Annotated in this window: 128 protein-coding genes; 30 read left to right on the top strand and 98 right to left on the bottom strand. The window is 68.7% G+C overall.

Translation table 11 applies throughout. The annotated features are described in order from the left end of the window. The 5 genes from ABZ470_RS39990 to ABZ470_RS39970 all read right to left on the bottom strand — a co-directional run. Positions 1–322: site-specific integrase (locus ABZ470_RS39990; protein ID WP_362918276.1), on the bottom strand; the 322-nt coding region annotated here is incomplete at its 3' end. Then, on the bottom strand, positions 313–723 hold the full coding sequence (locus ABZ470_RS39985; RefSeq protein WP_362918274.1) for a hypothetical protein: 411 nt from the start codon (positions 721–723) through the stop codon (positions 313–315). The genes ABZ470_RS39990 and ABZ470_RS39985, both read right to left, overlap by 10 nt. Positions 724–873: 150 nt before the next feature. Then, a complete protein-coding gene (locus ABZ470_RS39980; RefSeq protein WP_362918273.1) occupies positions 874–1293 on the bottom strand; it encodes a hypothetical protein in 420 nt (139 codons plus the stop codon). Between the two features lie 64 nt (positions 1294–1357). Continuing rightward, positions 1358–1834 carry a hypothetical protein gene (locus ABZ470_RS39975; protein ID WP_362918271.1) on the bottom strand — a complete coding sequence of 159 codons (477 nt, stop codon included), beginning with the start codon at positions 1832–1834 and terminating at the stop codon, positions 1358–1360. A 56-nt stretch (positions 1835–1890) separates the two neighbouring features. Further along, positions 1891–2172 carry a hypothetical protein gene (locus tag ABZ470_RS39970; RefSeq protein WP_362918269.1) on the bottom strand — a complete coding sequence of 94 codons (282 nt, stop codon included), beginning with the start codon at positions 2170–2172 and terminating at the stop codon, positions 1891–1893. Positions 2173–2430: 258 nt separating this feature from the next. On the opposite strand from ABZ470_RS39970, the gene ABZ470_RS39965 reads away from it, so the two are divergent. Beyond that, positions 2431–2826, top strand: a complete 396-nt coding sequence (locus ABZ470_RS39965) for a hypothetical protein (RefSeq protein WP_362918267.1) — start codon at positions 2431–2433, stop codon at positions 2824–2826. After that, positions 2823–3200 carry a hypothetical protein gene (locus ABZ470_RS39960; protein ID WP_362918265.1) on the top strand — a complete coding sequence of 126 codons (378 nt, stop codon included), beginning with the start codon at positions 2823–2825 and terminating at the stop codon, positions 3198–3200. Before ABZ470_RS39965 ends, ABZ470_RS39960 begins: the two co-directional genes overlap by 4 nt. Before the next feature lie 672 nt (positions 3201–3872). Here ABZ470_RS39960 and ABZ470_RS39955 read toward each other — a convergent pair. The 4 genes from ABZ470_RS39955 to ABZ470_RS39940 form a co-directional block, all read right to left on the bottom strand. Continuing rightward, positions 3873–4025: a hypothetical protein gene (locus tag ABZ470_RS39955; RefSeq protein ID WP_362918263.1), complete on the bottom strand. Its 153-nt coding sequence runs from the start codon at positions 4023–4025 to the stop codon at positions 3873–3875. A gap of 8 nt (positions 4026–4033) precedes the next feature. After that, a complete protein-coding gene (locus ABZ470_RS39950) occupies positions 4034–4396 on the bottom strand; it encodes a hypothetical protein (protein ID WP_362918261.1) in 363 nt (120 codons plus the stop codon). Between the two features lie 270 nt (positions 4397–4666). After that, positions 4667–5419, bottom strand: a complete 753-nt coding sequence (locus ABZ470_RS39945; RefSeq protein WP_362918259.1) for a hypothetical protein — start codon at positions 5417–5419, stop codon at positions 4667–4669. 2 nt (positions 5420–5421) lie between these two features. Beyond that, positions 5422–6081, bottom strand: a complete 660-nt coding sequence (locus ABZ470_RS39940; protein ID WP_362918257.1) for a hypothetical protein — start codon at positions 6079–6081, stop codon at positions 5422–5424. A 231-nt stretch (positions 6082–6312) separates the two neighbouring features. Between ABZ470_RS39940 and ABZ470_RS39935 the strand changes: the two genes are divergently transcribed. Continuing rightward, positions 6313–6678 (top strand): hypothetical protein, encoded by a 366-nt coding sequence (locus ABZ470_RS39935; protein ID WP_362918255.1) that lies wholly within the window; start codon positions 6313–6315, stop codon positions 6676–6678. A gap of 154 nt (positions 6679–6832) precedes the next feature. Here the strand turns inward: ABZ470_RS39935 and ABZ470_RS39930 are convergent, their stop codons facing one another. The 21 genes from ABZ470_RS39930 to ABZ470_RS39830 form a co-directional block, all read right to left on the bottom strand. Next, entirely contained in the window at positions 6833–7135 is a 303-nt protein-coding gene (locus tag ABZ470_RS39930) for a hypothetical protein (protein WP_362918253.1), read from the bottom strand. A gap of 8 nt (positions 7136–7143) precedes the next feature. After that, positions 7144–7371, bottom strand: a complete 228-nt coding sequence (locus ABZ470_RS39925) for a hypothetical protein (protein WP_362918251.1) — start codon at positions 7369–7371, stop codon at positions 7144–7146. Positions 7372–7560: 189 nt separating this feature from the next. Then, positions 7561–8007 carry a hypothetical protein gene (locus ABZ470_RS39920; protein WP_362918249.1) on the bottom strand — a complete coding sequence of 149 codons (447 nt, stop codon included), beginning with the start codon at positions 8005–8007 and terminating at the stop codon, positions 7561–7563. 118 nt (positions 8008–8125) lie between these two features. Further along, entirely contained in the window at positions 8126–9235 is a 1110-nt protein-coding gene (locus tag ABZ470_RS39915; RefSeq protein WP_362918247.1) for a hypothetical protein, read from the bottom strand. Next, entirely contained in the window at positions 9232–9636 is a 405-nt protein-coding gene (locus ABZ470_RS39910; protein WP_362918245.1) for a hypothetical protein, read from the bottom strand. Before ABZ470_RS39910 ends, ABZ470_RS39915 begins: the two co-directional genes overlap by 4 nt. Continuing rightward, positions 9629–10213, bottom strand: coding sequence for a hypothetical protein (locus ABZ470_RS39905; RefSeq protein ID WP_362918243.1), 585 nt, complete (start codon positions 10211–10213; stop codon positions 9629–9631). The genes ABZ470_RS39910 and ABZ470_RS39905 overlap by 8 nt, the downstream gene beginning before the upstream one ends. Next, positions 10210–10428, bottom strand: coding sequence for a hypothetical protein (locus ABZ470_RS39900; RefSeq protein ID WP_362918241.1), 219 nt, complete (start codon positions 10426–10428; stop codon positions 10210–10212). The genes ABZ470_RS39905 and ABZ470_RS39900 overlap by 4 nt, the downstream gene beginning before the upstream one ends. Before the next feature lie 15 nt (positions 10429–10443). Beyond that, a complete protein-coding gene (locus ABZ470_RS39895) occupies positions 10444–11613 on the bottom strand; it encodes a hypothetical protein (protein WP_362918239.1) in 1170 nt (389 codons plus the stop codon). Continuing rightward, entirely contained in the window at positions 11610–11954 is a 345-nt protein-coding gene (locus ABZ470_RS39890; RefSeq protein WP_362918237.1) for a hypothetical protein, read from the bottom strand. Before ABZ470_RS39890 ends, ABZ470_RS39895 begins: the two co-directional genes overlap by 4 nt. Positions 11955–12031: 77 nt before the next feature. Then, positions 12032–12358 carry a hypothetical protein gene (locus ABZ470_RS39885; protein ID WP_362918235.1) on the bottom strand — a complete coding sequence of 109 codons (327 nt, stop codon included), beginning with the start codon at positions 12356–12358 and terminating at the stop codon, positions 12032–12034. A gap of 188 nt (positions 12359–12546) precedes the next feature. Next, positions 12547–13968 carry a DNA methyltransferase gene (locus tag ABZ470_RS39880; RefSeq protein WP_362918233.1) on the bottom strand — a complete coding sequence of 474 codons (1422 nt, stop codon included), beginning with the start codon at positions 13966–13968 and terminating at the stop codon, positions 12547–12549. A 339-nt stretch (positions 13969–14307) separates the two neighbouring features. Next, entirely contained in the window at positions 14308–14730 is a 423-nt protein-coding gene (locus ABZ470_RS39875) for a hypothetical protein (protein ID WP_362918231.1), read from the bottom strand. Positions 14731–14788: 58 nt separating this feature from the next. Next, entirely contained in the window at positions 14789–14950 is a 162-nt protein-coding gene (locus tag ABZ470_RS39870; protein ID WP_362918229.1) for a hypothetical protein, read from the bottom strand. Between the two features lie 26 nt (positions 14951–14976). Further along, positions 14977–15264, bottom strand: coding sequence for a hypothetical protein (locus ABZ470_RS39865; protein WP_362918227.1), 288 nt, complete (start codon positions 15262–15264; stop codon positions 14977–14979). Then, a complete protein-coding gene (locus tag ABZ470_RS39860) occupies positions 15264–15560 on the bottom strand; it encodes an HU family DNA-binding protein (protein ID WP_362918225.1) in 297 nt (98 codons plus the stop codon). Before ABZ470_RS39860 ends, ABZ470_RS39865 begins: the two co-directional genes overlap by 1 nt. A 94-nt stretch (positions 15561–15654) precedes the next feature. Further along, complete coding sequence (locus ABZ470_RS39855) at positions 15655–16062, bottom strand: hypothetical protein (RefSeq protein WP_362918223.1); 408 nt, start codon at positions 16060–16062, stop codon at positions 15655–15657. An 84-nt stretch (positions 16063–16146) separates the two neighbouring features. Further along, positions 16147–16641 (bottom strand): hypothetical protein, encoded by a 495-nt coding sequence (locus ABZ470_RS39850; protein ID WP_362918221.1) that lies wholly within the window; start codon positions 16639–16641, stop codon positions 16147–16149. Continuing rightward, on the bottom strand, positions 16638–17984 hold the full coding sequence (locus ABZ470_RS39845; protein ID WP_362918278.1) for a hypothetical protein: 1347 nt from the start codon (positions 17982–17984) through the stop codon (positions 16638–16640). Before ABZ470_RS39845 ends, ABZ470_RS39850 begins: the two co-directional genes overlap by 4 nt. Beyond that, positions 17984–18838 (bottom strand): hypothetical protein, encoded by an 855-nt coding sequence (locus ABZ470_RS39840; RefSeq protein ID WP_362918219.1) that lies wholly within the window; start codon positions 18836–18838, stop codon positions 17984–17986. The genes ABZ470_RS39845 and ABZ470_RS39840 overlap by 1 nt, the downstream gene beginning before the upstream one ends. Next, on the bottom strand, positions 18835–19185 hold the full coding sequence (locus ABZ470_RS39835) for a hypothetical protein (RefSeq protein WP_362918217.1): 351 nt from the start codon (positions 19183–19185) through the stop codon (positions 18835–18837). The genes ABZ470_RS39840 and ABZ470_RS39835 overlap by 4 nt, the downstream gene beginning before the upstream one ends. 17 nt (positions 19186–19202) lie before the next feature. Continuing rightward, on the bottom strand, positions 19203–19532 hold the full coding sequence (locus ABZ470_RS39830; protein WP_362918215.1) for a helix-turn-helix domain-containing protein: 330 nt from the start codon (positions 19530–19532) through the stop codon (positions 19203–19205). Between the two features lie 230 nt (positions 19533–19762). Here ABZ470_RS39830 and ABZ470_RS39825 point away from each other — a divergent pair, with 230 nt between their 5' ends. The 4 genes from ABZ470_RS39825 (at position 19763) to ABZ470_RS39810 (ending at position 22795) form a co-directional block, all read left to right on the top strand. Further along, positions 19763–20242 (top strand): hypothetical protein, encoded by a 480-nt coding sequence (locus ABZ470_RS39825; protein ID WP_362918213.1) that lies wholly within the window; start codon positions 19763–19765, stop codon positions 20240–20242. Between the two features lie 463 nt (positions 20243–20705). Further along, on the top strand, positions 20706–21575 hold the full coding sequence (locus ABZ470_RS39820) for a helix-turn-helix transcriptional regulator (protein ID WP_362918211.1): 870 nt from the start codon (positions 20706–20708) through the stop codon (positions 21573–21575). 26 nt (positions 21576–21601) lie between these two features. Beyond that, on the top strand, positions 21602–22390 hold the full coding sequence (locus ABZ470_RS39815) for an SAM-dependent methyltransferase (RefSeq protein ID WP_362918209.1): 789 nt from the start codon (positions 21602–21604) through the stop codon (positions 22388–22390). A gap of 21 nt (positions 22391–22411) precedes the next feature. Beyond that, positions 22412–22795: a hypothetical protein gene (locus ABZ470_RS39810; protein ID WP_362918207.1), complete on the top strand. Its 384-nt coding sequence runs from the start codon at positions 22412–22414 to the stop codon at positions 22793–22795. 40 nt (positions 22796–22835) lie between these two features. On the opposite strand, the gene ABZ470_RS39805 is transcribed toward ABZ470_RS39810, so the two are convergent. Next, positions 22836–23531: a hypothetical protein gene (locus ABZ470_RS39805; protein WP_362918205.1), complete on the bottom strand. Its 696-nt coding sequence runs from the start codon at positions 23529–23531 to the stop codon at positions 22836–22838. Positions 23532–23702: 171 nt separating this feature from the next. On the opposite strand from ABZ470_RS39805, the gene ABZ470_RS39800 reads away from it, so the two are divergent. The 3 genes from ABZ470_RS39800 (at position 23703) to ABZ470_RS39790 (ending at position 26196) form a co-directional block, all read left to right on the top strand. After that, positions 23703–24248, top strand: a complete 546-nt coding sequence (locus ABZ470_RS39800) for a hypothetical protein (RefSeq protein ID WP_362918203.1) — start codon at positions 23703–23705, stop codon at positions 24246–24248. A 125-nt stretch (positions 24249–24373) separates the two neighbouring features. Next, the gene (locus ABZ470_RS39795; protein WP_362918201.1) at positions 24374–25138 is read left to right on the top strand and encodes an AAA family ATPase; all 765 of its coding nucleotides are present in this window, start codon (positions 24374–24376) and stop codon (positions 25136–25138) included. Next, a complete protein-coding gene (locus ABZ470_RS39790; protein WP_362918199.1) occupies positions 25135–26196 on the top strand; it encodes a hypothetical protein in 1062 nt (353 codons plus the stop codon). The genes ABZ470_RS39795 and ABZ470_RS39790 overlap by 4 nt, the downstream gene beginning before the upstream one ends. Positions 26197–26267: 71 nt before the next feature. On the opposite strand, the gene ABZ470_RS39785 is transcribed toward ABZ470_RS39790, so the two are convergent. The 20 genes from ABZ470_RS39785 to ABZ470_RS39690 form a co-directional block, all read right to left on the bottom strand. Next, entirely contained in the window at positions 26268–26420 is a 153-nt protein-coding gene (locus tag ABZ470_RS39785; RefSeq protein WP_362918197.1) for a hypothetical protein, read from the bottom strand. A 29-nt stretch (positions 26421–26449) separates the two neighbouring features. Beyond that, positions 26450–27511: a hypothetical protein gene (locus ABZ470_RS39780; RefSeq protein WP_362918195.1), complete on the bottom strand. Its 1062-nt coding sequence runs from the start codon at positions 27509–27511 to the stop codon at positions 26450–26452. A 265-nt stretch (positions 27512–27776) separates the two neighbouring features. Continuing rightward, a complete protein-coding gene (locus ABZ470_RS39775; RefSeq protein WP_362918193.1) occupies positions 27777–28016 on the bottom strand; it encodes a hypothetical protein in 240 nt (79 codons plus the stop codon). Between the two features lie 11 nt (positions 28017–28027). After that, positions 28028–28438, bottom strand: coding sequence for a hypothetical protein (locus tag ABZ470_RS39770; RefSeq protein ID WP_362918191.1), 411 nt, complete (start codon positions 28436–28438; stop codon positions 28028–28030). Continuing rightward, positions 28435–28923, bottom strand: a complete 489-nt coding sequence (locus tag ABZ470_RS39765) for a hypothetical protein (RefSeq protein WP_362918189.1) — start codon at positions 28921–28923, stop codon at positions 28435–28437. Before ABZ470_RS39765 ends, ABZ470_RS39770 begins: the two co-directional genes overlap by 4 nt. After that, positions 28896–29351 carry a hypothetical protein gene (locus ABZ470_RS39760; RefSeq protein ID WP_362918187.1) on the bottom strand — a complete coding sequence of 152 codons (456 nt, stop codon included), beginning with the start codon at positions 29349–29351 and terminating at the stop codon, positions 28896–28898. Before ABZ470_RS39760 ends, ABZ470_RS39765 begins: the two co-directional genes overlap by 28 nt. Before the next feature lie 56 nt (positions 29352–29407). Beyond that, the gene (locus ABZ470_RS39755) at positions 29408–30169 is read right to left on the bottom strand and encodes a hypothetical protein (RefSeq protein WP_362918185.1); all 762 of its coding nucleotides are present in this window, start codon (positions 30167–30169) and stop codon (positions 29408–29410) included. Then, entirely contained in the window at positions 30160–30375 is a 216-nt protein-coding gene (locus ABZ470_RS39750; protein ID WP_362918183.1) for a hypothetical protein, read from the bottom strand. The genes ABZ470_RS39755 and ABZ470_RS39750 overlap by 10 nt, the downstream gene beginning before the upstream one ends. A 58-nt stretch (positions 30376–30433) precedes the next feature. Continuing rightward, positions 30434–30694, bottom strand: coding sequence for a hypothetical protein (locus ABZ470_RS39745; RefSeq protein ID WP_362918181.1), 261 nt, complete (start codon positions 30692–30694; stop codon positions 30434–30436). Positions 30695–30710: 16 nt separating this feature from the next. Beyond that, positions 30711–32456: a hypothetical protein gene (locus tag ABZ470_RS39740; RefSeq protein ID WP_362918179.1), complete on the bottom strand. Its 1746-nt coding sequence runs from the start codon at positions 32454–32456 to the stop codon at positions 30711–30713. After that, positions 32453–33292: an AAA family ATPase gene (locus ABZ470_RS39735; protein ID WP_362918177.1), complete on the bottom strand. Its 840-nt coding sequence runs from the start codon at positions 33290–33292 to the stop codon at positions 32453–32455. Before ABZ470_RS39735 ends, ABZ470_RS39740 begins: the two co-directional genes overlap by 4 nt. Positions 33293–33681: 389 nt before the next feature. After that, positions 33682–34152, bottom strand: a complete 471-nt coding sequence (locus ABZ470_RS39730; RefSeq protein ID WP_362918175.1) for a hypothetical protein — start codon at positions 34150–34152, stop codon at positions 33682–33684. A gap of 130 nt (positions 34153–34282) precedes the next feature. Continuing rightward, on the bottom strand, positions 34283–35056 hold the full coding sequence (locus ABZ470_RS39725) for a hypothetical protein (RefSeq protein WP_362918173.1): 774 nt from the start codon (positions 35054–35056) through the stop codon (positions 34283–34285). Beyond that, a complete protein-coding gene (locus ABZ470_RS39720; RefSeq protein ID WP_362918171.1) occupies positions 35053–35553 on the bottom strand; it encodes a DUF4262 domain-containing protein in 501 nt (166 codons plus the stop codon). The genes ABZ470_RS39725 and ABZ470_RS39720 overlap by 4 nt, the downstream gene beginning before the upstream one ends. 69 nt (positions 35554–35622) lie before the next feature. Beyond that, positions 35623–35793 carry a hypothetical protein gene (locus tag ABZ470_RS39715; protein ID WP_362918169.1) on the bottom strand — a complete coding sequence of 57 codons (171 nt, stop codon included), beginning with the start codon at positions 35791–35793 and terminating at the stop codon, positions 35623–35625. Further along, positions 35793–36275, bottom strand: a complete 483-nt coding sequence (locus tag ABZ470_RS39710; protein ID WP_362918167.1) for a hypothetical protein — start codon at positions 36273–36275, stop codon at positions 35793–35795. Before ABZ470_RS39710 ends, ABZ470_RS39715 begins: the two co-directional genes overlap by 1 nt. A 52-nt stretch (positions 36276–36327) precedes the next feature. Further along, a complete protein-coding gene (locus ABZ470_RS39705) occupies positions 36328–36480 on the bottom strand; it encodes a hypothetical protein (RefSeq protein ID WP_362918165.1) in 153 nt (50 codons plus the stop codon). A 7-nt stretch (positions 36481–36487) separates the two neighbouring features. Next, positions 36488–36742, bottom strand: coding sequence for a hypothetical protein (locus ABZ470_RS39700; RefSeq protein WP_362918163.1), 255 nt, complete (start codon positions 36740–36742; stop codon positions 36488–36490). Positions 36743–37241: 499 nt separating this feature from the next. Next, positions 37242–37658: a hypothetical protein gene (locus ABZ470_RS39695; RefSeq protein WP_362918161.1), complete on the bottom strand. Its 417-nt coding sequence runs from the start codon at positions 37656–37658 to the stop codon at positions 37242–37244. Further along, a complete protein-coding gene (locus tag ABZ470_RS39690) occupies positions 37655–38860 on the bottom strand; it encodes a recombinase family protein (protein ID WP_362918159.1) in 1206 nt (401 codons plus the stop codon). Before ABZ470_RS39690 ends, ABZ470_RS39695 begins: the two co-directional genes overlap by 4 nt. A gap of 540 nt (positions 38861–39400) precedes the next feature. Here ABZ470_RS39690 and ABZ470_RS39685 point away from each other — a divergent pair. Then, a complete protein-coding gene (locus tag ABZ470_RS39685) occupies positions 39401–40582 on the top strand; it encodes a methyltransferase domain-containing protein (RefSeq protein WP_362918157.1) in 1182 nt (393 codons plus the stop codon). Positions 40583–41079: 497 nt separating this feature from the next. Beyond that, positions 41080–42498 (top strand): pentapeptide repeat-containing protein, encoded by a 1419-nt coding sequence (locus tag ABZ470_RS39680; RefSeq protein WP_362918155.1) that lies wholly within the window; start codon positions 41080–41082, stop codon positions 42496–42498. 803 nt (positions 42499–43301) lie between these two features. Here the strand turns inward: ABZ470_RS39680 and ABZ470_RS39675 are convergent. Together ABZ470_RS39675 and ABZ470_RS39670 are read right to left on the bottom strand one after the other, a co-directional pair. Next, positions 43302–44633, bottom strand: coding sequence for a hypothetical protein (locus ABZ470_RS39675; protein ID WP_362918153.1), 1332 nt, complete (start codon positions 44631–44633; stop codon positions 43302–43304). A gap of 114 nt (positions 44634–44747) precedes the next feature. Further along, complete coding sequence (locus ABZ470_RS39670) at positions 44748–44930, bottom strand: hypothetical protein (protein WP_362918151.1); 183 nt, start codon at positions 44928–44930, stop codon at positions 44748–44750. Positions 44931–45889: 959 nt separating this feature from the next. On the opposite strand from ABZ470_RS39670, the gene ABZ470_RS39665 reads away from it, so the two are divergent. The 15 genes from ABZ470_RS39665 to ABZ470_RS39595 all read left to right on the top strand — a co-directional run bounded on the left by ABZ470_RS39665 (position 45890) and on the right by ABZ470_RS39595 (position 59006). Continuing rightward, complete coding sequence (locus ABZ470_RS39665; protein WP_362918149.1) at positions 45890–47125, top strand: helix-turn-helix transcriptional regulator; 1236 nt, start codon at positions 45890–45892, stop codon at positions 47123–47125. Positions 47126–47220: 95 nt separating this feature from the next. Beyond that, positions 47221–47433 (top strand): hypothetical protein, encoded by a 213-nt coding sequence (locus ABZ470_RS39660; RefSeq protein ID WP_362918147.1) that lies wholly within the window; start codon positions 47221–47223, stop codon positions 47431–47433. 218 nt (positions 47434–47651) lie between these two features. After that, a complete protein-coding gene (locus tag ABZ470_RS39655) occupies positions 47652–47972 on the top strand; it encodes a hypothetical protein (RefSeq protein ID WP_362918145.1) in 321 nt (106 codons plus the stop codon). A 194-nt stretch (positions 47973–48166) separates the two neighbouring features. Beyond that, positions 48167–49168 (top strand): ABC transporter substrate-binding protein, encoded by a 1002-nt coding sequence (locus ABZ470_RS39650; protein WP_362918143.1) that lies wholly within the window; start codon positions 48167–48169, stop codon positions 49166–49168. Further along, on the top strand, positions 49165–50292 hold the full coding sequence (locus ABZ470_RS39645) for a methyltransferase (RefSeq protein ID WP_362918141.1): 1128 nt from the start codon (positions 49165–49167) through the stop codon (positions 50290–50292). Before ABZ470_RS39650 ends, ABZ470_RS39645 begins: the two co-directional genes overlap by 4 nt. A gap of 53 nt (positions 50293–50345) precedes the next feature. Further along, on the top strand, positions 50346–51443 hold the full coding sequence (locus ABZ470_RS39640; protein WP_362918139.1) for a CPBP family intramembrane glutamic endopeptidase: 1098 nt from the start codon (positions 50346–50348) through the stop codon (positions 51441–51443). Between the two features lie 2 nt (positions 51444–51445). After that, positions 51446–52267, top strand: coding sequence for an SAM-dependent methyltransferase (locus ABZ470_RS39635; RefSeq protein WP_362918137.1), 822 nt, complete (start codon positions 51446–51448; stop codon positions 52265–52267). Between the two features lie 118 nt (positions 52268–52385). Then, the gene (locus ABZ470_RS39630) at positions 52386–53171 is read left to right on the top strand and encodes an endonuclease/exonuclease/phosphatase family protein (RefSeq protein ID WP_362918135.1); all 786 of its coding nucleotides are present in this window, start codon (positions 52386–52388) and stop codon (positions 53169–53171) included. Then, on the top strand, positions 53168–54028 hold the full coding sequence (locus tag ABZ470_RS39625) for an NYN domain-containing protein (protein ID WP_362918133.1): 861 nt from the start codon (positions 53168–53170) through the stop codon (positions 54026–54028). The genes ABZ470_RS39630 and ABZ470_RS39625 overlap by 4 nt, the downstream gene beginning before the upstream one ends. 12 nt (positions 54029–54040) lie before the next feature. Further along, positions 54041–54550: an HAD family hydrolase gene (locus ABZ470_RS39620; RefSeq protein ID WP_362918131.1), complete on the top strand. Its 510-nt coding sequence runs from the start codon at positions 54041–54043 to the stop codon at positions 54548–54550. A 99-nt stretch (positions 54551–54649) separates the two neighbouring features. After that, positions 54650–55606 carry an NAD-dependent epimerase/dehydratase family protein gene (locus ABZ470_RS39615; RefSeq protein ID WP_362918129.1) on the top strand — a complete coding sequence of 319 codons (957 nt, stop codon included), beginning with the start codon at positions 54650–54652 and terminating at the stop codon, positions 55604–55606. Then, on the top strand, positions 55603–55881 hold the full coding sequence (locus ABZ470_RS39610) for a MoaD/ThiS family protein (RefSeq protein ID WP_362918127.1): 279 nt from the start codon (positions 55603–55605) through the stop codon (positions 55879–55881). The genes ABZ470_RS39615 and ABZ470_RS39610 overlap by 4 nt, the downstream gene beginning before the upstream one ends. A gap of 1 nt (position 55882) precedes the next feature. Continuing rightward, positions 55883–56788, top strand: coding sequence for an SUMF1/EgtB/PvdO family nonheme iron enzyme (locus ABZ470_RS39605; protein WP_362918125.1), 906 nt, complete (start codon positions 55883–55885; stop codon positions 56786–56788). Next, positions 56785–57753 (top strand): NAD-dependent epimerase/dehydratase family protein, encoded by a 969-nt coding sequence (locus tag ABZ470_RS39600; RefSeq protein ID WP_362918123.1) that lies wholly within the window; start codon positions 56785–56787, stop codon positions 57751–57753. The genes ABZ470_RS39605 and ABZ470_RS39600 overlap by 4 nt, the downstream gene beginning before the upstream one ends. 686 nt (positions 57754–58439) lie before the next feature. Continuing rightward, positions 58440–59006, top strand: coding sequence for a hypothetical protein (locus tag ABZ470_RS39595; RefSeq protein WP_362918121.1), 567 nt, complete (start codon positions 58440–58442; stop codon positions 59004–59006). 113 nt (positions 59007–59119) lie between these two features. Here ABZ470_RS39595 and ABZ470_RS39590 read toward each other — a convergent pair whose 3' ends face one another. The 11 genes from ABZ470_RS39590 to ABZ470_RS39540 all read right to left on the bottom strand — a co-directional run bounded on the left by ABZ470_RS39590 (position 59120) and on the right by ABZ470_RS39540 (position 71933). Continuing rightward, entirely contained in the window at positions 59120–60808 is a 1689-nt protein-coding gene (locus ABZ470_RS39590; RefSeq protein ID WP_362918119.1) for a TROVE domain-containing protein, read from the bottom strand. Positions 60809–61270: 462 nt separating this feature from the next. Continuing rightward, positions 61271–61525: a hypothetical protein gene (locus ABZ470_RS39585; RefSeq protein ID WP_362918117.1), complete on the bottom strand. Its 255-nt coding sequence runs from the start codon at positions 61523–61525 to the stop codon at positions 61271–61273. An 84-nt stretch (positions 61526–61609) separates the two neighbouring features. After that, positions 61610–61984 carry a hypothetical protein gene (locus ABZ470_RS39580; protein ID WP_362918115.1) on the bottom strand — a complete coding sequence of 125 codons (375 nt, stop codon included), beginning with the start codon at positions 61982–61984 and terminating at the stop codon, positions 61610–61612. A gap of 8 nt (positions 61985–61992) precedes the next feature. Next, on the bottom strand, positions 61993–62133 hold the full coding sequence (locus ABZ470_RS39575; RefSeq protein WP_362918113.1) for a hypothetical protein: 141 nt from the start codon (positions 62131–62133) through the stop codon (positions 61993–61995). Then, positions 62130–62858, bottom strand: coding sequence for a hypothetical protein (locus tag ABZ470_RS39570; protein WP_362918111.1), 729 nt, complete (start codon positions 62856–62858; stop codon positions 62130–62132). Before ABZ470_RS39570 ends, ABZ470_RS39575 begins: the two co-directional genes overlap by 4 nt. Continuing rightward, positions 62855–63247: a hypothetical protein gene (locus ABZ470_RS39565; protein ID WP_362918109.1), complete on the bottom strand. Its 393-nt coding sequence runs from the start codon at positions 63245–63247 to the stop codon at positions 62855–62857. Before ABZ470_RS39565 ends, ABZ470_RS39570 begins: the two co-directional genes overlap by 4 nt. Further along, positions 63247–63885: a hypothetical protein gene (locus tag ABZ470_RS39560; protein ID WP_362918107.1), complete on the bottom strand. Its 639-nt coding sequence runs from the start codon at positions 63883–63885 to the stop codon at positions 63247–63249. Before ABZ470_RS39560 ends, ABZ470_RS39565 begins: the two co-directional genes overlap by 1 nt. 18 nt (positions 63886–63903) lie before the next feature. Continuing rightward, positions 63904–66708, bottom strand: coding sequence for a fibronectin type III domain-containing protein (locus ABZ470_RS39555; RefSeq protein WP_362918105.1), 2805 nt, complete (start codon positions 66706–66708; stop codon positions 63904–63906). A gap of 16 nt (positions 66709–66724) precedes the next feature. Further along, entirely contained in the window at positions 66725–67213 is a 489-nt protein-coding gene (locus ABZ470_RS39550; protein WP_362918103.1) for a hypothetical protein, read from the bottom strand. Positions 67214–67220: 7 nt separating this feature from the next. Then, positions 67221–69878, bottom strand: coding sequence for a fibronectin type III domain-containing protein (locus ABZ470_RS39545; RefSeq protein ID WP_362918101.1), 2658 nt, complete (start codon positions 69876–69878; stop codon positions 67221–67223). A 1185-nt stretch (positions 69879–71063) separates the two neighbouring features. After that, positions 71064–71933, bottom strand: a complete 870-nt coding sequence (locus tag ABZ470_RS39540; RefSeq protein ID WP_362918099.1) for a hypothetical protein — start codon at positions 71931–71933, stop codon at positions 71064–71066. Positions 71934–72015: 82 nt separating this feature from the next. Here ABZ470_RS39540 and ABZ470_RS39535 point away from each other — a divergent pair, with 82 nt between their 5' ends. Continuing rightward, positions 72016–72369, top strand: a complete 354-nt coding sequence (locus tag ABZ470_RS39535) for a hypothetical protein (RefSeq protein WP_362918097.1) — start codon at positions 72016–72018, stop codon at positions 72367–72369. A 14-nt stretch (positions 72370–72383) separates the two neighbouring features. On the opposite strand, the gene ABZ470_RS39530 is transcribed toward ABZ470_RS39535, so the two are convergent. The 29 genes from ABZ470_RS39530 to ABZ470_RS39390 all read right to left on the bottom strand — a co-directional run bounded on the left by ABZ470_RS39530 (position 72384) and on the right by ABZ470_RS39390 (position 97108). Continuing rightward, entirely contained in the window at positions 72384–74891 is a 2508-nt protein-coding gene (locus ABZ470_RS39530; RefSeq protein ID WP_362918095.1) for a hypothetical protein, read from the bottom strand. Positions 74892–74964: 73 nt separating this feature from the next. Next, positions 74965–78735, bottom strand: coding sequence for a hypothetical protein (locus ABZ470_RS39525; protein ID WP_362918093.1), 3771 nt, complete (start codon positions 78733–78735; stop codon positions 74965–74967). A 4-nt stretch (positions 78736–78739) separates the two neighbouring features. Beyond that, positions 78740–79102, bottom strand: coding sequence for a hypothetical protein (locus ABZ470_RS39520; protein ID WP_362918091.1), 363 nt, complete (start codon positions 79100–79102; stop codon positions 78740–78742). Continuing rightward, complete coding sequence (locus tag ABZ470_RS39515) at positions 78997–79392, bottom strand: hypothetical protein (RefSeq protein ID WP_362918089.1); 396 nt, start codon at positions 79390–79392, stop codon at positions 78997–78999. Before ABZ470_RS39515 ends, ABZ470_RS39520 begins: the two co-directional genes overlap by 106 nt. A gap of 2 nt (positions 79393–79394) precedes the next feature. Further along, on the bottom strand, positions 79395–79862 hold the full coding sequence (locus ABZ470_RS39510) for a phage tail tube protein (protein WP_362918087.1): 468 nt from the start codon (positions 79860–79862) through the stop codon (positions 79395–79397). A gap of 78 nt (positions 79863–79940) precedes the next feature. Beyond that, complete coding sequence (locus ABZ470_RS39505) at positions 79941–80387, bottom strand: minor capsid protein (protein WP_362918085.1); 447 nt, start codon at positions 80385–80387, stop codon at positions 79941–79943. Beyond that, entirely contained in the window at positions 80384–80749 is a 366-nt protein-coding gene (locus ABZ470_RS39500; protein ID WP_362918083.1) for an HK97 gp10 family phage protein, read from the bottom strand. Before ABZ470_RS39500 ends, ABZ470_RS39505 begins: the two co-directional genes overlap by 4 nt. Continuing rightward, entirely contained in the window at positions 80746–81054 is a 309-nt protein-coding gene (locus ABZ470_RS39495) for a hypothetical protein (RefSeq protein WP_362918081.1), read from the bottom strand. The genes ABZ470_RS39500 and ABZ470_RS39495 overlap by 4 nt, the downstream gene beginning before the upstream one ends. Before the next feature lie 13 nt (positions 81055–81067). Beyond that, on the bottom strand, positions 81068–81466 hold the full coding sequence (locus tag ABZ470_RS39490; protein WP_362918079.1) for a hypothetical protein: 399 nt from the start codon (positions 81464–81466) through the stop codon (positions 81068–81070). Continuing rightward, a complete protein-coding gene (locus ABZ470_RS39485) occupies positions 81463–81810 on the bottom strand; it encodes a hypothetical protein (protein WP_362918077.1) in 348 nt (115 codons plus the stop codon). The genes ABZ470_RS39490 and ABZ470_RS39485 overlap by 4 nt, the downstream gene beginning before the upstream one ends. After that, positions 81797–82132, bottom strand: a complete 336-nt coding sequence (locus ABZ470_RS39480; protein ID WP_362918075.1) for a hypothetical protein — start codon at positions 82130–82132, stop codon at positions 81797–81799. Before ABZ470_RS39480 ends, ABZ470_RS39485 begins: the two co-directional genes overlap by 14 nt. Further along, positions 82132–82515, bottom strand: a complete 384-nt coding sequence (locus ABZ470_RS39475; protein ID WP_362918073.1) for a hypothetical protein — start codon at positions 82513–82515, stop codon at positions 82132–82134. The genes ABZ470_RS39480 and ABZ470_RS39475 overlap by 1 nt, the downstream gene beginning before the upstream one ends. A gap of 82 nt (positions 82516–82597) precedes the next feature. Next, a complete protein-coding gene (locus tag ABZ470_RS39470; protein WP_362918071.1) occupies positions 82598–83533 on the bottom strand; it encodes a P22 phage major capsid protein family protein in 936 nt (311 codons plus the stop codon). A gap of 19 nt (positions 83534–83552) precedes the next feature. Next, positions 83553–84380 carry a hypothetical protein gene (locus ABZ470_RS39465; RefSeq protein WP_362918069.1) on the bottom strand — a complete coding sequence of 276 codons (828 nt, stop codon included), beginning with the start codon at positions 84378–84380 and terminating at the stop codon, positions 83553–83555. Positions 84381–84452: 72 nt separating this feature from the next. Further along, positions 84453–87566, bottom strand: coding sequence for a phage minor capsid protein (locus tag ABZ470_RS39460; RefSeq protein ID WP_362918067.1), 3114 nt, complete (start codon positions 87564–87566; stop codon positions 84453–84455). 39 nt (positions 87567–87605) lie between these two features. Further along, a complete protein-coding gene (locus ABZ470_RS39455; RefSeq protein ID WP_362918065.1) occupies positions 87606–89165 on the bottom strand; it encodes a phage portal protein in 1560 nt (519 codons plus the stop codon). 7 nt (positions 89166–89172) lie between these two features. Then, complete coding sequence (locus tag ABZ470_RS39450) at positions 89173–89322, bottom strand: hypothetical protein (RefSeq protein WP_362918063.1); 150 nt, start codon at positions 89320–89322, stop codon at positions 89173–89175. Next, positions 89319–89564, bottom strand: a complete 246-nt coding sequence (locus ABZ470_RS39445) for a hypothetical protein (RefSeq protein WP_362918061.1) — start codon at positions 89562–89564, stop codon at positions 89319–89321. Before ABZ470_RS39445 ends, ABZ470_RS39450 begins: the two co-directional genes overlap by 4 nt. 8 nt (positions 89565–89572) lie before the next feature. Further along, the gene (locus ABZ470_RS39440; protein WP_362918059.1) at positions 89573–89863 is read right to left on the bottom strand and encodes a hypothetical protein; all 291 of its coding nucleotides are present in this window, start codon (positions 89861–89863) and stop codon (positions 89573–89575) included. A gap of 8 nt (positions 89864–89871) precedes the next feature. Next, positions 89872–91209 carry a LamG-like jellyroll fold domain-containing protein gene (locus ABZ470_RS39435; RefSeq protein ID WP_362918057.1) on the bottom strand — a complete coding sequence of 446 codons (1338 nt, stop codon included), beginning with the start codon at positions 91207–91209 and terminating at the stop codon, positions 89872–89874. A 10-nt stretch (positions 91210–91219) separates the two neighbouring features. Beyond that, positions 91220–91729, bottom strand: a complete 510-nt coding sequence (locus tag ABZ470_RS39430; protein ID WP_362918055.1) for a hypothetical protein — start codon at positions 91727–91729, stop codon at positions 91220–91222. Then, the gene (locus ABZ470_RS39425) at positions 91729–92199 is read right to left on the bottom strand and encodes a hypothetical protein (RefSeq protein ID WP_362918053.1); all 471 of its coding nucleotides are present in this window, start codon (positions 92197–92199) and stop codon (positions 91729–91731) included. The genes ABZ470_RS39430 and ABZ470_RS39425 overlap by 1 nt, the downstream gene beginning before the upstream one ends. A 162-nt stretch (positions 92200–92361) precedes the next feature. Further along, the gene (locus ABZ470_RS39420) at positions 92362–93669 is read right to left on the bottom strand and encodes a PBSX family phage terminase large subunit (protein WP_362918051.1); all 1308 of its coding nucleotides are present in this window, start codon (positions 93667–93669) and stop codon (positions 92362–92364) included. Next, positions 93666–93938, bottom strand: a complete 273-nt coding sequence (locus tag ABZ470_RS39415) for a hypothetical protein (RefSeq protein ID WP_362918049.1) — start codon at positions 93936–93938, stop codon at positions 93666–93668. The genes ABZ470_RS39420 and ABZ470_RS39415 overlap by 4 nt, the downstream gene beginning before the upstream one ends. A gap of 118 nt (positions 93939–94056) precedes the next feature. Then, positions 94057–94731, bottom strand: coding sequence for a DNA cytosine methyltransferase (locus ABZ470_RS39410; RefSeq protein ID WP_362918047.1), 675 nt, complete (start codon positions 94729–94731; stop codon positions 94057–94059). Further along, on the bottom strand, positions 94725–95477 hold the full coding sequence (locus tag ABZ470_RS39405; RefSeq protein WP_362918045.1) for a site-specific DNA-methyltransferase: 753 nt from the start codon (positions 95475–95477) through the stop codon (positions 94725–94727). Before ABZ470_RS39405 ends, ABZ470_RS39410 begins: the two co-directional genes overlap by 7 nt. Continuing rightward, complete coding sequence (locus ABZ470_RS39400) at positions 95474–95977, bottom strand: hypothetical protein (RefSeq protein ID WP_362918043.1); 504 nt, start codon at positions 95975–95977, stop codon at positions 95474–95476. The genes ABZ470_RS39405 and ABZ470_RS39400 overlap by 4 nt, the downstream gene beginning before the upstream one ends. Then, the gene (locus ABZ470_RS39395) at positions 95974–96420 is read right to left on the bottom strand and encodes a RusA family crossover junction endodeoxyribonuclease (protein ID WP_362918041.1); all 447 of its coding nucleotides are present in this window, start codon (positions 96418–96420) and stop codon (positions 95974–95976) included. Before ABZ470_RS39395 ends, ABZ470_RS39400 begins: the two co-directional genes overlap by 4 nt. After that, entirely contained in the window at positions 96407–97108 is a 702-nt protein-coding gene (locus ABZ470_RS39390) for a ParB N-terminal domain-containing protein (RefSeq protein WP_362918039.1), read from the bottom strand. Before ABZ470_RS39390 ends, ABZ470_RS39395 begins: the two co-directional genes overlap by 14 nt. A gap of 33 nt (positions 97109–97141) precedes the next feature. Here ABZ470_RS39390 and ABZ470_RS39385 point away from each other — a divergent pair, with 33 nt between their 5' ends. Further along, entirely contained in the window at positions 97142–97399 is a 258-nt protein-coding gene (locus ABZ470_RS39385) for a hypothetical protein (RefSeq protein ID WP_362918037.1), read from the top strand. 502 nt (positions 97400–97901) lie between these two features. On the opposite strand, the gene ABZ470_RS39380 is transcribed toward ABZ470_RS39385, so the two are convergent. The 4 genes from ABZ470_RS39380 to ABZ470_RS39365 are packed head-to-tail and all read right to left on the bottom strand — an operon-like array spanning position 97902 to position 99420. Then, on the bottom strand, positions 97902–98516 hold the full coding sequence (locus ABZ470_RS39380; RefSeq protein WP_362918035.1) for a VUT family protein: 615 nt from the start codon (positions 98514–98516) through the stop codon (positions 97902–97904). Continuing rightward, on the bottom strand, positions 98513–98839 hold the full coding sequence (locus ABZ470_RS39375; protein ID WP_362918033.1) for a hypothetical protein: 327 nt from the start codon (positions 98837–98839) through the stop codon (positions 98513–98515). The genes ABZ470_RS39380 and ABZ470_RS39375 overlap by 4 nt, the downstream gene beginning before the upstream one ends. 3 nt (positions 98840–98842) lie before the next feature. After that, complete coding sequence (locus ABZ470_RS39370) at positions 98843–99073, bottom strand: hypothetical protein (protein WP_362918031.1); 231 nt, start codon at positions 99071–99073, stop codon at positions 98843–98845. Next, positions 99070–99420: a hypothetical protein gene (locus tag ABZ470_RS39365; protein WP_362918029.1), complete on the bottom strand. Its 351-nt coding sequence runs from the start codon at positions 99418–99420 to the stop codon at positions 99070–99072. The genes ABZ470_RS39370 and ABZ470_RS39365 overlap by 4 nt, the downstream gene beginning before the upstream one ends. Before the next feature lie 456 nt (positions 99421–99876). Between ABZ470_RS39365 and ABZ470_RS39360 the strand changes: the two genes are divergently transcribed. Then, complete coding sequence (locus ABZ470_RS39360) at positions 99877–100530, top strand: hypothetical protein (protein WP_362918027.1); 654 nt, start codon at positions 99877–99879, stop codon at positions 100528–100530. Positions 100531–100634: 104 nt separating this feature from the next. On the opposite strand, the gene ABZ470_RS39355 is transcribed toward ABZ470_RS39360, so the two are convergent. After that, positions 100635–101409, bottom strand: a 775-nt coding sequence (locus ABZ470_RS39355; protein ID WP_362918025.1) for a tyrosine-type recombinase/integrase, incomplete at its 5' end; no start/stop codon positions are given.

Below are 101409 nucleotides of genomic sequence, written 5' to 3'. Positions count from 1 at the left end.
CGCGCTCCCGCAGGGTGACGGTAACGCCAGCGACTCGCCGCCCAATCGTGGAGGGCGCTTTCCCGTCTCGGGCAAGCCAGGCCACGAACGCACCAAACGACCCCACCGTGGCGGCCTCCAGCGGGATCCCGACCTCCGTCACGAACTGCTCCCACGCCCGCCAGTCGGAGGCGTAGCTGCGGAGCGTGTTCGCAGGCCGCGGATCGTGCCGCTCGGCGGCCTCATCGAGCGCGGCCAGCCGATCCAGGGCGGCCCCCTCCGGGGAGACAATCTCCCCCGCCACCACCTCAATCGGGGCCGGGAAGTCGTCAGTCACTCCCATGACGTCACCCCGTCGCAGCACGGGCACGTGACCGCCAGCCTGTACAGATGCGTGCAGTTCAGCGCCTCCGCGACAGGCTCACCAGCTTCGGAGAGGAACAGGCGGGGCGCCGCAACCACCCAGTGCCGGACGTTGTCCAGTACCTCGAGCGCCTCCGCCCTCGCCATGCGGAACCCGTCCATCGGAACGCAGTCGCACCGACCCTCGGAGCCGTCCATCGGCAACCGGTGAGCGCGGCAGTTCACGTACGGCGCGACCTCGGCGAGCCCATCCGGGTCACACAGGATCGCCTCACGCAGCCGGGCCACGTCCCGCTCGGCCAGCGCAAGCAGCGATCGGTCCTCCTCATCGACCCGGACAGAGCGCCCCTGGGCTCCGCTTCTCCTATCGGTGTCTTCCACGGGTGTTCCTTCCAAGAAGTGAGAGGCCAGCGCTGGCCTCGGGGATTTCGCACGTACTGGATCGGCCCCCGAATCCGTGCGGGGGGGTCGCTGTACAGGGGGGTGGGGGGGGAGGGCCTGGCCGGTCCCACACCGGCCAGGCGTGGGTGATCAGTTGTCGCGGTTGACGGTGTGGCGGCTGAGGATGGCGTCGAGGTGGCGGTCGTACCCGCCGTCCGGGTCGTAGGCCAGGATCATGCTCTGCACGATCCTCCAGGTGAGGTCACTGGGCTGGAGCATGGCCTGCGCCAGGTACGGTAGGGCGTCCCGGGGGATCCACCGCGCGGTGGGGAACACCTCGCGCAGGTCCAGGCCGGTGGCCTCCCAGCAGCCGAACCCGTTCTTGCCGTCGCTGCTGCCGTACCAGTCGGCGGTCTCGAACCAGGCGTCGGCGAGCTGGCTGCCGTCCGGGTGCCGGTAGCTGGCCTGCAGGCCCTCTCGTGAACCAGCCGCCAGGGGCGCGTCGGTGATCGTGGACCACACGAGGTAGGCGTCCGCGTGGCGCTCGGTCTTGAGCAGGTGGTGGGGCATGGTGTTCCTTTCGGGAGATCGCCTGCCCCGGTGGGTGGTCCGGGGCAGACGCGGGGTGGGAGGGTCAGCTCGCGGTGTGGCCGCGCTCCTCCTCGGCGGCGTCGAGGCCTTCGAGGACGAGCCGCTTTTCTCTCGCCTCGGCGGCGACGGCTTCGAGGAGGAGCCGGTCCTCTTCCTGGGTCCAGAACAGCTCCTCGCCGACCTGGATCTCGGCGTGCCTCTGGCGCAGGCAGTCCAGCGGGTCGTCGTGCTCGCAGGGGAAGTCGCAGGTGATGCGCTTGGCGATCTCTGGCGTGATGATTGCGTACTCTGCCAGCGGCTTGTCCAGGGGGATAAGCTCCTCCCATTCCCCGATGTGGATGTATGTCGATTCGTCGCCGGAGTAGGTGATGCCGAGCGCCCAGCGGTTGTCAGTGGTCCGGAGCGCCTCCTGGACCACCGTGGCGGTCTTCGCGAAAGCGCTCCCGCTCGGGTGGGTGTTGATGATGCGGTCGCCGACCTTCAGGTCGTGGATCCGCTTTGCGTTGCTGTGGTTCGTCATGATGTGTCCTTCGGGAGGGGCCTGCCCCGGTGGGTGGTCCGGGGCAGGCGTGGTGGTTACTTCGTGGGCTCGATGATCTGCGTGTGGTAAACCACATCCGTTCCGGCGCGGGTCAGGGTGAGGGTGAAGACGTGTCCGGGGTTGGCGTTGACCAGCTCCATGATCTGGAGGTCCATCTCCGTGGAAACGGAGTCACCGGCCGCGAAGGAAACCGCGCTGTCCTGAGCGGGGTCGATCAGAGTCACGGCGTCATCCTGTGTGAGGGAGAGCAAATCGCCGCATGGGGTGCCGGGCGGCAGCGCGGGGACCGCGCTGATGTGGAGGTCGTAGCCGTCCATGGTGTTCCTTTCGGGGGATGGCTGGTGGGTAAGTGTTGACGCTTACCTGTGCGCGTTGGGTGGGACGCGTGTCGTCAGCCGGGTTTCATGATCATTCATCAAACATGATCAAGATCAGTCTAGCACACGATAACTTCCCTTATCGTGTGCTAGATCAAGATCATTTCAACGGGTAAACCGAACAAGGTTCTAGCCATGAAACCGCGCACCCATCGCGGTTCCGCCGACACGAACACCGCCCAGTGAAACAATCACCACATGACGTCGTACGAGGAGATCGTCCGCAACCGCGCAGCCATGCTTCCGCCGGAGCTCGCCCGGCTCATGAACGCCAACGACGAGGTGTTCAGAGCCGCCACGATCTGCGCCCAGCTCGCTGCCGACGCCGACCCCAGCGCCCTCCCCGTGGCCGACGACTACATCGACGCGCTCGACCAACTCGACACCGCACTCGCCGGCCGCGTCGTCCCCGACGTCCGTAAAGCAGCCCACCGCTACCACGACACGTTCGACCTCACCCGCACCCCAGCCGACACCGGCGAGAACGAACGTCAGCTCCTCGACGCCGTCGCCATCCTCGGCCGGGCGCTGGCCGAGGTCGAAGAAGCCCGCCCCCAGGTCCTCCCCATCATCGAGCGGGGAAACCGACCATGACCGACCACAGCTGGATGGACTCGGAGTTGAAGGGCGCGGCAGCCGCCTGGCACAACCTCTGCGACCACGCCGCCCAATGCGCAGAAATCGCCCGCGACGTAGACCCCGCCAAACTCCCCGTCACCGACGACTACCTCGACGCCCGCGAACAGCTCTACGCCGCCGTCGAAACCCGCATCCTCCACGAGGTCGACGACGCCACCGAACGCTTCCAAGCCGCGTTCATCTCCGTCGTCCCCTCCGCGGCCCTCCGCAGTGGCGCAGGCGCGAACGAGGTCGCTCTCTTCGGCGCCGTCATGGCGCTCCGCGGCGCCAGGCATCACCTCGGCGAAGCCCTCGCCCAGCTCGAACAGCGCTACCCCACCGCCGAATAGGGCTGAATCACCGCCAAAATCACCGGGCTTCTGCCACAATGAAGGCAGAGCTCCGGGACGAGCGCCCTCGGACTTGTCCGAGAGCTGAGAGAAAGACTCAGCCAGACCCGGGGCTTCTTCTATGCCGCGCGGCCTCCACGGTTACACCGGCGCGACCGGCGCTCCCGCTCCACCACCAGCAGCTCCCGCACCTCCACCAGGCCCCCCGACTCCCCCGCCTCACGTAGCCGCGGAACTCCTGACCGGCGGTCCACCACGTAACACTTCAGGTGCTTACCGGCGATCCACCGGTTCACCGTGCTCACCGACACCCCCGCACGCGCCGCAGCGCTCTGCACATTGAGCCACATGCCCCCAGCATGCCCTTCCGGACCAGCACACCGGACAAGATCAACAACAAATGCTGCGGCTGCCGACCCCAACCCCATGCATGTCGAAGGGGGTATGGGGGGTACCCCCATACGCCGACGCGCTAGCGTCGGCCAAGAGTGCGCGTGAAACTCCGTTCATGGTTTGCCGGCGCTTGCGTCGGCCTAGAGCTGGACGCGTGAGCGATAGCGAACTCCTTACCACCGGTCCGCAAAAACGGTAATCATTTTCAGTTCGGTGCCGGTCCGGAACGCGCGAAGGCCCCGCATCACGGCGCGTGATGCGGGGCCTTCGGCTGCTCGTCTAGTAGCCGGGGTTATCCCTCAGCTTCTCCAAAGCTCGCTTCGCTTCCTCTCGGTCGATCCTTCCATCCTTGTAGGCGAGCCTCACAAAGATTTCGTCGTAGGTCTGGAAGGTGGGCCAGATGTCGGGGTCGGTCCAGTCAATGTCACTCATGGGTTTCCTTACAGGCCGTGAGCTTCTAGAACTGCGGTTCTGAGAGCTTCGTTACATTCCTTGATCTGCATCAGGTGCTGGGTGATCTCGCCCGTGATGACGGTCATGGTGTCGAGATCAGTGGTCGGGCATGCGAGCCATGACGTAGCGGCTGCGGCCAAGTGGAGTTCCTGGTGCGCCATCTGGTAGGCGTTTGCACTGATAGTTGCGGCCTGCCCGTTGCACTTGCCATGGTTGATCACCAGGACGGGGATCGGTCCAGTCTCGTCAAGGACGATTGGGGAGCGGTGTCCCAACCAGGACATCAGCTCGTCATAGGTCGTGGCGATGTCCCGGATGACTCGGGCGGCGTTCTGACGGACGTTGATCACGGCTGGTTCCCCTCGGTGCCGTAACTCTGGAGCGCCTGGGTGATCCTCTCGGCCAGTTCCGGCGTCAGGGGTGCCCAAACGACGGTGACCAAAGCGAAAACGATCATGCTCGGGATCGGGTCGAGAGACGGCACTTCCGGGGCGGTGCGTGCGCGGCAGGAGAGCGGGCTACGGTGGCCGCACTCCGGGAAGCTGGGACAGTACACAACGGTTCCTTTTGGAAAAGGCCGTTGGGTAAGTGTCAACACTTACCCAACGGCGGAGGGTTGACTACTTGGGGACTTCCACACCGAGGACGGGGGCCATGGCGGCGCGCCACTTCCCGGCGTCTTCGGCGTCCATGGTCAAGCGCGTGACGCTGCTCATGATCTGTTCAGGCGTGAAGTCATGGGCAAGGTCCGCCACCGTCCCGCCCCACCTTCCCCCGTTGCGTGCGATCTTGAGCAGCGCGCGAACATGTCCGTCCAACAGCTGACGGCTGTCACGGTTCAGGCCGTCAGCGCTCTGACTGGTCTTGGTGGTCGTGGTGGTGGCGAGCGTAATCGCGCTCGCGATCGGGTCGGGCGCGGTGCTGACCTTGTAAAGGTCGTCGCGGTTGGGCTGCCAGATGGCAACCCGGTCTGCTACCCCCCATCCCATGGCGTCGCATCCGGTGGCGTGGCGGGTAGCGGCCTGCAACCGGTGGAGCTTGGCATACCAGGTGCGAACCTCGGCGTTCGGGGTCTTGCCCGCGATGTTCTTCTTGTTCCACTTGCCCGGTTCCGTCATCTCGCGGTGCGGGCCGCTGTAGGTTGCCCCTTCGAGGTGCGCGCCTACCCACTCTCCGAGGGTAGGAGCCCATTCCGGGGCGTTGCCCACAGCGAGGTAGTAGGGGTTTCCGTCCGTGTGGCCCAACAGGTAGGAAAGGGCGTTCTCCGCTGCGGCGGTCAACAGCGCGGCGGGCTCCGGAAGGGTGACGGCGTTCTCAGTCTGCTGGGGGGTTTCCTCGGCGGTGGTCGGCTTGGCCGTCTTTCGGGTGCTCATGATCAGTTCTCCTTAATGATCTGGGTGCTGTCGGATTCGGTGGGCTTGACGGTCTCGGTGGGCTTGACGGTCTCGGTGGGCTTGACGGTCTCGGGCTTCGCCATGGCATCGGCCAGTGTTCGGCGTTGGGCGGCAAAGCGCTTACGCCACTTCCTCCACCGTGAGGCGAGGACGAAGAGGGCGACCAGTCCCCAGAGGCCCGCATTCAGAGCGAGAGACGGGTCCGTCTCCGTGGGCTTGCTCTCCGGCTTGCCCTCCGGTTCTGCGACGCGCACTAGCGGCCTGGCCGTAGCGGTGCCGATGTCCGTTCCGGGCAGGGTGGGAAACCCTGTCGGGGTGGGAGGAATGAGGGCCATCTGACGGGCGGTGAGCGCTGCAATGTCCGCTGCGCTCGGCTCCTTGGTCACGGTGGCCGTCGGGCCTGGCACCGTGACCGTGGGGGCGGGGGTCGGTGTGGGGGCGGGGGCCGTGATGGTCACGGTTGGCCCCGGCGTGGGGCTGGGGGTTGCGGTGGTGGTGACCGTGACCGTGGGCGCCGGGGTCGGTGTGGCGGTCACGGTGGCCGTGATGGTGGCGGTGACCGTGGGGGCGGGCGCCGTAACAGTTACGGTCACGGTGGGGTTGGGCTCCGGGATCGGGGCTGCTGTGGCGACGTAGCCCACGCTCGCGACCGTGCCGCATGCCAGTAGGCATGTGACTGTCAGGAGGCGGGCTCTACGGAAAACGTTCATGAGAAGAGTTTCCCATGAATGAGAGTTCCTTCTCATGAAATTGAGGCCATGTGATCACATCGTAATAGTTACTCTGTGACATTAATTAGATACGGAGAGTGGACTCCCCTCTCGCTGATTGTGGGTTTTTCACTTCGCCGACCTTGTGGACAGGCCCACGGCTTGTCGATTCTCACAATCCACGAGAAATATTTCTTATTCTCGATAGGCTTTTCTCATATGCTTGCCAACATGACCTTTCAAGAGCAGAGAGACGCGGCGCTGGCAGAGTTTGAGGAGCTGCTGGCAGTGATGGCGCGCGGGCATGAGGCGAAGCTTCAAATGGAGGCGCTGGCGCTGGACTTGCGCGCCGGTGGGGTCGATCGGGAGGAGCTGGCACGGCGTGCCGCTGTGGCCCTGGGGAAGAAGGTGACGACGACCCGGAAGGCGTTCCAGACGCTGGAGGGGCATCCGGACGGCCTGGAGGGGGCACAGAAGGCGGCACGGGAGGCGCTAGAGGCCTGGCGTGCGGCTGTTGGTAAGCCTTAGTTGATCTTCATTTTGCCCTGCGGCCCCCTAAGGCCCCTCTCGCCGGTTTACCCCCCGCCCCGGCGCCCGGTTACGCCGGGGCGGCGTTCGGCCGCGAGGCGGGCTTTGGGGGGCCGTCTGTGCGGCGTTTCGGGCCCTCGGTAAGTGTCGGCGCTTACCTGCGGGGGCGGGGGCGGCGGGTGGCGAGGTTGGGCCATGCTTCGCGGACGAGGGCGGCGCCGCGGTGGGGGTCGCCGGCTTGCTGGCGGTCGCGGCGGCTGGGGGCGAGCACTCGGGGGGTGGCGTGGGGGTCGATCATGAGGCTGATGAGTTTCGTGGCGATCTGTTCCCAGGACATGCCGAGGGCGTAGGCGGCGGTGAGGGCGGCGCGGACGTCGGCTTCGGTCCAGCGTCGGCGGCTGGCCAGGACGAGGGTGATGAGTTCTTCCGTGGCGGGTTCGATGGTGTCTTCGTTCACGGTTCCTCCTAACGAAGGTCTCGGGTGGTGAAGCGGTACAGCAGGGCGAAGGGGCCAACGATGGAGGCGACGAGGAGAGCGAGCGGCCAAACGGAGGCGATCATCCAATCCTCGTGTTCGCCAAGGAAGTGGTGTTTGGCGTCGAAGGTCAGGAGAACGCGGACGGCAGCGGCGAAGCCGACGCTGTAGAGGGACAGGCCGCCGATGGTCAGGAGGACGATCTGGAGGGTGGTCATGGGTTCCTTCGTGGTGCGGGTTGTCCACAGGCCCAGGGAGTGTTGATCTTCCCCTTCCACCTGTAGGTGTGAGGCGAGGACCATGGCTGGACTCATAGGGACGGGTTAAGGGATGGGCCCGCCCTGGGAGGCGGGCAACTCGGGTGATTGCCCGCCTTCTCGGCCGTGGATGGCCGCCCTGGGGGGCGGTCATTTCCTGCCGCGTGGAGGTCTGCCGGGCGGGTTTTCCCCAGGGGGAGGCGGCCGGGATTGCCCAGATGGGCGGGCGGGCAATCTGACGCTCGCGGGTAGTTCGGGCAGCCGGTAGTCCGTGGCTCGGCCGCGCACCGCGAAGATGGGTGTGCCGTCCTTTCGGGTGCCGCGGGGGATCCGCACCTCGAGGCCGCGCTTGGCCAGGCGGCGCAGCACCTTCGTCAGGCCGTCCGCGGTGAGGCCCGCCCGCAGCGCGATCGTTTCACTCGGGGTCATGGGTGTGCCGTCCTCGTGCCGGTCCCCCCGGTGCACCCAGAACGTTCTGGTCGTCTTGTGGGCTCGTTCGGCGATGATGACCAGGACGAGCCGTTCGGTTTCGGTCAGGTCCCGGGCGGCCGGGGTGCCGAACCACGCGCACGCCAGACCTACCAGGCTTTCTGCCACAAATCGCCCCCAGGTGTAGAGATGACGCGAGGGGCGCCCTATTACCCTAGGACGCCCCTCGCGGGTGGTGCTATCAGTGCTGGTCAGAACACAAGCCGATTGAGGTAAGTGTCAACACTTACCCGTCGAGGCTGAGAGGCCGGATCCGCCCGAAAAGCTGATCAAACTCCCGCAGCCGGGCGAGCGCGGCGTCCCGCTCCGCCGTGACCTTCTTCAGCTCCTGCCCACCGGCGGTGGCCTCCGCCAGCTGCTTTCGCACGCTCTCCAGTTTCGCGGTGGTCTCGGCCAGCTGCTTGGCAGTTTCGTCGCGCTTCTTCTCGGCGTCGGCGGCGCGGCGCTCGGCGTTGTCCAGGCGCGCGGCGATGCCGGTCAGCACCTCCAAAGCGCTCGCTCCGGCGTCGATCGGCTCCTGTGCGGGTTCGGGGGCGATGACCGTCAGGTCGCCGTCGTTCCAGGTGTTGGCCAGCCACCAGCGGGCGGGCTTGGCGTACTGTGACTCGCAGCGGGCGTTGCGCGTGTCTCCCAGGTATTTGGAGATCTCTTCGCGGGTGTGCTGGCTCAGTTCGGGCGCCACGATGCTGAGGGATCGGTGGAGTGCTCCCTCCCACAGCACGCCAGGCATGCCCTCGAAGGTCAGGGAACGGTCTCCTTGGGCGCAGGCTTCATCGCGCATGAGGTCCCAGATTTCCTTGGCCAGTTCAGGAACGCTCAGCTTTCGAGGCTCCGGTGGCGTCGGCGTGGGGGAGGTGCGAATGATGGTGGCGGTCTCAGCGATCGTCGGCATAGGTGCTCTTTCGTTCGTAGCGGTGAGCGAGGCGGGAAGAAGCAGGGGCATGATCTCGTCGGCGCGGTCGCGTACCTGCTGGGCGAGGTACTCGGCCTCCGGCGGGCTGGACGCCTGCAGGATGCCTCCGGCGATGTAGACGGTGATGCCAGCGGCGCGGGCCTGCTGCAGGAGCCGCAGAGGGCTGAGCCATTCGTCGCAGCTCACGTCTGTGGCTCCTTCGGAGGTGGAAAGGTTGTCCGGAGTGGAGGGGGGGTTGCGGGCGAGTTGCCGGACGGTCGTGAGCGCGTTGGCGAGGGAGGACCCGACCGCCGAGTGGGGGAACTTGTAGGACTTATGGGTGTCGGGATTGGTCACCCTGTAGCGGGCGCCGACTTGCTCCCAGATCAAGCCGAGACGTTCGGCTTCGAGGCGTACTTTCAGCATGTCTGTGGCGCGGCTCATCGGGCGGGCTGCCTCCAGACGCGCATGCCGATGTGTTCGGCGAACGCGGCGGCGCCCTCGGATCCGGTGGAGCCGGGGTGCAGGTGGGCGAGCATGCCGTAGTCGCCACCCCGCCCGACCGCGAGGCCCGCCATGAAGCCGTTGCGGTACGGCCCGGCGGCCTTGGCGAGGGCGGGGATGTGCCAGGGGGCCGGGTAGGTTTCCGCGATCACGCCGGGGACGAGCGTGCTGTACTCGTAGGCGTAGCGGTCGCCGCCCTGGGGCTGATCGGTTTCCGGGTTGTATCCGACGAGGAGCCGGAACCTTCCGCGGGCCTGGGTGATGACGCCGAGGTCGTGATGGACTCGGTTCCGTGTCGCCTGGCGGGAGCCGGTGTAGGCGAGGGTGAACAAGTCACTCACCGGTGTCTCCAATCGGGTGGTTGCAGGTGGGCTCGGTCTCGTCGTGCAGCGCCAGGTGGGTGGCGCACGGCCAGGTTCCACAGCCCTCAGCGGCGCAGATGAGGGTCGGCCGGTCGACGCACATCGGGCAGTCGCGCTCCATCACCCGGGAGGTGGCGTGCTTCTCACAGGGGATCCACTGGCGGACCGTGGTGGGCTGGTGCAGGGCATCGACCCGCTCGATGGCGGCTGCGGCCCGCTCGCGTTTCTCGTCGGCCTCGACGCACCGGTCCAGGAGGTCGGCGCATTCGAGGCAACTGATGCCCCACAGCACTGCGTTCTCGTCGTCGGCGACGCGCCTGCGCAGCTCCTCCAGGTCGGGGTTGGCCGAGCTGTTCTGGGGTGCGTCCAGCAGAAGCTGGAAGTTGCTCAGTTCGGTGAGGGGGATCCTCCAGCGGGTTCCGCCGGAAATCCGGTGCCCCCGAGGGGAGAGGTGAAGCTCCTGGATGATCGCGCGAGTGTGGCCGGTGGCGACCAGGTACAGGATCTGTCCGGTGGTGTAGAACTGGCCGCTTTCGGGCTCGACGGGGGTGTTCACTGGCGCTCCTTTTCGGCGTCGGTGCGAGCGTCGTACTGCGCCAGCACAAGAAGGCCCAGGACGAATACCGTGATCAGGGTGTTGATCACGAGCCAGAAGATCGACTCTCCGGTGATGACGTGGTCGGTAATGGCGATGAGCTGCCAGAACAGGAGAACGGTGAGGGCTGTGTTGATCAGTCCGAAGCGTCGGACGGCTTTGAGCGGGCGAAACACGAGGCTCCTTTCAGATCAGATGGTCAGCTGGGTGACGCGGGGGACGGCGGCGTCCCAGAGCTGGGGGAAGCGGTCGTTGGTCTTGTCGATCGCGGTGGCGGGCGCGGCGATGAAGGCGTCCTCACGGCAGGGGAAGTAGGGGTTGCGTTCGGCGAGCCAGAGGCGGTGGTGGTCGCCGGCGCGTTGCACCTGCCCTTGGTGCTTGTCGGCGAGGCGGTGCAGCTCGGCGAGCATCTGCTCGCGCGAGCCGGTGGCGTGCGTGACCAGCGAGCGGGCGGTCTCACCGCGGGCCATCATGTCGCCGCTCTTGGCCAGGAGCGCTCGCCGCATGCGGTAGACGGCCCAGTCGACGTCGTGCAGGTGCTTGGTGAAGCGGGCCAGCAGCGGCGCCGAGCCGGGTGTCTTGACCAGGTCGGCGTGCAGGCTGCCCTGCTTGCGGAGCGATTGGCGGGAGTTGACGGCGATGGAGACGTACTCCATGACCAGCGGCAGCATCGCCTCCTCGGGGCTGTCCAGGTAGCGGCTGATGGTGTGGTCACGTCCGGCCGGAGAACTCAGGGCGAAGGGGCAGTAGGTGCATGCTGACTTTTCCCAGGTCACGCCGAAGTGCATGGTGAGGTACTGGTGGCAGGTCTCCCGGTCCCACCCCCACTCGTGCAGCGGGTAGGCCGGGATGCGGCCGGGGAGTTTCTTCTTGACCGTCGCCAGGTCCTTGCGAATGCGGCCGGTCTCGGTGGTTTCGAAGCCGACCGCGTGCCAGTACGGTTCGCCGCCCGCCCACTGGGCGGTCCACCAGTCCAGGGGGAAGCCCTTGAACTTCAGGGCGCAGCGGTGCTCGCCGCCGAGTTGCGGGACCGTGGCCACGGCGAGCATCTCGTCGGAGAGTTTGTAGGCGCCTTTGGTGTGGCAGACGGTCGGGGTGCGGGTGTCGGCGAGGATCTTGACGCCGTGTTCCTGCAGTGGCCCCTTGCGGGCGACCTGCACGGTGCGGACCTGGTGCTCGGCGAGCATCGGGTACATGTACGTCTCGACGAGGTGCTTGGTGATGGCCCATTCGTCGCCGGTCTGCGCGGTGAGAACGACGAGGTCCTCCAGCGGGAAGTCCCGGCTGGCCGGTTCGGTGAGCCACCGGGTGAGGATCGCGGTGGAGTCGACGCCGAGGCCGTAGGTGAGCAGGCGCTTCATGAGCCGCTCCTGCCTCGGCTGCCGAATCCTCCGCGCTGGATGACGGTGCCGCGCGGGGTGACGATCCGCACGTCGGCCGGGCGGATGGTGGTGCCGCCCCGGACCCGGATGCCGCTCGTCGAGCCGCCGTAGTAGTAGACGTAGGCGGAGTGGGAGCCGCCGTCGCAGAAGCGTTCGTCGACGATTTCGTATCCCTCGGTGGTGAGGGTGGTGGGGTCGATGCAGACTGCAGTGACCTCGTCTTCGTCATCGGCTGCGTTGGCGGCCAGGACGAGGGCGGCGATGAGGGCGATGGAGCCCACGATCAGTACGGCTGTGGCTTTCTTATCGTTCTTGCTCATCAAGCAGGTTCCTTTCGGAGGTGTCAGGGAGCGGGAGCCGTATGGGTGGGTACGGCTCCCGCCCGAGGTGGTGTGGGTCAGGAGGTGCGGGGGCCGTAGATGTTCTCGCCGGTCCTGCGCAGCGTCTCCAGGTCCTGCATTGCGTAGAACACGCGACCGGCGTCGGGGCCGAGGTCGAGGAGGCGGGCGGCACGGGCCTCAACGCTGATGACCTGGTGGCCGTGGGCCGTCCTGAGGTGGTCCTCGGGGTCGTCGGGCTCGGCGAGCAGGTACTCCAGGTCGTCGCCGTCGAGGTCGATCGTGTTGGGGTCAACGAGTTGCCCGGCGACGGTGGGGCCCTGGGAGGTGATCTGGACCAGCCACTGGCCGCCGGTCAGGTCGCAGGCGGTCCCGGCGAAGCACATGTGGGTGCCGCACCGGCCTATGGTCGGGTCGTTCCAGGTGCCGTCGATGGGGTATCGCCAGGTGTCCTGGTTCCAGAACTTCTGGGCGTCGGGGAGGGTGGCGTTGGTGGCACCCGGTCGTACAGGGCTCGTCCGCGCAGGGTGGTGGTGTCGGTGCTGGTCACAGCGGTCCTTTCTGAAGGAGGGGGTTAGGCAGCCAGTGCGTAGCGGGAGATCTCTGTTGCGGTGATGGCCTCGACGAGGGCGCACATGATGACCTCGGCGGCCGGAGGCGTGACCGCGTTGCCGAGTAGCCGTAGGCGGGCGCCCTGGGTGGTGGGGGTGAGGATGTAGTCCGCGGGCAGACTCATGGCGCGCTGTAGCTCGGTGACCTTGAGCATGCGAAACAGCACCTGGTCGAGGTTGACGGTGATGCCTTCGGCGAGGTTGACCAGGCTCCATCGGTCGCGGGTGGGGATGGTGCCGATCGGGCTGTCGACCGTGATGGCGTTGCCGTTGCCGTAGTACGGCACGAGCAGCCCGGAGACGTAGCCGTGGTGGAATCCTTGGGCGGAGACGGTGTGGGCTGGGTCGACGTCGGCCAGGCGGGAGCGGAGCTTGTCGCCGCCGCCGCGCATCGGCAGCACCAGGCGCGGCCTCATCCCGTTCGTCCAGTGTCTGGTGGTCCCGGCGACGATCCGCTCGAGCGTTGCCTCCTCCAGCCCGTAGGGCTTCTTGGGCGTCTTCGGGCGGTCGCCGATCGGGGTGCCCGGGTCGGTGGCGTCGATGCACTCGGTGGCCGGCAGGACCGGCGGCTCGACGAGTTGGCCGCGGCAGGCGTACAGCGGGCACCGGTAGACGTACTGGCCGTTCTTGATGCCGTAGACACCCATGTCGGCGCCGGGGGTCTTGAACGTCTGAACCGCGCGGACCCACCCTTCGTGGCGGGGACAGTACGCCTCCGGGCGTAGCCATTTGTCCCAGTCCGGGAGGCGGCCGATGCTCTCGTGGATGAACGCGATGTAGGCGCGATTGCGCGATTGTGGGGTGCGCAGGGTGGTGCGCGGCTCGACGTGCATGCTGTTGAGCGCGATCACGCGCACGATGTAGCCGAGCTTGCGCAGTTCTTTCAGCCACCGGCCCCAGTAGGCCCACTTGCGGACCTGCCAGACGTTCTCGACGCATCCGGCCAGCACGGGTCGTCCGTAGCGTTCGATCCAGTGGCGCAGGTAGTTGATGACCTCTTCCATCAGCGCGCGGCTGCGCATCCGGGCGGCCTGCGCCTGTGTCAGGTCCTCCGGCCGGGTCCACAGGGCGAGCTGGTTCTCCCGGTCGAAGTAGACCTTCTCGCCGTTGGCGTTGGTCCAGGCCGGGCAGGCGGGCGAGCTCCACAGCAGCGGCGCGTACGGGAAGTGCTCGAGGGCGTCGGCGGCCTGGATGTCTCCGTGCCACCACCGGGCCTGCGGGTTGTTGGCCAGGTAGGTCTCGATCGCCTCGAGGCTGTGGTTGGCGCCGAACGCGCCCTCGGGGTCGATGCCGGGCACCGCGTGGATGCCGTGCGAGGCGCCGCCTCCGCCGGAGAACTGATCGACGACGTACAGGCCGTCGACGCCTGCGTGACGGATCAGCATGCCTGCCTCCGCGAGGGGGACAGGTACCTGCGAATGCTGCGGGAAGAGAGGTTCAGGTCTTTGGCGATGTCTTCGGGGTCGCGGCCGAGCGCGGCGAGGACTCGCGCCGTATTCGCGCGCTCGTCGGCCTCGGTGGCGCGCTGTTGGTTGGAGGGAGTAGTGGGGGCGGGTACCTCAGCGGGTCGTCCGGCCCGGTGCCAGCGGAGGTGGCAGGCGTTGCACCGATCCCCTCGACGTCTGCCTTTGATCTCCTGGTGGCAAGAGGTGCAGATGGGGGGTTCCTTGCGGGTTGGCATGTGGTTCCTTTCGTGTGGGTGAAGCAGGGCGGGCTGTGGGTGGTCAGGCCGCCCTGGTGTGGTCCTGCCGGTCGCTGAGCAGCAGGAGGAGTGCCTCGCGGTAGCGGTCGACGGTCGTGGGGCGGTGGCGGGGCCGGTGCTCCATGGCGTTGACCGTGGCGGGCCGTACGCCCATGACGTCGGCGAGCCGTGCCTGGGAGATGCGATGCTGGCGGCGCAGGGCAACCAGCTCGGGGAGGGTCGGGCGTTCGATCTGGCCGAGGGTCAGGTAGTCGCGTGCCGCGCGGGGTGTGACCTGGAGGGCTTCGGCGATGGAGTAGACCGTGTCGCCGTTGTCCGTGTGCAGGGTCACTGCCTGGCGGATGCGTTCCTCGAGCGCGGGACTGGGGGTGAGGGCGCCGTTGCGGCGGCGGTGGGCGTAGTCCTTGCGGTAGCAGGGGCCGCATAGGTTTCTGCCTGCGTTCAATGCGTTGGTTTGGCAGTTTCGGCAGGTGATGCGGCGGTTGGTCATGCTGGGTCTGCTCCTATGGGCTGATCCAGATAGGGATGGCGAGGGTGAGCGCCCAGACGGTGATGGCGACGAAGGCGATGCCGCTGAGGAGGCAGAGCAGGCGCCACAGGGTGGAGGCGGTGCTGCCGGGGTTGCCGCCGTACTGGTCGCGGGGGTTGAACTGGGGGGAGGACATGGGGGGTGCACCCTTTCTGCGGTGGGTCAGGCCGCGCTGTTCTTGGCGCGTTCGAGGGCCTGCTGGGCGGCTCGCTGGGCGGCCTCCTGGTTGGTGATCAGCCGGTTGGCCTCCATCGCGGGGAGGCTGACGCCCTTGTTGCGGAGCGCGGCCTGGAAGGTGGCGATGGTGGGGAAGTGGCGGTGGCCGCCGATCTCCCACATCAGCTCGTCGCCGCGCCTGCCTGCGGAGGCGGTGAACGATTCCAGGTCCTGGTTCCAGGCGACGGTGATCTCGACCAGGATGGAGGTCGCGAACCGGTGTTCCTGTTCCATCAGGCGTCCTCGTCGCTGGTCGGGCGGGTCTGCATCGCCCGCTGCAGGTGGGCCCCCTGCTTGAACTTCACCGCCCAGTAGGCCGGGGAGGTGATCGGCGGGCGGCCGAAGGCTCCCTTGCGGCGGGCGGCCCGCAGGATCGGCCGGAAGGTGCCGAAGCCGGTGATGCGTACCTTGTCCCCCGCGTGGAGGGTGTCGGTGATCAGGTCGAGGAGCGCGTCGACGTCGTCGGCCGCTTCCTTGGGGGTGCGGTCGCGGACCTGGGCGTAGGCGGTGGTGAGCTGGCGCTTGTTCATGATGAGGTGTCCTTCCGGTGTTTTGGCTGGTAGGCCGGTTTGGTGGGCCGCGCGCCGAGGGCCTGTTTCAGGCGGGCGAGGGCGGTCGTGAGGCTCATGCGGCGGAGCCGTCGCCGTGGGTGTCGGCCCACGCCTGTGGCGCCTCCCCGGTGGGGGGCAGCGCGGGGAGGTCCCAATGGTTCTGCCGGGCGATCAAGGCCCATCCGTCAGCGATTCGCTGCTCCTGGCGACCGGCCTGCTCCTGGTCACGGCGCATGACCTCTTCCTTGGAGACCGTTTCGCGCAGAGCGTCGACCGTTCTCTGGCGGTTTTCGATCTCCTCCTGGAGGGCGGCGATCTCCCCGAGGATGCTGTGGATCCGCTCGGCACGTGTCCGGGCGTCCATGTGGAGCTCGGCCGCGCGGACGCCGTGGTGTGCGTAGCTGCCGATGACCTGCTGGCGGACCGGTTCGGGGACGTCCGGCGTGGCAGGGGTCTGGGGGGTGAAGACGGACTGGGACATGGTTTCTCCTTGCGAGGGGGGAGGGTGGGCCGGTTGGTGCCCGCCGCCGCAGCACGGCGGGCACCAACCGGGGTCTATGGGGGCTCAGCCGTGGTTGAAGCGCTCGATGTCGATCGCGTCGTGGCTCACCGTGACTTCGGCGTCCTCGCCGAACAGCTCGGCCAGGGCCGCCAGGAACTTGCCGCTTTCGAGCTCGTCGGCCAGGAGTTCGCCGTATCGGACGACGTCGTCCTTTTCCGGCGGCCGAGGGACGCGGACGTATTCGCCGAGGTCTCTGTCCCAGCGCACGTCGCCCAGGGTGGGGTGGCGCTCCCCGAGTTCCAGTTCCGAGTGGTCGTAGTCGTCGGCGTCGATGGTGCGGATCCAGATGGGCCCCTGCACCTTGAACTCGTTCGGAGCGTCGAGGTCGGGGTCGGTGTACTGGTACCAGCCGAACGCGGCCACGGCCGGGTTGTTCAACAGCCCCCGCATCAGCGGTTTGAGGTCCTCCAGGGGCTGCTGGGCTCCGGGGATGCTGCCTCGGGGTCCGGGGAGGATGTCGCCGACGATGGGCAGGCCGAGGAAGGTGGAGTGGGTCATTTGCTGCCGCCGTTCTGGTGGGCCTGCGCGATGCTGTTCAGCAGTTCCTCGTAGACGGCGAGGTCGCCGTTGGCCTCGTTGAGGACGTCGAGGATCTTGGAGGCGTCGTCGGCCTTGAGGTCGTTGCTGGTGTGCACCGTCCGGTCGAGGACGATGGAGCAGTCGCGCAGCCGCTCGTCGCGGTCGGTGATGCCGAGCTTGCCGAAGGCCGCAAACATCGCTCGTTGTGCCTCGCGGGACAGCGGCGGGCTGGAGTCGCCGGCCTCGGGCTCGTCGACCAGTTCGGCCTCGGCGACATCGCCCAGCGTGTCGCGGAACAGGGTGAGCTGGTCGGGGGTGGCCGTCTGCAGGGTGGCCGCGCCGGAGACGAACTCGGTGAAGACGACGTGCAGGTCGGCTTCGGTGCCGGTCCATCGCGTGCGGATCTGGCCGAGGATCTCGGCCGCCTGGTGGAGATGGTCGACGCGGGCCTTGGCTGCCGCGTTGAACTCGGCACCGGTGATGCCGGGCGAGGGGTCGGCGGCGGCCTCCTCGCGCAGGGCGAGGATCTCCTCGCGGGAGGCCGCTCGGGCGATCCGCTCCAGGTAGCCGGGCGCATCGGCGGGAGCGGCCTCGAGGGCGGCGACCTGCCGGGTGGACATCAGCGCGCGGTGGCGTGCTCCGGCTGCGGCCAGGAACTGGCCGGTGGAGATGCCGCGCTGCTTGAGGTGGACGACGATGTAGTTCTTCTTCTTGCCGTCCTGCATCTTCTCGACCGGGTCGATCACGACGTAGACGGGGACCAGGACGTCGGGCCCGACGTTCTCCTTGATGAACTCGACGTCGTGGCGGATGTACTGGCTGGCGTAGAAGCCGTGGGACTCCACCAGGAACTCGCCGACGTCGGGGGCGTCAGGCAGGATCACGCCGACGCGGGTGTGGCGCACGCACACGGCGTCCTTGGGGGCGGTCCGGTGGAACTCGGGTCCGTACTGGGCCTGGCAGATGCAGGGGCGTCCGCTCTTGCTCTCGAGCGCGCGGTCGCAGCGACGTTGGACCCCGCCTCTGCTCCACATCTCGTAGGAGATCGACAGGGGGTCGCCCTTGGGCAGGATCGCCTCGAGTGCGGACAGGCCGGTGTCGACCTGCCAGCCCTTCAGTCCGATGCCCTGCGGCACGTACTTCTCGACGACGCCGTTGTACTGCGCGGCGAGGGCCTCGATCAGGTTCTTGTCCGGGGAGGTGGCGATCCACGTCTCGGAGCGGACGGGGCGGCCCCTGCCGCTGCTCGTGTCGAAGTACCCGGCGCGGAGCTTGCCCAGCGGCCGGGCCATGCGCTGGTCGTCGATCAGGCGGCGTCCCATCACGCAGCCACCTCCTTGTGCTTCTTGTCCCAGTTGCGCGGCTTGCGCCATCCGGTGTTGATTGGCTTGTAGGGGCTGGGTGACCATCCGTGCAGCCACTGCACGGTGGGCAGGAGGCTGACGAACGCGCGGTAGGCGTTGTGGTCGGCGTCCACGGGGATGAGGCCGTAGGCCCAGGGCCGCAGGTTGAGGATGGCCGCGCCGACGAACTTCGGGATGGGCTTGTCCTGGTCGTACGGGTTGAGCGCGACCTCGGCGTTGCGGAGGGCGGCCAGTTGCAGCGGCTGCTGGGGGTAGACGACGCTGGCGGGTTTCTTCACGCTGGACTTGAGGTCGAGCAGCCACAGGCCGCTGGGGTGCGGCGGCGGCAGGGTCAGGTGTACCCACAGGTCGGCGGTGCCGCCGTAGTGGCGGCCTCGGTGCAGCACGGTGTTCTCCACCGCTTCCACGTCCGTGTTCAGGTCCACCTGGTAGTCGTCGAGGAACTTGAGGTACTGGGCGAGGAACGGAGCCACCAGCGGAGAGATGGGGCGTTGCTGTCCGCCCAGGACATGGGCCTCGGCGGCGGCGTGGATCGCACTGCCGAGGTTCATCCGGCGTTCCCACTCGTCTTCGTAGTGGCGCTTGGCCCGCTTGATGAACTCCTCGCGTGCTTCGGTCTCGGCGGCGACCTGGGAGGCCTCGACGATGTTGTCCATGACGTAGCGGGCGGTCAGGTCTGCGGCGGAGGGGGCCAGTCCGCGGATGGCGAGGCTGTCGAGGACGTTGGTGACGCTGACGAGCAGGTCTCCGGTCTTGGGGTCTTCGTAGTAGCGGCCCTTGTCGGTGGGGCGTGCCCACTTCGGGTCGGTCACGACGCCCCCTGCGTGTTCAGGGTGCTGGAAGGGGTGGTGTGGAGGGCGAGGTCGAGCAGGGTCAGCAGCGGCTCCCATTTCACCGGGTAAGCGTCAACACTTACCCGGCCGTCGAGTTGTGCGTTCAGGAGCGCTCGTGCGTTGGTGAGGTTCTCGATGCCGAGGTGGCGTTCCTGCCACCAGGCGCCGCCGATGCGGTGGTGGAGGGTGAAGCGGATCAGGCCGCCGTTGAGGGACTTGTAGCGCACGATCGCCGCGTGGGCGCCTGCCGGTGTGATCGTGGTGTGAGCGAGGTGGATCTCGTTGTGGGGGGTATGGAGGAGTTTCTTGGCACGGTCCAGGCGCATGGTGGTTCCTTTCGGGGTTAGGCGCAGGCGGCCTGGGTGGGGGCCGCCGGGCGGTGGTACTGGGGGGGCTGCAGTGCGGTGTAGGTCGTGGCGGCGAGGCGGGGGACGAGGTAGGCGCCCCGTTCGTCGCGGCGGTGGATGAGACGTCCTTCGCGGCAGAGGCGGCGGACGTGCTGCCGGGTGAAGCCCATGATCTCGGCCGCGTCCTTGGTGCCGACGAGGTCGCGGTTTCTGCTGACGCTGCGATAGAGGCGCTTGTTCAGCAGTTGGGTGGCCGTGGCGATGAGGGCGGTCAGCTCCTGGTCGTCGAGCCCTTCAAGATCAAGATCGTTTGCGGCAAAGATCACATGATCACATTAGGGCCACTTTGCGCGCAAAACAAGATCAAACGCAAAATTTGACAAACAGTAAAGGCCATTAAAATGCACTGACCAGCGAAAATAGGCTCAGTGACGGTTCATATCGTTGCGCGCAAACCTTGCGCGTACCGCTTGCGCGCAAGGTGCGCACCCAGGGAACATGGAGATCCCCTGCGCGCCAAGGAGAACCTGCCATGTCCACGCCGCCATCCACCCCTTTGCCTGCCGAAGCGCAGCTGCTGCGGGATTGGGTCGAGACGACCGGCCTCGGCTGGACCGAGGTCGCGCGCCGCGTCAAGGCCCTGAGCGGGGTGCTGGCGGCCCCGCACCGCTTCCTCCTGCCGGAGTCGACGCTGCGCAACATGAAGAAGGGCATTGAGGGCGCCCTCAAGCCCGGCTGGCGGCTGGCTGCCGTGGGACTGGTCTGCGGGGGGCACCCCAACGACCTGATCCGCGCCGGTCGTGCGGACGCGGCTGCGGAACTCCGGTACATGATCAAGGAGTATGACGACGCCCGCGCCGCCATCGAGGCGCGCACGCATTGGGCCCGGCCGGAGAGCGTCGAGGTGTCGCTGCCCGCCAGCGGTCAGTTGGTCGTCCCCGTGCCGGCGGACCTGACCCCGCAGGAGCGGGAGATCGTCCGGCTGGCGGCCGTCCAGTTCGCCGAGAGTCTCCGTCAGCGGCGCTCCGGCGAGTAGCCAAATTTCGGACATTCACTATTTATCTGCACGCGAGGCACATTAAGGCCGGGCGTGTGACCCGCCGATTCAGCGCGGCTTCGTTCTGCACGTTTCCTGCACAGATACGGTAGGCGATTGTTACAGGCCGAAAACCGGGCCTGATCCGTGGTGGGCGGCAGGGTGGAATCGTGGCCTCGGCTCGAGGGAGAGCCGCCCGGCCCGGCCGAGCCGCCCCGTGCACCCGTGTGGTCACTCCCCTGGTCACAGCCGCGCTGCCCGGCTTGCCCGGCGCGGACTTGCCAAGCGCAAGTTTTGTGATCTTGAACCTTCAAGAGTTCGCTTCCAAACCGTCTGGACAATACGGGAAAATCGCGCGTAATCTTCCAACCCCTGAGGATGGACAAGCTTGCCATGGCAAGTCGCTTTTTAGATCTTTGACGCCTGTGGGATCGCCGGTCAGCCGAACACGCGAGGAGGAGACGTGGCCGTGCTGAGCGACGAGGAACTCGCCGTAAGAAGAGTGATCGGCGCCCGGCTACGGCAATTACGGCTCCACCGAGGCCTGACCGCAGCCACCGCCGGTGCCGCCATCGGAGCGTCCGAATCGAAGATCAGCCGCCTGGAAACCGGTCATCGCGGCTGGCGCCGGGATGACCTGCTGGCCCTTCTCACGCTGTACGGCGTCACCGACCCCTACCAGCGAGAGACGGTGCTGAGCGTCGCCTTCGGCGAGCGGCTGCCCGCCTGGTGGGACGGAGAGGACATCCCGCTCGAGGCGACCGCGGTCCTGGGATTCGAGCAGACGGCCGATCTCCTGCGCACCTACCAGCGGCACGTCATTCCCTCACTGCTGCAGACCCCCGCCTACGCCGCGGCGGCGCTGCGCACCAGCCAGGCCTTCCCGCCGCCCGAGGACAAGGTGCAGGCGAGCGTGGACAACATCCTGCGCCGCCAGCAGATCCTGACCAGCGGCAAGAAGCCGAGGCTGTGGGCGATCATCGACGAGCCGGTCCTGTGGCGCTCGATCGCCGGGGTCAAGGCGCAGCGTGAGCAGCTCGGCGCGCTGCTCACGGCGGTCGAGACGAATCCGCGGATCACGATCCAGGTCAACCCGATGACCTGCACCACCTTCATGCCGAACTGCCCGCCCATGACCATTTTCCAGACCAAGGGGCGGCCCGAGGTGGTCGCCCTGCACCGGTACATCGGCGATGAGATCTACTCGCAAGACGAGAGCGAAGACTACGCCATGGTCTTCGACCGGCTGGCGGTCACGGCCCAGCGCATTTCGGAAACTCCGGCCACCCTGGCTCGCATCCTCGATCAGCTTCACCTCGCAGGTGCTCAGTGAACGACGCTCAGCGAAAGGCTTCCACCATGACCACCCCCGTAGCCAAGGCCGCTTTCATGTATGCCTGCCTGCTCGAACGCCACGGAGTCGGCCGTCATTCACCCCATGACCGGGAAGCGGTCGACCTACTGCTGGCCAGGTACCCGACCGTGCGTAACGGAGCGCGCTCCACCCGCGGGTTTCTGCTGCGCACGGCTCGGGCGATGGCCGAGAACGGCATGGACCAGTTCCTCGAGCTGGGGTGCGGGCTGCCGGTGGAGCCCAACGTGCACGACGTGGTCCACGAGGTGCGCCCGGAGGCCCGGGTGGTCTACGTCGACAACGAGCCGACCGTCGTCTCCTACGGCGATGCCATGCTGCGCGGCCCGGGTATCACGGTGGTCGAGGGAGACGTACGCGACCTCCCCGCCATCCTGGACCACCCGCAGGTGCGAGACACTCTCGACTTCGAACGCCCCATCGGGGTGCTGATGGTCGGGCTGCTGCACTTCGTCGCCGATCCCGCGCCGATCCTGGCGCGTCTACGCCAGGTGCTCGCCCCCGGCTCTCATCTGGCCATCGGCCACGCCTGCTCCTCGACGATGCCGGCCGACGAGGTGGCCGTGGGCAAGCGGGTCTATGAGCAGACCCGTAATCCGGTGTTCCCCCGCACCACTGAGGAGATCGGCGACATGTTCGACGGGTGGCAGCTCCTGGAACCCGGCCTGGTGCTGCTGCCGGACTGGCGGCCCTACGGCGGCGACCCGTACCCGGAGAAGGCCATCGAGGGCATGGGCGGGGTCGGTGTGCTGACTGCGTCTTTCCCCACGGCGTGAAGATCTGCAGACGAGCCAACAATGATCACTGTACGTTATCGGGGGATCTCTCCATCCGAATTGCCTGCGACGCTACCAGCCGCCCTGCTCATCGACGGTGACCGGTACGACATCTACGTCAACAAGAAGCTCATCGATCCACAGCTGCTCGGCCCGCTGTCGAAAGCCTGCACGCAGGTGGTCGCCGAACTGGCCGGGAACGATCCACACCAGAAGCCCTGGAAGGAGTTGACGATCGTGCAGACGCGGGGAATGCACGTCACTCCCCGGCAGCTGGAGGTCCGCCCCGCCGGCAACGGCCTCGAGGTGAAGGTGCCGGAGCACGCCGTGACGCCGCACCTGGCGGCGACCCTGTCGTGGATCGCCACGCAGATCCTTCATCGGTTCACCCCCGCAGCCCGGTGAATCCCAGGCCCCGCCGATTCCCGGCGGGGCCGCCCGCCGTTCAGGCGGCCGACTCCGGCGTGGCACGGGCGAGCGCCGCGACGTAGGCGCTGTACTCCTCGGCCCGCATCAGGCGCCCGCATCCGCCGACCCGTTCGTCGCACTCGATGTACTCCTCCCCCGCGATCTGCGCCAGCGCCTGCAGGTCGCACGTCGGGCAGGGCACGCCGATCTTCTCGGTCCGGTGGACCTTCCACGGCACCAGGGCGTGCGTGCAGCGCCGCAGCGCCGCGATCTCCGTACACAGCTGGTCGGCCCACGGCCGGGCCGCGCACCACTCCAGGTGCGGCAGAAGCCAGCCGGTGAGCTGCGGAACGTCGTCCCACCGCTCCGGCCCGGCCAGGCCGCGTTCCTCGCACACCTGCCAGACCCAGGCCGCCAGCGTGGACGGGATCGACGGCGGCCCGACCTGGTCCTCGTCGTCGGGCGGCGGGTGAACGGCGCCGGGCAGCAGCATGCTCAGCACGTCCAGGCGCACCGGCGCGGCCGGTTCCCGGCTGCCGGAGACCGGTTCGGCTCCCCCACCGCTGGGGATGGTGTGCAGGCTCAGCCAGCGCACCAGCAGCGGCGTGACCTCCAGGTCCCGGCGCAGCCGGTCCAGATGCCAGCCGCACAGTTCCAGTCCTGGTTCGACTCCTCGCGCCTCGTGTTCTCCCCCGCAATCCTCGACCGCGCACAGCCGAGTCGTCTCCGGCATCCTGGCCCCCTCCGGTCGCCGCTGTGGGTAAGCGTATGCACTTACCTGCCCGCGTGCTGCAGGCCGCCAGAAGGGTGGGTAAGTGTCGACGCTTTTGCTTATCGCGCGAACTGAGGGAAACTAGGGAACGTAGGGAACCTCAGGTTCTGGTCTCGACGAAAGCAGTCCCTCATGGCCCAGCAGCACAGCCAGGAAGAGATCTTTCCCGAGCTCACGGGTTTCCACGACGATGATGACGCCGCCTTCCGCCTGCAGCTGCTCGCCCCGGTCTTCTCGGGCCCTGCCCGCAAGGGGCGCTCCTACACTCCGCCCAAGCGACGTCGTACCGTCAAGCTCAAGGTCCTTTCCGCCAAGGTCGACGACGAGACGGACTGGCACCTGACGCTGTATTTCACGCTGACGGGCTACGGCGTGAAGGATGCCATCGTGCACGCCGCCACCGGCTACCTCAGCATGGGCCCCTACCCGAAGCGGCTGAACCTCCAGGAGGTCAGGACGCTCGCTTCCACGGTTCCCTTCCTCCGTGATCAGTACAAAAAACCCATCAGTGTGCAGGTCGACCCGGCCTTCCTGGAACTGGTCGAGCAGAGCGCCGCGGAAGAGCAGGTATCCAAGTCGGCGTGGGTGGAGTCCGCCCTGAAAGCGATGTTCAGCCACCTGCGCCTACCGCTCCCCCGCCGCGAGGGCACCGAAGCCCAGTCCTCCGGCTCTCAGTGAGTCCAGCGACTACAGGTGCTTCTTGCGCGATATCTCTAGGATGGTGCGCGCGTGCCGCCCCAGGCGCGTACGACTCTTTCGCAGGAGACGCTGATGCACAGATCCGGTATGGGCAGGTGGTCGCAATGACGGCTCCCAGCACGGTGCCCTCCCCTCCGCCTGCTGAGCAACTTCCCATTCGCAGGCCGACCCAGGGATGGGCCAAGAAACCAGCGCTCCGTCTGCCCGTTCCTTTCGTGGTGACGGTGGGGAACTTGAAGGGTGGCGCTGGCAAGACGACCTCGTCGTTCTTCCTCGCCTCCTATTTCGCGCTCGTGTATGGCCTACGGGTACTACTGATCGACGCCGACCCTCTCAGTCAGTCCGCTTACGCCTGGTACCGCCACGTCAAAAAGGAACTTGAGGAAACGGGAGAACGGTGGCCCTTCGACCTCGTTACGTTCCCGTCCAAGCATGTTGACGATTGCATCCGGGACAACAGCGAGTCGGGCAGCTACGACGTCATCATCGTTGACACCGGCGGAGAAAGCCCCGAGATCTTCAAGGCCGCGACGCGTGAGAGCCACGAACTGGTGATCGCGTGCGCACCCACCGATCTTGAGATGGAACGGATAGAGCCGTCCTTCGACGCTGCGGAAGAAGCGGCGCGGACTCTCTCCCGAACAATCGATGTCCGCGTGCTGCTGACCAAGGTGCCTAACTCCAATGAGGGCCCGGAAGCCCGAGCGAAGATCGATGAAGCCGGGTTCGAAATGTTCACAGCGCAGGCGTCGAACTGGAAGTGGTATCGGAAAGCCGGGAAGTCAACTAATCCGCTGGATGACTTGTCCGAGTACGAGGACATCGGGGACGAGTTGGTGGCCAAGTATCGGGCCCAGGAGGCAGCATGACGGAGACCGCAGCAGGGTCTGAGAGACGACGCCCTCCGCAGGGGAAAAAGCGCAGAGGCGCCATCGGCGGTGGTCCTCTGAGCGACGGGCAGAGCGCGCCTGTCTCACCGTTGGTGGATGCACCTTGGGAGGAGGCCAAGCGCCAGCAGGACCCTCAGCTCGCCGACTCACCTTCTGAAGTACTGCGGCCTGAGGTCGCCGAACAGACAGAGGTTCCCACCGCCTCGGAACCGATCGAGCTGATCGAGCCGACAACCATCGTGTCTCGCCAACAGGTCGTCAGCGAAGCAGTTGTGCTCGCTCTGCCGGATGGCGATTTGACGAATGCGCCGACCTTCACCGTGGCTCCCTCGGACGTGCCCGCTGAGCAACTGGCGCACTACGAAACGATCATCGACGGTGCGAAAGCCGCAGTAGATCTCGGCGGTCAAGCGCTACGCCGGTATCTGTCGTTGGCGGCCGGCCAGTCGCTGTACCGCATCCACAAGGACAAGCTGGTGCCGAACTTCGAGCAGTACGCTCAGGAGCGTTTCGGCTGGTCGCGCCCACATGCTTACCGGGTGATGTACGTGGGACTGTGCATGGGGACATGGCCTGATTTGCAGGTCGACTGGACGACCAAGCAGGCGCAGGTGCTGGGTCCGATCATCCGCGAGTACGACGGTGACAAGGCTCGCATGGTGTGGGACAAGGCCGTCGAACTGGGTGACACGTCCGAGCGCGGGCTACGGACGGCCAAGGCGATGGTCGGGTTCGGCGCTGATACTCCGAAGGGACTTCCGAGCGGGCCGGACGCTCCAGAGGTGGCCCAGAAGCTGCTGTCCCGGTTCGAGGGTGTGCTCAAGGGGCCAGAGAAGGAGTTCGACGTCTCGCAGACGTCGCGGTTGCGGGCGATGCGGGATCTGACGCAGGCTAACCCGGAGGGTGCCGCCCTGCTGGTTCTGCGGATGAGGCGGCTGGCGGCGACCTTGGAGGCGGCTCAGCGGGAACTGGCGACCGATGTGGGCGAGGAGCTCATTGAAGAAGTCGCCGCCCGGTTGAAAGTCGAGCGAAGTTGATCTTGTTACCCCGGGGTTACAAGATCAACTTTGATGGGGCGCGTGCCGTACGGCACGCGCCCCACGGCGTTTCAGGAACCGGTCATGGTGCGGCAGCGGTCGGCGCTATGCCACTGCAGCGCGGGCAGGCTGTTCAGACCGTGGCCGGGGCAGTCGTCCCGCATATCGTCTTCGGCAACGCCACCGCACGGCTGCACCGGGCAGATGCAGTCCTTGAAACGCATCCAGGGCAGGCCATGCCTGTCCGCCGCCGTCACCCCATCAGGCCATGGTCGGTGGACCAGAACCTGCGCGGCTCGCCCTCGGGGGCCGATTCACCGGCTTGCTCGTCGAGTTCGAACGGCGCCGCCGCCGTCAGCAGCGCTCCGTCTTCCAGCAGTTGGGCGAGCAGGTCCCGCTCCGGCTTCTCGGGGATCTCAGGGACTTCTCCAGCGATCGGGATGGGGCCGGCCAGAAGCGTGATCGTGTCTCGGCCGCGGGCCGCGTCAATCCACTCCTGGGGGAAGTCGAGGCCGCCGAGCCACAGGTGGTCCGGCCTCTGGCCATCCTCGGGCGGGCTCATGCGGATCGCCGCCCACTCCGGGCAGGTACTGGACGGGTAGCCGCGCACGGCGCGGACGGACCAGTCCTCCGCGACCGCGCGCAGCACGTACAGTCCTTCGAAGTCGGGCCGGTCATGGGCACCGAATCCTGCGGGCCACCATGCGTTCACCTCCAGCTCCGACAGCCAGGGAACCTCTCCCTGTCCGTGGTCCTCGGTGACGGCGGCGCTGATCAGCAGCGCCGGTTCAGGCCTCTCCTCGTCTTCGATCGGCATCATGACCGGCCGTACGGTGAGGGCGAATTCGCCGTGGACGTCGGGCCGGACGCTGGACGGCAGGCCGATGCCGACCGGGCCGCGCGGGATGTCGATGTTGCGGACCCAGTCGACCTTGGAGGGCTGGCAGGCGGCGTGGTACCGCCTGGCCGACAGCAGCCCGGTCATCGGGGACAGGTCGGGGTCGAAGGCGGTGACGACGCACTGGAGGGTGGTGTCCTGCGTGCGGGCGTCGCCGTCGTCGCCGCACCAGTCGCATTCGTAGCGCGGCTTCAGGGTGGCCAGCCACGACCAGGGTTCGATGTCGCCGAAGGTGACGCCGCGCCAGCCCTTGCCGTTCAGCCAGCCCCGCACGTCCTCCGTCAGGACGTAGCGCCGCTCGGTCTCCAGCAGGTGCCGTTCAGCGCGAACAGCGGCCAGCGCATCCTGGTAGGGCTCTCCGGTGCGCTCGGCGCGGCGGCGGGCGGCGTTCTGCTCGGCGCGGTCGTTGCGTGACATGTCTCGTCCCGTTCCGGCGGTAGCTCTGCCCACGCTCTGGCTCCGCCCGGTCGAGATGCGTGATCACGATGGTGCCGGAGGTCGAGAAAGAAAGGGTGCTCGTCGGTCTTTGTCGCTACCTCGATGATGTGCCGTCCCCGCGTGGGCGGGACGGCTCGAGGTCCGCGCTGCGCGTGGCGCGCGGGCTGGAGCATCAGCAATCGGGACTTTACACCAGCCCGACGAGAAAAACAGCGGCCCCGCCGATCTCGGCGAGGCCGCTGCTCTATCTTCCTTCGGCCTTGCGACGCGCGGTCTTCTGAACGTCACGCATGTGCTGGTCGAAGAACTCCATGACGGCAGGGACGTCCCAGGTGGGAGTCACCCACTCCCCGCAGGAGCAGGTGCCGAACACCGGCTTGTACCCCGGCGCCTTCGAGGCGCGCGGGTCCTCGTGGATCTCCAGCCGGTGCTTGGTCCGGTCGACCAGCGGATCGTCGATGTAGTGCGGTCCTTCGTCGTTCACCCGGACGCCCCTCAGGTGTCGATGACCGTCAGGATGGTCGGTTTGCGGCCGTACAGCACGGCCAGCGCGTCGAACAGCGCCTTGCCCGAGGGGCTCAGGTCGTCGTAACCACACTCCCAGTGGTCGCCGTCCGGGGTGGTCCAGCAGCCGCCGGAACCGCCCAGGCACATCGCGGCCAGCAGCGGCGTCGAGTACTCGCCGGCCTCGGGCCACACCTCCCGGTAGTCGCCCGCCGGGCAGTCCGGGAACGTCATGAACGGCAGCAGGACACAGGTGTCGGGAATGCACGCGAGGAACGACTCGGGGATCTCGTGGTCTTCCGCCACGACAAGGTAGACGGCCATGCCACCCTCGCGGGAGTCGATCAGGTGGGTGGGCCAGCTGACCCATCCGGTGAGCGACGTCGAGTCGTGGCGCGTCATCGGGGCTCTCGGTCGGCCTTCGCCGCCGCCTTGGTCTCGGGGCAGGGGTTGACGTTGAGGAGCATGGAGATCAGGTCGATGGCGGCCTCAGTGGCGACCTCGTCGCCGAGGAGGATCCCAATGTCCTGGGATGGGTCGTGGTCGCTCAGGATCCGCAGGTGCCAGCGCAGCTCTTCAAGGCAGGTGCCGGGGGCGTTGCCGAGCGTGGAGGTGACCCACACGTAGCTGATGGAGGCAATGGGGACGTTCAGCAGCGCGTCGTCGCCAACGTGGCCGAACGTGAAGTCGATGCCTTCGACTGCCAGGCGCAGCGCCATGGGCGCCATGCCCTGGTGGTACGCCTCGGTGAACCAGTTCTCGGTGGTGGGGATGCCGGGTTGGAGCATGGTGTGGTCTTTCTTGGTGGGAAGGAGGGCGGCAGCCTGTCGGCCGCCGCCGAAGGGAGAATCGGTGACTGCTAGGCGGACCAGGCGCAGTGCAGCCACGCGGGCCGCTCCTGCTCGGGAGTGACGCCGAGCACCTCGAGCGCGTTGGCGAGCTTGGTGTCCAGGCCGTCCTGGACGACCCGCTTGGTCAGCTCAGCGAGATCGACGGGCCGGGGGTCGTCGTCCAGGTCGGTCTCGAGGATGTGGGCGAGGAGGAGGTACTTCGACTCGCCGTAGCCGTACGGCTTGAACCACACGCCGACGTGCTCTTTCATCAGTTCCTCGAGGTCTCCCCACATGGAGTGCGTTACGCCAGCGGCGGTGAGGAGCCGACTTTCTGCCTGCATGATGAAGGCATCGCAATTGCCGTCCGGGTCGTACCAGGCGACGTCGGGCAGGTCTGAGAAGCTGCTGTCGTACTCCTTGAGCTTCGTCAAACCTCCGTCGCCGAGGTCGTAGCCGAAGGCGAAGATCGCATAGCAATCCATGAGGGGTCCTTTCCTAGGGAGGCGGCGGCCGACCGGCCGCCGCCGTGGTGGATGAGTCAGGCGGCCAAGATTGAGGGGGGCTTGGGCACCGGAACGCGCACGGTCCCGGCCTCGAAGCGGCGGCGCAGCTCCGCGAGCGGGAGAGGCCGACGCTCGCCCTTCACGGTCTCGCGCAGGATGGCCACGTCCTTGCCGAACTTCTCGCGGAAGCGCTGCTCCTCGCGTTCGGCCTCGGCGTACTCGTCGGGGAACAGCTGGAGAGTCAGCAGCCACTGCCGCTGCCCGGCACGGACGCACAACCCGGAGCAGTTGTTGTGGGGGTAGCCGAGCTCGTACAGCAGCGGCACGGTGATGCCCAGGGCCCGGCACTCGTCGAGCATCTGTTCCTTCGCCCAGTGGGGTTCCTCGGACATGGGGAACTGGACGTTCCAGCCGTCCCAGCCCTTCACGACACCGGGCAGCCGCTGCGGCTCGTCGGCGTCGATCCCGACGTACACGACGGTGCTGGCCGGGTCGCAGTTGGTTTCCAGCCAGCGCCTGCAGGGGATCTGCTTGAGGCGTTTGGAGCAGGGCGCGAGTCTGCTGTTGCCCAGGAAGTGCTCGTCGAAGAACACCTCGAACGGGGTGCGGCCGTCCGCGACGACGACCAGTTCCACACCGAGGTGGGCGCAGGCGTCGTCCAGGAAGGTGTACAGGCTCGGGTGCTCGACCAGGGTGTCGGCGAACAGCGCCACGGTGTTGGCGGCGCCGTGCTGAGCGACGACTCGCTTTGCCGCCCAGAACGATCCGATGCCTCCTGACATCTGGATCACGTGCATGAGGCTCCTCGAGGGGATGGGGTGTCAGCCGGTTCGATGACCTGCACCAGCGGCCAGCGGGTACTGCCGCGGTCCCAGTGCACCTGGATGCGGGGAAGTTTCTCGGGGACGCAGAGGCCGGTCTGCTGGTGTCCGGTGAGGATGGTGCCGAGCTCGCCTGTCCTGATGAGGCGGACGCGCTGCCCGGCGGTGTACTGCGGTGGCATAGGCGTTCCTGTGCGGGCCGCTGGGGTGGCGGCCCGCTGTTGTAGTGGTTAGGGGTGGTTATCGGGTGGCGCGCATGGAGGCGTACCGGCTGCGCAGGATGCGGTCCTGGCCGAGGGTGGCGTTGATGTGCATGAGTTCCGTGCCGCCCCACCCGTACCGACCGGTGATGAAGGCGCGGTGGGTGTCGGGGATCTCGACGGTGTAGGTGTAGCCGCCGACGCTGACCTCGATGCGCCCGCCGAGGTTCGTCAAGGTGATGGGCCTGGTGGCGGCCAAGGCGAAGACCTTGTCGCTGTTGGCGTCTTCGGTGATGCTCATGTCCTCCTCCGAGGGGTCAGCGCGCGGCGCGCAGTGCGGCCGTGGCGGCGCGGCCGATGGTCTTGGCGGTCGCGGCAGGGTGGGCCAGCTGGTGCACCTGCGCCCCGTCCAGAGGGATGTCGGAGTCGTCGAAGGACAGCCACAGAACCGCGCATCGGGAAGCGCGGAGCCGATCGACGCGCTGCTGTGCCCTTTCGAGAGGGCCGGGGCGGAAGTGGCCGTCGGAGATGATGACCAGGAGCCGTGCCGCGCCAGGACGGGACAGTCCCAGAGCGCCGTCCAGGGCGTCGATCGCTCTGTCGACGGCTTCGTAGCCGTCATTTGCCTTGAATCTGGTTACTTCCCGGGGGACGGCTCCGGGGCGGGTGATGGGCCGGACGTGGCTGCCGAAGATCACGGTGGCGGTTTCGACGGGCACGGTCGCATGGCTGGCGGCGTTGGCCAGGATCCAGGCGGCCGAGGCCACCGATTCGGTGACTCTGCTCATCGAGGCGGACACGTCGCAGGCGATGCCGAGCCGCATTGGAGGAGCCGGTACGGGGGTGCGGGTGGTGCGGGTGAACGGTTCAGCGGTGGGCATGGCCCCGGCGGCGCGCTGAGCGTCAACGGCCATCGCGCCTCGCATCCGCAGCCGCCCCGGCGGCACCGGCGAGGAGGTCTTGGTCACCACCCTCTCCCGGATCCCGGCCGTGCTGAGGGATCGCCCCAGCGTGCGGGCAGCGATGCGCTCAGCACTGGTGGGCGAGCGCGTCCCAGCGGTTTCAGTGCGGCCCGTCCGCTCATCTCCCAGCACGAACACCCGGTAAGCGGCGTCGGCCGCCTCCGCGACGGCTTCCCCTTCGGCGGCCTTGCCCGCCGCCGCCACTTCGGCGGGATCCACCGGCGCCTGCTCGCCGGCGACGGCCTTGGCCACCCTGTCGAGAGCGGCGACGATCGCCTTGGCCAGCCGAGACGGTGTCGGCGGTGCGGAGGGATCCTCCGGGCCGGAGGAGGCGGAGCTCGGGTCACCGGATTCCTGCGCGTCGCAGGAGTCGACGATTTCGCACCATTTGCGGCCCAGCTCCAGCATGGTGTCGGCGTCGTCGTCGGCGACGGTGAGTGCCTTCCGCCACACCTCACGCAGTTCGGCCAGCTTGTCGCCGAGGACGGCCTTGACCACGGTGGCGACCGGGGCCGTTTCCGTGCGGGTGAGGATCCCAGCGCTGGTACGGCCCAGCAACAGGGCGGCGGTCCTGGCGGCCTCGCCAGGCGTCATCGCGGGAGCGCAGGCGGGGTCGTTCGCGAGAGTCTCCGCCAGGATGAGATTCATGGAGGAGAAGCGCAACCAGTGCCGGTCGTCCGGGCGTCTGCGGATCTGGGCGCGCTCGATCCGAGGTTCCTCCAGCAGGAACGCGGCCTCCACGACCGCAGGCGGAGTACCGGGCGGGGGATCCCACCGGCTGTGGCGGGCGTGGGCGCACTCGTGGGTGAGCAGCCCCCACATGGTGGAGTACCGGACACGGTCGCTCATCACGTGAGGAGTGACCGTCGCGGGGTCGACCGTCAGGTGGGCGCCGTCGACCTCGATGCTGGCCGTCGACGGCAGAAAACACGCCGGGGAACCGTGCCCAGCGCCGGGAGCGATGGTGACCAGCAGGTCGTCCCGTCCGGCGATGGCCGGGACCTCTCTGGTCAGCGCTGCCGACAGGGACAGCCATCCAGGTGCGGCGGGGAAGATCGCCGGAGTGGGGGGTTCAGGGTCGCTGATCAGGTGCGCGCTCATACGGTCCTCTTCATGAAGGTGAGGCGGGAGCCGAGGGCGAGAGGGTCAACGGCCTTGCCGAAGGCGGCGCGCACCACGGACTGCACGACCGCTCGGTCTTCTTCGGGGGCGGCGCCGACCAGGTTGGCGATGGCGAAGTCCACTCCGAGCACGTTCGCGGTCTTCTGGAACCCGATCAGCTCGCGCAGCTGGGGAGCCCACTCGGCCTCGCCCTTCTTGACGCGAGTGGCGAGGTTCGTCGCGACCGTGACAGCACGGGGGTCGATCCCGAGCTGCTTGGCGAGGTCGTAGTCGGTGGAGACCTGGATCTGCACCGAAAAGCGGGAGGCGAGCGCATCGGACAGGACGGCTCCGTGGACGCCGGGGTTGTGTCCGGCAACCACGTAGAAGCCGGGGGCCGCTTCGATCTCCTCACCGCCGTTGGCCTTGACGACGATGCGGCCTCGGCCGTCCATCGCCGGGTAGACCACGGCGAGCACGGTCGGCGGGATCAGGGTGGCGTCGTCCAAGAACAACGTCCGCCCTTCCCGCATCGCCCTGACGAGCGGACCGTGGACGAAGACGTACCTGCCGTCACCGGTCTGGGTGTATTCGCCGACGAGGTCGGCGACCGTGGTGTCGCCGTCGCCCTGGACCGTGATGATGTCGCCGAAGGCGGCCTCCACCACGGAGGTCTTGCCGGTTCCCGGCGGCCCGTACAGCAGGACGGCCACACCTGCGTCTCGCAGCTTGCGCAGGGCCTCCACGTCCGGCATTCCTGCCAGTTCACGGGGGTGGTAGTCCATGCCGTTGGGGCGCTTCACGGGGAGAACCGCCACGGCGGTGGGGGTGGTCATGGTGTGCACGGGTCCTGAGGGCTTGGGGCGAGCTGGCCGAGGCGGGGCGGGCGGTGGTGAGGCGGGGATGGGCGGGGCGCTCGTCGCGGCGGAGGCTGTGGTCGCGGTCGCCCGGTACCGGGCCGGTGCGGACGAGGTCTGCAGGGCCTCGCCTCTGCCGGCCAGAGCCTTCAAGGCGTTGGCGACCGCTCCGGAAGAGTGGCCCAACGTCCTCGCGATGTGGCCTACGCCCAGTTCCTTAGGGGCGTTGTCATCAAGGACCTTCGCCACCATGCTGCGCAGTTGGCCACTGCGTAGTCGCCCACCGTGTGGGGTCGTCATGCGGTGCTGTTCCTTTCGGAAAAGGGAGGGGCTGGCCTGTGGGTGGCCAGGCCAGCCCTCAGGGGATGTCAGCGGGCGAGAAACGCAGCGACGGTGTCGGCGAGGCGATGGGCGTCGTCGTGCTCGCTGTCCTTGACCTCTTCATGAGCGATGTAGAACGTCTCGAGCGCCTTGCGCAGATCGGTGTGTGTCGAGAGCTTTTCCGCAGAGAGGAGTGCCGCAGCGAATGCCAGGGCGCCTTCCAGCTGTGTGATCCCGGCCTTGATGAGCGTGGCGCGGATGCTGATGCGAGGGCCGCTGCTCTGCAGCCCTCTGGCGACCTCGACGCTTCCTTGGTCGAGGTCGTTCAAGGCGTTATCGATGGTGCGGCGGGCGCTTTCCAGGTCGGCTCTGAGCAGGTCGATCTCCTGCTGCAGGTGGTGTACGGCGGAGTTGACCTGGAGGCGGGCGTGCTCGCCCAGGGGGCCGAAAGCCGTCAGGGCCTTGCGCAGGTCGTTCAGGGGCAGGCTCGTCTGGGCCAGAACGATGCTGTCGATCATCAGAAAACCTCCGGGTTGAGGACCCTCGTGCCCGCCACTGCTGCACAGCTGGGTGGTGGCGGGCACGAGAAGTCCGTTCGGGAGAGGGCGGGCTGGCCGGGGTGAGGCCAGCCCGCCTGTAGGCGCAGGGTTAGGCCGGGGGTGCCAGCTGCGTGTGGAGGATCGCGATGGCCTCCTCGGTGGAGGCCTGCTCCGCGAGCGTCCGGCCTTCCTCACCGCCGAGGGCGCCCTCGCCGTCGTAGCGGACGATGCGCCAGTGGCCGTCGAGGTCTCCCTCGGTGATCCAGATGCGTGAGGGGTCCTGCAGCGGCACCTCGACGACCATGATGTGGCCGCCGGTGTTCTCCCAGCGGAAGGGCACGGTTCCCTCGGCCTGGAGACGCTGTACGATCGGCGCCAGCCCGTCGAGGTCGTCGGTGTTCACGAGTGACCGGGCCTGCGTGGTCATCTCGGTCGCAGCGGGGATGACGTCGCCTGATCGCAGGCCAGGCATCCTGTACGAGACGCCAGCGGCGGCGAGCAGGGCCGCGAGCTTGTCGTCGAGCATGATGGTGCACCGCGCCGGGCTCCACGCCCCATGCTGGTCGATCAGGTTCGGCCCTATCTGCTGCAGGATCGGCGTCAGCCCGGCCTCGCTCAGCGCCCTCGCCACTCTGAACTGGTGGTCGGGGTAGCGCAGCACGCTGGGCAGCCAGGTCACGAGGACCTTCTCCGCCCGCTCCTCCTTCTCGTACAGCACGTACCCGGGGCCGACGTACGGCCTGTCGGGCTGCTGAGGGTTCCACGCGAGGTCGTCGAACTCCAGGTGCACGCCATAGCTCTTGACGTAGCCACGGCCGGGAAGCCACATGGCCTGCTGAGTGATCAGGCGGGGGGCGATGGTGCCCTCGGTGTACTCGATCACCGGTTCTCCCCTTCTGCGAGGCCGGGCCATCCCTCGGGCCATGGCTCCCACAGCACGCGCTGCTCGAAGCCGAGGCTGTGGCCCTCGTCCCAGGGGAAGTGGCCTTCGATGTCCGCGAGGACTACCTGGTAGGCAGGTGGCACCGCGCCGAGGTAGGAGCGGACCGTGTTGAAGAGGTTGGTGTCAGACCAGGTGGGGTCGACCTGCCGCAGCTGCAGGAACACCTTCGGGTGCCCCCAGGCGGCGGCCAAGGCGGTGGTGTCGAGCACGTTGACTCCGCCGCGCGCCGCGAGGGCGAGCTGGTTGAGCAGGGATGCGGCTTCTTCCGGGCTGAGGCCGACGACCACCAGCTCCGGGTGATTCCGCCGGGACAGGCCGATGGTGTAGTACCAGGGGGTTCCCTGGTCGACCACGCCCTTCACGGCCCAGCCGTACCTCTGGATCAGCTCAGAGAGGTGATCGTAGGAGGCGGTTCGAGCAATTTCATGATCTTGCATGGTTACTCCTCTGGGTGAGGGTGCCATCAGGGTAAGTGTTGACACTTACCCTGATGGCGAATTAGGGGGCTAGAACCAGCCGTACTGGACCAGCGGGGAGACGCATTCCCCGTCCACGGCGTTCTGGTGGGCGCCGTCCTGCTCCAGCAGGACATCGTGCGGGCAGATCAGCGCCGGCTCCAGGTCGCCGGGGGTTTCCCACTCCCAGCCGCGGGGAAGGCGGGGCATGGCGTCGAACATCAGACCTCCTTCTTCTTTGCGGTGCGCCTGGGGCGCGTCGCCGCCGGGGGAGTGGGCTTCTTCTTGGGCGCGGGGGCGGCCTCCTTCTTGGACTCGGGTTTAGGGGTGGCCTCGGGCTTGGGCGCGACTTCAGGCTCGGGCTGCGCTGTGGCCTGGGGGGTCGTCCCGGCCATTTCGGCCAGCAGGGCGAGCGCCCTGCTGGTGTCGTCCCACACCTCGACCTCGGGGGATCGAGCGGCCTTGGGGCGGTGGAGGCCGATCAGCTCGCCGTCGCCCGGGTCGATCCACAGGCCGACCCTGTGCTTACGCGTCGGGTGGGTGAGGGTGAGACGCCAGGTGATGTGGTCGGTGGCGGGCCTCGCCGGGACGAATCCGGCGGCGGTGAGGTGCTCCAGCGCGGCTCGCAGGTTGTCGGCCAGAGTGAGCTTGCTCAGGTCAACGGCCTGAGCGGGCGTGCCGCTGACGGTGGATGTGTTGGTCATCGTGTTCCTTTCGGGGCTCCTGCTCGAGGTTGAGCAGGAAGATCAGGGGCCTTTACAGGCCAGGGTCGGCGTCGGAGTAGGCGTTGCCGAAGCCGTCCACGTCGTAGGCGGGACCGGGGATGCAGGGGGGTCCGCACGGCCAGCCCTCAGCCGCTCCGCACACCTCGCATGGCTCGTCCAGGGAGCCGTCGTAGCCGTCGAGCATCCCTGCTTCACCCTTCTCGGCTGGTGACGATCTCCAGCGTCTGGTAGCCGTTCGGGTCGCCGATGGGGTCGTACCGGACCTCGAACTCCATTCCTCCCAGGAGGTCGGCCAGTTCCTCGGCGACGGGGGCGAAGCCGGTGGGGGCGGCACCGTGGGCGCGCAGCCTGAAGGTCATCGTGACGTCGGCGATGTGGGTATCGACGTCCGCGCCGTCTGTGTGAACGTGCCGCCAGGGGCCGATGGAAGCGTGGAAGGGGGTCATGGGGTCTTGTTCTCCTTCGCCGGGTGCGTGGTCAGGGTGGCCATGCGGGGTTTGCTCCTTGAATGCAGGTGGCCCGCACCGGAGGGTGCGGGCCAGATCCTCGAACGGTCTGGGTAAGTGCTGGCACTTACCGAGCGGGCAGGTGTGCGGGGCTTCTCCAATGTGAGGGGATAGGACGTTTCGGGAGCGCCGCATGACGGCGATCTTGAAACGCCTTAACGATCAAAGACGATCATCTCTCGATTTCAAGATCAAAAACAGACCTTTTTCAAGATCAAATTAGACGTTTTTGCTGGTCAGAGGCTTAAGATCAGACGGTGGGCCCCTGGCTGCGACGCATCCAGCAACACCTGGAGAAGACCCTCCTGCGCTGGGCAGCCTCAGTGCAGCAATACGCCGGGGCCATCCGGCGAGGAGGGAACGGATCCGGACAGCAAGGCGCTCATCGTGCGGGTGGAGCTGAACCCAAATGATCGCTACGCCTGCAGTACAACCTGCCTCAGTGATCCGCCCGGACAGGGCTGCCATCTTCGACGAGCTGGTCCGCGTCTTGGCGCAGCGCGGCCTGCGCGCCGCTGACACGAACGCCGCAGGCTCGGGCGGTGTCGGCCCAGGAAGTTCCGTCTGCGCGCAGGGCCTGTACCGCGTCGCGCAAGGCCGCGGCGTAGCGCAGGCGCGCCGTGGCGAGCTCGTCGAGTTCGGCGGACTGGGGGAGCACCTGCACGAGCGGGGCCGTGGGGACGTTCAGACGCAGAGCCAGCGCCTGTTGCGCGCTGTCCTGGAGCGCGCTCAGCGTACGACCGTGGACGACGACGCCATGCTTCCCGCCCCGGGTGATCCACCGCCGTTCCAGCCGGATGGCCAGCAAGACGATGGTGCTCTCGTTGGCCGTAGGGGTGGGGACGTTGTCGGTCATGCGACCGTCTCCAGGATCGCGATGACCTCATCCGCCACCGCGGCCGGCAGGTCTCCGCGCGGCAGTACGATCTCGCGGCCCGCAACCTCGTACAGGATGTGACTGCGGGCGCTCCGTACCTTCGTGAATCGGATGCCGCGCTGAGCGGCGGCGGCATGCACCCGGTCCCAGCCCGGCGTACGCCGCTCCTGCATACGCGCGGTCACCATTTGCGTCTCGTACCACTCCTCCAGCGGCACGATCACCGGGTGGGCCCGCTCGCGTGACCACACCCAATCGGAGATGGGGTTGGCCCGGTCGTGGTTGGTTCGGGCCGCGCGCCGGTTGAACACCTGGTAACCGGTGTACTTGGGCTGCGCGAGCATTCTTCCGATCCGTCCCTGGCGCCACAGCGTCTGCCCGTCAGCCAGCGGGTGCCGGTCAAGGTCGGCGGCCAGTACACGGGCGATCTCGCGGTCCGTCAGGCGATCGGTTCGACGGAGATGGAACACGCGCTGCACGGTCTCGGCGCGGCGGGAGTCGGGGTGCAGCGCCAGGCGCATTTTGGGGCGGCCGCCACCGAACCGGTTGGGTGCCACCGGGGCGTCCGGGTCCTCGACGGCGATATAGCCGTAGCAGGGGGACCCGTGCCGGTAGCCGTTGGCGGCGTGCTGACGCTGGCCGCGCATGGACTGCTCCATCAGCTCGTGCCGGTAGATCTCGGCGCGGACCTGCGCGGTGCGGCGCAACTCCAGCTGCCCGGTGGTCATCCCGCCACGAGGCTCGTTGGCACACTCCAACGCCACACCGCGCGAAAGCAGATGACGCTCAACCTGAAGACTGGGCAGCATGTCGCGAGCAACGCGACTGATCCGTTCGCACACGACCCGGTCAAGTCGGCCGCCCTCGACCCACTCCAGCAGTTCACGCAGCCCACCGTCTCGGGGCACAGGCACGCCAAGCCGCTCGTAATCGCCATCGGTGACCTGGCTGCGCTCGTCCAGGCCGAGCATCCCCGACTCCACATCCCAGAAGTGGGCGGCGAACGTCTCGCCGGGCTCCAGCAGCACGGACGCCTCAGCGACCTGTCCGGCGATCGACGAGCGGGGGTCCTGGTTGTCCTTGGTCGAGCAACGGCCCAAGAACGCCGTTCTGGCTGGCCGCACGCTGGTGCTGGTCTGGTATCCGGGCAGGCCACTGAGATCGATGGGAGGACCGAACATGACGTTCCTTGCTGGTCGAGGAGACACAGATGAGGCCCATCTCTGGAGATGGGCCTCACCCCCACGTATGTGGGGAGCAACCCCGCCGCCGCGGGGACAACAGACAGCCGACGCGCCGACCGCCTGCATTTTTGTGCATCACGCCCGGTATATAAGGCGTGGTCCTGATCAGAACGATTCTTAAGGTGCCATGTCGACCTGCATACGGCAAATTCCGGGAATCCCGCGAGTGTCGGCGGTTTGTTCCCTCGCTGAACATCCGACGTCAACAGAAGGTATACAGGTCGAGGCTCACAGGAGCTGTTGGAGATCGAACTGTTCCCTTCCTGTCGCTGAGCGCGAGGTTACGCTTACCGCGAGCGCTCCACATGAGGAGCCCGGCGAGGGAAGGACACCGCGCGCAATGAAAATGGGTGACCACGAGGGCAAGCCAGCCGAGTACGAAAAGTTCCGTCCCGCCAAGCCAACACCCGAACAAGGGGACGGCTCCGCACCGGGCGGAAAGCACGAGAAGCCGAACCCGGACCCGAAGAAGTGACTGTGGAAGCGGGGCAGCAGGCGTTACGTGACGTGCTGCGGGAGTCGGGTGTGCTGGCCCCCGACTGGGAGCCTGCTTTCGAGACGGTTCCCCGGCACCTTTTCCTGCCCGAGGTGATGTGGCCCTCGACAGGCCAGGGGTACATCACCGTCTCCAAGGGTGATGACCCCGATGGGTGGCGGCGCTGGGCCGACGCCGACGTGCCCGTCGTCACGCAGTGGGACGACGGCCGCCACAGCGGCCCCGAGCGCGGCGAGCTGGCCACCAGCTCCAGCTCGATGCCCAGTGCGGTGTTCTCCATGTTCGCCGACCTGTCGGTGTTCGACGGGGCGAAAGTTCTGGAGATCGGCACCGGCACCGGCTGGTGCGCCGCGCTGCTGTCGGCCCGGCTCGGCGAGCGCGATGTCGTCTCCGTCGAGGTCGACGAGACGGTGGCCGAGACCGCACGCAAGGCCCTGGCCACCGCCGGCTGGCACCCCGAGGTCATCACCGGCGACGGCCTGCTCGGCTGGCCCGAGCGGGCGCCGTACGACCGGATCCTGGTGACGGTGGGCGTCCACGAGGTCCCCCGGGTCTGGATCGAGCAGACCCGCCCCGGCGGGGTGCTGGTGATGCCGTGGGGTACCCGCTACAGCGGACAGAACGCCATCGTGCGCCTGGTCGTGGCCGAGGACGGCAGCGCGAGCGGGCACTTCACCTGCGCCACCCGGTTCATGCACCTGCGTTCTCAACGCCTCACCTGGCCCGAGTACGACGACTACCTCCCCGGAGAGGGCTGGCCCGCCGACACCCGCCGCTCGACCACCGGCGTGCCGGTCGCGGAGGCCGTTGACGAATCCGCTTACTCCGCCTCCGACTTCGCGATCAGCCTGCTGGTCCCTGAGTGCGTCCGCACTTTCGAGCGCAGCCCGCAGGGAGTACAGACCATGTGGCTGTACGGCCTGGCCGACCGGTCATGGGCGGCGGCCTTCTTCGACGAGGAGAATCCTGCGGACTCGCGCGTCTACCAGGGCGGCCCGCGCAGCCTGTGGGATGAGGTCGAGGCCGCACACCGGTGGTGGGTCGAGCGCGGCCGACCGGGCCATGAGGAGTTCGGGCTGACCGTCACCGTGAACGGCCACCAGGAGGTGTGGCTGCGCGAACCGGGCGCGCTCGTGCCGCAGGCGACATCCGCCGTACGGTGACGCGGGTGAAGTTTCTCGCGGACGGGGGTTGAGAGCTTCCGTCCGCGCGCTGGCGATAGTCCTCGAAGCGCCGGGCCAAGCGCGCGCGTCGTCAAGGCTGATGGTCTGTGCTGCTCCATCGCGCCGCCCAGGTAGGAGAGATGCCCAGGAGGACAGCTTTCCGCCGTTTCAGGATCTGATTGAGCACCGAGGCGTCGCGGGAGGGCCACAACTGCCTCAGGAACACGGCCGCCTGCTCGTCGGGCGGCAGGCGGCAGGTGATCGAGGGAAGTGCTCCTCCGACGGTAGCCTCGTGGGCGGGGTGGGGTCCGCATTTCGCGGCCATGCTTGACCGGAGCCCCACCCCGTCGCTGGCGGCACCTTTTTCTGCGGTCACGAGGCGGGCACTTACGGCCACGACCGCGAGTTGAAAAGGTATGAGCCTCCCCTGGTCACCCGGCCGCCGTGACCCCAGCGACTCACCGACAATCCAACGACGGCGGTCCTCCCCGGTACGGATGCCTCGACCGGTCGGCTGGTGGATCGTCCCGGCGACGCTGGCCGTCGGGGGTGCGTTCACCGCAGTGGCCTGGTGGCTGCTGACAGGCTTGTCGGGGCTGAGTGGCGCGGTGCTCGTCACCGCACGCGTCGAGATCATACGGACCGCGCTGGCCGCCGGGGTGGGCATGGGCGGCGCGATCACGCTGATGCTGGCCTTCCGCCGCCAGCGGCACCAGGAGATCGCCACCGCGATCACCGAGCACGACGCCGCTGAGCGCCGCATCACGGAGCTCTACACCAAGGCCGCTGAGCAGCTGGGCAGCGACAAGGCACCGGTCCGGTTGGCCGGCCTGTACGCGCTGGAGCGCCTCGCCCAAGACACCCCCGCTCTGCGACAGACGATCGTGGACGTGATCAGCGCTTACTTACGCATGCCGTACACCCTGCCCGCACAGACCAGCCGGTCAGACAAGATCCGGGCGGCCCAACGCGCCGCCCGCACCCGCACCTCCCCCACGTCGCAGAAGAACGGACACGACCCTCACGAAGAACGCCAGGTCCGTCTCACCGCCCAGCGCATCCTGGCCGACCACCTGCATTACCCCACCCCTCCTGACCCTGCCAAACGCCGACGCTGGCAACGCCCGGCCGCACCTTCCACCCGGTTCTGGCCCAACATCCGACTCGACCTGACCGACGCTACCCTCATCGACCTCAACTTCACTTCATGCCGTATCGCCGAAGCCCGGTTCGACAGAGCGAACTTCCAGGGGCACGCCGTGTTCGAGAAGGCGACCTTCCAGAGGTCCGCCGGGTTCGCGGGTGCGAACTTCCACGGGCACGTCGCCTTCGTGGAGGCGAACTTCCAGGGGCTCGCCAGGTTCGAGGGTGCGAACTTCCACGGGCACGCCATATTTGCGAAGGTGACCTTCCAGGGGCACGCCGAGTTCGAGAAGGCGAACTTCCAGGGGCACTCCGTGTTCGAAGAGACGACCTTTCAGAGGCCCGCCCGGTTCGAGGGGACGACCTTTCAGAGGCCCGCCCGGTTCGAGGGGACGACCTTCCAGGGGTCCGCCGTGTTCGAGGGGACGACCTTTCAGAGGTCCGCCGTGTTCGAGGGGACGACCTTTCAGAGGTCCGCCGTGTTCGAGGGGACGACCTTTCAGAGGTCCGCCAGGTTCGAGGGGACGACCTTTCAGGGGCCCGCCCGGTTCGCGGGGACGACCTTCCAAGAGAAGGCCGGGCTCATTGATGTCCGGATGTCATGGCCGGATCATGAAAATGACTGGCCGAGTGGCTGGACAGTCGTTCGGCAGGAGGACGGTTCTGGTCGGCTCCGACATGACGCCGAAGCGGAATCACCTCATGTGGGTGAGGCTGAGCTCACGGCCCTCCGCTCGGGTCCGTGCGATGAGCCCCAAAGTAGCTCTGGGTGACGAAAGCGATGGTCAGCACACCGGACAGAACATGGACTCTGTCCGGTCACGTAGCGGCATCACCCCAGACCAACGCCTCCACACCGGTTCCCTCGCCGATTCGGTCCCATGGATCCTCTGGCGGCAGATCGCCGAAACCCGCTCCCGCCGAGCGGCACAACGGGCCTCATGACACCGGCCGTTGCCCTCGACCAGAGCTCCTTTGGGGCTCATCGCACGGACCCGAGCGGAGGGCCCTCACCGCAGCACAGCAGGTTCCGGAAGCCGACACCGGGCCGGGGAAACGGTCGATGAGGACGGCGGCATGCGCGCGGGACCGGCAGAAACCCTGGCTTCTGCTCCCACCGCCTGACCCGGAGTCTCCGGCGGACGCGGCTTGTTTCCGCAGTACTCGGTGGCACCCCTTCTCAGATGGGAATCTACAACGTAAAGCCCCGGTGGGCGGGCCGTCGAGGCGAGGGCGCGGCCCGTAGGAGGCCTGACGCCGTCCCGGGCAGGCGCTCCGTACGCGCCGCACGGGCCCGTACGGCGCCGTGACGGCGGGCGTCTCCGTCACCGATGTCCAGGCCTGCGCCTAAGTGTCCGGTATACGGGGAGGGGAAGGGTCCGGGGAAACCGGACCCTTCCCCGGAGGGGGACGCTACGGGCGGCTTTACGTTGTAGATTCGCCAACGTCTTAGCGCCCTTCGCGGCGAAGTCGCGGGGCGCCGCAGCATAGGGGTCTGAGGAACATCAGAACCCGATCGTGCGCTAAGCCATGTCCGGGCAGCTCAGCGCTGCGCGGCCTCGTGTCGGCGTACGGCTCAGCCACGCGAGACGCCGATCCGCTCGCGTCGTTCCTGGCGGGCGCGTTCCTGCGCGCGAGCCAGGGCGGGCGGCACGTACCCGCGCCGCTCCTGCGCCCACGCCCGGGTGACGCGCTCCTCGAGCGCGGCCCGCAACGCTGCGAACCCTGGCCCCGGGAGGCTGGGCACGTGCACATGCGGCACAACGACGGGGTCGGGCTGGGCGCAGGCGCGCTGCTGCCGCTCGAGCCAGCGGGGCTCGGCGGCGCGATCGTCGCGCAGAGCCTGCTTGTGCTGCGAGGGCAGCTTGGCCACCAGCTGAGCGTCCGGCCCGATCCACGCGGCGACGCGCGCCTCGAGCAGCGCCCGCAACCGCGGGATCTGTCGGCGGGCCCGCCACCGCTGGCCCGCCGACAGGATCGAGGAGGGGTGCGCCCACTGGCCGTGCAGCGGGTGGGTATTGAGGGCGTGATGGGCGTCGGCCAGGGTCGCGCCGAGGCTGAACAGGGGGCGGCACAGGCGCGCGAGGTCACGCGCGGACAGGTGCCGCAGCGTCAGGTCCTCCTCACGCAGCCGTTCAGCGGCGTGGATCCGGTCCCTCTTGGTGCGCGGGGTGACATGAAGAGGCCACTTTGAGTTGTTTGTCTGATTCTCTCGCGCGTGAGGGAGAGTGCTTTCGCCTAGGTCAACCCCGGCAACAGCGGGCGTCCGAGTTTCCTCCACAGGCGCGCTGACCTGCGAAAACTCAGGGCGGGTGAGGACGGTCTCCACCGGCCAGGGGACATCGTCGAGCGAGCCGGGAGCCTCGGCCGGGCCATCCCAGGGGAACAGGATGTCGGCCCAGTCCGGGCCGTACAGCTCCGCCAGAGCGGTCTCAGGGACGATGAGAGCGTACTCGGCCGCCAGGTTGCCCAGCCCGTCGTCGCGACGGCCCCACAGATTGCCCTTGCGGGTACGGACGGTCGAACCGGTGGTGATGGTCGCCAGCAGGCCGTGCTCCCGGCGCCAGCGCAGCCGGTCGGCCATCGTCGAGCGGCTCACCCCGGCGTCGGCCGCGAGGGTCTCCCACGTCATGCCGTGCTGGGTGACCATCTCGGCCGTGACGTTCGCCGCGAGGGCCTCGCCGACGAGGTGGTAGTTGCGCAGCCAGTCGCGGCGCCGCCAGGAGCGGTCCACGAGATAGGCGTCGACCTCGAGCCACACCGTGAGGCTGGGCGCGAGCAGATGCCCGTCCGGGATGACCGGGACGAGCGGCTCGTATGCGGGCACGCTCTGCGAGCACGCCCGCGAACAACCTGTTTGCAGGCATGCTTGACAGAACGCTTGGCGATCGTGGATCTTGTACTCCAAGCGCAAAAAGGTGCACTAAACCGAACGAGTCGCGGCTGGCCGGCTACGGACTCGCTCCGGGGTGGTGCGGATGTGTGGTTAGGGAAGGGCCTCGCCTGCGTCGCGAGGCCTACGTCATTCCAGGGGCGTCCCCCGATCGGGGGTACGGCGGGAGAACCGGCTGCGGGTCGCGGCCGGTGAGTTCAGGGCGTCGCTGCTCGGCTTCATCGACGGAAGGCACGGCGGCTCGATGCGCGCCAGGGCCCGGCGGATGTTCTCAACGAGACAGGCGACGAAGGGCTCGTCGCGGCGCTTCACCGCAGGCGCCTGGAACTGGGCGCGGGCATGGCGAAGGGCCGGGCCTGGAGAGCTCCAGATCCGGGAATGCGCGCATAACACGGCGAAATCTCGGCATGGTTCCTTGTGAACCCACGCCGGTTTTCGGGTACGCTAAGAGCAACCCGCGTTGGACTAGGCATCTGTCTTCGTTTCCTTGTGCAGTTGTCTGGCAACCGGCTGGAGGCCTCATTGAGCCTCGCCGGGTTCCAGCGGGGGCCAGATCGGGTAGCCGATGCTCCAACATCGGTCCGGTCGACCAAGGTGGTGGTGCGTCGCCTCGCCTGGAGTTCCCGCTCCAGAGGAGACGTCCCACCACCACTTTTTTTACCTGGGGGAACCATACACGGTGACGCTCGGAAGCGGTGTGTTTCCGGGGGTCTGCGTGTCGTGCGTGAGTTCCGGTGCGTCGATTCAACCATCATGTGGCAGGCCGTAGTCGCACCACTGATGTGATCTGCGTCACAACCCCTGAAGATCCAAAGCCCCACAAGCCACCGAGGGCATCAATACACCCCCGGAGCCCTTTCCCTGCGCCACCGCGCCGCAAAGCCTCCTAAGGGGGCGCACAGGCCCTCAGGAAGGGATCTTTGCGCGCAGGCTGCATGTGTCGTGCAAACGATCAACAAGCTTCGTATCGCTACGGCCCAGGCCGAACTGCAGGAGACAGGTGATCCCCCCGCCCTGAGGCCCCCTCATTGTCCCCGAGGTCCGGTGCCGTTGCCGATCAATCGGCACGACTGGGATACTTACCAACGGGCGTGTCTAGGCATGTTCCTTTCGGACGCGGCCTCCGGGAGGCGCGGGTGGCGCTGATCGACCGGAGGCCGCGTTTTCTCCATCTGTGGCGCTTCAGGGTGATGGTCCCGTAGAGATCCGCACATAAGTGAGCCCTGCACATCTAGCCTGTGGGTGTCGTTGCCAACAGGAGGTGCAGGGCTATGCCTGAAGCTACCACTCACGTCGACCTCCCTAACAAAATCCGTACCTTACGGATGAGTCGAGGTTTCACCCAGGAAGAACTCGCCACCGCCAGCGGAGTCAGCCTTGGCGTGGTACGGAAAATCGAGCAGGGCGGTACCGCTCGACTGGAGACCTACCACGCCTTGGCGCGAGCGCTGGGCGTGGTCACGATGACGTTCGTTTCGGCCGGGCCACCCGAGCCCATGCTCGACGGCCCTCCTGAGACGATGCTCGCCCCAATCCGAGCAGCGGTCGCCCCGGCGATGAACCTACGGGGCGAGCCGATGTTTGGCACTGCGGACGCCACTGAGGTGTCCCTGTCTCGGCTCGCGACGACCATGGCGACCGTAAGCACGATTTACCACAGCAACCATTACGACGAACTCGCTCCGCTTTTGCCACCGCTTCTGCTGTCGGCCCAGCATCACGTCATCCAGCTCGACGACGGCCAGGCTCGGTTGGATGCGCTGCGGGTGCGTGCCAACGCTTACAACCTCGCTGCCCGCTACCTGATCCAGGTTCGCGCCCACGACCTGGCTCTCACCGCTATTCAACATTCCCAGCAGGACGCGCTGACCCTCAGCGACACGTCGCTGCTGAGCGCCGCGCTCAGTATTCAGGCCTGGGCCATGATGCGACAGGGCCGTTTCCGTGAGGTCGTCGATCTGTGCGTGCATGCAGCCGAGGAACTAGAGCCGCGCATGTCCCGCGCCACCGCCGAGGAGCTCAGCTCCTGGGGGACTCTGCTGAGCCGAGCCTCTACTGCAGCCGCCCGGGACAACCGTCCTGACAAGGCGGACGAATACGACTCGCTCGTCATCATGGCCGGTAACAGGATCGGATACGAGCACTACGGCTCGGTTGATTGGTCTTTCGGTCCACTGACGGCGGCTCTCAAGCAGACGGAGAACGCGATGGTCGTCGGGGATCATGGGAAGGCCGTGGAGCTGTTCGGCAGGCTTCCCCGAGGAGTCGGGCGCACGGTCTCCAGCACGTGGAACCGTGCCCGGCTGGACGAGGCTCGCGCGAACACGCGGATCGGCGATGTCAGCCGGGCGACGGAAATCATGACCGGCCTGCGGTTGAAGGCGCCGGAGTGGCTGCGTTACCAGCAGCTCGGCCATGACGTGACAAGGGAGATCGCCGGCACGGCCAAGCGTAGGCTCACCGATGACCAGCGTGCCTTGGTGGACTTTTTCAGCCTCGTCGATTGAGGTACCACACTACGTAGTAGTTACCCGCGTAGCGTCGTCAAACTACGGCGCTACGCGGCTGGTCAGTCACAGATCCACTCCATAACGTAAGCGGCGTGAACGACAAGGATCTCCTCTTGACGTTCGGGCCCAGCGCGGCCGAAGTCCTCCAGGCCGCTCACCCCGAATCGCTGATCTGGCGCGAAATCGTGAACGGCACCCACGGTGATTGGTGTGCCCGTCCGACTGACGCTTCCGGCTGTGAGCCGAAGTTTCGCCACCATGACCTCGACGGCCTGAAGGCTCTGCTGGAGGCCCCCGATGGCTGATCATCAGGTCACTCTGCGGGCCCTTCCCGGATAACTGTCGGACACCGCTACCTTCCCTCCAGCTTATGGCGCCGTCCCTTCCCGAGTGACCTGATCTGCGGTTCTGCGCAGATCTTCAGGGCTCACTGCTTCACGGCGGTCCCGGGGCGCCCGTCCTGAGCAGCCCCACCCTCGCTGCGCCGGGGACGTCCCCGGGGCCGCCCCACCGAGGAGTTCACGTGAGTTCATCCGGCATGCCCGCAGCTGCCCTGTACCCGGTCAGGGCCAATGTCTCCGTTCCCGCGACGGCCGAGCTGAGTCGCCTGCAGGAGCTTCTCGTGCGCTACTCGGTACACACCACTCTCAGAGTGGACCCCGAGCCGATGCTGACCGTCGTCGGATCCTCTTTCGTCGTCTGGACCGACCCCGGAGAGCGGACCTTCTTCTGGGCGTTCACCGGCGAGGGTGCCCAATCCGCTTCCGTCGAGGAGGCGGAAGACACTGCCCGCCAGATCGCCATGCGGCTCGCCGCTCTATGCCGGAGCGACCCGACGGGCTGAGACCAGCGCGGTGACCCCGCCCGGAAAGGTTCACCGGCTGCTGGACGGTGACCTCTTCGGGCTCCCGCGCACCTTGCCGCACGCCTTCGGGAGCGTGCGGCAGTGGTGAGGGCCGATTCTCCTGTTCGGATCGGCCCTCACCACCCGAAGCCAACTCGTGTTTCCTTTTCCCCTCACCTTTTCTGGAGTTCGTCGTGCGCCTCAAGCGGCTACTCGCCGTAATTATCGCTTTACCGTTCGGAACGTTGGTGGCGTGCAGCACCTCCGTGCCCCGCACGAACGCCCCCGTGGCCAGCCTCCCGGAGAAGACCACCCTGACCATCGGCACGATGCCCATCCCGGACACCGCCGGCCTGCAGCTGGCCATCAAGCGTCGGCTCTTCGAGCAGGCGGGCCTCACGGTCAAGACGGAGACGATCCAGGGTGCAGGGCCGGCCATCCCGAACCTGGTCAGCGGCCACCTGGACGTGTGCCTGCTCAACTACGTCACCGCGTTCATCGCGCAAAGCGAGCAGGTCGCAGACCTCGGGTTCATCGCCGACGCCTACCAGGGCGGGCCTGGGACGTTCCTGCTGATGACCAAACCGGATTCGGGCATCAAGACCCCCGCGGACCTCAAGGGCAAGAAGATTGCAGTCGCGACCCTCCGCAGCATCGCCACCCTCACCACCACGGTGACCCTGAAGGTGCACGGGCTGACGGCCGACGACGTCACCTTCGTCGAGATCCCGCTGCCGAACATGCCCGCCGCCCTGCGCGCGGGGAGCATCGATGCGGCTTGGATGGTCGAGCCGTTCATCACCGCGGCCCGTACCCGGGATGGGGCGCTCACCCTGGCCGACACCGCCATCGGCCCCACCGCCGACTTCCCCATCGCCGGCTGGGGCGTCACCAAGAAGTTCGCCCGGGAAAACCCCAAGACCGTCGCCATCGTGCGCCGCGTCCTGGAAGAAGGGCAGCGGATGGCCGCCGCCGACCGCAAAGCGGTCACCGACATCATTCCGGGCTACACACAGATCTCCCCGTCTGACGCGCGGATCATCACCCTGGGTGTCTACCCGCAGACCCTGAACGGCAGCCGTCTGGATCGGGTCAGCGCCTACATGGTCGAGCAGAGCTACCTGAAAAAGCCCCTCGACGTCACCTCCATGCTGCTGCCCGGCCCCACCCCGTCGTCCTGGAACGGAGCGTCATGACCACGGCGTCCGGAAAGAAGCCCACGCTGCCCCACCGGACCAGGGGCGCGCAGCTGCCCCAGCAGACCTCTCCGGCGGGGGTGAGCGACCTGTTCTCCTACGCGAACCGGCGCGGAGTCATCCAGCGCATCCTCGGCGCCGATGCCGACTTCGGGGTCCTGCTGGTCATCGCGCGATTCCGGATCGCCGACCTCCTGGCCGAGGGCCCTCGCACCGTCGAGGACCTGGCTGCGCAGTGCGGCGTCGATGCCGCGAAGCTGGGGCGAATCCTGCGCGTGGCCGTGAAGCTGAAGCTGCTGGACCACGCCTCGCAGCCCGACTCCTTCGTCCTCACCGAAGAGGGTCGGCAGCTGTGCAGCGATGTTCCCGGGTCTCTGCTGTGGGCCGTGCTCGTGACGGCCAGCCAGCCCTGGCGAGAGGCGATCACCTCCCTGCCCCATGTCCTTCAGGGTGGGGAGCCGGAGACCACCCTGTACGAGCAGCTGGACGCCGACCCCGTCCTCGGGCAGCACTTCCAGCGTTTCATGACGGCCCGCAGCTACGCGGCCGGGCAGCTGCTCGCGCAACGCGACTGCAGTCACGTGGGTACCGTCATCGACATCGGCGGCGGCCACGGCACTCTCCTGTCGGCCCTTCTGCGGCAGCACCCGCACCTGTCCGGTGTGCTGCTAGAACGCCCGAGCGTCGCCATCGAGGCCCGCAAGCACCTCGCCGACCTCGGCGGCCGGTGCGAGGTCGTTGAGGGAGATTTCTTCACCGCCGTTCCCGCCCCTGGTGAGGGCGACGGGATCACCGTCTACGTCCTGGGCAGCGTCCTGCACAACTGGGACGACGTCCACGCCATATGGATCTTGTCCACCATCCGCGACGCGATCCGGGCCTCCGGCCGTCAAGCGCAGCTCTGGTGCGTGGACATGCTGATCCAGCCCTACCTGATGGCCCCCACCATGGCTGACCGGCTGAACGTTCGCATGATGGCCAACTTCCCCGCCGGCGGTCAGGAACGCACCTTCGGCGAGTACAGCGACCTGATGACCGCGGCCGGGTTCCAGCTCGTCACCCGTGAGCCCCTCGACGGTGACACGGCTCTGATGGTCGCCGAAGCCCTCCCGGCAAAGTCCTGACTTCACGCCCCCTCCACGACACAGAAACCGCCATGCCCTTTTCCCTGTCCTCCTTGTCTCCCGCTCGCCTGCTCACCCGCATGCTGCCCGAGCCGGAAACCCCGCTGCCCGCCTGGCCGAAGGTGTCCGTGCGCCGGGCGCTCGGACAGAGTGCCCTGCTGTACGTCGCGGCCCTCGGACCTTCGGCGGTCAACGCCCTGGACGCCGCGGCCAACCTCCTGGGTGGAGACCTTCCCGACCTTCCCGTGCCGTCCCTCACGCTCAACGTGATCCTGGTGACCATCGCGGTGGGTGTCTGTGCCATAGGCGGCCGGAGGCGTCCCGGCGGGGCGCCGCGGTGGCTGCTCATGACGTTCGGTGTTCTGGTCGGCCTGTTCGCCGTGATGGTCGCCCTGTACCGTCAGGGGGCGCTTTCCCCCGCCCTGCTTTCCGTGGCTGTGAGCATCGGCCTGTGCGCCGTCGCCGTGGGAACGGTCGCGCTGGTCGCATCCCTGGCCTCCGGGCTCGGCGTGACCCCCACCTTCCTGGGCGTGGGAAGACCCGGCCGAGCCGACGTCAACCGCAAGTTGCTGGACCGGGGGGCGCTGCCGTTCATCGCGGCCGGGGCGACCGCGTTCATCCTGACGATCCTCGGGCTGGCGATGCCCATCCAGCCGTCCGATGGTTACCTCAGTCAAGGCGTCCACGTCCTGGTCGTCGGGATCGCCTACACCTCGATCACCGAAGAGGTCGCGCTGGCCGGGGTGAGCGCCGCCCTGGCCGCCGCTCGTCTTCCTCTCTGGCTGGTCCTGGCTCTGCCTGCGGTCCTGCGGTCCCTCTATCACGCCGTGATGGGAGTGCCCGGGGTCGGCGCGACGCTGGTGCTGGGCGCCGGGATCGGGTTCCTGTACCTGCGTTACCGCCGCATCTGGCCGCTCGTCATCATGCACGCGGTCAACGACGGCCTCGCGGCGTTCGCCTCCATGTTTTCCCGCGACGTCTGGATCCTGGCTGTGGCGGTGGCATGGGGCGCGACGCTGGTAATCCAGAAAATCAGGAAGCGGGCGAAACAGCGCGGCGAACGCCGCCTGCTGTCCGCCGACGCGACAGCGCAAGCGGCGGAGACGGTGGCGGCGGCGACGGGGTTCCCCTTCCCCCCTCAAGGCCGATGATCATGAACCTGCGCTCCTCCGAGGAGATCGACAGCCTGCTGATGACCAAGCCAACCTCTGCCCGGATCGCCGCCTACCTGCGCGGCGACAGCAGCCACTGTTACGGACCCGATCGGGAAGCGGCCAATATCCTGATGACGACCACGCCGCTGCTGAAGGAAGCCGAACGCGCCCGTCGAGGCTTCGTCATCGCAACGGCGCGAACCTTCGCGACCGTGACGCGCCAGCTCATCGTCCACGGCTACGGCTATCCCTCCTCCGCCAGCCCGAACCTCCACCACGTCACTCACGCCGTTCACCCTGGAATGCCGGTCGCTTATCTCGACGACGACCCTTCCGTCACCGCCTACCTCCATCGGCAGTTCGGCCGCCACCGCGGCGTGCACACCGCCACCGCCGCCATGCATGACTTGAGCTCGCTGCCCGCTCTGCTGCCCGGCGACAGCGCGGACCTGCTGTCTGACCGCCCCACTGGGGTAATCCTCACCGGCCTGGAGCTCATCCGTGACCTGAACCCGGTACTGGCCGGTCTGCGCAAGCACCTGGTGGCCGGAAGCCGCCTGGCGATCACTCACCTGCGCACCGACGAGATGACCTTCTTCGAGATCGGCGAGCTGACCGGGATTTACCGTACGGCGGGAGCGTTGTTCACCCCGCGTAGCTCAGACGCACTCGCCGCCGCCCTGAAGAGAGCGGGCTACGTCCTAGACGAGCCGGGCCCGGCCACGCTTCACCCCTGGGAGGCGCACAACTCCCGTCACGTGCTCGGCCACAGACTCCTGCTGGGCGTCACCGCGACCGTCCCCCACCAGATCGCCGCCTGACCTTCCCCTTCGGTCAGGCCGTGCATCCCCCATGCCGCGCGGCGGCGCGAACCCCTGGTTCTCGTGCAGCGCCGCCGCGCTTCACCCCACCCACCCGCCCCGAGAAACGGAGCACACGATGACGAACACCCTGCGAGTCGCCACCTACAACCTCGGCAGCGCCAAGCACGACGGAGGAGCACACGAGCGTGTCCTGCCGCAGCTGGAACTCCTCGCCGGGCTCGGCGCGGACGTGGTCGCCGTGCAGGCGGCCAAGAACTTCCATGAGGACGGCCTCCGCATGGTGTACGAGGCCGAACGGATCCTGGGCATGCGCGCCGTCCTGGTGGAGTCCGCCCACGACGACTGCCACCTGCTGACGCTGGTGAGGACCGACCGGGTGCGCATCATCAACGAGCACAACGAGCAGGGCGACCCGTTCTGGCACGCCGCGGCGGGCCTGCACTGCGAAATCGACGGCAAGCTCGTCCTCATCGGCCACACGCACCTGGCGCCCTTCAGCCACCTCAAGCGGGCGATGGAAGCGCCCACCCTGAAGGCGATCCTCAAGGGCAGCGAAAACGTGATCATGATGGGGGACTGGAACAGTGCCCCCGACAACCACCCGGCACTCGAAGGGCTCGCGGACGGCAAGGACGACGTCACCCCGGACAGGGAAATGCGAGCGCTCGGGCTGCACGACGTCGGCGCCGTGTGGGGCGACCACACCCCGACCGTGCACTGGGACAGCCCCAAGGGCCACCGGGCCAACCGGATCTACACCTCCCTCCTGCCCAAGGAGAACCCCAGGATGGGCGTCATCGCCTACCGCGTCGTCACCGACCAGCACACCGCCGCACCGCAGGACGCGCCGTCGACCTCCCGGCCGGTGGTGGTGGACCTGTCGATGGAGTACGCCGTATGAGACTCGGCGTGTTCTACGACGACGCGTGGTTCCACCGCCTGTGGCGCTACCTGGACGCCCAATCCCCGTGGAGGCGAGCACCGGCGTTCGCCGGGATTCACGACCTCCTGCGCTGGCACCTGCACCACCACCACCGTCTTCCCTTGGCCGACATTGTCATGGTCGAAGCCCACTACATGCTGGGCCAGCCGCCCCAGGCCTCCCGTAAAGACACCGTGAAGCCAAACGGCTCCCGTGTGGCCGGGTCGTTCTGGAACCACGTCCTGAGAAATGAGGGCATCGTCCGGCACGAGCACGAGGCCGGCCTGACGAACAGCCGCGAAAGAGGAATCGCCCGGCTTACCCGCCTGACCCAAGGGATCGCCCTCGCCAGGCAGCTCGACGTCGTTGCTCTGATCACCGGCGACGGCGGCTTCACCCCCCTCGTGCAGGACCTGCAGAAGCGCGGGATCAAGGTCATCGTCCCCACCCTCGACATGCCCGCCCCCGGCCTGGCCACCGCCCCCGGCCTGGCCGTCGCCGACCACACTCCGCCCTGGTCGGAGCTGCTGGCCGCAGGAGACGACGACGCCTACCGGCTGGCGTGCCCGTTCGTGCAACGGGGGCCCGGCCCCGCTCGAAGCCTGCCCGCCTCAGACGGCCACCGGTACGGCGTCGTCAACAGGTGGGATCCAAGAAGCCGCTGTGGCTACATCACCGACACGCAGGGATACAGCTGGTACGCCGGGATCGCCTCAATGCCCGGCAGTCGGCGATCCCTTCCCAAAGGCACCTACGTCCGATTCACGGGTGACCCCGAACCGCCCCCCGGCCGCAACTACCCGAGCGCCAGGCAAGTGCGTCCCCACCAGCCCTGAAAGGCCACCAGCATGGGCAAGCCCTTGGTACTGGGGTTGGACTACGGCTCCACCCTGACCTCCCCTGCCACCCCCTACGACCCGGTACTAAGGATGCGGCCCATCGATCCGCGCGCCGCCGAAACACTGAAGTACCTGCACGGCACGGGACGGTTCCGCCTGGGTCTGGTGTCCAACACCCGGCCGGGCCAAGACCGGCTTCTCGCACTGGAACGCGCGGGCGTGCTCGACCTCTTCGAGGTGGTCCTGGAATCCAGCAAGGAAGGCGTGGCGAAACCACACCCCGCGTTCTACCGCAGGTTCCTGGACCGCGTCGGCGCCGCACCTAACGATATCTGGTTCGTCGGTGACCACCCCGTCAACGACGTCGTCGCCCCCCTCCAGCACAGGATGGGCGCCGTCCTGGTGCGCCAGCCGGAACAGCCCGTCAACCGCTACACCTCGCTTCCCCCTGCTCTTGAGAACGAGGTGCCGATCATCAGCCACATCAGCGAGCTGATCCCGCTGGTCCTGGCCGCGTGAACTGCGGCGGCGGGAGGAGCAGGAAGGTTCCTGCCGCCGCCCTCTGCCTCGCATCCCGAGGCTCCACAGCGTTGCTGAACACACCCCGAAAGGAAACCCATGTCCTCCCGTCATGTTTTGATCACCGGCGGCGCCGGGTTCATCGGCACCCACCTCAGCACCGCCCTCCTAGCCCGCGGTGACACCATCACCGCCGTCGACAACCTGTCGGCCGGGATCCTGCCCGCCCTGTCCACCCTGACCACCCGCCCCAACTTCACGCTCATCCAGCACGACGTGACCGTCCCCCTCGACGTCACGGTCCCCGTGGACGTGGTCGTGCACCTGGCCAGCGTGATCGGCACGGACATCATGGCTAAGCAGCCGGTCGGCACGCTCAAGACGGGCAGCCTCGGCGCGCTCAACGCGCTGGAGTTCGCCAAGCAGCACGGCGCCCGGATCGTGCTGGCCTCCTCCTCGGAGATCTACGGCGACCCGCTGGTCTACCCGCAGCGCGAGGAGTACCGCGGCAACGCCGACCCCACCGCTCTGCTGTCGTGTTACGCGGAGGCCAAGCGGTTCACCGAGGCTGCGGCGTTCGCCTACCACCGCCAGCACGGCCTCAGCATCGGCATCGTGCGGCCCTTCAACGTCTACGGCCCCGGCACCGACCTCACGGACCGGCGCGTCGTGTCCGCCTTCATCACCCAGGCCCTCGCCGGCCAGGCCCTGACCCTGAACTACGGCGGCCTGCAGACCAGGTCTTTCTGTTACGTGTCCGACTTCGTCGACGGGCTGATCGCTCTGATCGACTCCGGCCAGCAGGGGCCGATCAACCTCGGCGCGAGCGAGGAGATCACGATCCGGGCCCTGGCCGACCTGATCGTCGAGATCGTCGGCTCTGGCAGGGTCATCACCGCCCCGGGCCGGATTCAGGATGACGGTTTCGCTCGGCGCTGCCCGGACCTGACCCGCGCTCACGAGCTGCTCGGCTGGCAGCCGCAGGTGGGCCTGCGGGAGGGGATTGAACTCACCGCCGCGTGGATGCGCGCCATGTGGGACGAGGCGCGGGCATGAGCGCGGTCACGGTGGTGGTGCCCTCCGCCTGGCGGGCCGCATCCGGCATCGAGGGCACGCTGGCGTGCGAGGCCGAAACGGTCCGTGAGGCCTTGAGGTGGCTGCTGGACAGGCACCCCGACCTCGAGCCTCGCCTGTTCAACGTCCCGGGCCAGGTGGCGAGCTGGGTGCGTGTGTTCGTCGGAGACGACGACATCCGCCACCTGCAGAACCTCGACACCCCCCTACCCGAAGGCGGGGCAATCGTCATCCTGCCCGCCGCGGCCGGAGGCTGACATGACGACTCCCGTAGCTGACGACCACGACCTCATCTCCCTGCCCGGCGGCCAGATTCTGATCGGCGCCCCCCGCCGGCATCTGACCGACCTGGCCGGAGAGCAGCCCTACCCGACTGAGTGGTTCGGCGATGAAACCCCCCGGCACGCGCTGACCCTCGCCCCGTTCCGGCTGGCCCGCCACCCGGTCACCAACGCCCAGTTCACCCGGTTCGCCGAGGCGAGCGGGTACCGTACCGACGCCGAGCGGCGTGGGTTCGGTCTCGTCTACGGCCGCTCCTACTGGGAGGACCGCGACGGCGCGAACTGGCGTCACCCCGCCGGGCCCGGCAGCGACCTGACCGGCCGCCAGGACCACCCGGTGGTCCACATCTCCCTGGCCGACGCGACGGCCTACTGCACCTGGGCGGGGCTGCGCCTGCCCACCGAGGCCGAGTGGGAGTACGCCGCCCACGGCCCGCACTGGCGACCCTGGCCCTGGGGGCAGCACTTCGACCCGGGCCTGGCCAACTGCGCCGAGCACTGGGCCGGCGAGCTGCTCGGCGGGCTCGAGGACTGGCGCCGCTGGTGGAGCGGCTACCACCCCCGCCTGGCGTACGGGCCCGCCACGACCCCGGTCGGGCAGTTCGACGGGGCCTCCCCCTTCGGGATCGACGACATGGCGGGCAACGTCAACGAGTGGACCTCGAGCGTCTACTGGTTGTACGCGCCGGAGGCGCCGTGCGACCAGGTCATGCGCTACGCCCAAGGCCGCTACGTCACCATCCGGGGAGGAGGCTGGATGAACCTGCGCTGGCAGGTACGCACCACCGAGCGCGTCGCCAGCGACGCCACCCACTACACGTGGGCGAGCGGGTTCCGCTGCGCGGCCGACGAGCCCGACGAGTTTGCCGGGGAGGCGGCGTGAGCGCCCGTAGGCTGCTGGGCATGCACGCACTCGTCACCGGCGGAGCCGGGTTCATCGGCTCCCACATCGTCGACGCGCTCCTCGCCCGCGGGGATACCGTCACCGTCGTCGACAACCTGTCCTCGGGCCGGACCAGTCGCCTGCCCGGCCCCGGCAAGGTCGACGTGGAGGTGATCGACATCACTGACGCCGCCGCGGTCAGTGCCGTCGTCGCCCGCACCCGGCCGGACGTCATCTTCCACCTGGCCGCGCAGATCGACGTGCGGGCCTCCGTCGACGACCCCGCCCGGGACGCCGCCATCAACATCGGCGGCACCATCAACCTTCTGACCGCCGCTCTCCCGGTGGGCGCCAAGCTGGTGTTCGCCTCCACCGGCGGGGCCCTGTACGGCACCGAGGCGCCTGTTCCGTCCGATGAGCAGGTGCCGCCCGCCCCGGAGGCACCGTACGGCACGGCCAAGCAGTGCGTGGAGCACTACCTCGACCTGTTCAACCGGCTACACAGCACCCGCCACACCGCGCTGCGGCTGGGCAACGTCTTCGGGCCCCGCCAGGACCCGGCAGGGGAGGCCGGAGTCATCGCGATCTTCTCCGGCCGTATCCACCAGAGCCAGCAGCCGACCATCTTCGGCGACGGCTTCCAGACCCGTGACTACGTCTACGTCGGCGACGTCGTCGCGGCGTTCCTCGCCGCCGCCGCCCACACCGCCGGAGGAGTGTGGAACATCGGCGCAGGCCAGGAGACCAGCGTCCTGGACCTGGTCAAGTACATCGGGCAGGCCGCAGGCCGTGACGTCACCCCGCTGTTCGCTCCGGCCCGGCCCGGGGAGATGCAGCGCAGCGCGCTGAACGCCGACGCCGCGCGCCGCGACCTCGGCTGGAGAGCGACGACCCCGATCGAGGAGGGCATCGCCCGGGTGTACGCCTGGGTGCGGGACGGACAGCCGGAACGCGCGCACCCGTAACGAAGGGCCGGACGCCTGCCCTTTCCGTTCGTGTCCAGACAAGCGAGGTGCCTCGCCGCCCACGGCGGGCAGCGAGGCACCTCGTCATGGACCTGCTCTCTTCAGGGCCTCGTTGTCTGAGGTCAAGCCGACCTCCGGCGTGAGAGGGCTCCGCCACGACAGAAGATCTGTTCACTCCCCGTCGCCCGCCGATTCGCGCGCAGCGCTTGCTCGTGAAGCACAGCGCCGCTACATTAAGAAATGCGTCGTCCTTGATCTTCGGACGGTCGCCCTCATCACCCTTCAGGGTTCGGCACTTGTGCCACAAGGCGTACATCCTCATTGGCGCCGCAATCCTCATCACCCTTCAGGGTTCGCAACATATTTAAGACGAAGCATCTGTTTTCCGGTGCGATCCCCATCGTTCCACAGGGGATTCACGCCGTCGCCTTCCGCTTTCATGAAAACGGAAGGCGACGGCGTGAAATTTTCAATTCCCCTTTAGCGAGCCATTGATCAACTAAAGTTTTCTTGGTAAGATCAATAAATTGACCGATTAAGGGTTTTGGTTGGAAGTCGAACTTCGCACTTCAAGCAATCAAATCTGCCGTCAATGAGTTACCTCATCACCCTTCGAGGGGGCGGCCCGTATCAATCGAACGGGCCAGAATTCGCAACCCCGGAGAGACATGGAAACGAACCATTCGATGGCCGACTGGGAGTATGAACTCCTGGGCCTGCCGGTTCCCCCTGAGGTCGCGGAGCGAAGCAGGCTGGTGGCGGAGCTGAACGCGCGGTCGATGGCGGAGGCTCCGCAAGAGCGCCCGGTGGTGCGGCTCAGCTTGAGCGGCCCGCCTGTCCGCGTTCAGGGAGGTGAACTCCTGCGGCCTTTGTCAGGGGCACCCGTCGTGGTGAACGACCTGGAAATCGGCCTGCGCGGTGACATCGGCGCCGCCCACCGCCACCTGAACCTCCCCGATTGGAGGAGCGATTACTTCAAGCGGGTTCTGTACACCGCAGGGCTGCGGTCGCGGCGTCGTGACGGCCACGGCTACGTGGTTGTCACAGATGAGGGTTACACCCTGGTGGCCCCCGTCAACGACAACCACGACCCGCGATACCTGCTTTACGCGGGAACGAACAAAGACATGATCGACTGGGAGAAGGGTTTCGCCCCTCTCTACGACGAGGAAAAATACGTCTACGTCCCCGAAGAAGACCGCGACGGCGCGAGCCTGGAACGTGGGTGGGGCCCCGGCTGGAACTGGGACTGATGAAAGCCCCGCAGATGCCGTTATCACCTGCGGGGCGAAAGCCAGCATAGCCTCAAAAACACGAAAGGCGCCCGCCTGGTCCATGGACCAGGCGGGCGCCTTTGTGGTGCTGGTCAGGCGCGGATGAACCCGTTGACCACCATAGGCAGCGACGCGTCCAGCCCGGCCACGTTCAGCACGCCCCCGTCGCCCGGGTCGCCGATCGTGTGGCCGGTGGCCGTCATGGACGCCACCACCACCCGTGCCTGCGGGTTGACCGCCTGCCGGTAGGAGGCCAGGGTCTGGCTGGCGTGCCGCTTACCGGCCCAGGTCTCCCCATCGGTGAGCACCACGAACCCGTCCAGGTCGATTCCCTCCCGCTCGGCGTAGGCGAACGGCAGCGACAGGTCGGTGCCGCCGCCGGACGGCCGCCACGAGGCGATCTCCCGGAGGTTCGTGCGCTGCGTCACCTTCGACCAGCGCACGCTCGTGTCGACGTCGATCAGGTGGATGTCGCCCTGCTCGATCCGTGCGAGCATGACGGCCATTGCGCAGCCCACCGTGTACGGCGACCCGATCGGCGACCCGCCGAGCACTACGGAGTTCCAGCTCATCGACCCGGAGGAGTCCACAGCGACCAGCAACTGCTTACCGGTCGGCTCGACGGCGCCGAACGCCGCCTCATACGTTCCCTCCAGCGCGTCCAGGATCTCCGGCACCGGCCTCCAGGTCTGGACGTCGGCGCGCCGGTCCGGCTGGCTACGCCCGGAGGCGTAGACGCGCAGCGCCAGGTAGGCGTCCATCGGGTGGATACGGGCCCGCACCACGGCATCGGCGTTGGTCAGCCGGGCCACCGCCCGCCGGGTCGCGGCGTTCAGTGGCTTCAGCGTGCCGATGCGGGTCATGCGGGCGAGGTTGCGCAGCAAGGCGGTCATGCCGATCGTGTCGATCAGCGCGTCCCACACGGTCGGGTCGACCAGGACCTGGGAGGGCAGGAACTCCCACGGCACCCCCAGCTCACGCACCACCCGCACCGCCTGCGCCGGGGTGGTGACCTCCTGCGCGGTCAGCCACCGGTCGACGGCGGGCAGCTCGGTGCGGGCGACGTCGTCCGGCACCTTCCCTGCCGCCCAGCCCAGCAGCACCCGGCGGCCCATCGCATCCAGCTTGTTCGCCGCGGTCGCGGTGTACGGGCGCGGGTGCGCGATCCGCAGCGCGTCCCGCACCGTGAACTGCTCGCCCTGCGGGGTTCTGCGCTGGCGGGCCTTGCAAATCTTGAACGCCGCCTCGTCCGGCGTCCCCTCCAGGAACCAGCCCGCGATGGCCTTGCGCAGCGTCGGGCGGCTCACCGGCGCGGTGCCGCCCCGGGACGGCTTGCCGCCGAGCTGCTTGTAGTAGCCGAACCAGGTCGCCAGGTGGTGGGTGGTGCGCGCCACCTTCGCCAGGGCGGTCTTCGCGGCCTGCCGGGTCGCCTCATCGCCGAGGGCGTGCGCGGCGGCCAGGGCGAACAGCGCCGGGGTGTTCCTCGGCGCCCGGGGCGGGCGGGAGGTGGAGATCTCGGTGAGCAGCTGCACCACCCGCGGCCCGTCCTCGGCGAGCGCCTGCAGGAGCACCTCGACGTTCTCACCCGTCAGCGTGTCCTCGCTGACGTAGTAGGTGCCGCCCGAGGTGCCCAGGATCAGGAAGTCTTCCAGGCGCCGCCAGGTGTCCTTTTCGAAGACGTAGCCGCCGGCCGCGTTGCGCACCATCTCAGGGCGGCCGGGCAGCGGCTGCGTCTGCGGGGTCGAGGTCAGGGAGATACGGGCGAGAGGGTCACGGGCCATGGAAGGGCCTTTCGGCGAGCAGCCCGCCAGGGGCGGGAGGGGCGCTACGGCGAAGGGGGAAGCCCCGGTGAGGTCGGACTTCCCCCTTTGGCCTCGTCGGGCTTGACGGGATACGGGTAGGGGAACGCCTACCGGCCGTTAGGAGCTCTGCCGATTGAGCTACCCGGGCCGGGGCCCAGGGCGGGGTTCGAACCCGCAACCTCCCGCTTACAAGGCGATAACCGGTGAAGCTTCGACTCGCATCCCGTCAGGCCTGACGAGACCAGGTGGCGCGGGTGTGGGAGTCGGCACCGGATGGTGTCTTCTTGTCAAAAAGATAACCGGCAGCCGTTCGACTCGCGCCGCGGCCCAGCATATGGGTAAGTGTTGACACTTACCAATCCTTTTGGGTACGCGAAAGCGCCCGCCCGGTCCGCAGACCGGGCGGGCGCTTCCGGATGGCTCGGGACGACGCGGCCGGACCTACCGCTGCTCGAGCGGCAGGTCCGGCCGGGCGGTGTGCCTGGCCTGGTAGCCCGACACGTACGTGATCAGGCCGGGCAGCAGCGGGACGGCGAGCGTCTCCAGCCAGTCGGGCAGGAAGCTGATCAGGTCCAGGTCGGCGTTGATGGCCTGCAGGACCGTCAGAAACGCCAGCAGGCCCAGGTAGGAGCCTGCGGTGGCCGCCGAGACCTTCCGCTCGACGGGCCGCTGCTCCGTAATGGGATCACCGTGCATGTTTTCTCCTTGAGAACACGAAAGCCGCCTCCGAAGCGGAAGCGGCGACAGAAAAGGGGGACGCGGCCGAAGGGGGGATGCCGGTCAGGAACCGGTACAGGTGTACTTCAGGTCCTTGTCCGGGTCGGCGCAGGTGTAGGTCTTGCCGTCCGCCGTCCACGACCACGACGTGACCGCAGGCCCCGCCGGACCGGCCGCGCCCTTCTCGCCCGCCTCACCCTTGGGGCCCTTGCCGCCGGAACGGCTGAACCAGCTGATCTTCGTCTCGGTGGTCTTGCACTTGCCCTGCACGCTCTTGGGCAGGTTGCCGCGCTCCAGGATCCGGACATAACCGCTGCTCTTGGAGACGCACCCGCCGTAGGCGGGGGCGGGGTCGCTCCACGCTGCGGCCGAGGCGACGCCGGCGCCGCCGACGAGCGCGAGCAGCACGCCGAGCACGGCGGCCTTCTTCCAGTTCATGATCTCTCCTAGTTGGTTTCGTCGATCCACCCGGGGATGCGGCCTCCGAGCTGGGACGGCTCGGCCGCCGTTTCCGTGGTGAAGGTCTTCGACGCCTCGGCCAGCCGTACCAGCCAGGCCTGAAGCCGTTCACACAGCGCGTCCGTCACAGGCCCGCGGCCCTCCAGCACGCGCTCGTCCACTCCAGGCTGCCGCCGAGCTTGCGCGCCGCCTTCCACTGCGTGACCAGCGCGACCAAGTCGGCGTCGGTCGGGTCGTAGAACGGCGAGGACTGGTTGGCGGCCTTGAGGACCTTGCGCAGCATCACCACGTGCTCGTCGGTGTCGCCGGGCCGGAGCGTCGGCAGGTCGTCCGGCGTGGTGCGCGGCCTCGGCGCGCCCTGCTTGATCCACTTATACAGCGGCCCGCCGGGGCAGTCGGTGGAGTAGCCGTCGCAGTGGCCCTTGATCTGCCCGCCCGCGTTGCCCTCCTTGCGCAGGTAGTCGATCGCGTCCCAGATGCCCAGCAGCAGGTCGGTGGTGGGCTGGGTGTGGCCCTGGGAGCCGACCAGTGCCAGCACCGCGTAGTGGCCGTGGTTGAGGTCGGGGCCGTTGGCCGCAGGCAGCGCGTGCGGTCCCCGCCCCATGAACACACGGCGGTGCGGGCAGGCGATCATCGAGTACCCGATGTCGATGTAGGGGACCTCGCGGGCGCCCGCCATATGCTGGGCCTGGATCTGCCGCACGAGCTTGCCGCACACCTCGTGATCCTTCACGATCCCCACCGGGACGTGCCCGCCCGTGTAGTGGATCTTCACGCCCTGCGTGCCCGACAGGTGCGTGTAGGTGCCCTTCGGCAGCTTGGCGCCCCAGGTGCGCCTGCTGACCAGCTTCATGGTCCCTCTCTTTCCGCAGGCGGCTCCCCGTCGGTGCCGGTCTGCACGTTCGTCACGTTCACCACCGGTGCGGCGGCGCGGTGCTGCTCCAGATGCGTCGCCAGGCCGTCCTCGACCCGCAGCAGCCCGCGCTCGAGCCGGTCGACCACGTCCCGCAGCGACGTGCCGGAGTTACGCCGCAGCTCGGACTCGATCTTCTGGAGGCGCTCCGGGATACCCGGCCGCGCCTCCACGCCCGGCCGGGCGGGCTCACCCTGCCAGTCGTCCAGGAAGTGCGTCAGGCGGCGCGTCTTGCGTGCCGCCAGCCGCAGCCCCCGCCACACCAGGGCCGAGGCGCCGCCGACGATCCCGATGACGACGAACACATCGACCCAGCCGATACCGGTCATCAGCGCACCCCCATGAACGTCGCCGGAGGCTTGACCGCCGCCGCCGGCAGGTCGCCTCGGGCGCGCTTCCACGCCACCGCGAGCTTCTTGGCCTCCACCCGCGCCGGGTCCAGCTGGATTCCCTCCCGCATCGGCTGCAGCGGATCCGGCGGCGCCACCCGCGCCGACCCGACGAACGCCAACGCCCCCTGCCGGTCGGCGCGCGAAGCCGCCTCCAGCCGGACGAGATGGTCCTTGACCAGGCGGACACGCTCCAGGTGCGCCTGGCGCCGGTCGGTGCCGGAGACCCCCGGCGTCCAGCACGTCGGCAGGTCCGCGCTCGCCTGCAGCACCCGCCCCGCCTGTTCGTCCGCCCAGGCCAGCGCGTCCGCCGGGTGCGGGATGAACCGCTCGTGCAGCGCGACGTCGATCAGCGTGTCGAGGTCGGCGGGGTCGATGTCGTACTCGGCCGAGCGCCACTCCAGCAGCGAATGCGGCACGGCGGAGATGCCGTAGGCGGTGGTGTCCTCCCCGACCTCGTACACCCCCCACACCGGTTCACCGCCGCTGGCCAGCACCTGCGCGGCGTCACCGGTCGCCGGGAAATCGGTGTGACCATACGACAGCTCGACGTCCCAGATCGTCCATATCTGCGGCACGGAGACTCCTGCTCGTGGTTAGGACGAGCCCGCGTGCCGGTGGGACCACCAGTACAGCGCGAAGCTCGTGGAGTTGGCGAGGTTGACCTGGAAGCCCGACACGCTGGAGTAGGTGACGGCCCACGCCTTCGGCGTGAAGTTGTTGCCGTAGCTGTTGCCCGACCCGCCGTCGCGGACGGTGCACACCGGCCCCATGTTGGTGGCCATCGTCGGCCCGTACGGCACGTGCAACCAGTTCGGCGCCGCCGCCCCGCCGATCGTGTAAGAGCCCACGTGGAGCGCGTCGTACGGGTCGGCCGCCGCGGTGTCACGGAAGCGGCCCCGGATGTAGTAGTAACCGGTGCCGTCCAGGTGGATGTAGCACTGCGTGCTGGAGGAGCCGTCGTTGTAGCCGTACCGGGCGTAGGTGTTGGTGATGTCGAGGTTGCCGCCGTTGTCGTAACTGCCGGAGGCGCCCCGGATGCGCAGCCGTACCGACTGGGAGGCGACCTGCAGCTCGGCCCGGGAGATACCGGAGAAGGAACTGCCGGAGGTCAGGTACAGCGCCGTCTCTCCGGAGTACAGGCTGTCGTCGGAGTAGATGCGCGAGTAGTTGCTCGAGCCGCCCGGGTAGAAACGCAGGTCCAGGGTGGAGGAGTCCAGGATGAAGCGGCGGCCCGTGGCGGCCGAGCGCATCACGGACCCGGTGATGATCCGGCCGTCGATGGCGTCCGCGCTGAGCTTGCCCGCGGTGATCGCCCCGGCGCTGATCTTGTCGGCGGTGATGACCGCCGCCGCCAGGTGCCCCGTCTGGATGGCTCCGGCTTCGATCTTGTCGGCCGTGACGGCGTTCGCGTTGAGGTGCCCGGCCTGGATCGCCAGCGCCTGGATCAGCCCTCCGGTGATGGTCCCGGCGGTGATCTTCGCCGAGGCGGGGATCGTGCCGTCGATGATCGCGGTCGCGCCGTCGATCACCTGCCCGATCACGTCGGTGTCGACCAGCGGGCGCGTCGCGGCCACCACGTGCGCGGACTCGCCGCTGGGGTTGCCGCTGCGGTCGAGGGCGACCAGCCAGAACTCCCGGTCGGTGTTGTACGGCAGGCCCGCCACCACGGCGGTGCCCGCCCGGTCCAGCCACTCCACCGCCCGCCCCAGGTCGCCGGAGTCGAGCGGGTCACGCATCATGACCAGCACCCGCGCGAAGTCGCGCGGCATGCCGGTGCCCGAGCCGGTCAGGCCGTCCCAGGTGACGCGCACCACGCCGAGCCGGGAGTCGACGACCGGCGCCGAGGGGTCCGGGGGCGGTGTCTGATCGTCCGGGATGACGATCTCCGCTGATGCGGTGATCTGGCCGCGCGTGCTGCCGTTGACCGCCCGCACTCCGAACTGCCAGCGCGACTTGGGCTCCAGCGGGCTGTAGGTGACGGCCGCCGAGGAGGTGGTGGCCAGCACCCGGACCGCTCCCGTGGCCGGCGGAGAGATCCCCACCAGCTCATAGCCGTCCACCGACAGGGCGGTGCCGTTGACGTCCGCGCTCACCGGGTCCCACGACACGGTGATCTGGCCGTGCGCGTACCCCTCCTCGTCCAGGTACGCGGTCGGGGAGACGAGCAGTCCGGTCGGGGCGGCCGGTTCCCGGTCGCTGTCTTCCGGCGCCGGGTCGGCGCCGGACCCGCCGGAGGAGACGCCGCCGGCGAGGATGCCCGCCGCCTGCCGCGCCAACTTGATGTCGCGCTCGAGGAACCGGTCGTTCAGGGTGAGGTTGCCGCCGACCATCCCGGCCGAGTCACACGACAGGGTGATCTGCCGTACCCGCAGGGCCTGCAGGACGCCTTGGTCGCCAGGCGCCTGGATGTAGTCGCCGGGCGCGTAGTGCTCCAGCGGCAGCCACCGGGCCGCGTACGGCGTGATGGACCGGGTCAGCTGCACCCGCTCCCCGCCTGCGCGCTGCAGCGCGTTGTCGCCCAGCAGCCGCGCGGTGCCCTCGTCGGTGACGCCGCCCTGAGCCTGGTAGGACTCCCACCGCCCCCACGGCATGGTCGCGGACGAGTTGGTCACCTCGACTCGCAGCCCGTCCTCGCCGACGACCAGGATCGCCGAGGCGGCGTCCTCGAGCGTGGCGTCGTCGGGCGCGGAGTCGATGTCACGGCCCAGTCTGAGCTCCACCGGGCCGGGCCCGGCCGCCCGGTTGACGGCCAGCGCGGTGTCGGCGTTGTAGACGCGCAACGTGCGGCCCTGCATGCACCAGTCGATGACGCCCTGTTCGGCCAAGTTGATGAGCAGGGTGAGCAGGTCCATGCCCGGCTCCAGACCGAGTGTCATGGTCGTCGCCCAGGCGTGGTCGGCCGAGTCCGAGGCGGCGTCGAAGTCGACCCCCATGTCGCGCAGGGTGCCGCGGCCCTTCCCCTCGGAGATCACCGTGGACAAGATCTCGCCCGCCGACTTCGCACTGAACAGCCGCTTGCCGTCCACCATGCCGAGGGCGGGATACACGACGAGCTTGCGCAGCATCCAGGCGTAGCCGGGGCAGTCAAACGACAGCGCCCCCGCCCGGTCAGTGGCGTCGCTGCTCCTCTTGATCCTCAGGAACCGGCCGTTCTCCGGTTCGGCCCAGGCGCCGCCTTCCACGCTGTACTCCACCGCGATCTCACACGGCGAGGCGAGCCGGGCGGCGCCCAGCGCTGAAGCGCTGTACGACAGCCGCAGCGAGGAGACATCGTTGAGCGGCAACGCCGCCTCCCACCCCAGGTGCGCGGGCAGCAGCCCCAGCCGCGCCCCGTGCGGGGCGTAGGCCACCAGCCGCAGGGCGTACCGCTGCGGCCCGCCCGGAATGATCACCTGCACGTATCCCCCCGAGAAGTCACGTCTCCTGCCGCAGTCGAACCCGGTCGATCTCCATGCGGATCGCCGCCGTCTCGATCGGATCGATCCGCGTCCGGTCCCGGATCACCTGCAGCGGATCAGCCGCCGCCCGCGCGGCCGAGCGGCCCGCCTTGGCGGGCGCCGCGGTGACGACGACGCCGTACTGCTCCCGACACACCGCAAGCTGCCCCTCGACCTGGGCACGGGCCGCGGCGACGTCGAGCAGCGCGGGGGTGAGCATCTCCAGCCGCCCGGCCGCCTGATGCTCGGCCAGCAGCGGCTCGTGCAGGATCACCTCGAGCGCCTCGTCCACCGTGGCCAGCCCGTACTCGGCCGCCCGCACCACCAGCGCCTCCTTCGGGACGTACGACACGAAGGCCTCGCCCGGGTGGCCGGAGGCCGGTTCGTAGCTGATGAGCCAGGCGTCCTCGCCGGGGCCGGTCACCTCGCGCACCTGCGTGATGCGCCACTGCGGCACCGCCACCATGTCCTCCTCACATGCGCCAGGCCCACAGGTTCAGCTGCACCGTGAAGGCGGTCGGCGTGCCCAGGCTGCTCTCGCTGCTGCGCAGGGTGAACTGCGTCGTCGTCGGGGTCCTCATGTGGAAGGCCAGCCGGTCCGGGATCGGGTTGTCGGCGGTGAACACCACCCGCGGCACGGTCAGCATGGTGAAGGTCCACAGCACGTTGTAGGCCGATCCGCCCGACAGCGACACCGTCCGCATGATCAGCCCGGCCTCGCTGCCGGTGAAGGTCCACTTGCCCTTGAACTCGGCCGCCGCCGAGGTGAACCGGAACCGGTGCAGGTTCGCGCTCGCGTCGTTGTAGCCGACCTCGAGCTCGTCGGGCTTAGCGAACATGTAGCCGCCGCCCGCCAGGCCGGTCGCCGGATCGTAGATCTGGGCCCGCCACTCGTCGCCGCGCTGGATCACCTGGGAGCGGCGGGTGGTGTCCGGCGACAGGCCCGACACGTGCACGATCGCCCCATCGGTGTCGGCGTAGATCCTCGCGTAGTTCGTACCGGACCCCGGGTACCAGCGGATCTCGGGGTCGGCCGACCCGGCGGGGTTGACCACGATGCGGCGCCCCACCGTCCCGGTGGACAGCTGCCCGATGATCGCCACGGCGCCGGTCGCCGCCGAGACGGACACCGTCTGTACCGAGGAGGCGTTGTAGGCCTCCACGCCGGAGGAGTTGAGCTCCACCCGCGCACCGGTCGGGTTGCCCGCCACCAAGCGGGACACCAGCGCGAGCACCGCCTCCAGCTTGTCGGCCGTCACCGCGTTCGCCGCGAGGTGGCTCGCCTCGATCGCCCCGGCCGCGACCTTCGCAGCCGTGACCGCGTTCGCGGCCAGCGCGCCGGTGGTGATGGAGCCGGTGGCCGCGTCCCCGTTCACCAGTTGCGTCGCGGCGATCGTCGCCGACGTCGAGGCCGCGGACTCGTTGCCCGACTGGTCGACGCTCGTGAGCCGGAACTCGCGGTCGGCGCCGTACGGCAGGCCCGGCACCACGAGCGCCCCGGCCCCGTACAGCGACCCGATCTCCGCCCACCCGGGCGCGAGCGGGTCCTGCATCCACACCCGCACCCGGGCGAAGTCGCTCGGCATCACCGCGGCGCCGACGCCGAGCCCGTCCCAGGTCACATGCACTACACCGAGCCGGGTGGCCAGCTGCGGCGCGGTCGGCACCGGCGGTGCGTAGGGGTCGTCGGGGATCGTCACCGCGACCGAGTCGGAGAACGCCCCGCGCTGGCCGAGGTTGGTCGCGCGCACCTTGAACTGGTACTGCTCGCCGACGATCAGCGGGGAGAACGTCGCCGAGACGTCCCCGGCCTGCGTCAACGCCACCAGGAACCACGGGGCACCCACCTCGTTCACCCGGCCGAACAGCTCATAGCCGCCCACCGTCAGCGCGACCCCGCTCGCGTCGGCCGTCACCGGATTCCACGTGGCCGTGATCTGACCTTGCGGGAACCCGGAGGAGTCGATGTAGGGCAGCGCGTTCACAATCAGGCCGGTCGGCTTCGCCGGGGTCCGCGGCACCGGAGTCTCCGGTGCCGGCCGGGCGCCGGAGCCGCCCGAGGCGGTCGACCCGCCGACGATGCCCGCGGTACGGCGGGCCAGCCGAAGGTCCCGCTCGAGCAGCCGGTCGTTGAGCACCAGGTTTCCGCTGACGACGCCGTGCTGGTCGCGGGTCAGGGTGATCTGCCGTACCCGCAGCGACTCCAGCGCGCCGCCCTCGCCGGGCGCCAGCACCCGGTCGCCGGGCTGGTAGTCGCGCAACGGCAGCCACCGTGCTTCGGTGAGCGCGACGGAGCGGATCCGCTGCACCCGCTCTCCGGCGGCGTGCTTGATCGCCGCGTCGGCCAGCAGTGTCGCCGTCCCCAGGTCGGACACGCCGCCTTGGCCGACGTACATTTCCCACCGCCCCCATGGGCCGTGCCCGGCCGAGGAGACGAACGACTGCCGAAACCCTCCCTCGCCGACGACGAGCACCGCCGAGGCGGCGTCCTCGAGCGTGCCCGTGTCGGGCGCCTCGACGATGTCGCGGCCGTAGCGCAGGTCGATCGGCGCCGCCCCGGTGGCCAGGTCCCGGTCGAGTTCGGTGTCAGCGTTGAACACCCGCAGCGTGCGGCCCTCCATACGGAAGTCGCACACGCCCTGCTCGGCCAGGTTGATGAGGGTGGTCAGCAGGTCCAGGCCGGGCTCGTAGTGGATCGTGAGGATCTTCTCCCAGGCGTCGCCGGCCGAGTCGACGTCGGCGTCGAAGTCGATGGTCAGGAGCGGCAGCGCGCCGCGGTCCTGCCCCTCGGTGACGAAGGTCCGCAGGATCGCGCCTGGGGTGGCCGACAGGAACGCGCGCTTGCCGTCGACCAGCGGCGCCGTCCCCGGAAACAAGATCAGTTTGCGGAGCATCCACGAGTAGCCGGGCAGCTCATACCGCTGAACCCCGGCCTGGTCGACGCCGTCCGTACGCCGCTTGATCCGCAGAAACCGGCCGTCCGGCGCCTCCGTCCACGTCACGCCGTCGCTCGACCACTCGACGGCGACCTCACACGGCGAGGCCAGCAGCTGCGCGCCGAGTGCGGCCGAGCTGTAGGCCAGCCGCAGCGCGGGGACGTCGTTCAGCGGCCAGGCCGCCTCGGAACTCAAGGGGTGGGGCAGGGTGCCGAGCTTCGCGCCGTTTGGGGCATGGACGGCCAAGCGCAGGTCAAGTGGCACCGTTCACCCCTCCTACCTGTGGCTCTACGGAAACGGCCGATTTTTTCGTACAGGCATTTAACGGATGGGGCCGCAATGGGCACGCGACACGGCGCCGCATTTGGGGAGGGAAACGCGGGGAAACCCTGGTTTTCCGTTCTCTACGGCGTTCTCGTGCCATAGGATGTGGTCTCGTTGGTCACACCTGCACCAGGTTCCAGATAGCCCCCGGGGTTAGCTGGGCCACCAAGCACCCCCCTGGGTTGGTGGCAGGAAGGACAGATGTCCCGTGAGCGACGAAAACCCCGGCGACGGGGACGGTGGTGGTGAGGACCTGCTGCAGGTGCTTCAGTTAGTGCTGATGCTCCTGGAGCTTCTTCGCCAGATCCACCAGTGCGGGCTCGGCTAGGCTTCAACTAGCCGAGGCCGCACCGGGGCGGCCCTCGTTCCGGCTGACGAGCCGGGCGGGGGCCGTTGTCGTTCCCGGGCACGTAACTTCCGGGAATGCTGCCTATCGTAGAGCACTCTCGCTCAGATGTCTGCCCGTGATGAAAGTTATCGCGACGCCTGACCCCAATTGTTCCCCGTCCGTCATTTAATACGCTCCGAGGGTTCGAGCCTTGGGTCCATTGCCAGGAAAGGCAGAAGGGGCTATTTACCCTCTGTCAACGCAGCGATTCCGGCCGTTCCATTTTCGGCCCGGGGGCATTGTTTTCCCATCTCGATTCTGATGGCTGGAAATGACATTGCGCAAAAAAATGCACACCCCCTCTGACCTGGGGGTTTACGATCCACGCTAGAACGGCAGCCTCTGGCAGAGCGCCTCAGGTACTGAGGGGCGGGACGGGTCTGCCTCTGGTCTGCTTCTGAGGGGTTCCTCCACGTACCTCCTGCCGCTACGCTCCGCAGGCATGGTGATCAGCAACCCCCATGCGTGGGTGATGAGAGCTTCCTTCCCTGTAGCTGAGGAAGAAGTGCTGGAGTCGCTAGTCGGAGACGACGGCGTGGATGTGTCCAATAGGCCCTTGAGCGTTGAAGAGTTGTACTGCAGCCGGTGCGGTGCGCCCTGTACTGATGCCACACTCGACACCGAGTGTGGCATCACACCGGACATCTGAGTACAAACTGGATCTCTGGCTATATATAGGATCGCCGGGCGCGGACTTCCAGCTTCGACGCGCCGGTGGTCGAGGTCGCCGTCGCGGTCAGGAGCACGACCCGGGAGAACGGATCGCCCACACCCACGGCCGGCGTCAGGTGCAGCCACCTGAACGCCGAGCCGGGGCCGGTCGCGGTGATCTGCCCGGTGACGTCGGTCCCTGCCGCCAGGTCCCACGTGTCGCTGGTGACCTTCGCCGCACGCATGGCCGCGCAATCGATCAGCAGCCGCTCGCTCCCCAGCAACCCGGAGGAGCGGGCGACGGTGCCGCCGGTCGCGACGTCGACCACCGCCGGGTTGACCGCCGGGCCCGTGATGCGGATCAGCGCGTCAGTGATGGGGCCGGTCGATCCGGCCAGCGTGGTCACCGCCTGGTCGGCGGCGTTCGCCGACCCGGTCCAGGTGGTGGTGACCTCGTCGCGCCAGTAGACGCCCGGCACCCGCACCACGGCGGTCAGCCGGGCGCGGGCCGCGCCGACGTTGACCTCCGGCTCGGACACGGCGGTGATCGTGACGTCGGCGACCCGGACGATCGGCCCGGCCTCATACCGCAGCGTCATGAGCCGGTGCCGTACCCCGAGCAGCGCGGAGAGCGCCTCGAGGTTCTCCTCCAGCTGCACATACCCGCCGTCACCTCCTCCCGGGGCGCGGGAGGTGACGCCGAACTCCAGCGGCAGCTGGGTGGTCTCGTGGTCCAGGCCGACGATCGGCAGCTCTCCGGCGCGACCGGGCACGGTCACCTCGACGGAGCGCACTCCCGGCAGGGGGCGGCGCCGGGTGCCAGGCTTCAGACGCCAGCAGCCCGCCGGATGGTCCAGCGCGACGCCGTCGAGGCTGTAGGTCGGCACCCGTCCACCTCCATGTGTCTAGTGGTAGACAGTTTCAAGGGGCCTCCCTAAAGTGTCTACCACTAGACACATGGGGGAGCGTGTGGAGAAACGTCTGATCACGGGTCCGAACGAGCTGTACTCGCCTGCGACTCCGGACTCGATCAACTGGCGGGAAAGCCCCGAGTTCCGTTTCCTCACGGAGGTCGACGCTCTGCAGACGCTGGAGATGCTCGGCGAGGACCTGCGTTCAGCCCGTGAGCAGGCCCGGCAGGTGATGCGGTACATCGAAGCCGCCGTCATCGGGGCCCGGACGGAGTCGGGAACCGTGCAGGATGGGCCTGTCTCGGCCCAGGCGATCATCGGGGCGACCGGCCTGGCCAGGCAGACCGTCTACAAGATCCTGCACAGGAACGACCTGCTCGACCCCGACGAAGACGTCCTGGGCACGGAGTAAGGCAAGCCGCTTCCTCACAGGACGCCGAGCATCCCGGCGTAGGCCAGTCCCCGGTTGACGACCTCGGAGGTCGGTTCGGCGACCGGGTTGATCGTGGTCACGTTGATCACGGTCGTCCCGCCCCGGCCGGAGCCGACCGGACGCTGCCCCGTCGAGCCGACCCGGGCCGTCAGGTCCGGTGCGAAGGAGGCCGACAGCCGGTCGGCGATCCTCGCCACGGTGGTGAAGACCTGCCGGGAGGAGGCGAGCATCCCGGCGCGCACGCCGAGCATCGTCTGCGTGCCGATGTCGGCGAACACCTTCGACGGGGAGGCGATGCCGAGGGCCTGGCGAGCCCAGGCCGCCACGTCCCGGAAGAAGCCGACGACGGCGTCCCGGAACCACCCGGCCGCCGATTGGATACCGCGCCACAGCCCCTCCAGCAGCTGAACGCCGAGGGTGCCGATCACGATCAGGAACCCCTGGACGGCGCGGCCCGCCACGTCGATCGCGCCGACCAGGTCGCCGCGCAGCAGCCGCGCCACGGCGTCGACCAGCTGAATCAGCGGCGGCAGCAAGCTCGTCACCAGCTGCAGCAACGGCGGCAGAACCGGCACGATCACCGGCAGCAGGTCAGCGAACGAGGCGACGATCGACAGCAGGTGCGGCGCGAGGTCACGCAGCCCGACCAGCAGGTCCCGGCCGAAGGTCTGCGCCATGACCGACAGGTCGGGCAGCAGCGGCGTGACGGCGCCCAGCAGCAGGACGAGCGCGTCCACCAGGAAGGTGCCGACCAGGCTGGCGGCCTGGGCGACGAGCGGGATCAGCGGCACCAAGGCCGGGAGCAGGGCGCCCAGCAGCCGGGCGGCCACCGCGACCAGCAGCGGCACCACCGGAGCGACGATCACCACGGCCCGGCCGAAGGCCTCGACCAGAAGGTTCAGCGACGGCAGCACGGCCACGACTCCGGCCGCCAGACTGGTGGCCACCAGCGCGGCCAGCTGGCCGAGCAGCGGAAGCAGCGGGGAGAGCGCCACGACCACGCCACCGGCGGCCTGGGCGAGCGGCAGCAGCGCGGGCGCCAGCGCGAGGAAGACGCGGCCGACGCCGCCGAGGACGGCGGTGATGGCGGGCAGCAGCGCGGTCAGGGCGAGACCGAGTTGCGCGATGAGCGGCGTCGCCATCAGGAAGGTCTGGGCGATCATCTGGCCGAGCGGCAGCAGCGCGGGCCCGATGACGGCCAGGGCCTGGCCGATCGCGACGAACACGGCCAGCAGGCCGGGGGAGAGGGCGGCCAGGGCGGGCACCAGCGCCTGCAGGGCGCCGGTGAGGATCGGCCCGGCGATACCGGCCAGCAGGCCGAGGGTCGGGGCGAGCTGGCCGAGGCCGACCGCGATGGCGGCCACGACGGGCGCGAGCGCGAGCGCCGCGGTGCGCAGCGCGGAGAACACCGCCACCAGGGAGGCCTGGCCCTGGGCGGAGTTGACGAACTCGGCGACCGACCGGATGAGGGTGCCGAGCACGCCGAGCGCGTCCGAGCCGGAGACGCGCATCGCCGCAAAGACGCCCGAGACGATGCTCCACACATCCAGCGCGATCCGGCCGAGCTGCCGCAGCACCTCCAGGGCGCCCTGCATCCAGCCCAGGGCCTGACCGGACGCGACGGCCGCGACCAGGAAGTCGCCCAGCCGACGCGCCGCGTCGGCGACGCCGGGCGCCAGGGAGGCGGAGAACTGGGCGCCGACCCCGACGAGCAGGGTCAGGCCGGTCAGCAGCGGCGTGATGGCCGGGGCCAGGTCGACAATGATGGAGCGCAGCGCCCCGAACACGGCGTTGAGCGTGTTCACCGCTGTGGAGCTGCGGGCGAACTCGGCGACGGCCACCGCCGCCCGTCCGGCGGCGTCCGCGACGCCGGACATGCCGAACCAGAAGGGGCCCAGCAGGACGGCCGCGACCGCCGACAACTGCCCGGCCAGCGGCGCGAACAGCGCCTCCTGCACGGCCGTGCGCAGCGCGTCCAGGGTGGGGCGAAGTGCCCGAAGTTCCCGGGCGGCGGCCTGGGCCGCCGGCGACAGCCGTGCCAGGGCCTCCTCGAACTTGGCCTCGTCGTCGCCGAGCGCCGCGGTGAAGGCGTCCTTGAGGCCGATCAGCGCGACCGACAGCGTGAGGACCCCGGCCGCGCCGAGCGCGGAGGCCCCCGGCAGGGCCGCCAGGAGGCCGACCGCCGGGGCCAGCGCCGCGCCGAGGGAGACCACGCCGTTGACGGCCGCCGCTCCGGCGGCGCCCAGCAGCGCCAGCTTCCCGGTGGCCAGCGTGAGCTGCGCCCCCATCCGGGCGACCCCGGCCGTCACGCCTGCGGCCATCCCGGTGACCGAGGCGGCCACCGACCGGCTCATCCGCGACGCCGAGGAGGCGACGCTGCTGGTGTGCAGGTTGGCCTGCGCGGCGGCGCGGCGGAGGTTGAGGATGGAGGCCGTCAGGCGGCGGCTGAGGTTGTCGCGCAGGCTCAGGGTGGCGAACAGGTCGCCGACGTTGATCGCCACCCTTGCACCTCCTCGGGAGGTCAGGCGGGAACCGGGCGGCCGGAATACGGCCGGAACGCACCGCCGGGCGGTGTCAGACCAGGCCGACCATGGCCGCGTACTGCAGGCCCCGGTTCACGGTGCGGCTGGTCGGTTCGGCCTGCGGGTAGTGGTTGGTGACGTGCACCGTCACCGGGCCACCCGGCCGCCCCGGCTGGGCGCGCTGCCCGGTCGAGCCGACGCCCAGCTGCGGGTTGAACCCGCGCACCAGTTGCCCGGCGATGTGCTGGGCGGAGGCCAGGACGGCGGGGGAGGAGCCGACCATGCCGCGCATCAGGCCCGTCATGGTGTGGCCGCCGATGGCGGCGAACACCTGCGACGGCGACTTGATCTTCAGGGCCTTCTTGACCTGGGCGACCAGGGCGTTGGCGATGTCCTTCATCGCCGCCTCGATGGCCTTCTTCTGGCTGATCAGGCCGGTGAGGAAGCCCTTCCCGGCGTTCTTGCCCGCGTCGAACATCGCGTCGGCGGCGTTTTTCGCCGCCTGCTTGGCGGCCTTGTCGATCGCGCCCTGGGTGGAGTTGATGGACTTGAAGGTTGCCGAATCGGCCTCCAGCAGCGCCTGGCCGAGCTCGGCGCCGGCCTCGGGCCCGGCCTCGACGACTTGGGCCAGCAGGGACTTGCTCAGGCCCCGCTTGGCCAGCTTCTTGATCACGGTCGCGAAGGCGCGGACCTTGGCGAGCTTGGCCTGCAAGCCGGACTGGATCGCCGAGGCGGTCACCGGCTGCTTGCCCTGCCCGTTGTCCTGGCCGAGGTTCATGTTGCCGAGCGAGGCGAACTGCTTGAGGTTGTCGGAGACCTGCCCGACGTAGGCCATCGCGTCGGCGAGGGACTTGGCGATCCGCTCGCGCTCCTGGGCCAGTTTCTGCAGCTCGGCGTTGCCGGACCTGACCGCCTCGACCAGGTGGTCCCTCACCCCGGCGCTGATCTTTCCGGCCTTGAACGCGCGGACCACGACGTCGGTCAGCTTGCCCGCCGTCTCCTTGATCTTGGACTCTTCGCCGAGCAGGCCCAGCACCCAGCCCTTGGCCGTGTCGGAGCCGATGCCCGCCATGACCGTGGAGGGGGAGTGGATGCCCAGCAGGCCCTTGATCCAGGTGATGAACCCGGTGAAGAGGTTCCCGACAGAGGAGACGAAGCCGTTCCAGGCGTTGACGAAGCCGTTCCTGATGCCGTCGACCAGGTCCTTGCCGAGGCTCATCAGCTTGGTGAAGGCCGACTTGACGGTCGTGCCGAACTTCGTGAACGCGGCCTTGATCGTGTTCAGGGCGCCCTGCACGTCGCCGCTGAGAATCTTGGCCAGCGCGGTCAGAAGGCTGATCGCCAGCGGCAGCACCGAGCTGCCGAGCTCGATGAGCGGCGGCAGGAACGGCGCCAGCGCCCCGACCACGGTGGTGATCCCGGACGCGAGCTTGATCATGTACGGCGCCAGGGCCTGAACGAGCTGCACCAGGGGAGGGATCAGCGCCGTGGCCAGCTGCATGATCGGCGGCAGGATCGGCAGGACCGCCGTCAGGAGCTGCCCGAACAGCGTGGCGAACTGCGTGATCAGCGGCGACAGCTGCTGAACCGCCGTCAGGATCGCTTGGCCGAACAGCTGCGCCATCTGGGAGATGGGCGGCAGCAGCGGCGTGATCGCCCCCACCAGGATCGTCACGGCCTGCACCAGTACGCCGCCCAGCGCTCCGGCGATCTGCCCGACGATCGGGATCAGCGGAGTGATCGCCGGAACCAGGGCGGTGACCAGCTGCGTCACCAGGGACGCCACGGGCGGCAGCAACGGCAGAAGCGCCGTCACGAGCTGCCCGAACGCCTGAGCGATCATGACGAGCATCGGCTGCAGCGCGGTCAGCACCGGCCGCAACGTGCTCGTCAGCACCATGGCGATCTGCGTCAAGGTGGGCATCAGAGCGGTGGCGAAGGCCGCCGCCAGCTGCAGGATCGGCGGCAGCAGCGGCACCAGCGCCACGATCATGTTGCCCAGCGCGCCGACGATCTGGCCGATCTGCGGGCCGAGCCCGGTCAGGGTCGGCCCCAGCGCGGTCGACAACGCGCCCGCGACGCTGGTCAGGCCGCCCAGCAGCGGCCCCATCAGCTGGGCGCCCAGCGTCACCAGCGCCCCCAGCAGCGGGCCGAGCGCCTGCAGCAGGGCGCCCAGCCCGACGACCAGGTTGGCCAGTAGCCCCCGGTTGGCGACGAACGCCGCGGTGAGCGGCTGCAGGAAGCCCGCGAGCTGACCGCCGAAGGTGCCCAGGCTGCCGGCCAGGGCACTCATCATGGGTACGACCGCGCCCACCACGGCCTGGATGGCGGGAAGCATCGGCTTGAGGAAGGCGCCCAGCCCGGCCGTGAACTTCCCGATCAGGGGGGCGATCCGGTTGAACATGCCCTGAAGGGCAGGCGCCACCTGGTCGGAGAACATGCTCTTCAGCGACCCGGCGGCCTTGGTCAGCGGCCCCTCCAGCCCGGAGGCGGCCTTGGCCAGATCCGCCTTCGCGGACTTGCGAAGATCAGCGAAAGCGGCCTTGACCTTGGCCGACTCCATCGCGGCCTTGATGCCGATCACGCCGATACCGGCCACCAAACCGGCGAAGGCGAGCCCGGCAGCCGCAGCAGCGGCCACGCCCGCCGAGCCGAGGCCCGCCAGCATCGCCCCGGCCTTGAGCGAGGCGCCGAGCACCATCGGCGTCATCGTCAGCGTGGCCTGCCCGAACGCCATCGCGCCGGACGTCATCAGGGTGAACGCGCCCCGCACGACGTTGGAGGAGTTACGGGCGAACCCGGCCAGGGTGGTGAACACGCCGCGGATCGACTGCAGGCGGCGGGCGAACCCCACGAACTCCTGGCCGACCTCGCGGGCCTTGGCCGCGCTGTCGCGCAGGCTGGTGCCCATCGAGGTGAGCCCGGAACGCACCGCGGAGATGGCCGGTTCCGCAGCCGCTTTCGCCTTGGCGAAGCCCCGGCTGATCAGGCCCATGACGCTGTAGAGCGCCAGCCCGACCGGGGAGAAGGCCAGGAAGGCGCCACGGATGGCGCCCATCTGCCCCGTGATGACCTTGCGGGCGACGATGACCGCCGCCACCAGCAACGCCAGGGAGACGATGACCTTCAGCGTGGAGCGGCCACTTTCGGTCGACATGGCCCGGGAGGCCACGCCGATCGCCCCCATCGACCAGCTGAAGACCGCGCCGACCGTCTGGACGTGCCCGGCCAGCGCGACCAGGCCGCCGCTGGCGCGGATGAAGGCCAGCAGCGACATGGTCGCGCCCGGCAGCAGCCGCAGGAACGGCCCCACCGCGCGGGTCATCGAGGTCAGGGAACGGATGACGATGCCCGCCAGGCCCCGCACGTGAGGGCCCGCGCCGATCAGCGACAGCATGCCGCGTGCCAGCATCCCCAGCGCGGCCGTCAGGCCGGGGGTGGCGGAGATCACCCGGAACGCGAAGGTGACCAAGCCCTTCAGGGGCGAGATCAGGCCGGTTCCGGAGCCCGAGAAGACACTGGCGATGTTGATCACTGACAGGATCTGGCGGCCGACGCCCAGCAGCGCGCTGTTGACACGCGCCAGGGAGGTGACCGCGGCGATGCCGAGGTCGAGGAATCGCAGGCCGAGGTCGCTGGTCAGCTGCTCAACGCTGGAGATCGAGTCCTGCACCGCCCGGTTGATCCGCCCGGCCCCGGCCTCGAACGCCGACCCGGCCGTACGCATCTCGGCCGCCGCCCGCGCCAGCCGCATGATCAGCGTCTCGGTCATCCGGTCGCGCAGCGCCAGCGACACGTACATCTCGCCGAGGTTCAGGGCCACCTGCTCACCTCCGCGATGCGTCGTCGTCGGGGGTGAGCGCCCGGCAGATGCGCGTGTCCGCGGCGAGCAGCCCGAAGATGCGGGTGCGCAGCCACCTCCACGTCCGCGCGGCCATCAGGCCGGGGGCCTGCAGGTCGATGCCGTACTCGCTGTGCAGGTCGGCCTCGACCAGGGCCCACCGCTCCAGCAGCGCGGCCCAGGTGATGGGAGCCCCGTCGACCGACAGGCCGTCGTCGGGGTCGTACCAGTCGCGCAGCCCCGTCAGCTCGTCGAGCGGCCCGCCTTGCGAACCGTCTTCGCCGGGGCCGCGGCTTCCGGGCCCTGCTCCCAGAAGGCCGCCGCGGCGTCGTCGTTGCCGACGATCCACAGGAACGCGGTCACCGCGACGTGCTTGATGCGCGGCCAGGACACGCCGTCCGCGACGAGCTGGTCATAGACCGGGCCGAGGACCTTGCCGTACAGCTCCAGCTCGTTGGCGTCGTCCAGGTTGGCCTCGGAGACGTCCTTGCCGCTGGCGGCGGCGACCCCGGCCTCGGCCAGCCGCTGGCAGTACAGGCCCACCTCGGCCGAGGGCGGCGGGATGCGGTAGGTCTTGCCGCCGACCGGCAGCGGCAGCGAGTCGTCGAAGAAGTCGTCGAGATCCTTGAATTTCGCCATGGTCAGGCCGCCGGGTTCTCGATCGCGACCGGGGCGCCCTGCCCGGTCAGCTCCACCTCGAACGGCTCCAGGTCGGTGACCTCACCGCCGCCGCCTCGGTACTGCACGGCGGCCGACCCGGTGAAGGCGTCCGGGCTGCCGTCCTTGCGGTACCAGCGCGTTTCGACGTTGGCGGTGATGCCGACGACCAGACCGGCCTGGCGCAGGAACTCCTGGCCGGGGTCGGGCACGAAGTTCGCGGCGGCGGCGTCGCGCTTGCGACGGCCCTCGATCTCCAGCTTCCATCCGCGCTGGGTGACGACCTCGGACTTCCAGCCGTCTGAGTCGAAGTCGCTGTCGTCCTCGGTCTCCGAATCCAGGCCGAACTCGAGCTTGGTCAGGCCCTTGACGGTGGTCCACGTCGGCGAGCCGCTGGTGCCGGTGTTGACCTGCAGCGTCCAGTCCTTGGCAAGCAGGCTGCGCAGCGTCACGGCGATCCCCCCTCTGGTAAGCGAAAAGCCGGTAAGTGTCTGCACTTACCGGCGTGGGTTGAAGAAGAAGGCCCGGCGTCAGCCGGGCCGATACGGTGAGGGCCGGTGGACCCGCATCGCGTAGGAGTCGGCCCGCTCCCAGCGGCCCGAGGAGTCCACCCCGAGCGGGGCGATCAGGTGCCGCTGGGACAGCAGCACCACCGCGCCGCCGACCAGCACCTGGTTGGACAGGCCGTGCAGCGCGTCGAAGGCGAGGTCGGCCAGGTCGTCGACGACCCGGGAGTCCTGGCCGCCGCGGATGCGGACCTGCATCAGCACCTGGGAGTCCGGCTCGGTGGGGTCTTCCCCCGCCGGGCCGACGCCGTAGACGGCCAGCGCGAGCGCGGTGTCCGGTGAGGACGGCAGGCCGCCGATCGTGAGGGCCACCTGGTCGGCGGTGTAGATCCCGGACGGGTTCCAGACGCCGCAGCCACGATCGGCCATGTGCTGGGCCAGCCCGCTCAGCAGGGTGCGCGTCCAGGTCACTTGAACGCCTCGCGCAGGTACTTGGCGAGGATCGCCTGCGCGTCCTCGGCCTTGGCGAGCATGGCCTTCTCCAGGAACTTCGCCTCTCCCACCGGGTGGTGGAGGTCGAGCCGTTCGTGCTGGTAGACGGCGTATTCGGTGTTGTAGCTGATCGCGGCGACCGCCTCATCACGGTCGATGACGACCTCGGCCGAGGCCCGCAGCACACCCTTGTCCTTGGGGGTGAGCTGCTGGGCGTAGGTGCGGATCTCCTCGGCGGCGTGGCGCAGCCCGGCCAGCACCGCCGCGCGCTGGCGGGCGTTGAGCTCGGCCGGGTTGACTTTGATGTCGAGGTCCACCCGGGCGACGGCGTCACGGCTCATCGGCACACCACCTCCACGTGGTCGGGGGTGGGCAGTCCTCCGCCGTCCCGGCCGAAGGAGGTGATGACGTAGGTGGTGCGGCCCGTGACCATGACCTTCGATCCGGCCGGGCAGACGGTGCCCGGCGGGAAGAAGATCGTCGTGTCGGAGACGACCTCGACGCCTTTCTCATCGCGCACCATGCGCCGCTCGTCGTCGACCAGGCACCGCACCGTGACCGCCGGGCCGTACACCCGCCCGTAGGCGCCCTCACCGACGAACGGCTCGATGACGGCGGTGTGGCGCAGCAGCCAGTCGGGCAGCATCGCTCACCGCCTTTCACCAGGCGCCGACGTCGATGACGTAGCCGGGCAGCAGCCCGGCCAGCTGCAGGATGCTGACCGCGTCGGGCGCGTGCCGGGCCGGGCCCGCGTCGTCGCTTCCGGCGCGCTTCAGCTTCACCGACCCGATCGACACGTCGCTGAACGCGGCGGCCACGCCGTACTCGTCGCCGACCGCAAGCATCCAGGCGGCCTGCGCGCAGGTCGCCTGCGCCATCGCCTCCAGGTGCTCGGGCCGGGTGGGCAGCTGCGTGGCCTCGTCGATCGGGTAGACCGCGGTGCGCAGCAGTTCGTCGATCCGTTCCGACGCCCTGGCCAGGCGGCGCTCGAGGTCGGCGGGCGGGTCCTGGCCGGCGTAGGCGACGTACTGCTCGGTGGTCGCATACACCGGCCTCACGACGCCGGGACCTCCAGCAGCTTCACCGACAGGCCGGTGACGGCGGAGTAGTCGATGTGGACCTTGCCGTTGGCCTGCCGGTAGACGGGCGTGAACGGCCCGTACAGCATCAGCCCGGTGTTGGCCGGGACGCTCACCTGCCGGTCGGTCACCGTCATCCCGTCGACCAGAACCGGGATGTCGAAGGTGACCTGCTTGGCGGTGGTGTCGGTGTTCTTGACCACAAGCAGCATCCGGCCGTTGTCGGCGAAGGCGTGCCCGTCGACCGTCGCCGCGGTGAGTCCGGCCGTCAGGTCGACTCCGGCCCGGGACGTCGCCACAGCGGCCAGGTCAGTCCTCGCCATCGTCGCCTCCCCATTCCTCGATCAGCGCGGCCTTGGAAAGGGCCCGCGCGTCGGTCTCGTTGGCGCCCAGCGCGACGGCGTAGGCCACCCACGCGGGCTTGGGCGCGTTGTCGGGCGGCCGCACGACGATCAGCCGCTGAACAGCGGCGTCACCGCCCTCCGGCGGGTCAGGGGGAACCTCGCCGCCCAGAGCGGGTTCCTCGCCGGAGGGCTCGGGGGCGGGGGAGCCGACGAGCAGCCAGTTGTCGAGCGCGTCCAGCCGCACCGACCGGGCGGACAGCTCCACCGTCTGCCCGGTCCTGCTGTTTCGGTAGGTCCACATCAGGCGGGCACCGCGATGAGGAAGTCGACCTGCACGGTCACCGAGGCGGGGGTGCCTGCGGCGGCCGACAGCACCGCCAGGATGCTGCCGCCCGCCGCGACGGCGGCGTTCTGCACGGTCGTGGTCTGCGTCCAGGCGTCGGTGCCCGAGGCCAGCGGCGCGGCGAGCACGTCGGAGGTGTTGTTCTTGATCTGCACGCTGGCGGCCGAGCCGCCGGAGCGGTAGATCCGCACCGCCGTGATGGTCGCCGCGACCGGCAGCCAGGCCAGGCCGTAGGTGCCGTTGGTCCCGGCGGGGATGACGACGGACTTGGTCTGCGTGCGAACGTGGGCGAGGCTGATCTCGCCCATCTTTCCGTCGATGGAATGGGTCTTGTAACCCATAAGTCCTCCAGAAATCACGAAAGCCCGCCGAGGCTCGGCAGGCTCCAGAGAAATTCACGGCATTGCTTCAATGCCGTCCGGGTTACGCGACGTCGACTCCCTTAATGAGGGCCGCACGGTTGGGGTCGAGGGTCTTCGTGCCGTAAAGGCAGTCGATGGAAACGACGTCCTGCTTCTTGTCCAGGTCGTAGTCCATGACCACCCGCAGGCCGAATCCCTTGTAGCTCTCCACGGCCGCGTTCGCGGCGCCCTGCGGAAGAACAAGGGGCCTCGTCACCAACGCGAAAGCGGTCCGGTGAAACGCGACGCCGACCTCCGTGGTGGAGTTACCCGTGGTCTGCGCGGGAATGTTGATGTTCTGGGTCTGGTACGGGTCGAACCCGAAAACCCTCCTGCCCAGAGACGCCTCCCGAAGACCGTCGGTGTCGCCACGGGCGTCGGCCCGCAGGAACAGGTCGTCGCCCAGCCAGCGCGCCTCGATCTCCGGCCCGACGACCGCATACCGGTCGCTCGCGGGCACGTTGCGCTGGTTCAGCACCCGGCGGGCGTCGATACCCGTCCGCGGGTTGTGCCACTCGTAGGTGTTGGTGCCCGCCGGGTTGGACGGCCACTGGCCGGTCTGACCGACCTCCTGCAGGACGTCGTCGCGCAGCGCGAGGATGTCCCTGTCGATTTTCTGGGAAATGGCCTCCATCGCCGGGTTGAGCAGTTGCGCCCCGAAATCCTCGATTTCGAGCGTCAGCTCCTCGGTCGTGACGGCGAAGGAAACGTCCGCGAAGTGGTTGAGGCGGACCGGGATGTGGTCTTCCTCGGCGTTCTGAATCTGAATACCCTGCGCCCGGGTGTACTCGTGCGCGGTGAACACGGCAGGCTTACGGACGTTCACGGTGTCGCCGATACGGGCGGCGAATTCGGAATCGTAGTCGCGGTGCACCAGCTGCGCCATGACGCAGGTCTCATAAAGCGTTGCCAGCGCCTGCTTGGCGATGACGGTGGGCGTCAGAAAGTTGTTAGGCACGTGGGCCTCTCCTTAAAACTCAGGAGGACGACTTCTTCTTGCGCCGTGCGCGGAAGTCGTCGATGGACATCTGCTCCGGATCCGAGCTGCGCCCACCGGACCCGCCGGTGAAGTCGCCACCAGACCGCGCGGGCGGGCCAGCCGCCACCTGGGCCTTGAACTTCGGGTTGTGCTCGACGGCGGAGGTGATCACCTCATCCAGCGAGGTCTGGAACCCCTCCGCGGCCGGGTCGAGATCGTTGATGTTGCGCAGGAAGCTGCGGCTGTCCAGGAGCGCCTCGGGGTCGGCGCCGAGCTTGCCGGAGGCCTTGTGCACCGCCAGCTCGACCATCGCCCGGCGGTGCAGGTCCCGCTCGGCGTCACGCTCCTGGGCCGTGGTGTCGCGCTCGGAGGTCAGCCGGTTGATGACCTCCTGAGGGTCGAGCGGCTTCTCCTCCTCCTTCAGCAGCCCGAGCGCCTGGCCGATCTTCGTGGCCAGGTCCTGCTGCGCCTGGCTCATCAGCTCCTCGGCGTTCGGCCCCTGGGCCTTGGTCGCCGCGTCCGCCGCCGCCTGCGCCTCCTGCAGCTTCGTGCGGTAGTTCACCGCGTCGGTGCGTGCCCGCCGCAGTTCCTTCTGAGCCCACGAGGGCAGGTCGTCGATCGTGCGGGCATCCGGCTTGGCCTTCTCCCGCTCACCGCCGACCGGCAGGTCGGGCTCAGGGCCCGGCTCGACGACCACTTCCTCGGTGGTGGTCTCCTCGTCATCCTCGCCGGACCCGCCGGCGATCAGGTAGATCGGCGTCACGCCGTCCTTGCGGTAGCCGAGCAGCGCACCAGGCGTCGTCGGCAGCACGCGATCGAGCTGCATGAATGGCCCCTTCGGACACGAAAGGCCCGCCACCGGGACGGGCCAGGGAAACAGGGAAACCTGGGCTGACGATCAGCGCTGGGTCTTACGGCGGCTGCCACGAACGGCCCGGAACACCGCCTTGTAGTAACCAGGCCGGTGCATAGGGGTGAGTTGCTCGAACTTCTCCGCCGTCTGGGTGATCAACTCCAGGTACGTGCCGGGTTCGGCCTCGCGATTCAGGTCCTCCCACACTTCGAGGATCTCCTGGTCGGTCGCCTCCGCCGGATCGGCCCGGTACCGGCTGAGGAGCGTGGTACGGATCCAACTGCCGAGCTGGTTGGTGACCTCGGCCTTGGTGAGCCGCTTGCCCGTCATAGGGCTGATCGGCGGCTTCCAGACCGGCTCCTCCTGCGCCGCGGCGCTCTTGCCCGCGGCGCTGCCGGCAGCCTCCTCCTCCGGCCGCTCGTCGACCCGCCTGGCCTGCTTTTCCTCGGCGGGCCGCTCGTCGGCCGACGTGGGAGTGTCCGCCTTGTCGGCGTGGAGCTCCCGGAGTGCGGCCTGGCGTTCCCGGGCGAGGCCGCCACGTAGCTGCTTGAGGTCTTTCTCCAGCTGGGGAGCCAGACCTTCTCGTTTCGCCTTGACGGCCGCCAGGTCGGCCCTGGCTTGCTTCTCCGCCTGCTCGGCCTCGGTGAGTGGCCCCCGGTTGGCGAGCATCACCTTGCGGGCCTCCATGTCCGCCCTGAAGCCGCCCATCTGCTCACGCAGCCGGGCCTTCTCAGCGGCCACCAGTTCCCGCAGCCTCTCCTCCTCGGCCTTACGGCGCTGGGCGGCTTGCGCGACCACCTCCTGCAGGCGTTGCGCCTGGGCGGCGTAGTCGCGGCGCGCGGCGTCGTGCGCCTCCTGCAGCCGCGCCTCCTCGGCCGCGCGCCGCTCGGCGAAGCGCTCCCGTACCTGGTCCTGAGCGGCCTGCTGCCCGGAAGGGCCCGGCCGAGGCGTCGCGTTCCCGCCGGAGCGGCGGGCGTGCACGGCGTCGCGGTGTGCCCTGAAGGCCTCGTTGGCCTCCTCGTAGGTACTCCTGGCGCGCCCGGCGACGGCCTGCGCACGCGCCAGGCGCCGCTGGGCGTCAGTGGCCTTGTCCGGCAGGTTCAGCGACTGCGCCAGCTCCAGCGCCTGCTGGGCGTCCTCGACCTGCCCGGCGGCGGCGTCAGCGGCGGCACCGGCCCTGCGCTGGGCCTGGTTCAGCCGTTCCAGGCGGGCGTTCTCCGCCTGCCGTCTGGCCTGCTCGTCGCGGATACCGTCGTCGGCCACGGCGGCGCCCGGGTGCGCTCTGCGCCAGCGGGCGTCGACCTGGTCGAGCAGCTGCTCGACCGCCTCCTCCCGGGAGACGCTCATGCGGCGGCCGGTCTGGGTGCGGTCGACGTGCTGGCCCAGCCACCGGCCCGGCTGGGCGGCGCTTTGCCGGACCCGGCCGACGACCTCTCCGGCCACGACCACGACCAGCGACCCGTCCGCCTCGGGCACCAGCGTGCGGGCGTCCACCTCGGCCGTCGTGAACGGCTGCGGCCGATCGGCCGGGTCGTGCAGGTCTCGTGTCCACAGCACCGGCTCCGGCGCAGAACCCTCCTCGCCGGGCGGCACCCGGGCGCCTTCGCTGTCGTGGCCCCCGTCAGGCCCTCGAGGAAGATCGGTACGGAAATTAGCGCTACCGCCGTCCTCCGGCGGCTCGCCCGACCCCGGCCCCGCCGCCCCGCCGCCCTCCCCAGGGCCGCCGGGTGCGGGCGTCTGCGGAGCGCCCGTCATGGGGCGCGACCCCGACGACGCCGGAGGCCTGCGGGACCGTTCGGCCGCCTGCCGCCTGGCCTTGGCACGCGTGGAGGCCTCGGCGACCGACCGGCGGGCCCGGCTCACCGTGATCCGTGACTGCCGGGCCGCCTCGACGTCGGCCTTGTCCAGGCCCTTGACGCGCTCGCGGTCCCGGCGCCGCCGCAGTCCCTTGTCCTCGGCCAGCGCGTCCAGTTCCTCACCGAGTTCCCGCACGCGCTGGCGGGCCTGCTTCTGCCCGGCCGGGGTGCGCGCCAGCGCCGCCTGCCGTTTCGCGGTGCGCAGCCGGTTTTCGAGGCTGCGCTGCCGCTGGGCGTCGTCGTAGGTCGCCGCCGAAACCGGACGCTGCGGCCGGGTGGTGACGCCCGGGGTGTACAGGCCCAGCGTGTGGCCACAGTTGGGGTGCTGGAACCCGACGCGGCGGGCGAACTCCACCGTGGCCCGCACGTGGATCGTCATCGGCTCGCCGGTCAGGAAGTGCTCGACCTCGAGCTCACCGGTCGGGCCGTCGTCGATCGCGAGGACCTCCCCCTCGAACGGCGCGCACCGCTCGCAGGTGTAGGCGTCGATGGACACGATGACGAACCGGTGCCCGGCCTCGCGCAAGGTGGCGGTGTGCCCGTCCGTGGCCGCACGGATCGCCGAGGTCCGCACCGCCATCTCGGCGTACGTCGGCATGTCCCAGACCTTCCCGGCCCGGTCGACGAAGGTCAGCACCCCCCGGCGGGCGTACTCCTTCAGCTCCCGCTCCACCGCCGCCTCGACCGTCTCGGCCCCGGCCAGGACCCGCCCGATGACGTTGCGGTTGACCTCCTGGTACACGTCGTCGATCGTGCGCAACGCCGAGATGTGCCGCTTGCGCAGGTTCTTGACCATCTGGCGGGCCATCTCCACCACGCCCTGCCCGGCCGCGACGCCCTGCTTGCCGCCGATGTCCTTCAGGTCGTCGATCGCGCTTTGCACCCCGCGCCGCCACGCCGCGGTGATGCCTCCGCCGACCACCGGGAACACGCGCCGTTCCAGGCGGGCGACGATGCTCTTGGCCTCCAGCCGTAGCGCCTTGACCTCACCCGAGCGGCGTTCGAGGTACTCGCGCACCATCCGCTCATCCGGGCCATCGGCGGCCAGGGGACGCAGCTCGGACAGAACCTCCCGCCGTCTGCGCGCCGACACATGACGCGCCGCCCGGCCCTGGAGGTCCTCCAGCTTCGCCTTGCGGGAAGGGGCCTTGGCCGCGGCCCGCGCCGACCTCCACAGATGATCGGCGAGGCTCTGGAACAGGGCGTCCTCGGCGTCCAGGTAGATCCCCGAGACGGTGCGCGCGACCTGCAGCGCGTGCTGGGCGTCGTCCAGGTCGACCTTCGCCGCACGAGAGGGAGCCACAGCACCCCCTTCAACCAGGGGTAAGTGTTGACACTTACCCTACAGGTCTTGCGCGTTCGGGACATACGCCTCGTCGTAGGAGTCGACGTCGGGTAGCTCCTGCTGGGTCTCCTGCCGGATCTTGGTCACCTCGGCCTCGACCTGGTCGTCGTCCCATTCGGGGTGCACCATCCGCACCCGCACCTCGATGGAGGCGGCCTCGGCCTGCTTGAGCAGGTTCACGGTGCGGGCGAGCATCTCCGGGTCCGGCGTCACCCCGTCCGGCCATTCGATCTGAGCGCGTTCCCCGGCAACCTTGGTGCCGTAGATCGCGTGATCGATGGTCAGCAGCACATCCGACAGCCACGCCAACACCGGGTTCCAGTACCCGATCTTCCTGGCCCTCGTGGTGAAGCTGCGCCGCTCCCGGGAGTGAATCTCCGTCGCGGTGGCCGCCTGGTCGTCGGAGGCCTCCCCGAACGTCTGCACCGAGTACCCGGCGCCGCGCAGGATTTGCCCGGTCAGGGAGCGCGCCGTCTGCTGATGCTCCTCGACGCGGATCGCGAACTGGCTGATCGTCAGCATGCTGGCGTTGGACCCGCCAGGCGGCGGCAGCATCCCCAGCCCCGAGTAAATCTCCCGGTCCGGATCCCACATGGAACCTCGGCCGCGCCCGGTGTTGGCCAGGAAGACGTCGGGGACGATCACGCGGCCCTTGCCGAGCCGCAGGTCCCTCATCCAGGAGGTGTAGGTCTCATCAAGGGAGTCCATGAGTCCCTCGACGCCGTCGTAGTCCGAGCGGCCGAGCTGGGTGCCGCGCAGCTTCCTGTGGGGCCGCATGTTCGGCACGTAGTTGACCAGCAGCCCCTGGTATCCGGAGTCGAAACCGCCGTCGGCGTCGACGAGCTCGGCGAAGTGCGCGGTCTCCGGGTGCTCGGTCAGCGGCACCTGAATGCCCAAGCGCCGCTCGTCACCCAGGTACAGGCCGTGCAGGACCCGGCCGCGTTCGTGCCGCTCCAGGTGCCGCAGCACCTGCTTGTTGTCCTCGGCGAGGACCCGCCAGAACGTCACCGCCCACAGGCGGCCGGAGACGAACTCCGGCACCGCGGCGTCCGGCGGGATGACGTCCACCACGGGGTAGTCCGCCATGGTCGTGTCCCACCCGACCCGGACGTACACGCCGCCGTAGGCCGCGGCGAGCTCTCCGGCCTCCAGCAGGATCGCGTACACCCCGCCATCGGCCAGGATCTTCTCCAACCGGGTCTGGGCCTTCTTTCCCCGCACCCGCAGCGTCGGCGGCTCACTGAACAGCAGGTCGGCCGAGGTCGCGGCGATGTCTCCGGCGACCGGGACATGAAGCTTCGTACTTCGGGACTGCCCGGCCGGCGTGGGGGAGCCCCAGAAGAAGCGGGAGATGCGGCCCAGCCAGCCGCCCGAGCCCGCCAGCGGCCGATCCCACCCCTTGAGGTCCAGCCCCATGCCGGGCACCACGTCGGCGCCGTAGGCCTTGCTCAGCCGATCAGGGTCGCCGGAGTACCAGGCGCCGTGCTGCAGATACAGGCGAGCGGACGAACGCGTCCACGGCGGCGGCCACTCCTGATCACGGTCAGGCAGAGCCATCGCGGCATCACCCCCTTTCGCACCCGTTCAGCAGGGCGGCGATGCTGATCCAGGAGTCGGCCAGGGACTCCATGCGCTGCATACGCATCAGGTCGGACTCGAGTTCGGCGTTACGCAGTAGCCGCTCGGCGTTGCCGAGAGCTTCCTGGACGGTCACACGCGCTCCGGCCAGTGCCAGGTGCCGCCGTGGTGCCCTTCCTCGGCCTGCGCGCACCCGCCGAGGTCAAGGGGGTGGAAGTACAGCCCCGTGGGGTTGAACACGCACACCCCGACCCGGGCGTCGTCGTCAGGGTCGACCTCGGTGATGACCGCCGTACGGCACACCGCGGGGTAGATGCCGTCCGCGCTTCCGCGGCTGACATAGTGAACGAAACTGCCCACGCTCGGGCGCTCAGGCATGAGATCTCCTAAATGATCGGGACGAGCCCGGAGGGCAGGACGGGCTGCTCGACGGCGTTCGTCACCCGCACCCACGCCATGTAGGTGCCGCCTGCCAAGGTGACCGCCCCGCCGGGGCCGATGAGGATGCGCGCCTCCGCGCCGCGGCGGCTGACAGAAGCCCACTCGGCGGGGTGCCAGTCGGCCTCGAGCGGCTCGGCGCCCGGCGTGGTGAAGGCGATCTCCACCGTTTCGGCGCCGGAGGCGTTCTCCACGGGGATGTACAGGTAGGGGCGGCTCAGCGACGAGATCGGCTCCACCGCACCCCCTACAGAAGTCGTCCGGAAAGCGGTGGCCCGGTGTGGGGTGTGGCCGCGCGCCAGGCGACGTACGGCGCTCCGGCCCGCAGCGGCGGCGTACGGCGCAGCAGCCGCCCTACCGTGCCCGCCTCGACGACCTGCCCCAGCAGGCCGACGAGGGGAGGCTGGGGCCGTACCGGTTGCGCGCTGCCGGTCTCGACGACCACGCCGATCATCTTCTGCCCGGCCCGGTGCACCGGGACGGCGGTGCCGTGCTCGGTGATCTGCTGCGGCATCCGGCCCCGCCCGGAGGTGACGGCCCGTGCCGTACCGGCCTCGAAGGACGGAGACGCCGTACGGGACTTGCCCCTCCCCGCCGGGCGCGCGAGTGCCGTCTCGACGACCTGCCGCAGGACCTGCTCGGAGCCGACCGGGCTGACGGTGCCGAGTTCCACGGCCTGGTTCGCCCGACGCCCCTTGGCGGGGGTCACCGCTGTCGCTGTCCCCGCCTCGGCCGCCGCCGCCAGCGCTCCGGCCTTGGACGGCCGCGCGGGCAGCACCACGGCGCTCTCCAGGCTCTGCGCGACCCCGGCCCTCTTGCTGCGGGCTGGGGTGGCCAGCACGCTGGTCTCGGTGACCAGCCCGGCCGTGCCCCCCTTGGCGGCGCTGACAGGCAGAACCGTGCCGCTCTCCCCGACCGCCCGCAGCGTGGACTCCGCACGCGCCCACACCGCAGGTGGGGTGTTCCAGACGATCGGCGGCCCGTCCTCCCGGGCGGCGCCCGATCCTCCCACCAGCGCCGCGCCGCGCCCGGCGTAGTCGACCGTCTCGGGACGCAGGAACGGGTACCACGCCTGCAGGTTGGTGGTCCTGACCGGCATGTACTGTCCGTACTCGGCTTCCAGTTCGGCCTGCGACAGCGCGGCGTTCCAGAACTTGACCGCCGCGATCGTCCCGTTCATCCACTCTTCGCTGTAAGGGCTGTCACCGATGCGGAGGATGGCGTCGGCGACGGCCGAGGACTGGCCGCTCCAGCCGCCGACGTCGAAGGCGTTGTCCCCAGCGGCCCGGCTGACGGTTACCCCGTCTGCGGCGTTGACCGAGATCGCGATGTAGTACCAGGTGCCGACCGTCATGGTGCGGACGATCTGCGCCAGGCCCGCGTCGTCCCAGGCCGCCATGTCCGTGCCCGCCATGCTGGTCTGCAGGAGAAAGAAATCACCTGTGCCGTTGTCGAGCGACCACAGGGTGGTGTACGCGGAGCGATTGGCGACGAGTTTGACCCAGCAGGCCACGGTGAACGCCGACAGGGCCACGCCCAGCGTCCGCGAATAGCTTTGCCCTGTCGCGGAAAACCTGACCGCCACCCGACCCCTCCTATGTTCCGGTGTAGGTCAGGCGGACGCTGGTCACGACCACATCTCCGGTCATGGTGTCGGTGGAGTCGGCGGCATCACGCCCCAGCCGCAGCCACACCTCATCACCGGCCGCCATGCTGTCCAGCAGCGCCGGGGGCAACGTCACCGTCGTCTTGTGCAGCCGCTTTCCAGTACCGCCCAGATGCGAGGCGACCGCGGTCACGCCCGTGCTCATGGCCTTGGTCTCGACGCTGTCGGTGTCGACGCCCGGCGTGATCGCCGCCAGGAACACCTCCCACCGCACCGCCCCCGACGTGGCGGTGTCGGCGTACCAGACCACGTCAACGCTCAGGTCGCCGCTGGAGTAGTTGAACGGCTCCAGCTTCCACACGGTGCGCTCAGCGGTCGCAGCGTCGAAGGCCAGGCCGCTGACCGCGAACGCCGACCCGTTGGCCTTCACGAACGCCGGGAACGCGGTGGATCTGGGCTGCGCCCCCTCCGGCGCCAGGTACACCCGGTAGATCGCCATCAGGCCGCCCGGAAGAACCCGGCCGGGTCGATCTGCAGGATCACGTTGCTGCCGTCCGGCGTGATCGTGAAGTCGTGGCAGGTCATCGGGATGATCGCCGAGTCCGGGGACGCCGTCGCCGGCCGGTAGCAGATCAGGACCTTCGCCCAGGCGCTGCCCGCCTGCACGTTGTTCCAGGTCTGGTCGGGGATGTCCAGGTCCACGCGGTCGTTGACGTCGTCCGGCGTCAGCGGCGCCAGATCCGCGGCGACCAGCACCTTCCTGGCGTAACCGGTGTTGGTGACCTCGTCCGTGGCGCCTGCCAGCACCAGGGCCAGGGTGTCGTAGTCCTTCAGCACGGCGTCGCTTTCAAGGCCCGTGGCGGCCAGGGCGACCACCAGCAGCGCGGCCGTGGACGGGTCGCCGGTCTTGACGCGGTTGTACAGCTCGGCGCAACGCCCCTTCGCGACGTTGAACTGGAATTCGGCCATGCACCCCTCCTCGGGCGAAGTCGCAGACAGGTGGGCGGTCCCGGCCTGCCACCGCCCCTCAACGAGGCAGGCCAGGACCACCGAGGCTCGACGCGCGGACGGGGACGAACGCGCGGAGCCGAACCACCCCGCAGCCCCTCAAGGGGGCGGGGTGGGGTCAGGTCACACCGGGACGGGCTCCAGCAGCTGCTGCCACACCGCCTGGGTGGTGTAGAGGATGTAGCGGCTGGCGTCCAGGGAGTGGTCGTCGAGCTTGATCGGGGCGTCCTCGCCCTTCTCCGCGCGCCGGTCGTCCCAGGAGTAGCTGCCGACCTCGCCGAGCCATCCGGCGCACGAGCGGTGCACCCGCAGCTGGTCGGCCGCGATCAGGTTGGACACGCAGCGGATGCCGTCCAGGACGGCGTTGTCGCCGAGGGTCGGCACCATCCCGTCGCGGTGCAGCTGCGCCACGAAGCTCGCGGCGGACGGGTCCACGATGATCCAGTCCGGCCGGACGCCTTGCGTGCCGGGCCCATGCGGGTCCGGAATGTCATCCAGCCAGTCCTGGATGCGCTGGGAGTACTCGGCGTCGGTCAGCTGCCGGCGTTCGGCCTTGGAGTCCCACCGCCACTCCGACGTCAGGATCAGGCGGCGCTGCCCGGCCCGGTCCGGCACCGACACCCCGGCCAGGATCGCCGACAGCGGGTTGACGGTGCCGTAGTCGACCCCCACGCCGATCCATTTCTCGATGTGCGGAAGCTCGTCGATAATCATGCGGTCCGGATCCCACATGTCGTAAATCGCACCCTCGGCCATGCACCACTCCCCGAGAATGAAGCGGCGATACCACAGGCCGGTGTACTCCGTTTTCAAGTTGGCGACGTACACCGGATCCAGGGCCGGGTTGTCGTCCAGCGTGAAATGGAAATACTTCATGTTCAGTTCGTGCTGGCGCAGAATGAAGCGCTTCCGGAGCCAGTGATTCGGGGCGTCGGGGTTGGTTGTGCTGAACAGTTGCGCGCCCGGCACGCTCAACCGGGCGAGCAGCTGGTCCCAGAACCCCTCCGGGATCAGCGACGCCTCGTCAACGTACGCCCCGGCACACGTCATACCGCGCAGCCGGGACTCGGAGCGTACGTCGGCCGCTGAGACAATCTCGATGCGGCGGCCGAGGATATTCGCTGTCGGGGCGCCTCGGGTATGGAAAATCTTTCTCGCCACCGGCCCCGTGAGGCTGGAGTCCATGAGCGGTTCGAAAACGTTCCGGTAAATCGTGTCGGCTGTTTTCCCGACAATGACCAGCGACCCACCTCTCGGGGCACGCGCCACATACATCAGCCACCGCAGAAGCGACGCGATTGTTTTACCGGACCGCACCGACCCGGACCACAGGTTGATGCGTGCCGTTGATTCCGCGATGGATCGCTCCTGCGCGAGCGACAGCGACACGACCCGGGTGGGCTTGCGCCCCTCCGACGTCGCCGCCGTCACCGGGCCCTACTCCCGTAGCGGCGCACGGCCAGCACCTGCAACGCCTCGATCGCCTGCTGCGGCACCACCGTGTTGCCCAGCATCCGAAACGCCGCCCGCCGGGAGAATCCCAGGTCGGTGACCCAGCCCGGCGTCAGGCCCTGCATCCACTCCACGAACGCCGGAGCCAGCCGCCACCTGTTCCTGGCGCTCTGCTCCACCGGGTGCGGGGCGGGCCCGTTCACCGACTCCCAGAGCCGGATCGCGGGCTCGTACTCACCCCATTCCACCCGGCCAGAAGCATGACCACCGTCTGCAGGTCCAGGCCGCCGCCCCTGCTGCCTACGCTTGGCCCCCCGCAGTTGCGGGCCGTGGGCGTCGGCAGCAAAGCTCTGATGTTCGACCTGGTCAGCGAGGGAAACCGAATGCCCTCCGGCTCGGCGCTTGGCCGGCGGTTGCGAGCCGCCCCGTGTCCCCAGATTCGACGTCGGCGTCGCCAGCAACCGCACCACCGCCGAGGGCAGCATCAGGTCCCCCCGGCTGCCGTGCTGGTTCGGGCTGCCCTTCGTGCCGTCCGACGCCCTCGGCGTCGGTAGGCCACGCCAGGATGAAGACGCGCTCGCGCCGGTGCGGCGCCCCGACGTCGGCAGCTCGTACGCTCGCCCACGACGCATCAAACCGTGCTTCGGCCAGGTCTCCGAGAACTCGGTCGAGGCCCCGGTGGCGGAGTCCGGAGACGTTCTCCACGACGACGAGGCCGGGTCGAAGCACGCGAACGGCTTCGGCCATGAACGTCCAGAGCCCGCTGCGCGCACCGTCGATCCCCGCCTTTCTGCCTGCTTGGCTGGTGTCGGTGCAGGGGAAGCCCCCGGCGAGGATGTCCACGGCCGGTACGGCGGCCCAGTCGACAGCGGTGATGTCACCGAGGTTCGGCACGCCGGGAAAGCGCCGCTCCAGTACCCGGGCGGCGTCCGCGTCGTGCTCGCACTGCCAGATGACCCGGCCGCCGAAGACGGCCTCGACCGCCAGGTCCAGGCCTCCGACCCCGGAGAACAGCGACCCGATCCGCGGCCCCGTCACCATGGGCGGCTCTCGAGCGTGTCCACGGCGCGCTGCAGGATCTCCTCGCTGCCCTCGATGCCGATCGCGCGGCGACCGAGTTGCATCGCGGTCCACAGCGTGGACGCCGACCCGGCGAACGGATCCACGACCAGGCCGCCGCGCGGGCAGCCGTACATCAGCAGCGGCTGCAGCACCTTGGCGGGCTTCTGGGTTGTGTGGATGCCCTTGCCGAGCATGTTCGGGTGGTGGATCACCGAGTTGTGCAGGCGGGTGCCGTCGTCGACGTAGATGCTGGGCCCGTAGTGGCCCAGATGCCCGGCGCGGCCCTGACGCTGCCGGGACATCACACCGATGCGGGCTCCCGGGTGACGGATGCGCGGGGTGGCGTGCCGGATCGCGTCCCACCTTCCCCGGTAGAAGTGCAGGGCATGCTCGTGGATGCGGCGGAACCGGTCGACCATGGGGTTGGTGCCGGTGTTCTTCTCCCAGATCAGGTCTTGGGAGAACTTCCACCCCGAGGCCTCGAACTCGGCGCCGAACCGCAGGAACATCCGCATCGACCCGAAGCACCACATGCTCGAGGACACGCTCGCCGCGGCGGCGACCCACCCCTTCGGCCACACATCCCACGCCAGATCGGTGTCGGCGTAGGGCGGATCGGTGAGCACCAGATCGGCCTGCACACCGAGTGCCGGGAGGATCTCGCGGCAGTCCCCGAGGTAGAGCGCCAGGCCGTCGCGGCTCCAGTACGGGACCGGTGCCGTCACTCGCCCTCCTCCGCCTCGTCGACCTCGGTGGCCGGTTCGAGGTCCTCGGCGGCGTCCAGTTCGTAGACGACCTCGCTGTCGAGCGTCGGCTGGTGACGGGACTGGATCTGCGCGAACAGCGTGCCCAGCAGGGAGACGACGTCGCCGTCCGAGACGCCGTTACGGTTGATCAGGTCCAGGCCCAGCAGCTGGCAACGCCGATAGATGATCTTTTCGATCGTCTCGACGGCCTTGGTGTCGCCGCCGATCGCCTTGGTCCACAAGCCCGCCATCAACCGGTCCAGCCGGTCGATCTCGATCTGCAGCAGCTCCTCGCTGTTCTCCTGCATCGCCTTGGACGCCGCCCGCAGCGCCCGCGTGACGTCCTTGGAGGCCGCGCCTGAGGACTTGTAGCCCAGCGCCTCGGTGATCGCCGGGTACGACATGCCCGCCAGCCGCATCTGCACGGCCTTGTTGCGGCGCTGCGCGATCTCGATCTGCCGGGCGATCCCCACCGTCACCGCACATCACCCCCCAGGCTCCAGATGCGGACCACCACGCCCGCCGTCCGCTGCACGTCCGGGTGCGGCGAGCCGGTGTAGAGCTTGCGGACGAGGAACTCCACGGCGCGGGCGTCGTCGACCCACACCCCGGCGTCGGTCAGCGCGTCCTCGGTGGAGCGCACGAGCTTGCTCAGGTCCGGCGTCCGATCGGGGTAGACCCGGCGCCGCGGCGCCGAGATCGGGCGGGCCAGCGTGAAGACCATCTGCACGGCCACCGGCTGATCCAGCGGCACCCACCCCTCGGGCAGCACCTCCAGGGCGGCGTACTTGACCGTCTCCCGCCACGGGCCGACCTTCTTGCTCGACTCGACCATCCGGCCCTTGCCGACGTGCCGTTTGGACCCCTGCGGGGCCGGGGTGCCGTACGCGACGACCTCCAGCAGCGGCTCATCCCACGGCACGGACCCGCCACCCCTCACCGGTCAGCCGGTCGGCCAGGCGGTCGCGCTCCTCGGCGCTGTCGCAGGTCACCAGGACGCCCCAGGCCCGCTCGACCGGCTCACCCTCGCCGTCGCCGCCGTCGAGATCGTCGTAAGCGTCGTCCTCGACGTCGTCGCCGCCGACGTCGTGGAAGTCCGCCCCGGGGTCCGCGGCCGCCGGCGCCGCGGCCGAAGTCGGTTCGACTTCGCGCGGCCGAGGCGGCGCGAGCGGCTGCTCCAGCATCGTCGTGTCGATGGCCAGCGCCGCGTCCAGGTCGCTGAAGTCGTCCGGCGTCCAACCGGTGCCCGCGATGTCCGGCAGGCTCGACAGCACCGCGGCGAGCGCCGTGTCGTCGTAGCCGCCGTACTCGGCGGTGCGGTTGTCGGCGAGCATGATGCGCTTGGCCTGGGTGTCGTCGACGTCCAGCAGCAGGACGGGGACTTCCTTCAGGCCCTGCTTCCTGGCCGCGAGCACCCGGTGGTGGCCCGCGATGATGCGCTTCGTCGAGGCCTGGGCGATCACCGCCCCGTAGAAGCCGTTGACGTCGATGCTCTCGGCGATCACGTCCGTGTCGCCCTTGTGCGGGTTGTCCGGGTGCGGCTCCAGCAGGTCGATCGGAATCGACGCATAGGACTGCAGCACCACCTGGGGCGCCTGCTTACGGGCCAACGGGTCACCTCCGGTGAGGGGCAGAATGGGCGAATGACTGAGCAGCAGCCGAAGACCCTGCAGGAAGCCCTGCACAGCGCGTTCGCCCAGCTCGCGGAAGCCTTCGGGTACGCGACAGAGGTGGGGGCCGCGCAGGGCGCGATGGGGTGGGCCTACAACGGCCAGGAGGAGAAGCTGAACGAGCGGCTGAAGACGATGTCGCCCGAACAGCTCGAACGGACGAGGCGGGCCGCCCACATGGTCAGGTACCTGTGCGACGCCGAGGAGTCACAACGCCTGCGTAAGCGTTGACACTTACCCGACGAAGGGGGGCGGCGGGTTGCCGTTGAGCGCGTCGAGCCAGCGCATCACCCTCGGCAGGTTCTTGTCGGGCCCGTACGTCAGGAACGTCCCGTCCGCCGAGGCGCAGCCGATCGCAGCGGCGTACCGCAGCCGCCGCCCCGAGTTGACGCGCCCCATGTGGACATGCAGGCCACGCCGTACGGCCTCGGCTGCAAGCTCGCGAGCGCCGGACCCAAGCTTCCAGCCGGTGGTGCCGCCCAGGAACAGCGCGTCGAAGGTCCCCCAGGGGACCTCGAGGTTTTCCAGCCCGTCCTGCCCGACCAGCGCGGCCGGATATCCGGCCGCGCGGATCAGGGGAAGGACCGGCGCTGACCGGGTGAGAGTCGCCTCGGCGTCGCCGACCACATCAGGCGCCGTGGCGAACAGGCACCGGACGGTGTGCTCGGAGCGGCCGGTGAGCCACCGCAGATAGGCGTCGTCGCCGGGGTATCCCTTGCCGAAACAGCCGTTGTCAGCGGCCCAGGTCACTCCCGGGACGGGGATGCTCTGGGCGGGGGAGTCGATCAGCCCGAGCAGCCCGGCCCGCATCGCCTCCCGTACCGCCGCGCTGCAGGGGTTGACGAGGTAGAGCACACCGCCACCCCCGCACCAGCAGCATGACGGCGAGCGGAACGAGCGTCATCCAGGCCTTGCCGACAAGCTGGCCGGGCAGCGCGGCCCAGATCGGAAACCCCGCCAAGGCCAGGAAGACGACCGTGTCGGCGACCGCGCCAACCAGGTTGGAGGCCAGCACCGCGCGGACGAATCCACGTTCACGCAGCGGGGTGTACACCACCATGTCGGCGGTCTCCGACAGCAGAAACGCCGCACCGGAGGCAAGCGCCAGGACGGGCGTGGCCAGCAGATACGACAGCAGGGCTCCGGCCAGGACGACGGCCAGGACCGCGGCGCGGCCGAAGGCGTCCTGCACGACGTCGCGCAGGAGCAGAGCGCCACCAGCCGCGAACGTCCCTGCGGTGGCGGTGAGCCCGAAGCCGACTCCGATCATGCCGTAGCGGCTGGTCGCCCAGTTCGCGGCGACGATGGTGGCCAGGTATCCCAGGGCGGCGAGTACGCGCAGAATCATGGGGCCTGACCCGCATGGATGAACTCGGTGGCCGGTGCTTCGGCCCACGCGATGCTGTCTTGCCGGTAGGTCTCGCACAGCCCGGCCAGCTCCGCCTTCAGGAACCGCACCTCATCCCGGGGGATCTCCAGGCAGAAGCAGGCGTTCTGGTACTCCCAGTCCGGGGGCGACAGCCACACTCCGTGGACCTCGCGGGCCTGGCGGTGGACGGCGTAGCCGGTGTCCTGCACGAAGCGCGCCCACTCGCGCTGGGTGAGCTTGTCGTCGGAGTTGCCGATCGAGACGTACACGGTCAGCAGGGCGGCCGGGTCATGGGGAGGCATCCTTCACCCCTTCGGCTGCTGGGCGTGAGACGCCAGGATGAAGGCGATCATCTCGTTGATTTCGCGGGCGTCCCTGCGCTGGTAGAAGCGAGGGGTGGTGATCACTTTGAACTCTCCCAGGCCACGCAGGTCGCGCGTGCTGCAGACGAAGACGGCCTCGTGCGGCTGAAGGCCTGCTTCGTAGCGAACCTCCCTGGCCTCGCGAAGGTCATAGGCGCAGATCACGGTCTTCATGTCGCCGCCGAGAGGCCGTAGCGCTCGGGGTTGAGGTAGAGCTCGTGGCGCAGCAGGACACACGCCAGCAGGTCCCAGGTGCCGTTGCGGACAGCGTCCTCGGTCACGGGCAGCGCGTCACCGGGGATGGGGGCGAAGGTCGGGTTGTCGAGGTCTGTCTCCCAGTCGACTTCCCAGGAGATGCGGGTACGGCGGGAGCGGGGCCGGGTGGTGGTGACCCTGTAGAGGGTGAGCTGTACCTGGCAGAGACCGTCCCGAAGGTGGATCCAGCCGTAGGTGGGACCGTCGTGGTGGTCGCGGCTCATCTGGGGTGGCCCCCAGATGCGGTCGGCCAGGTGTAGCGGCATGGGGTCTCCGGAGGGCGGTTTGAGCTGGGTGTTTACCGAGGAACAGTCGTGATCTTGAATTTGAGACAAGATCTTTTAGGGGGGTCGGGTAGATATGCGGAAGGTCGAGATCGGGCCGCAGCGACGATTGTGGGGCGTCGCCCGGAAACGAATAAGCCCGACCAATAGGTGAAAAACGCCCACATGGAGATCGTTCGGCGCGGGTGATTGCCGCCCCACCCGCCACTGGCCCTCAACACCTAAGCACGGACCCCGAGAGCCCCAACACCGCAGCCAGCCCCACAACAGAAAGGGCCACGTACGCTCTCCCCCCAGAGCGCAAATGACCCAATCTGGCGACGACAGTACGCACGGTTACAAAGGCCCGCAACTCCATTCACTTTCCCCCGTTCACTTGCGGCCTCTCGCCCCGCCTGATGAACTTTCCATATGGAAAGCTCTAGCGACCGCCCGCCCATGCACTTCTCAACCGGCCGCCTCACCAAGAGCCAAGCCGCCACCCTCACCCGCTGGCGCTCCCGCCTCCTGGACGACCGCCCCCTGCCCGGCACACCAAGAAAGCCGCCCAGCCTGCGCTTTCTCGGCATCGACAACCGCCCCCCGGCCTCCTGCTCCGACGCCATAGCCGCCCTCACCGAGGCCCTCATCCGCCACCCGCCCAGCGGCCTGGACATCGCCCGCTACGTCGACCGCGCCATCACCGCGCAGAAACTCGCCGGCCAAGGCAACCTCGGCCCGCACGCCCCGATCCTCAACCCGGTGAGCTTCTACCTCACCGCGGACACGGCCGACCGCTGCCTCGCACTCCTGTCCACCTCCTACCAGGCGGTCCTGCAGGTCCACCAGCAGCTCAACGAGCAGGCCCGCACGACCTTCCCCAACCGAAACCAGGCACAAGAACGGCGAATCTTCGTCCTGGAGGAGCTGGCCAGACGCAGGGTGCCGGTCCGCCCGTACCGGCCCACCAACGGCGTGCTCGCCCGCATGGCGATCGACCGAGCCGCCCGCCGGTCCGTCGACCGGGTCCTGATCGAGGCCGTCGACTACGCCCAGCGGGTCCACGACCAGCCCCATCGTGCCCGCCGCGACATGCACGTCCTCGACCGGTGAAAAACTTTCCATATGGAAACCTCATTCACCCACGGACCGAAAACAGGGCGGCCCCAGCAGTCACCTGCCGGACCCGCCCCACACCTACCCAGTGGTCTACCCGTCTACATGACCCCTTTCGTCGCGTTCTTCCGCCACTGGTCCGTGTTCCGCAGGTAATTGGCCAGCACCCGGGAGTTAAACTTCCAACCGCCCTGCGCGGCGATCACCTCTAGACCATGCCCCTCAGCGCGGGCCTCCGTCGCGAGCCCGGACCGCAGCCCATGCCAGGTCTTCGGGCTCACCCCCGCACGCTCACACGCCCGGCTGAGCATGAAGTTGAACGCCTGCGCCGACATCTTCCCGCGCGGGTTGTCATACCGGCCGATCTGCAGAAACGCCGGACCGCCCGGAACCAACCGGGCTGTCTCCTGCCATATCTGCCAGTGCGTCACCGCGTCGGTGAGCGGATGGGAACCCCGACTGATCGCCACCTTCCGAGCCCCGGTCTTGCCGTACCGAACGTGTACCGTCAGCCCTTCCTCGTGCTCGGTGATGTCCCGCGCCAGCAGCCCCGCCATCTCAGCGCTGCGCGCCGCGATCCCGAACCCCACCAGGAGCGCCGCCCGATCCCGCAGGCCGGCCAGCGTGTCCGGGCACGCCTCCGAAAGCCGCCGCAACTCCCGCTTGCTCACCAGCGGCGCCTCCCCCCGGCCACGCTGCTCCCCCGCCTCGTCCAACTCCCGCTGGTAGGCGTTCAGCAGCTCCGTGGTTTTCTTCGTCACCAGCTTCGGCACCTCCACCCCGCGCTCCCGCAGGGTGACGGTAACGCCAGCGACTCGCCGCCCAATCGTGGAGGGCGCTTTCCCGTCTCGGGCAAGCCAGGCCACGAACGCACCA

The organism is Streptosporangium sp. NPDC020072 (assembly GCF_040631445.1).
Lineage (GTDB): Bacteria > Actinomycetota > Actinomycetes > Streptosporangiales > Streptosporangiaceae > Streptosporangium.
This window is presented reverse-complemented; position numbering and strand designations above follow the sequence as displayed.

Bases quoted from the DNA above. Each gene is read 5' to 3' on its own strand.
- ABZ470_RS39980 (WP_362918273.1), bottom strand. From the start codon at position 1,293: ATGCCCCACCACCTGCTCAAGACCGAGCGCCACGCGGACGCCTACCTC.
- ABZ470_RS39975 (WP_362918271.1), bottom strand. From the start codon at position 1,834: ATGACGAACCACAGCAACGCAAAGCGGATCCACGACCTGAAGGTCGGC.
- ABZ470_RS39970 (WP_362918269.1), bottom strand. From the start codon at position 2,172: ATGGACGGCTACGACCTCCACATCAGCGCGGTCCCCGCGCTGCCGCCC.
- ABZ470_RS39965 (WP_362918267.1), top strand. From the start codon at position 2,431: ATGACGTCGTACGAGGAGATCGTCCGCAACCGCGCAGCCATGCTTCCG.
- ABZ470_RS39960 (WP_362918265.1), top strand. From the start codon at position 2,823: ATGACCGACCACAGCTGGATGGACTCGGAGTTGAAGGGCGCGGCAGCC.
- ABZ470_RS39955 (WP_362918263.1), bottom strand. From the start codon at position 4,025: ATGAGTGACATTGACTGGACCGACCCCGACATCTGGCCCACCTTCCAG.
- ABZ470_RS39945 (WP_362918259.1), bottom strand. From the start codon at position 5,419: ATGAGCACCCGAAAGACGGCCAAGCCGACCACCGCCGAGGAAACCCCC.
- ABZ470_RS39925 (WP_362918251.1), bottom strand. From the start codon at position 7,371: ATGACCACCCTCCAGATCGTCCTCCTGACCATCGGCGGCCTGTCCCTC.
- ABZ470_RS39915 (WP_362918247.1), bottom strand. From the start codon at position 9,235: ATGAGCCGCGCCACAGACATGCTGAAAGTACGCCTCGAAGCCGAACGT.
- ABZ470_RS39895 (WP_362918239.1), bottom strand. From the start codon at position 11,613: ATGAAGCGCCTGCTCACCTACGGCCTCGGCGTCGACTCCACCGCGATC.
- ABZ470_RS39890 (WP_362918237.1), bottom strand. From the start codon at position 11,954: ATGAGCAAGAACGATAAGAAAGCCACAGCCGTACTGATCGTGGGCTCC.
- ABZ470_RS39885 (WP_362918235.1), bottom strand. From the start codon at position 12,358: ATGTGCTTCGCCGGGACCGCCTGCGACCTGACCGGCGGCCAGTGGCTG.
- ABZ470_RS39880 (WP_362918233.1), bottom strand. From the start codon at position 13,968: ATGCTGATCCGTCACGCAGGCGTCGACGGCCTGTACGTCGTCGATCAG.
- ABZ470_RS39870 (WP_362918229.1), bottom strand. From the start codon at position 14,950: ATGTCCTCCCCCCAGTTCAACCCCCGCGACCAGTACGGCGGCAACCCC.
- ABZ470_RS39865 (WP_362918227.1), bottom strand. From the start codon at position 15,264: ATGGAACAGGAACACCGGTTCGCGACCTCCATCCTGGTCGAGATCACC.
- ABZ470_RS39860 (WP_362918225.1), bottom strand. From the start codon at position 15,560: ATGAACAAGCGCCAGCTCACCACCGCCTACGCCCAGGTCCGCGACCGC.
- ABZ470_RS39855 (WP_362918223.1), bottom strand. From the start codon at position 16,062: ATGTCCCAGTCCGTCTTCACCCCCCAGACCCCTGCCACGCCGGACGTC.
- ABZ470_RS39850 (WP_362918221.1), bottom strand. From the start codon at position 16,641: ATGACCCACTCCACCTTCCTCGGCCTGCCCATCGTCGGCGACATCCTC.
- ABZ470_RS39845 (WP_362918278.1), bottom strand. From the start codon at position 17,984: ATGGGACGCCGCCTGATCGACGACCAGCGCATGGCCCGGCCGCTGGGC.
- ABZ470_RS39835 (WP_362918217.1), bottom strand. From the start codon at position 19,185: ATGCGCCTGGACCGTGCCAAGAAACTCCTCCATACCCCCCACAACGAG.
- ABZ470_RS39815 (WP_362918209.1), top strand. From the start codon at position 21,602: ATGACCACCCCCGTAGCCAAGGCCGCTTTCATGTATGCCTGCCTGCTC.
- ABZ470_RS39810 (WP_362918207.1), top strand. From the start codon at position 22,412: ATGATCACTGTACGTTATCGGGGGATCTCTCCATCCGAATTGCCTGCG.
- ABZ470_RS39805 (WP_362918205.1), bottom strand. From the start codon at position 23,531: ATGCCGGAGACGACTCGGCTGTGCGCGGTCGAGGATTGCGGGGGAGAA.
- ABZ470_RS39800 (WP_362918203.1), top strand. From the start codon at position 23,703: ATGGCCCAGCAGCACAGCCAGGAAGAGATCTTTCCCGAGCTCACGGGT.
- ABZ470_RS39795 (WP_362918201.1), top strand. From the start codon at position 24,374: ATGACGGCTCCCAGCACGGTGCCCTCCCCTCCGCCTGCTGAGCAACTT.
- ABZ470_RS39790 (WP_362918199.1), top strand. From the start codon at position 25,135: ATGACGGAGACCGCAGCAGGGTCTGAGAGACGACGCCCTCCGCAGGGG.
- ABZ470_RS39785 (WP_362918197.1), bottom strand. From the start codon at position 26,420: ATGCGTTTCAAGGACTGCATCTGCCCGGTGCAGCCGTGCGGTGGCGTT.
- ABZ470_RS39780 (WP_362918195.1), bottom strand. From the start codon at position 27,511: ATGTCACGCAACGACCGCGCCGAGCAGAACGCCGCCCGCCGCCGCGCC.
- ABZ470_RS39770 (WP_362918191.1), bottom strand. From the start codon at position 28,438: ATGACGCGCCACGACTCGACGTCGCTCACCGGATGGGTCAGCTGGCCC.
- ABZ470_RS39760 (WP_362918187.1), bottom strand. From the start codon at position 29,351: ATGGATTGCTATGCGATCTTCGCCTTCGGCTACGACCTCGGCGACGGA.
- ABZ470_RS39755 (WP_362918185.1), bottom strand. From the start codon at position 30,169: ATGCACGTGATCCAGATGTCAGGAGGCATCGGATCGTTCTGGGCGGCA.
- ABZ470_RS39750 (WP_362918183.1), bottom strand. From the start codon at position 30,375: ATGCCACCGCAGTACACCGCCGGGCAGCGCGTCCGCCTCATCAGGACA.
- ABZ470_RS39745 (WP_362918181.1), bottom strand. From the start codon at position 30,694: ATGAGCATCACCGAAGACGCCAACAGCGACAAGGTCTTCGCCTTGGCC.
- ABZ470_RS39740 (WP_362918179.1), bottom strand. From the start codon at position 32,456: ATGAGCGCGCACCTGATCAGCGACCCTGAACCCCCCACTCCGGCGATC.
- ABZ470_RS39735 (WP_362918177.1), bottom strand. From the start codon at position 33,292: ATGACCACCCCCACCGCCGTGGCGGTTCTCCCCGTGAAGCGCCCCAAC.
- ABZ470_RS39730 (WP_362918175.1), bottom strand. From the start codon at position 34,152: ATGATCGACAGCATCGTTCTGGCCCAGACGAGCCTGCCCCTGAACGAC.
- ABZ470_RS39720 (WP_362918171.1), bottom strand. From the start codon at position 35,553: ATGCAAGATCATGAAATTGCTCGAACCGCCTCCTACGATCACCTCTCT.
- ABZ470_RS39715 (WP_362918169.1), bottom strand. From the start codon at position 35,793: ATGTTCGACGCCATGCCCCGCCTTCCCCGCGGCTGGGAGTGGGAAACC.
- ABZ470_RS39710 (WP_362918167.1), bottom strand. From the start codon at position 36,275: ATGACCAACACATCCACCGTCAGCGGCACGCCCGCTCAGGCCGTTGAC.
- ABZ470_RS39705 (WP_362918165.1), bottom strand. From the start codon at position 36,480: ATGCTCGACGGCTACGACGGCTCCCTGGACGAGCCATGCGAGGTGTGC.
- ABZ470_RS39700 (WP_362918163.1), bottom strand. From the start codon at position 36,742: ATGACCCCCTTCCACGCTTCCATCGGCCCCTGGCGGCACGTTCACACA.
- ABZ470_RS39695 (WP_362918161.1), bottom strand. From the start codon at position 37,658: ATGACCGACAACGTCCCCACCCCTACGGCCAACGAGAGCACCATCGTC.
- ABZ470_RS39690 (WP_362918159.1), bottom strand. From the start codon at position 38,860: ATGTTCGGTCCTCCCATCGATCTCAGTGGCCTGCCCGGATACCAGACC.
- ABZ470_RS39680 (WP_362918155.1), top strand. From the start codon at position 41,080: ATGCCTCGACCGGTCGGCTGGTGGATCGTCCCGGCGACGCTGGCCGTC.
- ABZ470_RS39665 (WP_362918149.1), top strand. From the start codon at position 45,890: ATGCCTGAAGCTACCACTCACGTCGACCTCCCTAACAAAATCCGTACC.
- ABZ470_RS39645 (WP_362918141.1), top strand. From the start codon at position 49,165: ATGACCACGGCGTCCGGAAAGAAGCCCACGCTGCCCCACCGGACCAGG.
- ABZ470_RS39635 (WP_362918137.1), top strand. From the start codon at position 51,446: ATGAACCTGCGCTCCTCCGAGGAGATCGACAGCCTGCTGATGACCAAG.
- ABZ470_RS39630 (WP_362918135.1), top strand. From the start codon at position 52,386: ATGACGAACACCCTGCGAGTCGCCACCTACAACCTCGGCAGCGCCAAG.
- ABZ470_RS39625 (WP_362918133.1), top strand. From the start codon at position 53,168: ATGAGACTCGGCGTGTTCTACGACGACGCGTGGTTCCACCGCCTGTGG.
- ABZ470_RS39620 (WP_362918131.1), top strand. From the start codon at position 54,041: ATGGGCAAGCCCTTGGTACTGGGGTTGGACTACGGCTCCACCCTGACC.
- ABZ470_RS39615 (WP_362918129.1), top strand. From the start codon at position 54,650: ATGTCCTCCCGTCATGTTTTGATCACCGGCGGCGCCGGGTTCATCGGC.
- ABZ470_RS39610 (WP_362918127.1), top strand. From the start codon at position 55,603: ATGAGCGCGGTCACGGTGGTGGTGCCCTCCGCCTGGCGGGCCGCATCC.
- ABZ470_RS39605 (WP_362918125.1), top strand. From the start codon at position 55,883: ATGACGACTCCCGTAGCTGACGACCACGACCTCATCTCCCTGCCCGGC.
- ABZ470_RS39595 (WP_362918121.1), top strand. From the start codon at position 58,440: ATGGCCGACTGGGAGTATGAACTCCTGGGCCTGCCGGTTCCCCCTGAG.
- ABZ470_RS39590 (WP_362918119.1), bottom strand. From the start codon at position 60,808: ATGGCCCGTGACCCTCTCGCCCGTATCTCCCTGACCTCGACCCCGCAG.
- ABZ470_RS39585 (WP_362918117.1), bottom strand. From the start codon at position 61,525: ATGCACGGTGATCCCATTACGGAGCAGCGGCCCGTCGAGCGGAAGGTC.
- ABZ470_RS39580 (WP_362918115.1), bottom strand. From the start codon at position 61,984: ATGAACTGGAAGAAGGCCGCCGTGCTCGGCGTGCTGCTCGCGCTCGTC.
- ABZ470_RS39570 (WP_362918111.1), bottom strand. From the start codon at position 62,858: ATGAAGCTGGTCAGCAGGCGCACCTGGGGCGCCAAGCTGCCGAAGGGC.
- ABZ470_RS39565 (WP_362918109.1), bottom strand. From the start codon at position 63,247: ATGACCGGTATCGGCTGGGTCGATGTGTTCGTCGTCATCGGGATCGTC.
- ABZ470_RS39550 (WP_362918103.1), bottom strand. From the start codon at position 67,213: ATGGTGGCGGTGCCGCAGTGGCGCATCACGCAGGTGCGCGAGGTGACC.
- ABZ470_RS39515 (WP_362918089.1), bottom strand. From the start codon at position 79,392: ATGGCGAAATTCAAGGATCTCGACGACTTCTTCGACGACTCGCTGCCG.
- ABZ470_RS39500 (WP_362918083.1), bottom strand. From the start codon at position 80,749: ATGAGCCGTGACGCCGTCGCCCGGGTGGACCTCGACATCAAAGTCAAC.
- ABZ470_RS39495 (WP_362918081.1), bottom strand. From the start codon at position 81,054: ATGCTGCCCGACTGGCTGCTGCGCCACACCGCCGTCATCGAGCCGTTC.
- ABZ470_RS39485 (WP_362918077.1), bottom strand. From the start codon at position 81,810: ATGGCGAGGACTGACCTGGCCGCTGTGGCGACGTCCCGGGCCGGAGTC.
- ABZ470_RS39480 (WP_362918075.1), bottom strand. From the start codon at position 82,132: ATGTGGACCTACCGAAACAGCAGGACCGGGCAGACGGTGGAGCTGTCC.
- ABZ470_RS39475 (WP_362918073.1), bottom strand. From the start codon at position 82,515: ATGGGTTACAAGACCCATTCCATCGACGGAAAGATGGGCGAGATCAGC.
- ABZ470_RS39465 (WP_362918069.1), bottom strand. From the start codon at position 84,380: ATGCAGCTCGATCGCGTGCTGCCGACGACGCCTGGTGCGCTGCTCGGC.
- ABZ470_RS39455 (WP_362918065.1), bottom strand. From the start codon at position 89,165: ATGGCTCTGCCTGACCGTGATCAGGAGTGGCCGCCGCCGTGGACGCGT.
- ABZ470_RS39445 (WP_362918061.1), bottom strand. From the start codon at position 89,564: ATGCCTGAGCGCCCGAGCGTGGGCAGTTTCGTTCACTATGTCAGCCGC.
- ABZ470_RS39430 (WP_362918055.1), bottom strand. From the start codon at position 91,729: ATGGCGATCTACCGGGTGTACCTGGCGCCGGAGGGGGCGCAGCCCAGA.
- ABZ470_RS39425 (WP_362918053.1), bottom strand. From the start codon at position 92,199: ATGGCCGAATTCCAGTTCAACGTCGCGAAGGGGCGTTGCGCCGAGCTG.
- ABZ470_RS39410 (WP_362918047.1), bottom strand. From the start codon at position 94,731: ATGGTGACGGGGCCGCGGATCGGGTCGCTGTTCTCCGGGGTCGGAGGC.
- ABZ470_RS39385 (WP_362918037.1), top strand. From the start codon at position 97,142: ATGACTGAGCAGCAGCCGAAGACCCTGCAGGAAGCCCTGCACAGCGCG.
- ABZ470_RS39380 (WP_362918035.1), bottom strand. From the start codon at position 98,516: ATGATTCTGCGCGTACTCGCCGCCCTGGGATACCTGGCCACCATCGTC.
- ABZ470_RS39375 (WP_362918033.1), bottom strand. From the start codon at position 98,839: ATGCCTCCCCATGACCCGGCCGCCCTGCTGACCGTGTACGTCTCGATC.
- ABZ470_RS39370 (WP_362918031.1), bottom strand. From the start codon at position 99,073: ATGAAGACCGTGATCTGCGCCTATGACCTTCGCGAGGCCAGGGAGGTT.
- ABZ470_RS39365 (WP_362918029.1), bottom strand. From the start codon at position 99,420: ATGCCGCTACACCTGGCCGACCGCATCTGGGGGCCACCCCAGATGAGC.
- ABZ470_RS39360 (WP_362918027.1), top strand. From the start codon at position 99,877: ATGCACTTCTCAACCGGCCGCCTCACCAAGAGCCAAGCCGCCACCCTC.